Source organism: Arthrobacter sp. UYP6, from assembly GCF_040547315.1.
Classification (GTDB): domain Bacteria; phylum Actinomycetota; class Actinomycetes; order Actinomycetales; family Micrococcaceae; genus Arthrobacter_B.
Window position 1 is genome coordinate 55,994 of the sequence record NZ_JBEPPM010000001.1, and the last position, 113,216, is coordinate 169,209.

The window sequence follows — 113,216 nt, forward strand, 5'->3', positions numbered from 1 at the left end:
TCAGCTTGTCACCGGTGTCATACCGGCGGCCGCGGAAGACGACGCCGTAGACGCCGGCACCTTCGCCTTCTTCCCGTGCAGCCAGGGTCTGCAGTGCGTCGGTCAGCTGGATTTCTCCGCCGCGGCCGGGGCCGGTCTGTTCCAGCACCTCAAACACGGCCGGGTGGAGAACATACCGGCCGATGACGGCAAGGTTGGACGGAGCCTCGTCAACGTCGGGCTTCTCCACCAGCTTGTTCACCCGGACATAGTCTTCGCCCTCAACAACGGAGATGTCGGCGCAGCCGTAGGCGCTGATCTGCTCGGGCTCCACCTCGATCAGGGCAATGACGGACCCTCCGGTCTTGGCCTGGACCTCGACCATCTGGGTCAACAGCTCGTCACGGGCGTCGATCAGGTCATCCCCAAGGAGTACTGCGAACGGCTCGTCACCGACGTGCAGCTTGGCGCGCAGCACTGCATGCCCAAGACCCTTGGGATCGCCCTGGCGCAGATAGTGGATTTCACCCAGTTCCGAAGCGGCCCGGACCATCGCCAGCTTTTCGAGATCGCCCTTATCTTCCAGCGTCTTTTCAATAAAAGGAACACGGTCAAAGTGGTCTTCCAGGGACCGCTTATTGCGGCCCGTAATCATCAGGATGTCCGACATACCCGAGTTCACGGCCTCTTCCACCACGTACTGGATAGCGGGCTTGTCCACGACCGGCAGCATCTCCTTGGGCATGGCCTTGGTGGCCGGCAGAAAACGGGTGCCCAGCCCGGCTGCGGGGATTACGGCTTTGGTTACGGTGGCGCGTGAAGTCATGTCCGTAAGAGTACCTAAGCGCGGACCCTTTGCACCAAATGCACACCGTAAAGCAGTGCCTCCATTTGCAACAATGGATAAATGGTTGACCCTGCCGTGTCCAAGGACCGTGCCCGAAACGAATTCCGCAGGCTGCGCCGGGAACTGCCCGCCGATGCCGCCCGGGCCGCCGGCCGGTCCCTGGCGGCGCAGGCTCTCGCTGTCGTCCCTGGACTGATACCGGCTGGTGCCACAGTGGCTGCCTACTTGTCCGCGGGGCGCGAACCGGACACTGCGCCACTACTGGCGGGGCTCCATGAGCACGGATACGGCGTCGTTGTGCCCGTCTGCGAGCCTGACCGCAGGCTCTCCTGGTGCCGTTGGACACCCGGCGTTGAGCTCGTTCCGGGCTTGTTCCCGTCTGTTCCGGAACCTGCGGGGCCGCGCCTGCCGGTGCAGGACCTGCCGGATCTGAGGCTTCTCCTGGTGCCCGCCCTGGCGGTGGACCGCGCCGGGGCACGGATGGGCAAAGGCGGCGGTTACTATGACCGGTTTTTGGCCGGATTCAGAGCCGCCGGCGGTACCGCACCGGCGGCGGGCGTGGTCTACGACCATGAATTTGTTCCCGCCCCGTCGTGGGCATCCGGTTCCCTGGACCAGCCGATGAATGCGGTGCTGACTCCCTCACAGTGGACTGAGCTTCCTGAGCGCCCGGTGTATAGTTAGCACTCAAGGCCATGGAGTGCCAGCCGCCGTTTGATGACGGAAGCCGAGCGCATGGCCTGACATCTTGGTTCTCAGGAGGAGTAAGTAACAGTGCCCACGTATGCCTATGCCTGCAAGGACTGCGGTTCCGCTTTCGACATCCAGCAGTCCTTTACCGATGACACCCTGACTGTTTGCCCTGCATGCCAAGGGAACCTGCGCAAGAAATTCAACAGTGTGGGCGTGGTCTTCAAGGGATCGGGTTTCTACCGCACTGATTCACGGGATGCCAAAAACACGGTTCCCGCGGCACCCGCAAGGACCGACAGCAGCAGTTCCGCGACGTCCGCACCTGCCGCATCTGCGGCAGAGAAATCATCTTCCGCAGGCTCCGCTACCGCTGGCTCAAAGGCCGGCACGGGTTCCTCCGCCGCTTAGACCGCGGGGAACCGCGCTATCCTCCTCCCCAACGCCTGGACGGGGAGAGCATATCCACACCGGATGGGAACGGCCGGGGTTCCGCCCTGGTTCGGACCTACGCTCGGAACGTGCCTTTATTTACAGCGCCGAAATCCCGTGCCGCCTCCGGCCTCACGATCCGCTTGCGGCGATTTGTCCTGCGCCGGCGCCGCCTCCTCGCGGCACTGCTGTGCTGCGCGGCTGCGGGTGCCGCTGTCCAGGCGCTGCTGCCGCCGGAATCGGGCGATTATGCACTGGTCGTTTCCGCCGCGGACCTGCCTGCGGGTGCGCTGCTAACATCCCGGGACCTCCGCACGGTATCCGTGCCCGCAGCCGCTGTACCGCCCGATTCTTTCACCTCGCCTGCCCAGGCTTCGGGGCGGCGGCTGGCCACTCCCCTGAAGCGCGGGAGCCCGCTGATGCAGACATCCCTGGTTGGCACCGGACTCCTGACTGGTGCACCGCCCGGTTCCGTGGCCGTGGCGGTCCGTCCCTCGGATCCGGTCATGGTCCAGATGCTGTCCCCCGGGCAGTTGGTGGACGTTGTCCTGGGGAGCCCGGACGGACAGCTGGCTGCCGATGCTCCGGCCCTGCTTATAGCGGGCGCGCCGGTGCTGTGGACTGCCGCGGATACCGATTCAGCCTGGCCCGCCTCCGCCGAGACCGGCGCGGTGGTGGTGCTGGCTACCGCACCGGAGCAGGCGGCAGCCCTGGCAGCGGCCGCGGGGTCCGGCCAAGTCCACCTGATATTGGCCGGCGGCTGACCCCGGACGTCAGGATCCTATCCGTCAGTCCCAGTGCGGGGGGCGCTGTTCCGCAAGCCAGGAGTCTCTGTCTTCGGGGGCGTCCCCCCAGGCACGGGGATCGTCGTCAGCAGCTTTCGCCTTAAGTATCTGAGGCTCACCGGAGGATTTAGCCGGTTCGGAGGCTCGCTCCGGTGGACGGGGCGGAACAGTCCCTCCGGTGGCTCGGCGGTGCGGCGTCCGGGGTGTCACGGCCGGCGCGCCTCCCGGGCAGAGGTCTCAGTGCCGGGATCAGGCTCAGGCTTAGCTGTAATGGTGCCACGTTCCCTGACCCGGCTGCTGCCGTGCGGAGTCACAGAAAGATTGCCCCTGCGGGCCAGCGATCCGCTGACCGAGGTGCCCGCGGGTCGGCCGGCCTTCTCTTCACCCTCACGGGGGGCCGGCAGATTCAGGTAGCGTCCCACCAAATCCGCGCAGGCGGACGGGTCGCTGAAAACCTCGATGGTCCATAGCGGCATATAGCGCCAGCCCAGCCTCTCCAGCAGCTGCGGCCGGAGCCGGCTGCGTTCACGCACGCTCATGGTCCGGTACCGTTCGGTACCGTCGGATTCGATCGCCATGGGCACAGCATGCTCACCGTCGGTGCTGCTGCGGTCCACGGTGGCCACAATGTCGATGGTCCCCTGGTAGTGGTCCCAAACCTTCGCTCCGCGTGCCCGCAACCGATTGACCAGGTCCGCGACCAGCGGATCCTCATCCATGATGCCGCCGGCTCCCTCGCTCCCGCGCGATGAGCTGACCGTTGCAGCTTCTTCACTGTGCTGGGCTGCGGCAGCGGCCGGATCCAGCTCACGGCTGATGAGCTCATAGAAATCGAGGGCTCCGTACCCGAGCCGCGACTTATCCAGGTCCTCCGGACGGAAACAGGTCAGGACATGGAGCCTGCTGCGGGCGCGGGTCATGGCGGTGAGGAATTTGCCGCGCCCGTCCGCCGCAGAGAGCGGACCGAAGGTATGCAGGGCCCTGCCGTGCGGGGTGCGTCCAAAGCCGAGCGAGAAAATCACGCAGTCCCGGACCAGGCCGGCGGCGCGGTCCACGGGAACCACGCGGAAGGACTCCTTGCCCGGGGTGAAGAAGTCCGAGGCCCAGGGGAAATTAGCCATCTGGACCCGGATGGCTTCGGCCACGCGCACGGCGTGCCGCGGGCTTGCCGTGACAACGGCAAGGGACTGGTGCGGCCGGCGGCGGATGTGCTCAAAGACCAGGTCAACAACCCGGTTGACCTCTGCAGCTACGCTTTCGACGCCCTCATGGTCCGCACTGGGCATTCCCGTGCCGTCCGCAAGGTATTCGACAACAAGCGAGCGTTCATCAGCGGAAAGGTCCGATCCCCGCGGAACCGTGGTCAGGCGACCGTCATAAAAGCTCCGCCCCAGCTGGTTCATGAGGGCCCGATCAGTGCCGCGGTACATGGTGGACAGGGTCCGGGTCGGAAGGACCTTGGCCAGGGCTTCGAAGGCGCTGACCAGATCATCCTGTTCCCCGGCCGGGCGGGACGGCTCAACGCCGATCGTAAACGGCCGCGGCCCGCCCAGCTGCCCGTCACCGAACGCCACCACCTGAGCGGCGCGTGCCAATGCGGGAACAGCTGACTGAAGGGAGGTGGATTCGGCGTCGAGCACAATGACGGTGTCGAAAGACCGGTTCCCCGGAAGGACCATGGGCAGCACCAGCGGGCTGGCCGCCCAGATGGGAAGCAGTGCGGACACCAGATCCTCGGACTGTGAGCATAGGTCCGCCAGTGTCAGCGGGCCATTCTTGATGGCGTCCCGCAGGGTAGCCGCGTCGGCTCCCGATGCCTTGACGCCGCGGCGCCAGCGCTCCGCCAGAGCAAACCGCACCCTCGAGCTACCTGAGGCCACATGGGCATTGTCCGCCAGCCGGTATTCGGCTTCGAGGCGACGGAGGCTGTCTCCGTCGGACATCGCCAGGTAGTCATCGCCGCTGATCATTGCTTCAAGAGCGGACTGCCACCAGGCAAGTTCCAGCTCGTATCCGACCTGCCGGGGCTGGACTTCGCGTGCTTCGAGGTCGTCAAGCAGTTCGCCCAGGCCCTGATCACGCATTTCGCCCAGCAGCAGGGTGCGCTCGGGAAGCGTTTCCAAAGTTTCACGATCCCCGGCCAGTGCGTCGAGCTGCTTCTCCAGCTCATCCAGGGTCAGCTCGGCAAGGTCCGGCTTGGCCGGGGTTCCCTCAAGGATTCCGGTGAGGGTGTCCAGCTGGTCCTTGACGGTGAGGTAGGAACGATTGATGTCCGCCAGTCCGGTGGGCACAGAAGGATGACGCTGCGTGGTGGCGTAGCGGGCCCACACGGCCCGCTGCTGCTGGACCTCCACGAGGGAGGAGTGCAGGTCTGAAATGTGCACGCCGGGCCGGATGTATTCCTTGGCCACCCGCCGGAGCCGGGAGCGGGTCATGGAGCTCATGTCCACTGAGCGCTCACGCCGCCAGGAGGATGAAGCGGTGGCCGAGATCAGGTCGCTGACCGGACGGTCGAAGATATCCGGGGTGAACTTATCCAGGCTTTCGCGCACAGCGACCAGCAGTTCAAGCTGTTCGCCCCACTGGGCAAAGGTCTCGCCCAGGCGGATCTGCGAATGCTCGGCCACTGCCTGGACCTTGGCACGCAGCTCCGGCAGATCGCGGGCCAGGCTCTGGGTCAGCTCGTAGGCTTCTTCGGTTTCCTTGCGGTTGAGCAGTTTGGCACCGAACCAGGGGCTGGTGGTGGCGGCGCGGCTGAAACTGCCCAGTTCGGCGGCACGGCGCAGCCTTCCGGTCAGTTCGGTGCGGTCCGTAATGCTGTCCAGAACGCTTCGCATGAGCCGGACGGTGGTAGCCGGTGCCGGAGTCATGGAGGTGAGCTCCGCGAGGGACTGCATGGCCTGATAGGGAGAGCAGCCCCAGCGCCGGCGCACATTATGCAGCGATTTGACGTGATCGCGCAGCTGGTGCCGGTTGGCCACAAGGACCTTGTGCAGGCTCTCCAGCTCCGGAGCGGCCGCCTTTTCATTGCGGACAATGGCCCGGATGAGCTGGTCTTTGAGCTGCTGTTCGGACAGGCCGGCATTAAGCTGGAGGACGGCGGAGCCCAGGTGCAGGTTATCCAGTTCAGAGACGAACTGGTTCAGGGTGCCGCGGCGTTCGGCAACCACAAGCACCGATTTGCCGGCATGGACCAGCGCGGCAGCGGCGTTGAGCGCGGTCTGTGTCTGACCGGTTCCGGGAGGCGAGGAGACCACCAGCGACTGGCCGGCCAGGACCAGGTCCAGGACATCCTGCTGCTCGTGATCTGCATCCAGGACCAGCAGCTCATCAGCCGGCAGACGGTCATCCAGCGGCGGGAGTCCGGGATCCTTGGCGGCGGGAACTGAGGAGGTCTTGCCGCGGGCAGCGTCCATCAGGCCCCTCAGGACGGGATGGGCGGGATCCAGGGCGCTGTCTTCAGACAGGTCAGAGAGATCGGCGAAGGTGGAGACCAGGAGCCGGTGTTCGATGTTGATGCCGCGGACACCCTCAGTAACAGCCCGCAGTTTTTCCAGGACGGGATGCGGGTCAAACCGCGCAGTGCCGTAGGCCAGGCGGGCCAGGGCCTCGACATCGAGGTCCAGTCCCTGCTCGTGCTGCAGGTGCCGGACAAAAGCAGGGTTCAGGGCTGCTTTGTCGGTCAGCTGCAGCTCGTAGTCGTCCTGCGACGGGTGCACGGTCAGCGATACCGGTGTCAGCAGGACCGGGGCGGTGAGGGATTCGGGGCGGACGGCGTCGTCGTCCGCGTATCGCCACGAGGCGGTGCCCGCGGCCAGATAGCCGACGTCGATCCCGCGGTCCGTGCCGAGTTCATAGATCTTGGCGCGCAGCAGGCGCCCGGCCTTCATGGCTGCTCCGTACTGCTCGGAGTCGCGCAGCAGCGTGGACAGCCGCGTGCGCCGTCCCGCCAGCAGCTGGGCAAGCCCGGAAGGATGCGCATGGGTCAGGTCGATGCTGTTGGAGGCTGACGGGGTGAAGTGAAGCAGCGTGTCCGCTCCGGCATGCTGTCCCAGTTGCCCCAGCCACGGCAGCAGGAAGTCCGAGGCGTTGTCCCCGGGATTCTGCTCAGACACTGGTGCCCTCATTTCTGCACTTCCGCGCGACGTTCTTGACCAAATTGGCATACCTTCCAAACTATCGCTTCTTGCCGGGTTTGCCCGACATAGCAACGCGGGGGGACGAAAGAGGGGACAGCCCAAATGGGCTGTCCCCCGCTCTCAAGCTACTCCCACTCGATGGTTCCCGGCGGCTTGGACGTAACGTCCAGAACCACGCGGTTGATCCCATCGACTTCGTTGGTGATCCGGTTGGAGATGCGTGCCAGCAGGTCGTACGGCAGGCGCGACCAATCAGCGGTCATCGCGTCCTCGCTGGAAACCGGGCGAAGGACAATCGGATGACCGTAGGTCCGGCCGTCGCCCTGGACGCCTACGCTGCGCACGTCCGCCAGAAGGACAACGGGCATCTGCCACACCTCGTTGTCCAGGCCGGCAGCGGTCAGCTCGGCGCGGGCAATGGCGTCCGCGCGACGCAGCAGGTCCAGACGTTCCTGGTTGACCTCGCCGATGATGCGGATGCCCAGGCCGGGGCCGGGGAACGGCTGGCGGCCCACAATCTCGGCCGGCAGGCCCAGCTCGCGGCCCACGGCGCGGACTTCGTCCTTAAACAGCGCGCGCAGCGGCTCCACGAGTTCAAACTGCATGTCCTCGGGCAGCCCGCCCACATTATGGTGGCTCTTGATGTTGGCTGCGCCCTCGCCGCCGCCGGATTCGACGACGTCCGGGTACAGGGTGCCCTGAACCAGGAAGCGGATCGGCTCTCCCGCGGCGTCGGCCTCGCTCATGATGGCGCGTTCGGCTTCTTCGAACGCGCGGATGAATTCGCGGCCGATGATTTTTCGCTTGGTCTCTGGATCGGTGACGCCGGCGAGGGCTTCGAGGAAGCGCTGCTGCTCGTTGGCCACATAGAGGTTAACTCCGGTGGCCGCTACGAAGTCGCGTTCCACCTGCTCTGCTTCGCCTTCGCGCAGCAGTCCATGGTCCACGAACACACAGGTCAGCTGATCGCCGACGGCGCGCTGCACCAGGGCCGCTGCAACGGCGGAGTCGACACCGCCGGAGAGACCGCAGATGACGCGGGCGCTGCCCACCTGCGCGCGGATACGCTCAACCTGCTCTTCGACAATGTTGCCTGTGGTCCAGCTGCGCTCGAGGCCTGCACCCTTAAAGAGGAAGTTCTCCAGGACGGTCTGGCCGTGGGCTGAGTGCTTGACCTCGGGGTGCCACTGGACGCCGTAGAGGCGCTTCTCTTCGTTGGCGATAGCAGCCACGGGAGCGCCGGCAGTGGTGGCCAGGACGTCGAATCCGGGAGGAGCCGCCTGGACGCTGTCTCCGTGGCTCATCCAGGTGTTCTGGTGTTCCGGGGTGCCTTCGAGGATGGAGCGGGATCCGTTGACAGCCGTGGCATCGGTGGAGCCGTATTCACGCAGTCCGGTCCTGGCGACCGTGCCGCCCAGGGCGTTGGCCATGGCCTGGAAGCCATAGCAGATGCCCAGGACCGGGACGCCGGCCTCGAACAGGCCTTCGCTGACGGCGGGGGCACCTTCGGCGTAAACGCTCGAGGGGCCGCCGGAAAGGATGATGGCTGCCGGGTTCTTAGCCAGAATCTGTTCCGTGGTGAAGGTGTGGGGAACCACCTCGGAATAGACATCTGCATCGCGCACCCGGCGGGCAATGAGCTGGGCGTATTGTGCGCCGAAGTCCACAACGAGGACTGGGCGCTCTTCAGTGGGAGGGGTCGCGGAATTAGTCACGCTTCAAGGATAGTCGCCGGACCATCCGCCCTGCACATCCGCTGCCGGCCGGCCCGGGTTGCGCCGGCTGTGCAGAATGTGCAGACGCCGGCGCTCAGTACCGCTTAGCCGCTTCGGGGTGGGCTGCCAGCTCAGCAAGAACCTGCTTGTGCGTCCGGCCCTCCACGATGAAGGACAGGAACGGGATAACTCCGCCAAGCGCGATCAGGATGAACTTGGAGAAGGGCCAGCGCATCAGCTGCCACAGCCGGAAATCGGCCAGCAGGTACACCACGTACAGCCAGCCGTGGGCAATCAGAACACCGGTGAACAGGTTCAGCGGGCCCACCGTGATCTCATCAATCTTCATGCCGTACTTGAGGATCATTTCGATGCACAGCAGCAGCAGGAACACGCCGGTGACGTAGGAGGAAACCTTGTAGAACGTCAGGGCGGAACGGATCTGGGCGTGGGTGCCGCCGAAGCGGCGCTTCTTCCGGCGCGGTTTCTTGGTTGCTGCGGTGGCCTCTGTGGGCGCCTGTGCTGGATCGGTCACTTCTGTACCTCACTGGTCGGGGCCGCACGTCCGGGAACGGAGCCCTCATCATCGTCTTCGTCATCGTCGTAGTACTCGTCGTCGTCGTCCTCCAGGGAACGACGGTGCGCGTCCGCCACCAGGCGCCACCACAGGAACACGGAGAACCCGGCGAAGACCACCCACTCGATGGCATAAAAAATATTCATCCAGTTCACTGACGTTTCCTGGGGCTGGGCGTCCACCTCGACCACCCGCATGTCACCGCTCTGGGGCGCTTCCCCGTTCACGGTGATCTCATCGGCGGTGACGAACGCAGAATAGCCGGGCGTGTCCCAGACATTGATCAGTTCGGCGCTGGCAAGGCTCGGCAGGATGCCCTCTTCGGGAGCCTGCGGGACGGGTCCCTCGGGCGGCAGCAGACGGCCGACGACGACGGCGTCCCCGGCAGGGGCGGCTACGGCATCTTCGGACTCGGCAACCCAGCCGCGGACCACCGGCATGACTGCACCGTTGGGGGCTCCATCAACAGCAAAGGCCGTGACCACCCAGTATCCGTGCTCACCGTCGTAGAGGCGGTTATCGATCAGGACGGTGTCTTCGGGCCGGAAGGTCCCGGTCATCGACACCATCTGGTCGGCAGTGGTCCCCTGCATTTCCACGCCCGGCGTGAAGACCTCGGTCAGGGAACGCACTTCCTCGGTTTGCGTCGCAGCGGGAGGGGGCTCACTCTCGGCCGTCGAAAACTGCCACTGGCTCAGGAACACGAAGACCGTGGACATCGCCAGGGCAAAAAGAAGCGCGGCGATCCAGCGGGGTTGCAGAGCAGTTTTCAGCACGCCTTAACCGTACTTCGTAAGCGTGTAGAAAACCCAATGCCGGCGTTCCGCCCCCAATGCCCGCGGGCATCAGTGGTCAAAAAACACCAACGAGGAGTTGATGAGTTCGGAAATGACTTCGGCGTCGTTGGCCCGCCGGAGCGACTCCCGGAACGCCGGGCGGAAAAGTGACCGTGCCAAAGTGGCCAGAACTTCCAAATGCTCGGAGAAGGCCCCTGCAGGTGTTGCTATGAGAAGTATCACGGTTGCAGGGCCGTCGGAGGCACCAAAATCGATACTGTGGCCGTAACGGGTGATTCCCACCGCAATGGAGGTTTGCACCACGTGTTCACTGCGTGCGTGGGGCATGCCAATACCGCCGGGCAGGCCGGTAGCCATCTGGTGTTCCCGAGCGTTGACCTGCTCGAGGAACGCCTCCAGATTGTCGATCCGGCCCTGCTCATACATCCGCCGGGCCAGCTGCGCTGCGGCATCGGAACGGTCTGCGGCTTCCATCTCCAGAATGACCATCTCAGGAACCGTCAGCACGGCACCCTTCTCATTCAGGGAAAGTTCAGGCTCCACCTCAGGTCAGCGGCGCAATATCGTGCGCCTTCAGCCGGGCGGCATCTGCCGAGATGTCGTCGGGCTGTTCCTGGCTGAGCCGTTCGGCCTCCACCCGGGCCTGATAATGGGCCACTTCCTGCTGCACCCGCTCGGCATTCCAGTTGAGGATCGGTGCCATGAGCTCGGCCACCACGGGGGCAGCGGAAACGCCCCGGTCCCAGGACTCAATCGAGATTCGGGTCCGCCGGGCCAGGACGTCCTCCACATGGCGGGCACCCTCCGCGGTGGTGGCATACACAACTTCGGCACGCAGATAATCATCCGCTCCGGGCAGGACCTCCCCCAGCTCCGGTTTTTCACGGATGAGTTCCAGCACCTCGGTGGCCAGCGAACCATAGCGGTTGAGCAGGTGCTCCACCCGGGCCACGTGGACCCCGTAATGCTCCGCGGTGCGGTGGCGGCGGTTCCAGGATGCCTTGTATCCCACCGCGCCCAGGAGCGGGATGGTGGAGGTGCAGCTCTCCGGAACCTTGTCATCCAGGGCACGGACCGCCTCGTCAACGGCATCCTTGGCCATCACCCGGTAGGTTGTCCATTTGCCGCCCGCCACGACCACCAGGCCGGGCACCGGATGCGCCACCACATGTTCACGTGAGAGCTTGGCCGTGGAATCGTTTTCGCCCGCCAGGAGCGGCCGCAGGCCGGCATAGACGCCTTCGACGTCTTCGCGCGTCAGCGGGGTTTTCAGTACATGGTTCACGTGTTCAAGGATGTAGTCGATGTCCGCCGAGGTGGCTGCCGGATGCGCCTTATCCAGGTTCCAGTCGGTGTCCGTGGTGCCGACGATCCAGTGCCTGCCCCACGGGATGACAAAGAGGACGGATTTTTCCGTGCGCAGGATCATGCCTACGGTGGACTGGATCCGGTCCCGGGGCACCACCAGGTGCACGCCCTTGGATGCCCGGACCTTCAGCTGTCCGCGGTCGGTGACCATGGCCTGCGTTTCATCGGTCCATACTCCGGTGGCATTCACCACCTGGCGGGCAAAAACATCGAACTCCCGGCCGGACTCGGAGTCCTTCACCCGGGCGCCCACCACGCGTTCGCCCTCGCGGAGGAAGTCCACCACTGAAACGCGGTTGGCCACTGTGGCCCCGTAGTGGGCGGCGGTGCGCACCATATTGGCTACGTACCGGGCATCATCCACCTGCGCGTCGTAATAGCGGATGGAGCCGATCATGGCGTCATCCTTCAGGCTGGGGGCCGCACGGAGCGTGGCCTTCTTGCTGAGGTGCTTGTGCATGGGCACACCGCGGGAATTACCCGAGGTCAGACCCATGGTGTCGTAAAGCATGATGCCCGCGCCCACATACGGCCGCTCGTAGAAGCGGTGCGTTAGCGGGTAGAGGAAGGGCACGGGCTTGACCAGGTGCGGGGCGATCCGCTGGATCAGCAGGCCGCGCTCCTTGAGCGCTTCCGCCACAAGTGCGAAGTCCAGCATTTCCAGGTAGCGCAGGCCGCCGTGGATGAGTTTGGAGGAGCGCGAGGAGGTGCCCGAGGCCCAGTCCCGGGCCTCCACCATTCCCACCTTCAGTCCGCGGGTGACCGCGTCCAGGGTGGCTCCGGCACCGACTACGCCGCCGCCAACAATGAGAATATCCAGTTCCTGGCCGGGTTCCGCAGTGGAACGCAGCGCGGCTAGGGCGTCTTCCCGGTATCCCGGGCTGAGTGCATCTTTGCTCATGGTCAAGATTTCCTCTCTGGGTCCTGCCGGCGCTGCGTCCTTTGCAGCAACTCTAGGTAACTACATGTTGTATAGGTAGGGCGAGACCAGCACCTCGATGCGCTGGAAGGCTTTCACATCCGAGTATCCGGTGGTGGCCATGGCCCGGCGCAGGGCGCCCATCAGGTTGGACGTTCCATTGGTGTGGTGCGAGGGCCCCCAGAGGACTTCCTGCAGCGGACCCACGGTGTCCAGCCGAACCCTGTCGCCGCGGGGAAGCTCGCTGTGGTGGGCTTCCTGGCCCCAGTGCCATCCCTGCCCCGGGGCTTCCTCGGCACGGGCCAGGGCTGAACCGAGCATCACGGCGTCGGCGCCCATGGCGATGGCCTTGATGATGTCTCCGCTGGTGCCCATGCCGCCGTCGGCGATCACGTGGACGTACCGTCCGCCGGACTCGTCCATGTAGTCCCGGCGGGCTTCAGCGATGTCCGCGATGGCGGTGGCCATGGGTGCGTGGATGCCCAGCGCCCGGCGGGTGGTGGTGGTTGCTCCCCCGCCAAAGCCCACCAGGACGCCGGCAGCACCGGTGCGCATCAGGTGCAGGGCCGGGGTGTAGCCGGCGGCGCCGCCGACAATCACGGGAACATCCAGTTCGTAGATGAACTGCTTGAGGTTCAGCGGTTCCACCGTCTTGGAGACATGCTCGGCGGAGACGGTGGTGCCGCGGATGACAAAGATGTCGACGCCGGCGGCGAGGACGGTCTTGTAGAACTCCTGCGTGCGCTGAGGGGTGAGGGACCCGGCGACAGTCACACCGGCGTCGCGCACCTCGGCAAGGCGGGAGGTGATCAGTTCCGCCTGGATGGGCGCATCATAGATTTCCTGCAGCCGGCGGGTGGCCGCCGGGTTGAAGTTCTCTTCGCTGAGGACGGCGATTTCATCCAGCAGCGGCTGGGGGTCTTCGTAGCGGGTCCACAGCCCCTCCAGATTCAGCACGCCCAGTCCACCCAGCCTGCCCATGGCGATGGCGGTTGCCGGCGACATGACGGAGTCCATGGGCGCGCCCATGACCGGCATCTGGAACTGGTAGGCATCTATCTGCCAGTTGATCGAAACATCCTGCGGGTCCCGCGTTCGCCGGGACGGCACAATTGCCACATCATCGAGGGAGTAGGCTCGGCGCCCACGCTTGCCACGGCCAATTTCAATCTCATTACTCACACCCCTAGGTTATCCCAGCCACGCGTCGGGAGCTTAAAGCAGCAGCAGCCGCGTTCTTCCCCGCAAGCGGAGGGAGGACGCGGCTGCTGTGTTTTGTGCCTGTTAGCGGCGGGTGCCGTAGTTCGGCGCCTCCGCAGTCATCATGATGTCGTGCGGGTGGGATTCCTTCAGCCCGGCCGGGGTGATCCGGACAAACTTGCCCTTCTGCTTCAGCTCTTCGATGGTGCGTGCGCCGGTGTAGAACATGGTCTGGCGCAGGCCGCCCACCAGCTGGTGAGCGACGGCGGAGAGCGGACCGCGGTACGGAACCTGGCCTTCAATGCCTTCGGGGATCAGCTTCTCGTCCGAGGGGACATCAGCCTGGAAGTAGCGGTCCTTGGAGTAGGACGTGTTCTTGCCCCGGCTCTGCATGGCGCCCAGCGAGCCCATGCCGCGATAGGACTTGAACTGCTTGCCGTTGACGAACACCAGATCGCCGGGGCTTTCGGCGGAGCCGGCCAGCAGACTGCCGAGCATGACGGTATCCGCGCCGGCAACAATCGCCTTGCCAATGTCGCCGGAATACTGCAGGCCGCCGTCGGCGATCAACGGAACGCCGGCAGGAATGGCCGCCTTGGACGCCTCGTAGATGGCGGTGATCTGGGGAACGCCCACACCGGCCACCACACGGGTGGTGCAGATGGAGCCGGGGCCGACGCCCACCTTGATGGCGTCAGCACCGGCGTCGATCAGGGCCTGCGCACCTTCGCGGGTGGCTGCCTGGCCGCCGATGATGTCCACGTGGGCGGCTGCCGGGTCCTTCTTCAGGCGGGCGATCATGTCCAGCACACCGGCACTGTGGCCGTTGGCGGTGTCGACGACCAGGATGTCCACGCCGGCCTCGACGAGGGTCATGGCGCGCTCATAGCCGTCACCGAAGAATCCGATCGCCGCACCGACGCGCAGCCGGCCTTCGTCGTCCTTGGTGGCCAGCGGATACTGCTCGGCCTTGTCAAAGTCCTTGACCGTGATCAGGCCCTGCAGGCGTCCGTCAGCGTCCACCAGCGGAAGCTTCTCGATGCGGTGCTTGCCCAGCAGCTCCACGGTTTCTTCGGCGCTGATGCCTACGCGTCCGGTGATCAGCGGCATCCGGGTCATGACTTCGTTGACCTTGCGGCGCGGGTAGTCGGCGCGCGGAATGAAGCGGGTGTCGCGGTTGGTCACGATGCCCAGGAGCTTGTTGTCCGGGTCCACCACCGGCAGGCCGGAGACGCGGAAATGCGCGCACAGGTCATCCAGTTCCTGCAGAGTGGCTTCCGGGGAAATGGTGACCGGGTTGGTGATCATGCCGGATTCGCTGCGCTTGACGCGGTCCACGTGTTCGGCCTGGTCCGCGATGGACAGGTTGCGGTGAATAACGCCGAGGCCGCCCTGCCGGGCCATCGCAATGGCCATCCGGGATTCGGTGACCGTGTCCATGGCGGCGGAGAGCAGCGGTGTGTGCACGGTGATCCGCTTGGACAGGCGGGAGGAGGTATCCGCCTCGGAGGGAATGACGTCCGTGGGGCCGGGCAGCAGCAGGACGTCGTCGTATGTCAGGCCGATGAAGCCGAACGGGTCATGCTCTGGGGACTGCTGGCTCAAAACTGCGCCTCTTTCGCGAAGGACCGGAGGGATGGAGAAAACACCGGAAAACGGCCGGTTGACTTTCTTTACATCCTAAAACGAAAGACCGCCGGTCCCTATTCCAAACGCTAACGGGTGGCATCGATCACAACAGTTCCCGCCCGGCCCACGGCGGCAGAATGCTCCGGATACGCAAAAGCCCCGGTGCCGCACGGAATGTCCGCGGGCACCGGGGCTTTTGTGTCAGCTAGTGCTGGTGGCCGTGATCTTCGTCGTCGTCGGCCGGCTTCTCCACCACAAGTGCTTCGGTGGTGAGGACCAGCGCGGCGATGGACGCGGCGTTGCGCAGCGCGGAGCGCGTGACCTTGACCGGGTCAATGATGCCGGCCTCGATCAGGTTCTCGTACACGCCGGTGGCGGCGTTGAAGCCGTTGTTGACCTCCAGGTCGGTGACCTTGGCGACAACAACCATGCCTTCGGCACCCGCGTTCTCGGCGATCCAGCGCAGCGGCTGTGCCAGCGCGCGGCGGACCAGGCCCACAGCGGTGGCGGCGTCGCCCTCGAGCTTGAGGACCTCAGGATCGGTGTCCAGGGCCTTGGCAGCGTGAACCAGCGCGGAACCGCCGCCGGCCACAATGCCCTCTTCCAGGGCCGCACGCGTCGAGGACACGGCATCTTCGATGCGGTGCTTCTTTTCCTTCAGCTCAACCTCGGTGGCTGCGCCAACCTTGATGACGCCGATGCCGCCGGAGAGCTTGGCAAGGCGTTCCTGCAGCTTCTCGCGGTCCCAGTCGGAGTCCGTGCGTTCGATCTCTGCACGGATCTGGGCCACGCGGTCCGCCACATCGGATTCCGAGCCGGTTCCGTCAACAATGGTGGTGCTGTCCTTGGTGACCGTGATGCGGCGGGCGGAGCCCAGCACCTCAAGGCCAACCTGGTCCAGCTTCAGGCCCAGGTCAGGGGAAACAACCTGCGCACCCGTGAGGGTGGCGATGTCCTGCATCATGGCCTTGCGGCGGTCACCGAACCCGGGAGCCTTGACGGCAACCACATTCAGGGTGCCGCGGATCTTGTTGACCACCAGCGTCGACAGGGCTTCACCCTCAATGTCTTCGGCGATGATGAACAGCGGCTTGGACGCCTGCAGCGCCTTTTCCAGCAGCGGCAGGAATTCGGCCACGGAGGAGATCTTGCCGGAGTTGATCAGGATCAGCGCGTCTTCGAGGACGGCTTCCTGGCGTTCCGGGTCGGTCACGAAGTACGGGGACAGGTAGCCCTTGTCGAACTGCATGCCTTCGGTGATGACCAGTTCGGTCTGCGTCGAGGAAGATTCCTCGATGGTGATGACGCCGTCCTTGCCAACGGTGTCAAAGGCCTTGGCCAGCAGTTCGCCGATCTCCATGCTCTGTGCGGAGATGGCGGCAACGTGAGCAACCTGGTTGCCTTCAACTTCCTTGGCATTTTCCAGCAGGCGCGCGGCCACTGCCTCCACGGCGATCTCCATGCCGCGCTTGAGCTGGCCCGGAGCTGCGCCGGCAGCAACGTTGCGCAGGCCTTCCTTGACCAGCGCCTGCGCCAGAACGGTTGCCGTAGTGGTGCCGTCACCGGCAACATCATTGGTCTTGGTTGCTACTTCCTTGGCCAGCTGGGCGCCGAGGTTTTCATACGGATCATCCAGCTCGACTTCACGGGCAATGGTCACGCCGTCGTTAGTGATGGTGGGAGCGCCCCAGGTCTTGGCGAGCACTACGTTGCGGCCGCGCGGGCCGAGGGTCACCTTGACGGTGTTAGCCAGCTTGTCAACGCCGGCCTCCAGCGAGCGGCGGGCGGAGTCGTTGAACTCCAATTGCTTTGCCATGTGTGTGTCCTTTCCGACAGCTACATCTGCACCTGCATCAGAAAACCCCGGCCAGATTGGCCGGGGTTTCCCTTTTTCAACTACTTAACGACGATGGCCAGCACGTCGCGGGCGGACAGCACCAGGTACTCCTGGCCGCCGTGCTTGACTTCGGTTCCGCCGTACTTGGAGTAGATGACAACGTCACCTTCGGAAACATCCACGGGAACGCGGTTGCCGTTGTCGTCAACGCGGCCGGGGCCTACTGCAACAACTTCGCCCTCCTGGGGCTTTTCCTTGGCAGTGTCCGGGATGACGAGGCCGGAAGCAGTGGTCTGCTCGGCTTCGAGGGGGCGGACAACAATACGATCCTCAAGGGGCTTAATCGAGACCGACACTCGGGCTCTCCTTTGCGTAGTTACTAACGGATGTGGACCGTCGGTGGGCGCTGGCCGTCGTCGCGGTGCCGGTTGGCGCTTCCCTCGGGAATTAGCACCCTCACAGGGAGAGTGCTAGCTCCGACTTTATGCAAGGGCTGGCACTCGGTCAAGGTGAGTGCCAATATTGGCCGGCATTTTGTGTCGCTGCACAGTTTTTGACGCGCTCCAAGGACGCAAAAGTTGCCTTAGGCTCACCTAACAAGGTAGCTTTCAAGGGCGCGCAAGAATTAGCAAACATTTATGTGTCCTAATAAGAGAAACATCTGTGTCCTATTGGTGGGTTTCCCGCCGGGCCGGACGATAGACCCAAGCAGCTGGAGCCCCTCCCGTGAAAAACACCACTAAGTCCCGCCTTGTCGCCGGGACCGTATTCGCTTCCCTCCTTGCCCTGAGTGCCTGCGGATCAGAAACCGCCGTCACCGCTGATGCCGCCGCAGAGCCGGCCAACATCACGGTTGACCACGCCCAGGGAAGCACCGAGGTTCCGGTGAATCCGGAGACCGTGTACACCTTTGACCTGGGCGCGCTGGACACCTTGGATGCACTCGACGTTGACGTCGACGGTGTCCCTGCCGCCAACTTCCCCGAGAGCCTCTCCAAGTACGCCGGCGATGAGTACGCAAAAATCGGCTCCATGAAGGAGCCGGACTTCGAGGCGATCAGCGAAGGCGCCCCGGACCTGATCATCATTTCCGGGCGCGTTGCGGGCTCGTATGAGGAGCTCAGCAAGATCGCCCCCACCATCGACCTCAGCGTCGACGCCGCTGATTCCATGAACTCCTTCAAGGAAGCGGCCGGTACGCTGGGCCGGATCTTCGAGAAGGAAGACATCGTTGACGAGAAACTCGCAACCATCGATGAGCGCATCGGGGAAACCAAGACAGCTGCCGCAGACGCCGGCACCGGCCTGATCGTCATGACCAGCGGCGGCGAGATGACGGCCTACGGCGCCGGCTCCCGCTTCGGCATCATCCATGACGTCCTTGGCGTCACGCCGGTGGCCGAGATCAAGTCCGAGGGTTCACACGGCGAGTCCATTACCGCCGAGTACATTGCCACCCAGAATCCCGACCACCTGTTCGTGATCGACCGCGACATTGCCGTGGGCGAGAGCGGCGAAGCCGCCTCGGCTGTCATGGACAACGAACTGGTTGACGGCACCACGGCCGCCAAGAACGGCAACATCACGATGCTGGATGCCCCGAGCTGGTACCTCGTGGGATACGGACTGAACAACGTGGACAGCATGATTTCCGCTGTTCAGGACGCCGTTTCCTAACCGACCTTTTCACCGTTGGGGTTCCGGCGTCCGCGCCCGAACCCCAACGAGACCGGACAGAACCATGAGCGCCGCCGCCGTGCCCGCACCCAGCCAGGCTCCTCCCCCAGCCCAGCTTCCACCCGCCGCTGCCGTTCCCGCCCGACGACGGCGGCTTCCGCGTACCGCAATAAGCCTCGCCCTGGGTGCCGCCGCGGTCCTGGTCCTTGCGGTGGCCAGCATGTTCACTGGAGTCAGCGACGTTTCGCTGGCATCGCTGCTGGCAGGAGACCCAGTCTCCTGGCAGGTCCTGTGGGTCAGCCGGGTCCCCCGCACCCTCAGCGTCATCCTCGCGGGCATGGCACTCAGCGTGGCCGGGTTGATCATGCAGCTGATGGCCCGCAACAAATTCGTGGAACCGGGCACCGTCGGCACCGTGGAATCGGCATCGCTGGGCATCCTGGTGGTTACCGTCCTGCTTCCGGGCGCTTCGCTGATGATGAAAATGTCCACGGCCACACTGTTTGCCATGGCCGGAACCGCCCTCTTCCTGCTCATCCTGCGCCGCCTGCCGCTGCGCAACACGCTCCTGGTCCCACTGGTGGGCATCATGCTTGGCGGGGTCATTTCCGCCGTCACCACCTTCTTCGCCTACCGTACCGATTTGCTGCAGACCCTGAACAGCTGGATGGTGGGCGACTTTTCCGGTGTCCTGCGCGGCCGCTATGAGCTGTTGTGGATCGTCGGGATCCTCACCGTGATCGGTTACCTGGCGGCGGATCGCTTTACGGTGGCCGGCATGGGCGCGGACTTCACCACCAACCTGGGTTTGAACTACAACCGCGTGATGGCCCTGGGCCTGGTGATCGTTTCGCTGATCAGCGCCGTCGTCGTGGTCAGCGTGGGGTCCATTCCGTTCCTGGGCCTGATAGTTCCCAATCTGGTGTCATTGCTGATCGGCGATAATGTCCGGCGGGCCGTGCCTTGGGTGGCAATCTTTGGCGCCGGGTTTGTGCTGGCCTGCGACATCATCGGGCGCACCATCCGCTACCCGTATGAAATTCCGGTGGGCGTGATCGTCTCCGCCATCGGCAGCGTCCTCTTCCTGTACCTGCTCCTGCGAAAGCGTGCTTCCCGTGGCTAAATCCGGTACCGACGCCCCCGCAAGCCCGCTTCCCACGGCGCTGCACTCCTCCCGCAGGCACCCCGTGCGCTCCCTGCCGCCGAAATTCTGGATCATCTCACTCGGGATTGCGGCTGCCGCCCTGGTGGCCCTCTTTATGACCATTGAGCTGCGCGGAAACCTCGGCTATATTCTGCCCCGGCGCGCTATCAAGGTGGCGTCGATGATCCTGGTGGCCTATGCCGTGGGCGTGTCCACTGTCCTTTTCCAGACAGTGACCGGCAACCGGATCCTGACGCCGTCGATCATGGGCTTCGACGCCCTTTACATCCTCCTGCAGGCGGTGCTGGTCTTTGCCCTGGGCGGGCAGGCCGTCCTCACCATGTCCGAACCGGTGCGCTTTGTCACCGAAATCGTGCTGATGGTGGGCTTCTCGTTCCTGCTCTACCGCTGGCTGTTCACCGGAGGCGGCAAGTCCCTGCACCTGATGCTGCTGGTGGGCATCATTTTCGGCACCATGTTCCGGGGCTTTTCCTCACTGCTCCAGCGGCTGATCGACCCCAGTGAGTTCATCATCCTGCAGGACCTGTTCTTCGCGTCCTTCAACAACGTGGACGGCGCGCTGCTGGGATACTCAGCGGTCGCCGTCGCACTGGTCAGCATCATGGCCTGGCGGATGCGCAGCTCCTTCGATGTGCTGGCACTGGGCCGGGACACCGCCGTCAACCTTGGCGTGGACCACACGAAGGCCGTCACCGTCACTCTGGTTATCTGTTCTGTCCTGGTTGCCGTCTCCACCGCCCTGGTGGGTCCGGTCACGTTCTTCGGCCTGCTGGTGGCCTCGCTGGCCTACCAGCTGTGCTCCCACTTCCGACACACAGCGGTGCTGCCCATCGCCGTCCTGCTGGGAATCATCGCCCTGGTGGGCGGCCAGCTGGTCCTGGAACGCATCTTCGCGTTCGACACCGCGCTGAGCATCGTGATCGAGTTTGTGGGCGGCATCGTCTTCCTTATCCTGCTGCTGAGAGGCAACGTCAAATGATCTCCGTAACCGGCGTCTCCAAGTCCTACAACAGCCAGGTGGTGGTCGACGGCGTCAGCGCCGACATCAAAGAAGGCGGCATCACTTCCATCATCGGACCCAACGGCGCCGGGAAATCAACACTGCTCTCGATGATCTCCCGCCTGCTGCGCATGGACAGCGGCTCCGTCCTCGTGGACGGCTTGGATGTCACAGCCACCCCCGGTAAGGAGCTGGCGCGGAAACTGGCCATCCTCCGCCAGGATAACCAGCTGACCGTCCGCCTCACCGTCCGTGATCTGGTGGGGTTTGGCCGGTACCCGCACAACGGCGGCCGGCCCACCAGCGCGGACAAAGCGTTTATCGACGAAGCCATGGCGTACCTGGACCTGACCGCTCTGGCGGACAGATTTGTCGATGAGCTCTCCGGCGGCCAGCGCCAGCGGGCCTTCATTGCCATGGTGCTGGCGCAGGGAACCGACTACCTGCTGCTTGACGAGCCGTTGAACAACCTGGATATGAAGCACTCGGTGGAGATGATGCGCCTGCTGCGCCGGCTGACTGACGACTTCGGCAAAACCGTGGTGCTGGTCATCCACGACATCAACTTTGCCTCCTGCTACTCCGATGACATCATCGCCATGCGGGACGGCCAGCTGATCCATCAGGGCCCCCCGGCGAAAATCATGCAGCCCGACGTACTCCGCGACATCTACGACATCGACATCCGCATCGAAGAGATCGACGGCAACCGGATCGGCGTCTACTTCGCCTAGCGGCCCGGGTTCACCTAGCCGTTAAAGCCCGGCACCTCGGGCAGCAGGAGCGGAATCCCCTCCACCGACGCATGGATGAACCGGACCAGTACGTCCCAAACAACCGCCGAAGACATCGGCTCCAGGCGGACGCTGCCTCCTGGACCCGGGGAGAGCCGATAGTGTCCGGCACGTGCAGCATTCACCCAGCCGAACCAGCCGCCGGTTTCCTGGTTCACTATCTGCCATTCGGTCCAGGGCTGCTCCCACATCCGGAGAACCTCGCTCCCGGGGTCCTTAGGCGGGCATGTACCGGCGGCGCCGATCCTGGCCTCGTAATGGTCCATCGTGAGCACCAGGGGCTCATGCGGGATGCTCCAGGCAGGAGCGAGCCCCGCCCATCCCGCAATCAGTCCGGGAACCATGCCGGCCGGCACCAGCTGCACTGCGAGGTCATCCGGGTCCGGCCCGGTTTCAGTGACCTTTCCCCACCCGCCGCCAATCCAGGCCTGCAGCACAGACCCGCCTTCCGCTCTCCGGGCTTCCAGCAGGAACGACGCATCACTCTGCCGCACCGGCAGCAGGAACTCTTCGCCGGCTGCGGTCAGGGTGCCTTCCCCGGTCAGCAGTCCTGCAGCCTGCAGCTGCACTGCAGCCGGGTTCTTCCGCTGGAACCGGCCCAGCCGGTCCCGGTGCATCAGGGTGTCGAACAGTTCCAGCGACGGAATGGAGATAATGCGCCCGGTGTTCCGGCACGGCTGTTCCCCTGCCACGGCGCCAAGGTCTTCCACTGCGGTACCGGCCCATGCCGAGGCCGCATCATCAAGGCGGGGCTCCCGCGGAGCAATACTGTCCAGATCGCCGCTGGCCAGTCCCCGCGAAACGCCTCCGGCAGCTTCAGCTGCAGCTTCCGTCTCCCCGTTTTCAGGCCGCCCAAGGAGAGCGGCATCAATCCGTTGGTCTTGAATCATTTGTTCAAACAAGAGCTTCATTCCCGGATGCTGCCCCACGGTGTAGCTGCAGCTTCCTTCCACCATCCAGCCGTCCGTCTCCCAGATCCAGCGGTCCACGCACACCGGGTGAGGACCCACCCGGTGAACAAACCTCTGCCGGCGGCCAGGACCTTCTGCAACGGCTCTGCCCCCGTTTGGGCGCCAGAGCTCATGGGAGATAATCCGCGGGTCGCGCAGCTGCTGCAGAGCGGAGGCAAGGGCGGCTGTGGCGTATCTGGCAATAGAGGCCCCATTCGCCCGTTCCCACCGCAGCACCATATTGGGCCGGAAGACGCCGTCCGGAACCCGGGGATGCTCCACGGCCAGCATCCTCTGACCCGCTTCTCTGATCTCCCAGCCGTCAGGACACGGCAGCAGGAAGGCGCCCAGACGTTCGGGGATCAAGCCTGCAGCAACGGCGGTCATGACGGGGCTCCTCCGCGGGAAATGAGCCGGTCCCGCTCCCTCATCCATTTGGGCCGCAGGAACCTGGGGATCCACAGCCAGGTGAGCATCCCGATACCCTGCGCCAGGAACATCACAAGGGTGTACGGAACCAGGATGAAATCACTTGCATCCTCCACAAACTTGACCCCGGCAATCAGCATGATCCACAGGCCCAGGAAGATGCAGGAAACCGAGCGCCGACCCACAGAAGACTTGTCCGTGGCCAGGAGCCCCCGGACCATATTCGTATGGGCCAGAATTCCCCCTGCAAACAGAATCAGCCCCCATGGGAAGGTGATCGCGAATAAAAACCAATAATTTGTTCCGTCGTCCACGGCTATCGCCTTTCCAGGGTGGTGTTCCGGTTCTAACGGGCTAGCTGTCTTTCTGGGCTAGCTGCTAGCTGCCAAAGAGCCTCTTCCAGCAGTGGGCAGCAGCCTCCACAGCGGCATCCGTTCCCTGCCGCACTGCCCTGCCCGCATCGGAATCCATCAGATCGGATTCCATCAAGCCGTCAACGGCTCCCATCACGGAGTCTGCGAGCGCGTCTTTGATGGTGCGCCCGCCCAGGCCTTCGAACCGGATGGACGTAACCGCTGAAAGTCCCAGGCCGATTCCGGCACCTACCAGCGCTCCGGCCGGACCGCCGATCGAGCTCCCAATCAGGGCGCCGGCCCCGGCGGCGGCAAGGTCAAGGCCCGCCTTCGTTCCGCCCTTCACCGCGCCCATGGCATTGGCCCGTTCCTCCAGCTCTTCCGGATCCATGCCGGGATGCCTCTGAAGCAGCTCGTTGTACGCGTCCTGGCGCTCGTCGGCAACGGTAAATGCGGCAGTCACCGGCGCCAGCATCCCGCCGCCCAGTTTGAAACCCATGGCTGTCCTGGTCAGATTCCTCCATCCGCCACTGGGAGGCGCCCACTTGGAGCTGTTCGCGTCCACCCGGTTCCGGTACGCCGTGCTGTTTTGATACAGCAGCGGGTTGGCCCTGGGCCGGAGCGCGAGCACGTTCACGGAGATGAGCTTCCACTGTCCGTCGCGCAGCCACCGGCCCCGCGTCATGTGCCGGATCCGTTCGCCGGGCGTCTCGTAGCGGATGTACAGGGGAACGGGCGTTGGAACTTTCACGACTGTCTGCCGTGAGGAAGGGATCTTGGCCAGATGACCCGCAGCCGTTGCGGCCACCGCGCCCGGCAGGTCGGTGACGAGGTTCACGTAGGTGTCCTCCCCCTGGACCACGGCCTTCAGTCTGGCCGCTGTTTCGTCCTCAAGAAGGGTGTAGCTGCGGTCCAGAACCATCGCCTTATCGGCTACGTTCCGCAACAGAAGATCCGAGGAAGGAAGCAGTCCGCCGGGCCCGGCTGAAGATCCTTCTGCCCCTTCCTGCGCCTCCCGGCGTGCGGAATGGATTTCCGCCATCAAGGCGTCCCGCTGCACCATGAGGGCCCGAATTCCCTCAGCGAATTCTGCCAGTACGCCGCTTGCCTGGTCAGCGGTCTGAGCCAGCAGCCGCGCGTGGGGCGTGACCGTACCGAATGCTTCCTGGAGTTCCCCGGCGCCGGCACCGGAATAATCCGCATTCAGCTGCGCCCACACGGCAGCGGCTCCCTCCACTCTGCGGCAATAGGCCTGTCCGCTTGACCCCAGGCCCGGAGCAGCGGCGGCTACTGCATCCGGCGAAGGCCAGGAGAAAAGCCCGGAGGTGTCAACGGACATCAACAAATCCCATACTGCCGTCCGCCGCAGCGGCCATTTCCTGATCCGCTGCCGCAATGATGTGCACTGCCTGACGGGCACCGGCCACGGCGTTGCCGATCCGGGTTTCGGCGGCCTGGGCCTGCAGCAGCAGAGTGTTTTGCCACAGGTCTTCCAAAGCCCGCACCACGGCCCCCGATCCGCCGGAGCATGCCCCCTGAGCGTCAGCCATCCTGCTCTGCAGCGTCGACAGTGCCGCCCTTCGGTCAGTGTCTTCCTCCACCCTGGCGAGAGTGCGTGCGCACCCCGCGGCATTGACGCTGTAACTACCCAGCGGCATGGTCCCCACTCCCCTCGGTACGTCCCTGTCCTGCCTCTGAACCTAAAGGGCGGCCAAGGGTCCGTCCATAAGCAGGACTACCCGGTGCATAACTTCTTCCCGCTCTTTTCGACGGGTGAAGGCACTAAAGGGGACCCGCCGGCAGGAGTATGGCGCATCCCCATTGCGGCTCGCCGCGTGCGCCTCTTAGCGTGGGTCTTCGGTCAACTGGCCAGGCACACTGAGGAAGGTCTTCCATGGAGCCCAAACTGCGCGTCGTCATTCAGCTCGACATTGACCTCCGGCAGGTACTGCTGGTGGTGCGGGGCAGAGTCACCGAGCAGAACTGCAGGGTGCTGTATGTGCTTGCCCGCCGGGCAAATGCCACCCTTCCCGGCCTGAACGTGGTGTTGGACCTCCGTCATGCCACCAGTACGCCCGAGGCGCTCTCGGGGCTTCGCCGCAGTTCCGAGACCGGTGCGTTTCCCCTGCTGACGGGGTACGCCGAGGAGGCGCTGGCTCCTCGGCAGCTGAGCATTCTGGCCCCGGCCGCCTGAGACGCCATCGGCACCTGCCGATCTACCTACTCCGCCTCCGTCTGCTGGCCGTCGGCAGCCCCCACCAGATTCTCCATCCGCCGGTTGGGAATCAGCCAGAGCGCCGCCACCGCGGCGTAGCCCGCCAGCCGGCTGTCCGTCCCTTCCCGCCGGAGCAGTGCGTACTGCAGGATGCTGAACGCCACGGCTGCCAGCATAAGGTTCAGCCCGTACACCAGCACCGGAACCCGGGCAAAGCCTGATTTATCCATCCACCGTGTGAAGAACGGGATCAGCGCAAGCCAGAACAGCAGGTGCAGGTTGGCCCACAGAATCCCCCCGGTCACCGACGCAGAAAGCTGCATCAGGTGGTGATGGTTGTTCCAATAAATCCCCACATAAATGAAGCTGAGCAGGTAACTCATGGAATTCCAGCACCATGATGGTGATGATGATGGCGAGGACCCCGTCGCTGAAGGCTTCCAGCCGTCCGGTCTTCACACCGGGGCACCGCCGGACGGCGTGGCCCTCACCCGGGCCAGCCGTGTCACGGCCTCGGTCAGCACCTGAGGGGAGCAGGCAAAGTTCAGGCGGGCAAAGCCGGTGCCCAGCCGGCCGAATCTTAGTCCGGGTTCCAGCGCCACCCGGGCCTGCTCCAGGGCCACCGCCGCGGGATCCTCGCCCCAGCCCAGACCACGGAAGTCCAGCCAGGCAAGGTAACCGGCCGCCGGCGGATGGTAGGCGACTTCCGGCAGCTCGGCTGCCAGCAGTTCGGCCAGCAGCATTCGGTTTTCCGCTAGCGAGGCGAGGACACCGGCCAGCCAGGGTCCGCCGTCGTCATAGGCCGCCACCGTGGCGTGCAGGCCCAGGATGGAGGTCCGGGCGGCAACTTCATCGGGCATGGAATCCAGCTGCAGGCGGGTCCGGTCGCTGGAGGCCACCATGAGCGCGCACTTGGTCCCGGCGATGTTCCACGCCTTACTGGCTGCCGTGACACAGAGGCCGAACTCCCGCGCCGCATCGGAGACGGAGAGGTAGGGCGTGAAGTCTCCCGGTTCATAGGCCAGCGGTGCATGGATTTCATCGCTGATCACCGCCACGCCGTATTTCGCGGACAGATCGGCCACGGCACGAAGGGTTTCCACCGAGTGCATCAGTCCCAGCGGATTGTGCGGATTGCACAGCAGCAGGGCGTCGGCGCCCCGGGCAAAAGCTTGTTCCAGCGCCGGCAGATCCAGCTGCCAGCCCGTTCCGGTCAGCAGTAGCGGAACCTCCACCGCTGAGGCTTCGGCTTCGGGCGGAAGTTCGTAGAAGGGCGGATAGACCGGCGGAGTAACCACCACCGAACCGTCCATGGGAACGGTCTGGCGCAGGCATTCAACAATGGCCACACTGACATCAGTGGTGACCCTCACATCGTCCGGATTGACCGCCCAGCCCCATGTTCGCCCGGCGTACCGGGAAAACGCCGCGGCAACCGGCTCCGGCCCGGCAATGTAGCCGGTGTCCGAGGCCAGGACCCTGCTGATAATGGCCTGCTGCACGGGTTCGGCCAGCGGATAGTCCATTTCCGCCACGAACAGCGGCAGAACATCAGCCGGGTAGGTCTGCCATTTGTAGCTGGTGCGCGCACGCAGTGCGGACAGCGGCTCGGCCGCGATCTTCGTCATGCCGCCCAACCTACAGCTAACGCGCCCGGCGGCAGAAGAACTAGGCTGGTAGGCATGCCGGATACCTCCCTTGCCCATGTCCTGACGTCCGAAGGTTGGGAACTGCTGAACTCCCTGGGCCCGTATCTGGAGTCCGAGTCCTTCAAGCTGAACACCGACCTGCGCAAGGCCGGGCACTCCCCCGATGTTGTTGCCGCCGTCCTCACCCAGGCGAAACTGCGGATGAAGGCGCGGACCAAGTTCGGCCCGTTTGCCGAGCACATGCTGTTTACGGCGCCGGGGCTGGAGCAGGCCACCCGCCTGAACGTGGCGGCCCTGCACGCCCAGCGCTACGTGCAGGCGGGCCTGGAAAAGGTAGCGGACCTGGGGTGCGGCATTGGCGCCGATTCCCTGGCGCTGGCCACCCTGGACCGGCAGGTCACCGCCGTCGAGCTTGATGAAATCACGGCAGCCGCTGCCACCATCAACCTCATGCCCTGGCCCAATGCGAAGGTGGTCCAGGGTGCTGCCGAGGACTTTGACCTGGACGGGTTCGACGGCGTGTGGCTGGATCCGGCGCGGCGCACCACGTCCAGCTCGGGGACTACGCGGATTTTCGATCCGGAGGCCTTCTCCCCGCCGCTGTCCTTCGTGGAATCCCTCGCCGACCGCGGCCTGCCGGTGGGCGTGAAGATGGGCCCGGGCATCCCGCACGAGGCCCTGCCGGCGAATTGCGAAGCGCAGTGGGTCTCAGTGGACGGCGACGTCACCGAGGCTACCCTGTGGTTTAACGCCCTGCGCCGCGAGGGCGTCCGCCGGGCGGCGCTGGTGATCGGCTCCAACGGCGCGGCGGAGCTGACCTCCCCCCAGGACTACGTTCCCGGCGGCGAAGACGTGGCCGTGGGGCCCGTGGACGCCTACCTGTACGAGCCCGACGGCGCCGTGATCCGCGCGGGGCTCGTCGCCGACGTCGCGCGCTCCCTCGGCGGTCACCTGCTGGACGAACACATCGCCTATATTGGTGCGCCCGAGCTGTTGGAAACCCCGTTTGCCCGGGCCTACAAAGTGCTGGAAGTTCGCCCGTACAACGTCAAGGCACTCAAGGCCTGGGTCAAGGCCAACGGGATTGGCGTCCTGGACATCAAGAAACGCGGCATGTCGGTGACGCCCGAAGAGCTTCGCAAGCAGCTGCTCACCGGCTCCGGCAAGGGCCCCCATAAGGCCACCCTCGTGCTGACTCGCCTGGGCGAGGACCGCGTGGCCATTGTGGTGGAACCCGTGGCTCCGCTGATCGCCGAGTAGGCCCGCCCGCGCGCGGCCCGCCTCCGGTCTAGGGCTCGGCGCGCGAGAACGCGCTGGCCGCCCGGACCTGCTCCGGTGTTGGCCGGACCCCGGTGTAGAGCACAAACTGTTCCTCCGCCTGGATCGCGATCACTTCGGCACCGGTGATGACCGTTTTACCGGCGGCGCTGGCCGCGCTGATCAGCGGCGTCTCGGAGGGCAGCGCGACGACGTCGAACACGGTCCGGGCTGCGGCCAGTGCTGCGTCAGAGAAGGCCTGGACGGCTTCGTGTTCTCCGGCCATCCCCAGCGGAGTGACATTGATGATCAGGTCCGCCGTGCTGTCGCCGGTCTCAGGCCGCCAGTTGAAGTCATACAGGTCGGCGAGCGCCCGGCCGGCCGCCTCGTTGCGGGCCACAATGGTGACGTCAGAGAATCCGGCGTCCCGCAGTGCCGCCGCAACGGCCTTGGCCATACCGCCCGATCCCCGGAGCAGCACCGACCAGGAGGCCGGCACGTGGTGGTCATCCAGCAGCCGGGCGATAGCCAGATAGTCGGTGTTGTACGCGGTGAGGACGCCGTCGTCGTTCACTATGGTGTTCACCGATTTGATGGCCTGCGCCGACGGATCCATCCGGTCCACCAGCGCAATGACCTCTTCTTTGAACGGCATGGAGACCGCACAGCCGCGGATCGGCAGGCCGCGCACACCGGCAATGGCCTGCGCCAGGTCCGCCGGGGCAAATGCTTTGTAGGCGTAGTTCAAGTTCAAGGCGTCATAGAGGTAATTGTGGAAGCGCGTGCCGATGTTGGACGGGCGTGCGGCCAGTGAAATGCACAGCGTCATGTCTTTATTCAGGATGGGCATCCTCCCATTATGGCCGCCCCCTGATTTCCTGTCCCGGCTCATGCACGGCATCCCCGTCTCCCGCCGCTAGGACGGAAGTCAGAGCAGCAGTCCCCCAGTGTGAGTGCGGCTGCGCGCCAGACCGTGGCAGAGCACATTGTGCTCGCATGCCACCTGAGTGACAAACCGGGTGCTGGCATGGGCGGCGAGCTGCTCGCACACCTGCCGTGCGGCCTCCGGCTGGAGATTGCTGTGGAACATTTTTGGAACCGTCCGCCCATGGCTCCCCCGGAATCCAATCCACTTCTGGAAGCAGCGCGCTGCGCTGCGGCGGACGTCGGCCTTCAGCTGCGGGATGTGTCGGTCGGCGGGGCCAGCGACGCAAACTTCGTAGCAGCCCTGGGCATACCCGTCCTGTGCGGGCTGGGCGCGGTGGGGGGCGGCGCACACGCACGCACTGAACACATCAGGCTGGATGCAGTCCCGGTGCGGACTGCGCTAGCGGCAGGGACCCTGTCCCGGTTAGTGGACGGCATCCCCGCCTCCCGCGGCTAGGATTGAACCGGGTTCTCAAGCGCTTTCGATGCGGGACCGAGTTCCTTCAACGGTTACGTATACAGCAGGAGACAGTTTGCACATCGGTTTCGCCCAGTCGGCACAGTCAACCCTTGGCGTTGAATGGGAGCTGGCCCTTGTTGACCGGGACACCGGAGATCTGGTGTCGGTGGCGGATGAGGTCCTGCGCGGCGTCAGCGCCGCCCACCCGGGGATTAGCGAAGATGATGAGCATCCGCACATCAAACAGGAGCTGCTCGAAAACACCGTTGAGCTGGTGACCGGCATCTGCCACACAGTCGCAGATGCCAAGGCGGACCTGACCCGGTCCCTTGAGGCACTGCGCCGCGTTACGGACCCCATGGGCGTTGAGCTGTTCTGCTCCGGTTCCCATCCCTTCAGCGCCCCGCGCTCACAGCCGGTGACTGACAAGGAACGCTACGCAAAGCTGATTGACCGCACACAGTGGTGGGGCCAGCAGATGCTGATCTACGGGGTGCATGTCCATGTGGGCCTGGACAGCCGGGAAAAGGTGCTGCCGGTTCTGGACGGGCTGGTCAACTACTTCCCGCACTTCCAGGCCCTGTCCGCTTCCTCCCCGTTCTGGTCCGGCGAGGACACCGGCTACGCCTCCCAGCGCGCCCTGATGTTCCAGCAGCTGCCAACGGCCGGCCTGCCGTTCCAATTTGGTTCCTGGGCTGAGTACGAGTCCTATGTGCAGGACATGTTCACCACCGGAGTCATCGACTCGATTAGTGAAATCCGCTGGGACATCCGCCCGGTACCGGGACTGGGCACCATTGAAATGCGCATTTGCGACGGCATGGCCACCATTGAGGACGTGGGCGCCCTGGCCGCACTTACCCAGTGTCTGGTGGACGAGTTTTCCACCATCCTGGAAAACGGCGGGACCATTCCCACCATGCCGCCCTGGCATGTACAGGAAAACAAGTGGCGCGCCGCCCGCTACGGACTGGATGCCATCATCATCCTGGATGCAGCCGGCAACGAGAAGCTGGTCACGGATCATCTGCTGGAGGATGTACTGCCCCGCCTTGCTCCTGTAGCGGAGAAGCTCGGCTGTTCCGCCGAGCTGGCAGACGTGGCGTCGATCATTGAGCGCGGCGCCGGGTATCAGCGCCAGCGCCGGGTTGCCGCCGAAAACGGCGGGGATCTGCGCGCGGTGGTCCAGGACGGCATCCGGCAGCTGCGCGGCGAGGCCTGAGGGGTCTTCTCGCTCGTCGAGTGTCGGCCTAATGCCGTTCCGCCCCGTCGAGTGTCGAGACGATGCCACTCTCAGCCACGCAATTCGGCATCGCCGCGACACTCGACGGCGGAATTCGGCATCGCCGCGACACTCGACGCCGTGGCTTCGGCCCGGACGGCGGCTCCGACCTCAGCTTCGGACGGCGCCTCCGACCTCAACTTCGGCTCCGACTTCGGCACCGGGGGAAGCTAGCCGCGCCGGCCCAGCTGGGCGAGGATGCGGGTTTGCCGGTCCGCATTCGCGGGAGCAGCAAGCGGTCCCTGGCAGATTCCGTCCGTATACAGCTGATCGCCGAAACCGGCGATGGCTGCATCCAGCTCGTCCATCTCGGAATCCGAGAAGACCCGGTCCGCACCGGTTCCGGCGAGGATGTCCCATCCGTGCACCAGCATGTCGAACCCGTAAAAATCGTTCAGCGTACTGCCAACCGATGTAGGCCCGAACCAGCCCTCAAACCGCAGCCCTGCCACATCGGGATCTGAGAGCAGATCAGCCACATTCCCCCGGTGGTCCCGCCACGCCGCCGCGGGGTTACCCGCATCGGGCGGTGGGCCAAGGCGCATTCCGTGCCGGGCGAAAAACTCCCGCTGGGTATCGATCAGGTGCAGCACCACGTCCGCCCTGCTCCAGCCGGGGCAGGCGGACTGACCCGCCCACTGCTCAGCTGTGAGCTCCCCGATCGATTCCGTCAGGGGTGCGCTGGTGTCGAGATACTTGGTTTTGGCGCCGGGCGCCATCGGATCAGGCATGACGTTCCTTCGATAGGCAGTTGCCGCAGGTTCCGTCAATATAGCTCCACCGCCGCCGCAGCCGAAGATGCTGCGGCACTTCGACGCCGCTGAGTTAGAGATGGATGCTGGTCACCGGCATTGACGGATCCGGCGCAAATCCGATTCCGGACGGTTCGGCACCGGCCATCACCACTTGGGCTCCCAGCGCTGCCACCATGGCACCGTTGTCGGTGCACAGCGAGATGGGCGGCACCCGCAGGGAGATGCCCTTGGCCGCGCAGCGCTGCTTCGTGAGCTCGCGAAGTCGGGAATTGGCGGCCACTCCCCCACCCAGAAGGAGGTTCGTGATGCCGTGTTCCGTGCAGGCAAGGACCGCCTTGGCCGTGATGACGTCCACTACGGCCTCCTGGAAGGAGGCGGCAATGTCCGCCACGGGTAGTTCCTCGCCGGCAGCTTCATAGGCTTCGACGCAGCGGGCCACTGCGGTCTTCAACCCCGAGAAAGACCAGTCGTAGCGGTGCGGCCCGGGCTCCTCGGCGGAGCCCATGTACTTGGGCTGGGTCAGTCCGCGGGGAAAACGGATGGCCTTGGGGTTTCCCTGCCGTGCCAGCTTGTCGATGGCAGGTCCGCCGGGATAACCCAGCCCGAGAATGCGGGCCACCTTGTCATAGGCCTCGCCGGCGGCGTCGTCGATGGTGGAACCGAGCAGCCGCACGTCACCGGTCAGCGACTTCACGCTCAGGATCTCGGTATGGCCGCCGGAGACCAGCAGGGCGCCGAGATTGTCCGGCAACTCACCGCCGTCGAGCACTCCCACCCCCACATGGGCCACCAGATGATTGATCGCGTACAGCGGCTTGCCGGTGGCAACGGCAAGCGCCTTTGCGGCGCAGACCCCCACCATCAGCGCACCGGCCAGTCCGGGGCCGGAGGTCACGGCGATGGCATCGATCTCCGCCAGGGTCACCCCGGCGTCATCCAAGGCCTGCTGCAGCGTGGGCACAAAGGCATCCAGATGGGCGCGGGAGGCAATTTCCGGAATGACGCCGCCAAAGCGGACGTGTTCGTCCATGGAGGAGGACACCGTGTTAGTCAGCAGTGTGTCCCCACGGACAATACCGACGCCGGTTTCGTCACAGGATGATTCGATGCCAAGCACCAGGGGGTCGGTGCGGTTCATTTCCCGTCCTTCGTTGTTGCGCGCGGAGACCCGTTCCAGATGGAAAGGTCCAGCCGCATGATCAGTGCGTCGGCGCCGTCGCGGTAGTAGCGCGGCCGAGTATGGATCTGCTCAAATCCGAACCAGCGGTAGAGCCGCTGGGCACGGGGGTTGTCCGCGCGCACCTCCAGCAGCACGTCGTCCGCGCCGCGGGTTTTGGCCTCCTCGATGAGCGTGGCCAGCAAGGCAGACCCTATCCCGGTGCCTTCGGCCTCAGGCGCCACGGCGATCGTCTGCACATCAGCGATCGGCAGGACGCACATCAGCCCGGCATAGCCGATCACCGCGCCGCCGGCGTCCTCGGCGACATAGTAGGAGCGTGTGTCGGTCTGGTTCAGCTCGTCATAGAACATCTGCAGCGGCCAGGCGTCCACCGGAAAGAGCGCCCGTTCCAGGGCGTCCACTGCCGCTATGTCATCAAAGGTCATGGGCCGGATCGCCGGGGCACCCGACGGTTCGTTGCGGCTCATAGAGCGCGCTTCCGCGGTCCGGGCACCTTGGCGTCGGATTCCCGGAGGTACAGCGGCGTGGTGTCCAGCAGCGGAAGTCCGCGGACCAGGCGCACGACGGCGGTGCGGCCCAGGGCTTCGGCCGTGGGCTGGGTACCGGCGAAGTCGGCGACGCAGCGCAGCACTTCGGGGTACAGGCCCGCACCGGCACCGTAGGCGGGCAGATCCGGCACGTCCGCCGGATCGCTCACGAACGGGCCGGCCAGGAGCTCGGCGGTTCCGCCGGTGCTGCGGTAGTGCGCCCAGTACACTTCTTTGCGCCGGGCGTCGGTGGCCACGACAAATTCGTCGATCCTCAGGCGCCAGGCATCCAGGGCCGCATCAACAGCAAGGGCATCCAGGCTCATGACTCCGTGGACGGGCTTGTTCCAGGCGAAGCCAAGGGTCCGGGCTGTGGCGATGCCCGAACGCAGTCCCGTGAACGGCCCGGGACCCACCCCCACCACTACGGCGTCAAGGTCAGCGGAGGTGACGCCCGCGGTGGTCATCACCTCGGAGATGCCCGGTGCCAGCACTTCGGCGTGGGAACGGGTGTCCTCCGTGGCGAACGCTGCCAGGATCTCCCCTTCCCCGGTCAACAGTGCCGCACTGGCGATGGCTGAGGTATCAATGGAGAGAATAAGCACGGTGTCTATTTTACGTCTCCTTGGGGTGCCCGTTTTCCGCAGCTGCATGGCCGGGCAGGGCAGCAACTCAGGCGAGGCGCTTGTGCTTCCACCGCGGACCATAGGCGGCCATGCGGATCACCCGCTCTTCGTCGGGATCGTCGTCGTAGTCAAAGCGGGGCCAGGCAGTCCCCTGTCCCCCGCCGGCGTCCTGCATCTGCGCAGAGCCGCCGCCTGTGGGACGCAGCAGCGTGATCTCCAGCCGGCTTTCAGCCAGATGCTCCACCAGTCCCCGCCCCCACTCCACAACGGTGACCGAGGTATCCATCGTGTTTTCCAGGTCAATGTCGTCAATCTCACCGCTGGAGCCGAGCCGGTAGGCGTCAACATGCACCAAATCCGGCCCTTTTGTGAGGCTGGGATGGATCCGGACCAGGACAAAGGTCGGGGAGATGATCCCTGGACGGACGCCCAGTCCGCGGCCCAGTCCCTGGGTGAAAGTGGTTTTCCCGGCCCCGAGTTCACCGGTCAGCAGCAGCAGGTCACCGGCGGCCAGCAGGCGGCCAAGCTTTTCCGCCACGGCCTGCGTCTGCAGGGCATCAGTGGTTCGGATTTCCTCTTCCCACACGGGTACGGCCGCCCCGCGCGCGGTTTCCCCACTCATGCTTCTGCCGTTTCGGAGTCCGTATACGTCCGCTGAACCCGCGAGCTGATACGCGTGATGATCTCGTAGTTGATGCTGCCGCAGGCGTCGGCCCATTCGTCCACTGAAGGCATTCCGACTCCGCCGAACAGCACGGCCTCCCTGCCCACCAGGTCTTTGCCGGTGCCGGCAATTCCGGTGGTCTTGAGATCAATGACCATTTGGTCCATGGCGATCCGCCCCACCACGGGGTAGACAGTTCCGTCCACCCAGACCGGGCCGCCGGTGCCTACCCGCGGAACGCCGTCGGCATAGCCCAGCGGAACCAGCGCCAGTGTGGTGGGCTCGGGCGTCGAGTAGTGCAGCCCATAGGAGACGCCCTGACCAGCCGGGACTTCCTTGCAGTTGGCAATAGTGGTCTTCAGAGTCATGGCCGGACGCAGGCCCAGCTCCGCCGGTGCCTGTCCGGGGAAGGGCGAGAGGCCGTAGAGGCCCAGTCCCACCCGCACCATGTCAAAGTGGGAATCGGGACGGGACAGCGCAGCCGGCGTATTGGCGATGTGCCGCACTTCGTGATCAACTCCGGCGTCTTCAGCCACGGCGACGGCGGTGCGGAACTTCTCCAGCTGCTGGTCGGTCTCGGGACGGTCCGGTTCATCGGCTACGGAGAAGTGGGAGAAGATGCCTACAACACGCAGCAGTCCCTCTTCCTGATAAGCCAGGGCACGGCCTACAAAGGCTTCCCATTTGTCCGGCGGGCAGCCGTTGCGGCCAAGCCCGGTGTCAATCTTCAGGTGCACCCGTGCCGGAATCTGCAGTTTCCGTGCGGCCGCCACCACGGATTCCAGTTCCCAGCCGGAAAGACCCAAATCGATGTCGGCGGCAACCGCGTCGGCGAACGGGCTGTCCACTGTGTGTAGCCAGGCCAGGACCGGGGCTGAAATTCCTGCGCTGCGCAGCGCCACGGCCTCGGTAATGTGGGCGACGCCGAGCCAGGAGGCCCCGGCGTCCAGAGCTGTCCGCGCCACCTGCTCGGCACCGTGGCCGTACGCATCTGCCTTGACAACTGCCATCACGCGCGCCGGACTCACCAGCTGGACGAGGTGACGGACATTGTGCCGAACTGCGGCCAGATCGATGAGGGCCCGGCGTTCGGCGGGGGGAGGAGCTTGTTGGTCATTCACCAGACCATTCTTTCACTCGCCGCAGGCGAACACGTTCCGGACCGTTCCAGCCGCCGCGCTCCCGCCTCGCTCCCGCCTCGCTCCCCCGCGGTCCCGGCTAACCAAGGCGGCTGCAACCGCCGGTGACGGTTGCAGCCGTGCCGCGGTCAGGCTTCCAGTGCGGAGGCCCATAGGTTGATGTCGGATTCCACCGCGTATTTGTCGATGGTCTTCAATTCCTCCGCCGTGAAGCCGAGGTTATTCACTGCCGCAAGGCTGTCCTCAAGCTGCCGGACGCTGGAGGCGCCCACCAGTGCGGACGTGATCGAGCCGCCGCCGGTCTGCGGGCGAAGGACCCAGGCAATGGCCATCTGGGCCAGGGTCTGGCCGCGGGACTCCGCCAGGTCATTCAAGGCCCGGACGCGCCGAAGGTTGTCCTCGGAGAGCTGGGACTGATCCAGTGACTTGCCGGCCGCCGCACGCGAGTCTTCGGGCACGCCGTTCAGGTACTTGCCCGTGAGCAGGCCCTGGGCCAGCGGTGAGAACGCAATCGAACCCGCCCCCGCCGTTTGAAGTGCGGCGAACAGATTCGGATCCCCCTGCTCCACCCAGCGGTTCAGCATGGAATAGGAGGGCTGATGGATCAGCAGCGGTGTTCCCATGTCGCGCAGGATTCGCGCCGCTTCAAGCGTCTTCTCCGGGGAGTAGGACGAGATACCGGCGTAGAGGGCACGCCCGGAGCGCACAGCGGTGTCCAGTGCGCCCATGGTTTCCTCCAGCGGCGTTTCCGGATCGGGACGGTGGCTGTAGAAAATGTCCACATAGTCCAGGCCCATGCGGTCCAGTGACTGGTCCAGGCTGGCGAGCAGGTATTTGCGGGATCCCCAGTTACCGTACGGTCCCGGCCACATATCGTAGCCGGCCTTGGAGGAGATGATGAGTTCATCCCGGTAGGGGCGGAAGTCGTCTTTGAAGTGGCGGCCAAAGTTGGTTTCAGCCGCGCCGTACGGCGGACCGTAGTTGTTGGCCAGGTCAAAGTGGGTCACGCCCAGGTCAAATGCCCGGCGCAGGATGGCCCGCTGGGTCTGGAACGTCTTGTCGTCGCCGAAATTATGCCAAAGTCCAAGGGACACGGCGGGAAGATGCAGCCCGCTGCGCCCGACGCGGCGGTAGGGCATGGATTCGTAGCGGTCATCCGCGGCAATGTATGTCATGGGTTACATCCTGCCATTTCCCGCGGCCAGGACTGCCGCACCGTAACCGGGCAGCTGCACCGCATTACCATATAGCTCCACGGGTGCTGTCTGAAGCAGCGGCGTTGACGCCGCAAACGGAACCGGAATCTCCCGGTGGTCCTCAGAGAAATTGAGCACGACGGCGGTATCCCCACGCTGCAGGACCAGCCACCGACCCACTTCGTCATATTCCACCCTGATCTTGCGGAGATCGGGGTCCCTCAAATCGGAGCGTTCCTGGCGGAGGGCAAGCAGCTGCCGGTATAAGCCGCGCAGTTTCGCCTTCTCACCCTGTTGGGCTTCGGACCAGTCCAGCTTGGAGTTGGTGAACGTTGCCGGATCCTGCGGGTTGGGCACAGTGGCCGGGTCCCAGCCCATCCGCTCAAACTCCCGCAGCCGCCCTTCCGCCGTTGCCCGGCCCAGCTCCGGTTCAGGATGGGAGGTAAAGAACTGCCAGGGCGTGGAAGCGCCGAACTCCTCACCCATGAAGATCATGGGCGTAAACGGCGAGGTCAGGTTCAGCACCGAGGCCAGGGCAAGCTGTGGATAGGTGAGGGTGCCGCTCAGCCTGTCCCCGGCTGCCCGGTTGCCGATCTGGTCGTGGTTCTGCACGGCCACGACCAGCTGCCGGGCGCTAATCACGCCCTTGTCGATGGGCCGTCCGTGGCTGCGGCCGCGGAACGAGGAATAGCTTCCGTCATGGAAAAACCCGTCCCGCAGCACCTTGGCCAGTGCACTCAGCGAATCGAAGTCCTCGTAATAGCCGCCGTTTTCACCGGTGAGGTTGGTGTGGGCAGCATGGTGGAAGTCATCGGACCACTGGCCTTGAAGCCCGTCGCCGTTCAGGCGGCGCGGAGTGATCAGCCGGGGGTTGTTCAAGTCCGACTCGGCGATCAGGAACAGTGGCTTGTCCAGTTCCTCGGCACACTTTTCGGTTGCAGCGGCAATTTCTTCCAGGATGTGGATGGCCCGCTCATCGTGCAGGGCGTGCACGGCATCAAGACGAAGCCCGTCCACGTGGTAGTCACGGAACCACATCAGCACGTTGTCCACGATGTACTTCCGAACGGTGTCGGACAGGGGGCCGTCCAGGTTCACCGAGTCTCCCCAGGTGTTGGACTTGCCCTCGGTGAGGTAGGGCCCGAACAGAGGTAAATAGTTTCCGCTGGGCCCCAGGTGGTTGTACACCACGTCCTGGATCACCCCGATGCCGGCCTGGTGCGCGGCATCGACGAACCGCTGGTAGGCCTCGGGCCCGCCGTACGATTCCTGGACGGCGTACCAGAGCACACCGTCGTATCCCCAGTTGTGGGTTCCGTTGAAGGCGTTCACCGGCAGCAGCTCCACAAAGCGCACGCCCAGGTCCACCAGGTAATCCAGCTTCCCGATGGCCGCGTCCAGGGTCCCCTCCGGCGTGAACGTGCCAATGTGCAGCTCATAGATGGCGCCGCCATCCAAACCGGGCGATTTCCAATCCGCGTCATGCCACTGGTATTGGTCCGGGTCGAAAGTGCGCGACAGCGCATGGACGCCCTCTGGCTGCCGCCGGGACCGGGGATCCGGAATCGGCCTCTCGGCGTCGTCGATCAGGTACCCGTAGTCGATGTCACCGGTGAGTTCGGCGTGCTGGGCATGCCACCAGCCGTTTTCGCCGCAGGTCATGGACAGCTTGCGGCCGTCTGCCAGCAGGGTCACAGTGCTGGCTTTGGGCGCCCACACCTCAAAATTGGTCCTCATTCGCTGTCCTCCCGAACGAGCAGTGCCACCGGATATGTGTCAAAAAGATCAACAGCAGCCAGCCGGCCGCTGCACTTGCGGATCCGGCCTGTGAGCACGTCGCGGTAGATTCCAGCATCGAGTGCGACGGCGGTGTCCCGCCATCCGCCCATGCTCTCCAGCTTCAGCGGCAGGCGGGTCGTCAGGGTGATGGCTCCGCCGCGGTCGAATCCGAAGAGGTGCTGCGCCGCCGGTCCTTCAATGACTACCGGAAGGTAACGGCTGAACAGCTCCGGGCGTCCGCGCTTGAGCTGCAGCGCCCGGGCAACCAGCGCCAGCTTGGCTGCCGCGTCTTCGTCAACGGCCGGGGACATGGCGTTCTCGTCGGCAGCGGAGAGTGACGCCGCCACCTGCCGTCGTCGCACAAAGTCCACCTCGCGCCGGTTGTCCGGGTCCACCAGGGAGCGGTCCCAGAACTCGGTGCCCTGATAGACGTCGGGCACCCCGGGCATGGTCAGCTGCAGGAGCTTGGCCGCGAGGGAATTCGAGTACCCGGCGCTGCGGATCCGCTCCACCAGGGAAGTAATGAGGGCGTTGATCTCGGGATGGTCGAAGGCAGCGTCGACGGCGGCGTGCATCCGGTCCTCGAACTCGGCGTTGGGTGCGGTCCACCGGGTGCTCGCGCCTGCTTCACGCGAGGCTTTTTCAGCGTAAGCATGGGCCCGTTCCCGGCTGAGCGGCCAGGCGCCGATGATGCCCTGCCAGAGCAGGTTCGCCATCGATCCGTCACCCATGGGCGCCAGGGCCTCCAAGGTGGAGAACGCTTTGCTCCACTCGCCGGGGATCTCCGAGAGGACCGAGATCCGCGCGCGGGTGTCTTCGCTGCGCTTGGTGTCGTGGGTGGTCAGCGCGGTCATGGCGGCCGGCTGTTCCAGCTGCCGGCGCAGCAGCCGCGTGTGCAGCTCTGCGGGTGCCACCGCAAAATGCGCCGGATCGGCGCCCACCTCGTTCAGGGAGGTGAGTCGGGAGTACCGGTAAAAGGCGGTGTCTTCCACCCCTTTGGCCATCACCATGCCGGAGGTCTGCTGGAAGCGCACCGCCAGCTCCCCCAGACTTTGCCGGGGTACCGCATCCGTTCCGCCGGATGTGAGCGGGTTCAACAGCCCATGCAGGGTGCCCAGGGCAGCACCCAGATCCGGCCGGCGGACCGTGGCCGCGATGACGGCCTCGGTCAGATAGTCCGCTCCTTCAGGGAGGTAGCTACGGTAGACCGGAAAACAGGCCAGCAGTTCCGCCAGCGCATCCGCTGCGGTCTCCGGATCAAGTCCGGAATCCGCAGGCAGCAGCCGCACCAGGCGCTGCACTTCGGAATGCAGCAGCTTATCGGCGATACCGCGTTTGGTGCCGTGGATCATGTCCGCGTACGGTTCCGTAGGCACCAGGGCCGTGAGGGTTTCCTCGCCGGCCGGGTCCACGAAGAGCCGGTCAACGTCCGCCAGCGCGTCGTAGCCGGTGGTTCCTTCCGTTTCCCAGTCCGCCGGCAGTTTTTCGCCGGGTTCCAGGATTTTTTCCACCAGAATGTACGCACCGTTGGTCAGCTTCCGCAGCCGGGCCAGGTAGCCCTTGGGATCGGCCAGCCCGTCCGGATGGTCAATGCGCAGCCCGTCCACGAGTCCCTCCTCGAACCAGCGCCGTACCTCAGCGTGCGCTTCTTCGAAGACCCAGGGCTCCTCGACCCGGATCCCGGCAAGGGTGTTAACGCCGAAGAACCGGCGGTAGTTCAGCTCGTTGTCAGCCCGGCGCCAGTTCACCAGTTCATAGTGCTGGCGGGCGTGGACTTCCTGTGCTGAATCTCCGTGGGCGTACGTTCCCTCGGCCACCGGGAGCCGGTGGCCGTAATAATGCAGTTCGCCGCCGGCCAGCTTCAGCTGCGCCAGCTCGTTGTCGCCGTCGCCGAGGATGGGCAGCCGAACCTTACCGTCCGCTGCGTCCCAGTCGATGTCGAAGGCCTGCGCATACCGGGAGGCACGTCCCTTTTCCAGGACGGACCACCACCACTGGTTGGAGGCCGGCGTTGCGATGCCCATATGGTTGGGCACAATGTCCACCAGCACCCCCATGCCGGCCGCATGCGCCGCTTCCGACAGCGCCTGCAGCCCTTCAGCTCCGCCGCGGGCGGGGTCTACCGCGGAGGTGTCAACGACGTCGTACCCGTGGTCCGATCCTTCCTCGGCCGTCAGGATGGGCGAGAGATAGATCCAGTCCACCCCGAGGTCCGCCAGGTACGGGACCAGGTCTGCGGCGTCGAACAGGGTAAACGAGGGGCGGATCTGCAGCCGGTAGGTGGAGTACGGAGTCCTCACCCGTCAACCTCTGGGCTCTGGGCCTTCGATCCGGCCAGTGCCGCCAGGGACGCAGCTACGGAGTGATCGTGCTCCACTTCCTCCTCATGGGCGCGCAGCACCACCATGGACTTGGCCGCCACTGTGATCTGGCTATCGGCCGGAATCGGGGCGGAGTCAGCGTATTCCCCTGCCGTGTCGATGACTTCGTCCCACATGGGCGCGTATTCCTTGGCGGGAACGCTCACCACAACGTCCTCATCGTGGGCGTTGAAGTAGAGCAGGAAGTTCCGGTCCACGATTCGCTGCCCGCGGGCATCCTTGCCTGAAATACCCTGGCCATTGAGGAAGACGCCCAGGGAGCGGCTCACCGGGGTGTCCCAGTCATCCGGGGACATGGGGGTGCCGTCTTCGGTCAGCCATTCGATATCCGGGAGGGCCTCGCCTTCCCCCCGGCGCACCGGCCGACCGTCGAAGAACCGCCGGCGGCGGAACGTCGGGTGTTCGGCGCGAAGGGTGTTCACGGCCGCGGTGAATTCCATCAGCGGCGTGTCCATCGCCTCCCAGTTGATCCAGCTCAGTTCGGAGTCCTGGGCGTAGGTGTTGTTGTTGCCCTGCTGCGTGCGGCCCAGCTCGTCACCGTGGGCGATCATCGGTACGCCCTGCGAAAGCAGCAGGGTGGCGAGGAAGTTCCGTTGCTGGCGGGCACGCAGGGACAGGACAGCGGGATCGTCAGTGGGGCCCTCCACACCGCAGTTCCAGGAACGGTTGTGGGATTCGCCGTCGTTGTTGTCTTCGCCGTTGGCCTCGTTGTGCTTTTCGTTGTAAGACACCAGATCATGCAGCGTGAAACCGTCATGGGCGGTGACAAAGTTGATTGAGGCCACCGGGCGGCGCGCGGAGGACTCATAGAGGTCCGCGGAGCCGGTGATGCGGGAGGCGAATTCACCCAGCGTGGAGGGTTCTCCGCGCCAGAAATCGCGCACGGTATCGCGGTATTTGCCGTTCCACTCCGTCCACTGCGGAGGGAAGTTACCCACCTGGTAGCCGCCGGGGCCAATATCCCAGGGCTCTGCGATGAGCTTTACCTGAGAGACCACGGGATCCTGCTGCACCAGTTCGAAGAAGGTGGAGAGCCGGTCCACGTCGTAGAACTCCCGGGCCAGGGTGGAGGCCAGATCAAAGCGGAACCCGTCCACGTGCATCTCCGTCACCCAGTAGCGCAGGGAGTCCATGAGCAGCTGCAGCGAATGCGGGTTGCCCACGTTCAGCGAATTACCGGTGCCCGTGTAGTCCATGTAGTACCGCTTGTCGTCATCCATCAGCCGGTAGTAGGCCTGGTTGTCGATACCGCGGAAGGACAGGGTGGGGCCCAGATGGTTGCCCTCGGCCGTGTGGTTATAGACCACATCCAGAATCACTTCGATGCCGGCCAGGTGCAGGGCACGGACCATGGCTTTGAATTCCTGGACCTGCTGGCCCTTGTCGCCCGTGGCGCTGTAAGTATTCTGCGGAGCGAAAAAGCCGATGGTGTTGTAGCCCCAGTAGTTGGAGAGCCCCTTCTCCTGGAGCGTGGAGTCATTGACAAACTGATGCACGGGCATCAGCTCAATGGCCGTGATGCCCAGCTTCTGCAGGTGCGCAATGACCGCGGGGTGGGAAACGCCGGCATAGGTTCCCCGCTGTTCCTCGGGGACATCGGGATGCCGCTCGGTCAGGCCCTTGACGTGGGCCTCGTAGATCACCGAACGGTGGTAGGGAATCTTGGGCTTGCGGTCGCCATCCCAGTCGAAGAAGGGATTGATGACCACGCCCATCATCATGTGCGGGGCGGAATCCTCGTCATTGCGCGAGTTCTCGTCCCCGAAGTTGTAGCCGAACAATGCCTGGTCCCAGTCAATCTCACCGGACACGGCCTTGGCATAGGGGTCCAGCAGGAGTTTGTTGGGATTGCAGCGGTTGCCGTTCTCCGGATCATACGGCCCGTCCACCCGGTATCCGTATTTCTGGCCGGGCTGGACGTGGGGCAGATAACAGTGCCAGACGTAACCGTCCACCTCGGTGAGGCTCACACACTGTTCAGCACCGTCGTCGTCGTACAGGCAAAGCGTGACGGAATCCGCAACTTCGCTGTACAGCGCAAAGTTGGTGCCGTTTCCGTCAAAGGTAGCGCCCAGCGGATAGGCATCTCCCGGCCAAACTTCCATGTAGAGCTCCTGACTAGTTCCAGATGACAACAAAAAGAATAGTATGTCTACTTACTTTTCTACCTCAGGCCGGGCCAAGCATTAAACGGACCGGATTACTACTCCCGTCCGGAATTCACGTCTTTACCTTTATTCCGCCCTGTTCCGCGCCGCCAGCAGCTGCCCAACCACGGTCCGAATGGCGGCCGGGAGCACCGATGGTTCCACCGGACCCGACTGTGCAGCCAGGCTTCCGGCCCGCCCATGGATGGCGGCGGCCGTGGCGGCGAGGGCCGCGTAGTGCCCGGGCGGGAGCGGCTCCTGTTCCGGGTCCCGGCTGAGCCGGTCCGTCGCCAGCAGGGCGCCCAGAATGCCGGAGAGGGTATCCCCGGAACCGGCAGCGGCGAGCCACGGGGTGGCGTCGGCCTGGCTGTAGGTTTCGCCGGTGGGGGCTGCCGTGATCGTGGCCCAGCCCTTGAGCAGCACGGTGGCTCCGGTGAGTTCGGCGGCGCGGCGGGCGTAGCGCAGCGTGTCGCCCTCAATCCGGCCCCGGGTGACGGTCTCTCCCAGCCGGGTGAGGAGGGCTGTGAGCTCTCCGGCGTGCGGGGTCAGGACGATCTGTGGCCCGAGGCCGGGTTCCACACAGCCGATGGCATCGGCATCAATAACCGCGGGGAGCCCGGAGGCCATGGCATCCAGTGCACGGCGGCGCTGAACCTCATCCGTTCCGGCCCCGGGCCCTGCCAGCCAGGCCTGCACATGGGCCAGAGGTACGGTTCCGGTGGCACAGACTGCCTCCGGGTGCGCGGTATTGATCAGGCGGCAAACCGTTTCAGGACCCAGATAACGGATCATGCCGACGCCGGTTGCCAGGGCGGCTCCGGTGGCCAGGACTGCTGCCCCGGGATAGGTCGCCGATCCGGCCGCAATGCCCAGCACGCCGCGGGTATATTTGTGGTCCGTTTTCCGCGGAACGGACAGCAGCCGGGCTAGGTCAGCGGGCTCAAGCCGGAACACAGCAGGGCCCGGCGGTGTTCCCAGGCCAATGTCAACAGCTTCAATCCGGCCGGCGGCCAGCGCCCCGGGGCCCACCATGAGACCGGTCTTGACCGCCCCGAAAGTCACGCTGATGTCCGCCGAGAAGTGCTCGCCGTCGGCCTGGCCCGTGTCTGCGTCCACGCCGCTGGGAAGATCACAGGCAACCATCACAGGACGGTGCCATGGAGGGCGGCCGGCGCGGCGGGCCGGGGCCTCAGCCGTCTCCCGTGCCGGTCCCCGCACCAGCCCGCGCACCAGGAGGGCGGCGCTACCCCGCAGCCCACCCTTGCCTCCGGTTCCCAGGATGCCGTCAATGACCAGATCCGACTCTGCGCAGAGACGGACACACCCGTCCACTCCCGACGCCAGAGCCACGGTCCGCCCGCCCCGGGACCGGAACGCGGCCAAGGCCTGCGGATGGGCTTTCTCAGCGGTCAGGACCGCGGTGACTCCGGCGCCGCGTCGGGCCAGCTGCGCACCGGCATAAAGGGCGTCACCGCCGTTGTTACCGGCGCCGGCCAGTACCGTCACGCGCGCCCCGTACAGGGAACCGCGCCGGACCAGCAGCTCCCGCACGCAGGCGGCGTATAACCCGTACGCCGCCCGCTGCATGAGTTCGGGGCCGTCACCGGCGTCGAGCAACGGTTTTTCGGCGGCCCGCACAGCGGTGCCGGAATAGGCACTGATCATGCCTACAGACTAGCTCTCAGCAACCACCATGGCAGTGGCCACGTCGCCGTCGTGACTTAGCGACAGGTGCCACACGCGCACTCCTTTTGCTTCGGCGGCGGCAGCCACCGTCCCGCGAACGCTGACGCTGGGGGCGCCGGCGGCATCCAGATCCACCTGGCAGTCCTGCCAGTTCATGCCGGCCGGTGCTCCGAGGGCCTTTGCGACCGCTTCCTTTGCTGCGAAGCGCGCGGCAAGGGAGCGCAGGTTCAGCTCCCGTTCAGCAGGGACGAACAGCCGGGCACGCAGGCCCGGCGTCCGTTCCAGCTGGCGGCCAAAACGCGGCACGTCAACGACGTCCACTCCGATGCCGATAATCACCGGCTATTCAACCGTGACGGACTTGGCCAGGTTGCGCGGCTGATCAACATCAAAGCCCTTGGCAGTGGCCAGGGCGCAGGCGAAGATCTGCAGCGGAACAGTGGTGAGCAGCGGTGCCAGCAGCGTGGGCGTTTCCGGCACGTAGAAAACATGCTCAGCGTAGGCCTTCACGGCGTCGTCGCCCTCTTCGGCGATCACAATGGTCTTGGCGCCGCGGGCCCGGATTTCCTGGATGTTGGACACCACCTTGGCGTGCAGCGAATCGCGGCCGCGCGGCGACGGAACCACCACAAAGACCGGCTGGCCTTCTTCGATCAGGGCAATCGGGCCGTGCTTGAGCTCACCCGCGGCGAAGCCCTCGGCATGGATGTACGCCAGTTCCTTCAGCTTCAGGGCACCTTCCATGGCCACCGGGAAGCCCACATGGCGCCCCAGGAACAGCACCGACTTGGTGTCGGCCATGAGTTCGGCCAGTTCTTTGATCTGCCCCGAGTTATCCAGTACCTGCTGGATCTTGGCGGGAACCTTAGCGAGGTCCGTGAGAAGGTCCTTGATCTCACCCTGGAACTTGTCTCCGCGCAGCTGGGCAAGGTACAGGCCCAGCAGATAGGCGGCAGTGATCTGCGCCAGGAAAGCCTTGGTGGAGGCCACCGCAATTTCCGGGCCGGCATGCGTGTACAGCACAGCGTCGGACTCCCGCGGAATGGTGGAGCCGTTGGTGTTGCAGATGGCCAGCACCTTGGCTCCCTGCTCCTTGGCGTAACGCACGGCCATCAACGTATCCATGGTCTCGCCGGACTGGGAGATCGCAACTATCAGGGTGTTGCCGTCCACGATCGGATCGCGATAGCGGAATTCGTGGCTCAGTTCCACCTCAACGGGGATCCGGCACCAGTGCTCAATGGCGTATTTGGCCACCTGGCCGGCATACGCCGAGGTGCCGCAGGCCAGCACCATGATCTTGTTGACGGCCTTGAGCTCGTCGGGATCAATGCGCAGTTCATCCAGCGTCAGCCGGCCGTTCGCGTCGGAACGGCCCAGGAGGGTGTCGCCCACGGCCTGCGGCTGGTCGTTGATTTCCTTCTCCATGAAGGACGGGTAGCCGCCCTTTTCCGCTGCGGCCGCATCCCAGTCAACCTTGAACTCGGTGCCGGAGGCGGGATTGCCGTAAAAGTCGGTGATTTCCACTGACTCCGGGGTGATCGTGACTACCTGATCCTGGCCCAGCTCAACCGCACGGCGGGTGAAGTCAATGAAACCGGAAACATCGGAACCCAGGAAGTTCTCGCCGTCGCCGAGGCCGACGACGAGCGGAGAGTTCCGGCGTGCGGCCACCACCACGTCGGGCGAGTCCGCGTGGATGGCCAGAAGGGTGAAGGCCCCCTCCAGCCGGCGGCAGGCCAGCTGCATGGAGTGGGCAAGATCCCCCGCGCCTTCACCGCGGTAGACGGCGGCCAGCAGGGCAGCGGCCACCTCGGTGTCGGTTTCGGAGATAAATTCAACTCCGGCGTCGACCAGTTCGGCCTTGAGCTCAGCGAAGTTTTCGATGATGCCGTTGTGGATAAGGGCCAGCCGACCGTCGTCGGCCAAATGCGGATGTGCATTCTCATCCGTGGGCCCGCCATGCGTGGCCCAGCGGGTGTGGCCAATACCGGTGGTCGCCTCCGGCAGCGGTGACGCCGCCAGCTCGGCGGTCAGGTTGGCCAGCTTGCCCGACTTCTTGCGGGAATCAATCCCAGCCTCGGTCAGCACTGCCACTCCGGCAGAGTCATAACCACGGTATTCCAGCCGGCGCAGGCCTTCCATCACAACATCGAGCGCACCATGTTCATGACTGCTCACCTGCGCTTCGGCGGCGGCACTGGGGCGGCGGCCTGCATATCCAACAATTCCACACATACGCCTAAGAGTACCGGGAACAGCGACTGCAGCGCCAAAACTGTGAGCGGCCCAATGACGCCGCTGTCAGGCGGCACCCGGCACGCCGTTTTGGATTGTCTACGGGGCAGGGCAGAATCGTAAAGTGACAGACCGTACATCAAACCAAGGATCGCACCCACCCGCCAAGGGATCCGGGAACGGGGCCGACAGCGGATTCTCGCCGTTCGTTGAGCTGGACCGGCAGACGTGGTCCCGGCTTTCCAACGAAATCAGGTCTCCCCTGAACCAGGACGACATCCTGAGGTTGCGCGGTCTGGGCGAGAAACTGAACCTGGATGAGGTACGCGAGGTCTACCTGCCGCTGTCCCGTCTGCTGAACCTCTACGTTGCGGCCGCCGGACGACTGCACAGCGCCACCACTACGTTCCTGGGTGAGAAGACCACTCGGACGCCCTTTGTTATTGGAGTCGCCGGCTCGGTGGCAGTGGGCAAATCCACCACCGCACGCGTGCTGCGGGAGATGCTGCGCCGCTGGCCCGACACACCGAATGTGGAACTCATTACCACCGACGGCTTCCTCTACCCCAACGCGGAGCTCAAGAGGCGCGGGCTGATGGAGCGCAAAGGCTTCCCCGAGTCCTACGACCGCCGGGCCCTGCTCCGCTTTGTCAGTGCCGTCAAGAGCGGTGCCGAGGAAGTGCGGGCGCCACGGTATTCACATCTGACCTATGACATTGTTCCCCATGAGGAAATAGTTGTCCGCCGGCCGGATGTGTTGATCGTCGAAGGCCTGAATGTCCTGGCCCCGGCCCGTACGCGTGCCGACGGCCGGGCCGGGCTTGCGCTGAGCGATTTTTTTGATTTCTCCATCTACGTCGACGCGCGCACCTCCTACATCGAGGAATGGTACGTTCAACGTTTCCTGTCGCTGCGCGGCGGTGCTTTTGCCAATCCGGAATCGTATTTCCACCGGTACGCCGCGCTCACCGATGAGCAGGCGCGCGCCACCGCCGTGGGCATCTGGAAGCGCATCAATGAACCGAACCTCGTCACTAATGTGCTGCCCACCCGCGGGCGCGCCCAGCTGGTGCTGACCAAGGATGCGGACCACTCGGTGACCCGCATGCTGCTGCGCAAGACATAAGAGCGGCAGCTGGCCCAGCGCCTGCCGGGCTCCTCCCGCTAGGCTCGGGCGAAAGGCTCCAGCGCCAGGTTGCTTTCCACGGTTTCCGCGAGCTTTGAGGCCACGGAAGCAGCGGTTTCCATGTCCGCAGCTTCCACCATGACCCGGACCAGAGGTTCGGTGCCGGAGGGCCGGAGCAGCACCCTGCCTGTCTCGCCTAGGACGGCCTGTGCGTCAACTACGGCCTGCCGAACAGCGTCGTTGCTGGTCACTGCTGCTTTGTCGACTCCCTTGACGTTGATCAGGACCTGAGGCAGCTTGGTCATGATCCCGGCAAGTTCTTTCAGCGTGCGGCCGGTGCGCTTGACCTGGGCGGCAAGCTGGAGTCCGGTCAGGACTCCGTCGCCGGTGGTGGCGAATTCGGAGAAGATGACGTGGCCGGACTGCTCCCCGCCAAGGCTGTAGCCGCCCTCACGCATTCCTTCCAAAACGTACCGGTCCCCTACTCCGGTCTCCCGGACACTGATCCCTGCCTCCCGCAGCGCAAGTTTCAGGCCCAGGTTGCTCATCACCGTGGCCACCAGGGCATCGTCCTTCAGCTTGCCGGCTGCCTTCAGCGCCACCGCCATGATGGCCATGATCTGGTCGCCGTCCACAACGCTGCCTTCATGGTCCACGGCCAGGCAACGGTCGGCATCGCCGTCGTGCGCAATGCCCATGTCCGCGTTGTGCTCCAGGACAGCTGCCTGCAGTTTTTCCAGATGGGTGGAGCCGCAGCCGTCATTGATGTTGATGCCGTCGGGATCTGCTCCGATGACAACCACCTCGGCGCCGGCGTCAGCGAAGACCTGCGGGGAGCAGCCGCTGGCGGCTCCGTTGGCGCAGTCCAGCACCACCTTCAAACCGTCCAGCCGATTCGGCAGCGTCTGGAGCAGATGAATGACGTAGCGGTCCTCGGCGTCGGCGAAACGGTGGATGCGGCCAACCTCGGCGCCCGTGGGGCGCAGGTTGGGCTTGCCCATCTCGATTTCGATGGCGTCTTCGGCGGCGTCGTCGAGTTTCTTTCCGCCGCGGGCCAGGAATTTAATGCCGTTATCCGGGGCTGCGTTGTGCGAAGCGGAAATCATCACGCCGAAGTCTGCCTTCAGGTCCGCAATGAGGAAGGCGGCAGCGGGAGTCGGAAGAACTCCAGCATCAAATACGTCCACGCCCGAGCTCGCAAGCCCGGCCTCTACCGCCGCCGAGATAAAGTCTCCGCTGATCCGGGGATCCCGAGCCACAACCGCGACCGGCCGCCGGCCGCCTTCGACACTCCGGTGACCCAGAACGACGGCGGCCGCCTGTGCCAGGCCCAGGGCCACTTCGGCGGTGATCAGGCCATTGGCCAGTCCACGGACACCGTCGGTTCCAAACAATCTAGTCATCGCACATAATCCTCAAGCAGGGGGCAGGGCCAGAGGCCGCCAGACGGACAGCCCACTGGGCTATTGTGCCACTCCGAGGCCGTCCCTCACTAAGCGACTGCGGATAAGTAGGCGGAATGCGCCTGGTTTGCGCGGCGAAGATCACCTCTCAACGGCTGCGTTTCACCGGGGCTGAAGCCCTGGAAACGCCAAAAGGCCGCCCGCTGAAGCGGACGGCCTTTTGGACAAGCGACTTAGCGCTTGGAGTACTGCGGAGCCTTGCGGGCCTTCTTGAGACCAGCTTTCTTGCGCTCGATGACGCGGGCGTCACGGGTCAGGAAGCCGGCCTTCTTCAGGGTCGGGCGGTTGTTCTCGCGGTCGATCTCGTTCAGCGAGCGAGCCACGCCGAGACGCAGTGCGCCAGCCTGGCCGGAGGCGCCGCCGCCGTGGATACGGGCGATGACGTCGTAGGCACCGTCAAGGTCAAGGACCTTGAACGGTTCGTTGACATCCTGCTGGTGCAGCTTGTTCGGGAAGTAAGCGGCCAGTTCGCGGCCGTTCACCAGCCACTTGCCGCTGCCGGGAACAACGCGCACGCGGGCGATTGCCTGCTTGCGACGGCCAACAGCCGAACCGGCGACGGTCAGTGCCGGACGTTCCTTGACAGCAGCCTCAGCTGCATCAGGGGTTTCCGAGGTGTAGCTGGAAAGCTCCTCGGTTGTTTCATTGAGCTCTTCAGTGTTCTGAGCCACGATTCTCCTTGAATTAATTCTTTAGTTGGCGGGCCAGAACTACTGGGCGACCTGGGTGATTTCGAAGGTCTTGGGCTGCTGGGCTCCATGCGGGTGCTCTGCACCGCGGTAGACCTTGAGCTTGCTGATCTGCTGGGCAGCCAGGGAGTTCTTGGGCAGCATGCCGCGGATGGCCTTCTCAACTGCGCGTACCGGGTTCGACTCCAGCAGTTCTGCGTAGTTGACGGAGGACAGGCCGCCCGGGTAACCCGAGTGGCGGTAGGCACGCTTCTGTTCGAGCTTGGCGCCGGTGAGGGCAACCTTCTCAGCGTTGATGATGATGACGAAATCGCCCATGTCCATGTGGGGAGCGAAGGTCGGCTTGTGCTTTCCGCGCAGCAGTGTTGCGGTCTGGCTGGCAAGACGGCCTAGGACAACGTCGGTGGCGTCAATGACGTGCCACTGGCGGTTGATGTCGCCGGGCTTCGGGGTGTACGTACGCACGGTTTTTGCCTTCGTTTCTTCTTCTTAGGTGGCGCGGCCCATATGGATGCCACATGTGCCGCAGCTTCTCTATGCGTTTACCGGATGGTCAGGTGAGGACTGATGTAACCAGTGGTCCTGATGTACTCGGCTATTTCCCCGGGGCCAGGTGGCTCTGCAACTGAGCCGCTCCCGTGGGCATAGACCTATCGAGGTAGGACACGCACAACGACTATAAACAATAGCCTGCTTCCGGAGCAAGGTCAAAAGCTAAGGCAGGGAACGCATCGCCCGCGTGTTTTCGGCCCTGCGCTGCATTTCCTCGTCCGGCGGATAGCGCACCTCTTCAAGGATCAAAGGGTGGGGCGGGGCAAGCATGGAATCAGAATCCCGGATCCGCGCCTGTAGCCTCAGGCCAAGCCATTCCGGGCTCCGCTCCCCCGCGCCCACCAGGATGGACCCGCCCACCAGCGACCGCACCATGTTGTGGCAGAACGCGTCCGCTTTCAGATGCACCTCAATGACGCCGTCGGGCCGCCGCAGGAAGGAGAACTCCTGAAGCTCACGAATGGTGGTGGAACCGGTGCGCGGCTTGCAGAAGGAAAGGAAATCCTGGACCCCCAGAACCGCCTCTGCGGCTTTGTTCATCCGGTGCTCATCCAACGCAAAGTCGTGCCAGAGCGTCACCCCCCGGGTCAGCGGATCACGGCTGGCTTCACGGTCAGCGATCCGATAACTGTAGCGGCGCCACAGGGCCGAGAAACGGGCATCAAAACCCCCGGGCGCCAGGGAAGCGGAATGTACGGTAATGGCTCCCTCCATGGCGTGAATAACGCGCTTGGCAGCCTTGGCCTTCCGCAGCGGCATGGTGAGGTCCTTGTTCAGGATGCCCCGCATACGGCGCAGAAGGGCCTCTTCCGGCGTCAGCGTTGCGCCCCGGGGCAACCCTGCCCACTCCTGACCGGTGAGGTCGAAATGCACCACCTGTCCGCGTGCGTGGACGCCGGAATCGGTCCGGCCGGCCACGGTCACCCGCACCCGCCTGCGGATCAGGACTTCAAGGGCAGCTTCCAATGACCCCTGGACCGTGGGCAGGTCATCCTGGGTAGCCCACCCGCAGAAAGAGGCTCCGTCGTAGGAGAGGTCCATCCGGACACGAAAAAGCCCGCCGTCCCGTGCGGGTACGGCGGGCTTCTCGATACTCATGCCCTCAATATTAAGGGACGGAGTGCAGAAGGAAAAATTACTTCTTCTCTTCGGTCTCCACTGCTTCGTCAGCGGAATCTGCCGAGTCGGCAGACTCAGCGGACTCTGCGGAATCAGCAGATTCGGCGGAGTCAGCAGACTCTGCCGATTCTTCGACCTCAGCCGGCGCGGAGACAGCAGCTGCGGTCTCAGCTTCGGCCACTACGGCCTGCTTCGCCGAAAGCGGTTCCAGAACCAGTTCGATGACAGCCATGGGAGCGTTGTCGCCCTTGCGGTTGCCGATCTTGGTGATGCGGGTGTAGCCGCCGTCGCGCTTCTCGACTGCCGGGGCAATGTCGGTGAAGAGCTCGTGGACAATACCCTTGTCCGAGATCAGGCCCAGGACGCGACGGCGGGAAGACAGGTCTCCGCGCTTCGCGAACGTGATCAGACGCTCGGCGTAGGGACGCAGGCGCTTGGCCTTCGTCACCGTGGTGGTGATCTGCTTGTGCTCGAACAGCTGGGCAGCCAGGTTCGCCAGCATCAGGCGCTGGTGGGCCGGGCTGCCTCCGAGGCGCTTACCCTTGGTGGGTGTAGGCATTACTTTTTCTCCTCAAACGGTGTTGTACGCGGCTCAGGGCCCGCACAACAATATTTTGCGTGTGTTAGAGCTCGTCGTCCGAGTATTCGGACTCGTCCTCTTCAATAGCTGCGGCACGGGCGGCCAGGTCAAACCCGGGAGGGGAATCCTTCAGGGACAAACCAAGCTCGACCAGCTTTGCCTTTACCTCATCAATGGACTTTGCACCGAAGTTGCGAATGTCCATCAGGTCAGCCTCGGAGCGGGCAACGAGTTCACCCACAGTGTGGATGCCTTCACGCTTGAGGCAGTTGTAGGAACGCACGGTCAGCTCAAGGTCTTCGATCGGCAGGGCCATGTCGGCTGCCAGTGCGGCATCCGTGGGGCTCGGACCAATTTCAATACCTTCAGCAGCGCTGTTCAGTTCACGGGCCAGGCCGAACAGTTCAACCAGGGTGGTGCCGGCAGAGGCGACCGCGTCGCGCGGTGCAATGGCATCCTTGGTTTCAACGTCAACGATCAGGCGATCGAAGTCGGTGCGCTGTTCAACACGGGTGGCCTCCACGCGGAAGGTCACCTTCAGGACCGGCGAGTAGATGGAGTCAACCGGGATACGGCCGATCTCCTGGTCACCGGACTTGTTCTGGCTGGCGGAAACGTAGCCGCGCCCGCGTTCGATGGTCAGCTCGAGTTCGAACTTTCCCTTCGAATTCAGGGTGGCAATGTGCAGATCCGGGTTGTGGAACTCCACGCCGGCCGGCGGAGCAATGTCCGCAGCCGTCACGACGCCGGGACCCTGCTTGCGCAGGTAGGCGACAACGGGCTCGTCGTGCTCGGAGGAGACCGACAGGTTCTTGACGTTCAGGATGATCTCAGTGACATCTTCCTTCACGCCCGGAACCGTGGTGAACTCGTGCAGCACGCCGTCGATCCGAATGCTGGTTACTGCAGCACCGGGGATCGAGGACAGGAGCGTACGGCGGAGGGAGTTGCCGAGGGTGTAGCCGAAACCGGGTTCCAGCGGTTCGATGATGAACCGTGAGCGGTTGTCAGCTACGACTTCTTCAGTGAGGGTGGGGCGCTGTGCAATGAGCACTTGCATTTCCTTTCAGCGAGCGTCCGCTATATGACGCAACACAAATGGTGGAAACGACGACGACGGGTCTTCCGCGGGCGTCTTGGACGGCTAACAGCCACGTGCCCGGAGCCGGAGGCGTCCGATGGGCGGCCCGCCCCGAAGGGTGGACCGCCCGCCGGATATTACCGGTACCGCAAGTGCTGCTTAAACGCGGCGGCGCTTCGGGGGACGGCAGCCGTTGTGCGCGCTCGGGGTGACATCCGAAATGGAGCCAACCTCCAGGCCGGTGGCCTGGAGCGAACGGATAGCGGTTTCGCGGCCGGATCCCGGACCCTTGACGAAGACGTCGACCTTGCGGACGCCGTGCTCCTGGGCACGCTTCGCAGCGGCTTCAGCAGCCATCTGCGCAGCGAACGGAGTGGACTTACGCGAGCCCTTGAAGCCAACCTCACCGGCGGAAGCCCATGAGATAACAGCACCGGACGGATCCGTGATGGACACGATGGTGTTGTTAAAGGTGCTCTTGATATGCGCCTGGCCCAGCGCGATATTCTTCTTATCCTTGCGACGCGGTTTGCGGACCGCTCCACGAGTCTTGGGGGGCATTACTTCTCCTACAAAGAGTTTGGTTTAGGTGGCCCGCTAAAGGGGCCGTGGCCTCACACCGCTAGGTTTAGCGGGCGGCCTTCTTCTTACCGGCAACCGTACGCTTCGGTCCCTTACGGGTACGAGCGTTGGTCTTTGTGCGCTGGCCGTGAACGGGCATGCCACGACGGTGGCGGATACCCTGGTAGCTGCCGATTTCAACCTTGCGGCGAATGTCAGCGGCTACCTCGCGGCGGAGGTCACCCTCAACCTTGAAGTTGCCCTCGATGTAGTCACGCAGCTGAACGAGTTCAGCATCCGTGAGGTCCTTGACGCGAGTTTCCGGGCTGATGCCGGTCTCTGCCAGGGTCTGGTCTGCACGGGTTTTGCCCACGCCGTAGATATAGGTAAGCGCAATCACTACCCGCTTTTCGCGGGGAATGTCAACGCCAGCGAGACGTGCCATATTGGCGGTTCTCCTTTTGTGTCACCGGAGGTCTGAAGCAGTGCGTCCCTGTTACCAGGTCCCCGGCCTCCGTGCCGGGGGTATGCGCTACGCGTATCAGCGCTGCACTGCCATATTCAATTACTACTACGCGTGGGCCGTCCCTGAGAGCAGGAAATTAGCCCTGGCGCTGCTTGTGGCGCGGGTTCTCGCAGATCACCATGACTCGACCGTTACGGCGAATCACCTTGCACTTATCGCAGATCTGCTTGACGCTCGGCTGGACCTTCATGGTTATCCTTTGCGTGGTTGCAGGGTTGTGCCGCAGGCACCCGGCATCCCAACTGTCCGGGACGCTGATTGTTTGCGGTTTTTTACTTGTAGCGGTAGACGATACGGCCCCGGGTGAGGTCGTACGGGCTAAGTTCCACCACAACGCGGTCTCCGGGGAGGATGCGAATGTAGTGTTGACGCATCTTTCCCGAGATGTGCGCTAGCACAATGTGGCCGTTGGCCAGCTCAACGCGGAACATCGCGTTGGGCAGGGCTTCGTTGACCGAGCCCTCAATCTCAATGACGCCGTCTTTCTTGGCCATATCCTCCGCTAACGTCTGTGTCCGTGCGCATGCGCGCAGGACGGTTTATGTCTTTGGTTCTCCCGTTGCTTCCTACCCTGGTACTTCCGAGGCACTTCATGCGCGGCAACCGCGCGGCAGGCCGTTTTGACACGGCCGGCGTCCTTAGAAAAGGGCACGAATGTAGAGACAACCAACAGATAACACTACTCGATAGGGGGCCATAAGTTAAATCCCCTCGGCTGCGCGGCAGGCCACCGACGACCAGCCGCCTAAGGCAGGTGGTCCGCCGGCGGATAGCCGGACGGGCTTCCCACCGGGCGGCCCGGATCTTCCGGAATCAGTCTTCCGGAATCGGCACCGGCGTTACGCCGAGCGGAGCCAGCCGCGAAGCGCCGCCGTCGGGTGAGGTCAGAACCCAGATCCCCTTGTCATGAAGTGCAACCGAGTGCTCCCACTGGGAGGCACGCGACTTGTCGGTGGTGACCACCGTCCAGTCATCCTCGAGGGTGACGGTCTCGATCCCGCCTCGAACCAGCATCGGCTCGATCGCCAGGCAGAGACCAGGGCGCAGCTTCGGTCCGTTGTGCGAGGTCCGGTAGTTGAGCACGTCCGGAGCCTGGTGCATCTCTGTTCCAATGCCGTGCCCCACGTAGTCCTCCAGGATTCCGAGCGGCTTGCCCGGAACGCTGGAGACATAGTCATCGATGGCCGCGCCGATGTCACCGACGAAGCGGCCCTTTGCGGCTGCAGCAATACCGTGCCACATGGCCTCCTCGGTGACGTCCGACAGGCGCTGGTCCTCCGGATCCGCAGCACCGATGATGACGGTGCGCGCGGAGTCCGAATGCCAGCCGCGCACTACGGCACCGCCGTCGATGGAGAGAATGTCCCCTTCTGCAAGGACCCGCTCCCCCGGGATGCCGTGGACGACTTCCTCATTCACCGACACGCACACCGTAGCCGGGTAATCGTGGTAGCCGAGGAAGTTCGAAGTTGCCCCCGCCTCCTTGAGCACAGCGGCGAACGCCCTATCGATGTCTGCGGTGGTTGCCCCCGCCACCGCGGCCTCGACAGCCGCATCAAGCGCCCGGATCAGCACGAGGCCGGCCGCACGCATGGTGCGCATCTGCGCATTTGTTTTGTATTGGATTCGAGGCTGGCCGAACATATCTCTTCTAACTCTTTAGTGAATATCCTTGAGGGCTTCCATGACGCGCTCGGTGACATCGTCGATGCCGCCCAGCCCGTCCACCCGTGCCACAATGCCACGGTCGTCATAGCTGGCCACAACGTCCGCCGTCTGGGCCTTGTAAAGGTCCAGACGGTGCCGGATGACGTCTTCGTTGTCATCCGCGCGGCCTTCGACCTGCGCGCGCTTGAGCAGGCGTTCCACCAGCTCTTCATCGTCGGCTGTCAGCTGCAGGACGACGTCGAGCTTCTGGCCCTTGCTGGCCAGGATGTCATCCAGCTCCAGAACCTGCGCTGCGGTGCGCGGGTATCCGTCCAGCAGGAAGCCGTCGGCTACGTCATCTTCCAGCAGCCGGGCGCGGACCATCTCATTTGTCACGGAATCCGGGACAAAGTTTCCGGCGTCAATGTACTTCTTGGCCTCGACACCCAGCGGGGTTTCGTTTTTCACATTGGCGCGGAAGATGTCGCCGGTGGAGATTGCAGTGACCCCAAGCCGGTCCGAGATCCGGGCCGCCTGTGTACCTTTACCGGCGCCGGGAGGCCCGATAATGAGCATTCTTGTCATCGCAATAACCCTTCGTAGTGACGTTGCTGCAGTTGTGCATCAATCTGTTTGACTGTTTCGAGGCCCACACCAACCATGATGAGGATCGAGGTTCCACCGAACGGGAAGTTCTGGTTCGCCCCGACCAGCACCAGAGCGATCAACGGAATCAGGGCGACAAACCCCAGGTAGAGCGCGCCGGGCAGGGTGATGCGGGAGAGCACATACTGCAGGTATTCGGCGGTGGGGCGGCCGGCCCGGATGCCCGGGATGAAGCCGCCGTACTTCTTCATGTTTTCCGAGACTTCCTCCGGGTTGAAGGTGATCGACACGTAGAAGTACGTGAAGAACACAATCAGCAGGAAGTAGACCGCCATGTAGAAGGGATGGTCTCCGCTGGTCAGGTAGTTGTTGATCCAGACAACCCATTCAGGCGGTGCACCCGTGGCGGGCGTGTTGAACTGGGCGAGCAGGGACGGCAGGTAGAGCATGGACGACGCGAAGATCACGGGGATCACGCCGGCCATGTTGACCTTGATCGGAATGTAGGTGTTGGTCCCGCCGACCGTCCGGCGTCCGACCATGCGCTTGGCGTACTGGACCGGGATGCGCCGCTGCGACTGCTCGACGAAGATCACGAGCGCCACCACCAGGACACCGACCGCCAGAACGCCGAGGAAGACGGTCCAGCCCTGAGCACTGAGGATGGCACCAAGCGAGCTCGGGAATCCTGCGGCAATCGAGGTGAAGATCAACAGGGACATGCCGTTGCCGACGCCCTTTTCAGTGACCAGTTCACCCATCCACATGATGAGGCCGGTGCCGGCTGTCAGCGTGATGATCAGGAGCAGGATGGTGATGATGTTGTCATCCGGGATGATCGGCACGGAGCACGCGTTGTTGAACAGCGCACCCGTGCGGGCCAGGGACACCACCGTGGTGGCATTCAGGAGACCCAGGGCGATGGTCAGGTAACGCGTGTACTGCGTCAGCTTGGACTGGCCCTGTGCACCCTCCTCATAGAGTGCCTGGAAGTGGGGAATCACGACGCGCAGCAGCTGAACAATGATGCTGGCGGTGATGTACGGCATGATGCCCAGGGCAAAGATGGAGACCTGCAGCAGGGCGCCGCCGCTAAAGAGGTTAACGAATTCGTAGAGGCCACCTGAGGTGGCACCCAGAGCCAAGCACTGCTGCACATTGCCGTAGTCAACACCCGGGGCCGGGATAAAAGCACCCATGCGGAAGATAGTGATGATTCCCAGCGTAAACAACAGCTTGCGTCGCAGGTCTGGCGTCCGGAAAGCCCGGCCAATAGCGCTAAGCAAGCGTCCTCCTGAATGAGATCTGAAGTAGGTGTAGTCCAAGTGGACTGGTAACAAAAACAGAGTCTATCCGCTCATGCCCCGTAGAACGTTAACGAGGCCCGCGGCATAGTAGTGCCTTAAACAAAAACTAAACCCCGGGCGGGCCGCTGGGCGGCCCGCCAAGAGTTTAGTCGTAGTACTGCGGCCCGCGCAGACGACTACAGGGAGCCGGTTTCCCGGCCGCCCGAAGTCGTTGCACGAAACGGACACGGTGCTTAGAGCGCCGTGGTCGTTCCGCCTGCTGCGGCAATCTTCTCTGCCGCACTGGCGGAGAAGGCATCAGCCGTGACATTCACCTTGACGGTGATGTCGCCGGTGCCCAGAACCTTGACGGGCTGGTTCTTGCGAACGGCGCCCTTGGCAACCAGATCAGCAACCGTGATCTCGCCGCCTTCGGGGAACAGCTCCGAGATCTTGTCCAGGTTTACCACCTGGAACTCGACACGGAACGGGTTCTTGAAGCCGCGCAGCTTCGGCAGACGCATGTGCAGCGGCAGCTGCCCGCCAGCGAAACCGGCCTTGATCTGGTAACGGGCCTTGGTGCCCTTGGTACCACGGCCTGCAGTCTTACCCTTGGAACCTTCACCGCGGCCAACACGGGTTTTGGCCGTCTTGGCACCGGGTGCCGGACGCAGGTGGTGAACCTTCAGCGCGTGTTCGTTGTTATTTTCTTCGGCCATGTTAATTCGCCTCCTCAACCTTCACGAGGTGCGGAACCGTGTTGATCATGCCAACGGTCACGGCGTCTGCGGTACGAACGGTGCTAGCACCGATGTGCCGCAGGCCCAATGAGCGCAGCGTGTCCTTCTGATTCTGCTTACCACCGATGGTGGACTTAATCTGAGTGATCTTCAGTTTTGCCGTGCTGACAGCAACGTTCTTAGGAGTAGTCATCAGGCACCTGCCTTCTGCATGTTGCGGAGCATCGCAGCCGGCACAACCTCGTCCAGCGGCAGGCCGCGGCGGGCAGCCACTGCCTGAGGCTCTTCGAGGCGCTTCAGCGCATCAACCGTGGCGTGCACGATGTTGATGGCGTTGGAGGACCCGAGCGACTTGGACAGTACGTCATGGATACCGGCGCATTCGAGAATGGCGCGGACCGGACCACCGGCGATAACACCGGTACCCGGGGAAGCCGGACGCAGCAGGACGACGCCTGCAGCAGCTTCACCCTGGACCAGGTGCGGGATGGTTCCACCGATGCGCGGGACGCGGAAGAAAGTCTTCTTGGCTTCTTCAACGGCCTTCGCAATAGCGGAGGGAACTTCCTTGGCCTTGCCGTAACCAACACCGACCATGCCGTTGCCGTCACCGACAACTACCAGAGCGGTGAAGCTGAAGCGACGACCACCCTTGACAACCTTGGCAACGCGGTTGATGGTCACGACGCGTTCAATGAACTTGTCCTTCTCATCGTTGCGTCCGCCGTCGCGGCCACCGCGGCCACCGCGTTCTCCGCGGCCTCCACGGTCGGAGCGCTGCTCGCCCTTGCGGCCGCCGCGGCGGTCGTCAGTGGCGGGAGCTGCGGCGTCCTTGGTCTCAGTTGCCTCAGCAGCTGTAGCTTCAGTCACCTGATTTTCCTTTTCCTTGTTAACCTCGGTCACAGTGACAGCCCACCTTCACGTGCGCCGTCTGCAACGGCCGCGATGCGGCCGTGGTAGCGGTTGCCACCGCGGTCAAAGACAACGGCTTCGACGCCGGCAGCCTTGGCACGTTCGGCAACGAGCTCGCCGACGCGCTTTGACTTGGCGGTCTTGTCGCCTTCCAGCGCGCGCAGGTCAGCTTCCATGGTGGAAGCCGAAGCTACGGTTACGCCGCGGGTGTCATCGACAACCTGGACGAATACGTGGCGGGCCGAGCGGTTGACAACCAGGCGCGGACGAGCCGCGGTTCCGGAGATCCGCTTGCGGATGCGCAGCTGGCGGCGGTTACGCGCAGCCGACTTGCTCTTGGAATTGCGCTTCTTATTAATGCTGATGGCCATGGTTACTTACCAGCCTTTCCGACCTTGCGGCGGACAATCTCGCCGGCATAACGAATACCCTTGCCCTTGTAGGGATCGGGCTTGCGCAGCTTGCGGATGTTGGCCGAAACCTCGCCCACCTGCTGCTTGTCGATGCCGGACACTGTGACCTTCGTGGGACCCACGACGGTAAGCGTGATGCCCTCGGGTGCCGTGACCGGAACCGGGTGGCTGTAACCCAGGGCGAACTCGAGGTCCGAGCCCTTGGCTACTACGCGGTAACCGGTACCAACGATTTCCAGGTCCTTCTTGTAGCCTTCGGTCACACCGGTGATCATGTTGCTGATCAGGGTGCGGGTCAGGCCGTGAAGGGCTCGGGATTCGCGCTCGTCGTTCGGGCGGGCAACGGTGATGGTGCTGTCGTCGAGCGTGACAGTGATCGGGCTGGGCACAGTGTGGCTCAGCTCGCCCTTGGCACCCTTGACGGAAACAAGGTTGCCGTCAACGGCAACTTCAACTCCGGCAGGAACCGGGATGGGCAGACGTCCAATACGTGACATTTTTCTTTCCCTTCCCTGCTACCAGACGTAGGCGAGGACTTCCCCACCTACACCCTTCTTGGCGGCCTGGCGGTCGGTCAGGAGACCTGACGACGTCGACAGGATTGCGATTCCCAGACCACCGAGAACACGCGGCAGGTTGGTGGACTTTGCGTAAACGCGCAGACCGGGCTTGGAGATACGACGCACGCCGGCGATGGAACGCTCGCGGTTCGGACCGAATTTGAGATCAAGGGTCAGCTTCTTGCCAACTACGGCCTCTTCTTCCTTCCAGCCGGCAATGTAGCCCTCGGCCTTCAGGATGTCAGCGACGCGCGCCTTGAGCTTGCTGTAAGGCATGGACACGGAATCGTGATATGCCGAGTTTGCATTGCGCAGACGCGTAAGCATGTCTGCGACAGGATCTGTCATTGTCATTGGGCTCTTGCCCTCCCTCGTAACGGTTTCCTGCGGATGTCCGGCTCAGGCGTACCTGGCCGGGAGTCCGTCGGACCTGTTACGTAGTAATTAATCTTCGGATGTAAACGGGAAGCCGAGCGCCTTGAGCAGCGCGCGTCCCTCGTCATCGGTCTTTGCAGTGGTAACCACGGTGATGTCCATGCCGCGTACGCGGTCGATCTTGTCCTGATCGATTTCGTGGAACATCGACTGTTCGGTCAGACCGAACGTGTAGTTGCCGTTGCCGTCGAACTGCTTGCCGTTCAGGCCGCGGAAGTCGCGGATACGCGGCAGAGCCAGGGTGACCAACCGGTCAACGAATTCCCACATGCGGTCTCCACGCAGAGTTGCGTGGCAGCCGATGGGCATGCCTTCGCGCAGCTTGAACTGTGCGATCGACTTGCGGGCCTTCGTGACCTGGGGCTTCTGGCCCGTGATCTGGGTCAGGTCCTTGACTGCACCGTCAATGAGCTTGGAGTCCTTAGCGGCATCTCCAACACCCATGTTCACAACCACCTTGACAAGGCGGGGAACCTGGTTGACGTTTGCGTAGTTGAATTCGTCCTGCAGGGTCTTCTTGATCTCCGCTGCGTAGCGGGTCTTCAGACGGGGGACGGTCTTGGTGACGGTCTCAGTCATTAGAGGTCCTTCCCAGAGCCCTTGGCGACGCGGATACGCACAGTGCGCTCACGGCCGTCTTTTTCGACGATTTCCTGGCGGTAGCCAACGCGGGTCGGCTTCTTCGTTTCCGGGTCAACAACTGCAACGTTGGAAACGTGGAGGGGAGCTTCGACAATCTCGATGCCACCGGTCTTGGAGCCCTTGGAGGACTGGCCAACCTTGGTGTGCTTCTTGACCGTGTTAACGCCTTCAACCAGCACGCGGTTTGTGTCGGTGTAAACCTTCAGAACCTTGCCCTGCTTGCCGCGGTCTCCGCCGCGCTCAGCCTTTGCGCCGGTGATGACCTGAACCAGGTCACCCTTTTTGATTTTTGCCATGGACTACAGCACCTCCGGAGCCAGCGAAATGATCTTCATGAACTTCTTGTCGCGAAGTTCGCGGCCGACCGGGCCGAAGATGCGGGTACCGCGGGGGTCTCCGTCATTCTTCAAGATCACTGCAGCGTTCTCATCGAACTTGATGTAGGAACCGTCCTGGCGGCGGCGTTCCTTCTTGGTACGAACGATGACGGCCTTGACCACATCGCCCTTCTTGACGTTGCCGCCGGGAATTGCATCCTTGACGGTGGCAACGATGGTGTCGCCAATGCCTGCGTAGCGACGGCCGGATCCACCGAGAACGCGGATGGTCAAGATTTCCTTGGCACCCGTGTTGTCGGCGACCTTCAGTCGCGACTCCTGCTGAATCACTTATAACTCCTGTCGTCGCGCCGGTTCTCAAAACTGAGCCTTGCGGAACGGATATGGGTGGACCCCGTAATACTGGTACTCAGCACTCCCCCGCTAGGGGTGCGCCGCGGCGGACCGCGGCAAAGTGCCGAACAAGATTATCGGGCTTTTGTCTCATACGGCGGTGAGGAGGATCAGTCCAAAACTGGACACACTTCCGCACCGCACAGACAAGATTTCAAGTTTATCGCGAAAAGGCCCCGGATGCGAAATCGGATGATCACGCGGCCGGGGCCCTGTCGCCGGTGGGCGGTTGCCGGCGGGCTCATCCCCTAGAGGATCAGCCCGCCGACGGCCGGCCGGATGTACTTTATGTTACTTGGCCTTTTCGAGGATCTCGACCAGGCGCCACCGCTTTGTAGCGGACAGCGGCCGGGTTTCGGCGATCAGCACGAGGTCTCCAACGCCGGCAGCATTCTGCTCGTCGTGGGCCTTGAGCTTCGAAGTGCGGCGAAGCACCTTGCCGTACAGGGCGTGCTTGACGCGGTCTTCAACCTGAACAACGACGGTCTTATCCATCTTGTCAGAGACCACGTAGCCGCGTGCGGTCTTCCGGTACCCGCGGGCATCGGCTCCGTTTGCGTCAGTTGTCACTGCTGCCTCATTCTTGTTTTCACTCATTTGGCATCATCCTCAGCGACCTTGGCTTCAGCCTCAGACTCGGTGGCCTTCTTCTTGGACTTCTTCGCTGCCTTTTCAGGAGCTGCTTCCTCGACGGGAGCAACAACCTCGGGACGGATCCCCAGTTCGCGCTCGCGCAGCACCGTGTAGATGCGTGCGATGTCGCGCTTCACTACGCGCAGACGGCCGTGGCTTTCCAGCTGACCGGTTGCGGACTGGAAGCGGAGGTTGAACAGCTCTTCCTTGGCCTTGCGAAGTTCCTCGACGAGACGGTCCTTATCGAAGCCATCCAGCTGCTTCGGTGCCAGTTCCTTTGAACCAATTGCCATTTCTATTCACCACCCTCGCGACGCACAATGCGTGCCTTCAATGGCAGCTTATGGATCGCCAGGCGCAGGGCCTCACGAGCTACCTCTTCACTTACACCGGAGATCTCGAAGAGAACCCGACCCGGCTTGACGTTTGCAACCCACCACTCCGGAGAACCCTTACCGGAACCCATGCGGGTTTCGGCCGGCTTCTTCGTCAGCGGACGGTCCGGGTAGATGTTGATCCAGACCTTTCCGCCGCGCTTGATGTGGCGCGTCATGGCAATACGTGCAGCTTCGATCTGACGGTTGGTGACGTACGCAGGCGTCAAAGCCTGAATACCCCACTCGCCAAAGCTAACTGCGGTGCCGCCGGTTGCAGCGCCGGAACGACCCGGGTGGTGCTGCTTGCGGAACTTGACTCGACGTGGGATAAGCATTTAAGCCTGTCCTCCTTCTGCTGCGGGAGCGGCTGCCTCAGCGGCCGGAGCCTCTGCAGCAGCAGGCGCGGCGGCCTTGTCGGCACGCTCGGGACGACGACGGCGGTCGCCGCCACGGTCTCCGCGGTCAGCCGGGCCACGGCCCGGACGGTCGCTGGAGCGTCCGCGGGACGGTGCAGCAGCCTGCTGTGCAGCCAGTTCCTTAGCGGTAACGTCGCCCTTGTAGATCCAGACCTTTACGCCAATGCGGCCGAAGGTGGTCTTGGCTTCAAAGAAACCGTAGTCGATCTGCGCGCGGAGGGTGTGCAGGGGCACACGGCCTTCGCGGTAGAACTCCGAACGGCTCATTTCAGCGCCGCCCAGACGGCCGGAGCACTGGATACGGATACCCTTGGCGCCGGCACGCTGTGCGGACTGGATGGCCTTCTTCATCGCACGGCGGAAAGCCACGCGGGAAGAGAGCTGCTCAGCAACGCCCTGGGCAACAAGCTGTGCTTCCATCTCGGGGTTCTTGACCTCGAGGATGTTCAGCTGAACCTGCTTGCCCGTGAGCTTCTCCAGCTCGCCGCGGATGCGGTCTGCTTCAGCGCCGCGGCGGCCGATAACGATACCCGGGCGGGCCGTGTGGATATCCACGCGGACACGGTCACGGGTGCGCTCGATCTCAACCTTGGCGATGCCGGCGCGGTCCATGCCGGTGGACATCAGCTGACGGATCTTGATGTCCTCGCGGACGAAGTCCTTGTAACGCTGGCCCGGCTTGTTGCTGTCAGCAAACCAGTGCGATACATGGTCAGTGGTGATGCCGAGTCGGAACCCGTGCGGGTTAACCTTCTGTCCCACTTAGCGTTCCTCCTCGATTTTGGGGGTTGCGACAACCACAGTGACGTGGCTGGTCCGCTTGTTGATGCGGTACGCGCGGCCCTGTGCACGGGGCTGGAACCGCTTCATGGTGGGCCCTTCGTCAACGAATGCATCGCTGATGAAGAGGTCACCCTCGTCGAAGGCCACGCCGTCACGGTCCGCGAGGACACGTGCGTTGGCCATGGCCGACTGAACTACCTTAAGTACCGGCTCCGATGCTGCCTGGGGGGCAAACTTCAGAATTGCCAGAGCCTCATTCGCTTGCTTGCCACGAACAAGGTTGACGACGCGCCGGGCCTTCATAGGCGTTACGCGGATATGACGCGCAATTGCCTTGGCTTCCATTGCTTTCCTTCTCTCGTCTTCTGCCGAAAGAGCAGCGCCTAGCGGCGCTTGCCCTTGCGGTCGTCCTTCACATGGCCGCGGAATGTCCGCGTCAGGGCGAATTCGCCGAGCTTGTGCCCGACCATCGACTCCGTGACAAACACCGGAATGTGCTTACGTCCATCGTGTACGGCGATCGTGTGCCCGAGCATGTCGGGGATGATCATCGAACGACGGGACCACGTCTTGATGACGTTCTTGGTGCCCTTTTCGTTTTCGGCCGCTACCTTAAGGAACAGGTGCTGGTCGACGAAGGGGCCTTTCTTCAGGCTGCGTGGCATGTTTCCAGGCTCCTATCGCTTGTTCTTGCCGGAACGACGGCGACGCACAATGAGGTTGTCGCTCTCTTTATTGGGGCGGCGTGTGCGGCCTTCGCGCTTACCGTTCGGGTTGACCGGGTGGCGTCCACCGGAGGTCTTACCTTCACCACCACCGTGCGGGTGGTCGACCGGGTTCATGGCGACACCACGGACGGTCGGGCGTACGCCCTTCCAGCGCATACGGCCGGCCTTACCCCAGTTGATGTTGGACTGCTCGGCGTTGCCGACCTCACCGATGGTGGCGCGGCAGCGCGCATCGACGTTGCGGATTTCGCCGGAAGGCAGACGCAGCTGGGCGAAGCGGCCTTCCTTGGCAACAAGCTGAACAGATGCACCGGCGGAGCGGGCCATCTTGGCACCGCCGCCCGGACGCAGTTCAACTGCGTGGATGGTGGTACCCACGGGGATGTTGCGCAGGGGCAGGTTGTTGCCGGGCTTAATATCAGCACCGGCTCCGGCCTCTACGTGGTCGCCCTGCTTGAGCTTGTTCGGCGCGATGATGTAACGCTTGGTGCCATCAACGTAGTGCAGCAGCGCAATGCGAGCGGTACGGTTCGGATCGTATTCGATCTCGGCAACGCGAGCGTCGACGCCGTCCTTGTCGTGGCGGCGGAAGTCGATCAGACGGTACTGACGCTTGTGTCCACCACCCTTGTGCCTGGTCGTGATCTTACCGGTGTTGTTACGGCCACCCTTTTTGGGCAGCGGACGTACCAACGACTTTTCCGGCGTCGACCGCGTGATTTCGGTGAAGTCGGCTACGCTCGAGCCGCGACGGCCCGGTGTAGTCGGCTTGTATTTACGGATTCCCATTATTTATTTCCTCGTTAAAGTGGTCTCCGCCCTAGCTGAGCGGACCGCCGAAGATGTCGATTGTGCCGTCCTTCAGGGTGACAATGGCGCGCTTGGTGTTCTTGCGCTGTCCCCATCCGAACTTGGTCCGCTTACGCTTACCGGCACGGTTGATGGTGTTGATCGAGTCGACCTTGACGGAGAAGATTTTCTCCACGGCCAGCTTGATCTCGGTCTTGTTGGAGCGGGGGTCGACCAGGAAGGTGTACTTACCTTCGTCGATCAGGCCGTAGCTCTTTTCCGAAACGACGGGTGCAAGCACTACGTCGCGAGGGTCCTTAGCGGTGGTCGCGCTCACTTGGCGTCCTCCTTGACAGTGTTCTTGCCGACGAACTCGTCGTAGGCAGCCTTGGTGAAGACCACGTCGTCAGCAACCAGCACGTCGTACGTGTTCAGCTGATCTACGTAGATCACGTGAACAGCGGTGAGGTTGCGCACGGACAGTGCAGCAACATCGTTGGCGCGCTCGATGACAACGAGCATGTTCTTGCGCTCGGTAAGTGAACGCAGGGTATCGCGTGCTGCCTTGGTGGACGGCGTTTCGCCGGCTACCAGGGTTTCCAGCACGTGGATGCGGCCGTTGCGGGCCCGGTCGGAGAGTGCTCCGCGAAGTGCGGCGGCAATCATCTTCTTGGGGGTGCGCTGGCTGTAGTCGCGGGGCGTCGGTCCGTGAACCACGCCACCACCGGTCATGTGAGGAGCACGGATGGAACCCTGACGGGCGCGGCCGGTACCCTTCTGCTTGAACGGCTTGCGGCCTGCACCGGAGACCTCTGCGCGGGTCTTCGTCTTGTGCGTACCCTGGCGGGCAGCTGCAAGCTGAGCAACTACCACCTGGTGCAGAAGCGGAACGTTCGTCTGAACGTCGAAGAGCGCTGCGGGGAATTCAACAGTGGTTTCGTTAGCCATGAGACTAAGCTCCCTTCACGGCGGTGCGTACGAGGACGACCTGGCCGCGGGCGCCGGGGACGGCACCCTTGATCAGCAGCAGCGACTTCTCGGCGTCCACACCGTGAACCGTGAGGTTCATCGTGGTGTGGCGGACGGCGCCCATGCGGCCAGCCATCCGAACGCCCTTGAAGACGCGGCCCGGGGTGGATGCGCCACCGATGGAACCGGGCTTACGGTGGTTCTTGTGTGCACCGTGGGAGGCACCGACGCCGTGGAAGCCGTGACGCTTCATGACACCGGCAAAGCCCTTGCCCTTGGAGGTTCCGGTGACGTCGACCTTCTGGCCGGCTTCGAAAATCTCAACAGAGAGTTCCTGGCCCAGCTCGTAGGTATCGGCGTCAGCGGTGCGCAGTTCAACTACGTGGCGGCGAGGCGTGACGCCTGCCTTTTCAAAGTGGCCGGCCAGCGGCTTGGTCACCTTGCGCGGGTCGATCTGGCCGTAGCCGATCTGAACGGCCGTGTAGCCGTCCTTTTCCGCGTTGCGCAGCTGCGTAATGACGTTGGAGTCAGCCTTGACGACGGTAACCGGGATGAGCTTGTTGTTCTCGTCCCAGACCTGGGTCATGCCCAGCTTGGTGCCCAGAAGGCCCTTGACCTGGCGTGTAAGTGAAGTAGGCATAAGTATCTGCTCCCCCCTACAGCTTGATTTCGATGTTCACGTCTGCAGGCAGGTCAAGACGCATCAGCGAGTCAACGGCCTTAGGCGTGGGGTCAATGATGTCGATCAGACGCTTGTGCGTGCGCATTTCAAAGTGCTCGCGGCTGTCCTTGTACTTGTGCGGCGAACGGATAACGCAGTAAACGTTCTTTTCCGTGGGCAGCGGCACGGGGCCTACTACCGTTGCGCCTGCACGCGTGACCGTCTCAACGATCTTCCGTGCTGATACGTCGATGACCTCGTGGTCATACGACTTCAGCCGGATGCGGATTTTTTGTCCCGCCATGGCGTCGTGCCTCTTTCTTCGAGTATTGCTCTCTGTACAGTTTTTGTACCTAGCTGCCTTTACGGCCTGGCACTCCTCCAACAGGCTGAATCCGGATAAATCCGGGTTCCTCACCCTGTCGAGGCTCCGACCCCCGCGCTCGGGCGTGTCGCGGATGTTGCATCTGCGACGCCCAGAACAAGATTGGGGGCGGGTTATATATGGGCTTCTCCCTGAAGGATTCGACCCTGCATCAGGCATTATCCTGACCGGGACGCAATCTCATCACGCACCGCCTGCCGATCGGTTGGAACCGGCGGAGCACATGTGGGCATGAAAGCGCTTGAACAACTTCTCTAGTCTGCCAGAATCGCAGCAAATCCGCCAATCGACGGCTTCGCGGCTCCCCGTTCAACCGCTATCACCGCGGCGGCTTCAGGTATTCCATTGCCAGGCAACGTTCCTCAGTTTAGCGCAGGGCACGTACAGGGGAAAACCACGGCCGGAGACGCTCAGGACCCGTGGTTGGAACGACGTATGCGCTTGGCACGGTCGATCTCCCGGCGGAAGCTCTTCCGCCCCCACACGAATGCGCCGGCGACGGCCACAACAACGGCAAGGATTATCAGCAGTTCCATCTATCGATCCTAGCCCAGCCAGACTCCTGGTTAAAGCAGGATGTCCCCGCTGCTTGCGCAGCGGGGACATCCTGTCAGCGTGTTTCCGAACCCGAGGGCCGGATCCTCACCGACGATTCAGCAAGTAAAGAAATTACTTGATGATCTTGGTGACACGGCCTGAACCAACGGTGCGGCCGCCTTCGCGGATAGCGAAGCCGAGGCCCTCTTCCATGGCGATGGGCTGGATGAGCTCAACGGTCATCTCAGTGTTGTCGCCGGGCATAACCATTTCCGTGCCCTCAGGCAGGGTGATAACGCCGGTTACGTCCGTGGTACGGAAGTAGAACTGCGGGCGGTAGTTCGAGTAGAACGGGTTGTGGCGTCCGCCTTCATCCTTGGACAGGATGTAGACGTTGGCCTCGAAGTCGGTGTGCGGGGTGATGGAACCCGGCTTCACGATGACCTGGCCGCGCTCTACGTCTTCGCGCTTGATACCGCGGAGCAGGAGACCACAGTTCTCGCCTGCCCATGCTTCATCAAGCTGCTTGTGGAACATCTCGATACCGGTAACCGTGGTCTTCTGGACCGGACGGATGCCGACAATCTCGACCTCGGAGTTGATGGCGAGGGTACCGCGCTCGGCGCGGCCCGTGACAACGGTTCCACGACCGGTGATCGTGAAGACGTCCTCGATCGGCATCAGGAACGGCTTGTCCTTGTCGCGGATCGGGTCCGGCACGTTGTTGTCAACGGCGTCCATCAGCTCTTCGACGGATGCAACCCACTTGGGGTCGCCTTCCAGAGCCTTGAGACCGGAGACGCGCACGACGGGAGCGTTGTCGCCGTCGAATTCCTGGGAGCTCAGCAGTTCGCGAACTTCCATTTCAACGAGGTCCAGCAGTTCCTCATCGTCGACCATGTCGGACTTGTTCAGTGCGACCAGCAGGTAGGGAACGCCAACCTGGCGGGCCAGCAGAACGTGCTCGCGGGTCTGGGCCATCGGACCGTCGGTAGCGGCAACCACGAGGATTGCGCCGTCCATCTGAGCTGCACCAGTGATCATGTTCTTGATGTAGTCAGCGTGACCGGGGGCGTCTACGTGTGCGTAGTGGCGCTTCTCGGTCTGGTACTCGATGTGCGAGATGTTGATGGTGATACCGCGCTGGCGCTCTTCAGGTGCAGAGTCGATAGCAGCGAAATCGCGCTTTTCATTCAGATCAGGGTACTTGTCAGCAAGCACCTTCGAAATGGCAGCGGTCAACGTCGTCTTTCCATGGTCAACGTGACCAATGGTGCCGATGTTGACGTGCGGCTTAGTCCGCTCGAACTTTGCCTTCGCCACGGGTTCCTCCTAGAAAGGTTGAAGACTCAATCTCCAACAGCGCTTCTCGCTGCTGAAACTGATGTAAGTCTACTGGGGGCTGTTTATTTGATGAAATTGCCGTTTATCCGCAGCAGCCTGGCGAGGCCGCTCAGTTTGGCTATGCAGCGGGCTTCCGGCCTGGGCCATGGCCCGCTGCACACGGTTGGTGTTCCGCGGATATCCCCGGAACACCAACCAGGGTTTTTATTCGCCGCGCACCTTCTGGATGATCTCGTCGGCTACTGCCTTCGGGACCTCTGCGTAGCTGTTGAACGACATGGAGTACACGGCGCGGCCCTGCGTCTTGGAACGCAGGTCGCCGATGTACCCGAACATGCCGGACAGCGGCACGTGGGCGCGGATGACCTTGACGCCTGCGGCGTCTTCCATGGACTGCATCTGCCCGCGGCGGGAGTTGATGTCACCGATAACTTCACCCATGTATTCCTCAGGGGTGCGGACTTCAACATCCATCAGCGGTTCGAGCAGTACAGGGTTCGCCAGGCGCGCGGCTTCCTTGAAAGCCTGTCGTCCGGCGATCTTGAACGCCATTTCCGAGGAGTCAACATCATGGTAGGCGCCGTCAAGCAGGCTTGCCTTGACACCAACCACGGGGTAACCGGCGAGCACACCTTCGGTGAGGGCGCTCTGGATACCCTGGTCAACGCTGGGGATGTATTCACGCGGAATACGGCCACCGGTGACCTTATTAGCGAACTCGTAGAACACGCCTTCCGACGTATCCATCGGCTCGATTGCGATCTGGACCTTTGCGAACTGGCCCGAACCACCGGTCTGCTTCTTGTGCGTGTAGTCATGCTTGGCCACAGCGCGCTTGATGGTTTCGCGGTAGGCAACCTGGGGCTTGCCCACGTTTGCCTCGACGCGGAATTCGCGGCGCATGCGGTCAACCAGGATGTCCAGGTGCAGCTCGCCCATACCGGCGATGATCGTCTGGTTGGTGTCTTCGTCGAGGGAGACCTGGAAGGTCGGATCCTCTTCGGAGAGCTTCTGGATGGCCGTGGAGAGCTTCTCCTGGTCACCCTTGGTCTTCGGTTCGATGGCCACGGAAATCACGGGCTCCGGGAAGCTCATGGATTCCAGCACGATCGGGTTCTGAAGGTCGCACAGGGTATCCCCCGTGGTGGTGTCCTTCAGGCCGATGGCAGCGTAGATGTGACCGGTGGTGATCTCTTCGACCGGGTTTTCCTTGTTGGCGTGCATCTGGAAGAGCTTTCCGATGCGCTCCTTCTTCTGCTTGGTCGCATTCATGACCTGGGTGCCGGAAGCAGCGTGACCGGAGTACACGCGGATGTAGGTCAGACGGCCGAAGAACGGGTGCGTCACAACCTTGAACGCCAGCGCCGAGAACGGAGCGTTGGCATCAGCGGCGCGTTCGAGGATGACCTCTTCGTCGCGGATGTCGTGGCCCTTGATGTTCGGCACGTCAAGCGGGTTCGGCAGGTAGGCGACGACGGCGTCAAGCATCGGCTGTACGCCGCGGTTCTTGAACGCGGAACCGCACAGCACCGGGTAAACCAGCGAGTTGATGGTCAAGTGGCGGATGCCGGCCTTGATTTCCTCGAGGGTGAATTCAACGCCTTCGAGGTACTTGTCCATCAGCTCGTCGCTGGCCTCGGCAACAGCCTCGATCAGCGCGGCACGGTACTCTTCTGCCTTTTCCTGAAGATCAGCCGGGATGGGCTCGATCTCGTACTTGGCGCCCATGGTGACATCACCCTTGGAGTCGCCGCGCCAGGTCAGGGCACGCATTTCGACGAGGTCTACGACGCCTTCGAAGTCGCTTTCAGCACCGATGGGCAGCTGGATAACCAGCGGCTTGGCACCAAGGCGGTTGATGATGGTGTCCACGGTGAAGTAGAAGTCAGCGCCGAGCTTGTCCATCTTGTTGACGAAGCAGATGCGCGGAACGTTGTACTTGTCGGCCTGGCGCCAAACAGTCTCGGACTGCGGCTCCACGCCTTCCTTGCCGTCGAAGACGGCTACGGCGCCGTCGAGCACGCGCAGGGACCGCTCAACCTCGACAGTGAAGTCAACGTGACCCGGCGTGTCGATGATGTTGATCTGGTTGTTGTCCCAGTAGCACGTGGTTGCTGCGGAGGTAATGGTGATACCCCGCTCCTGCTCCTGTGCCATCCAGTCCATGGTGGACGCACCGTCGTGGGTCTCACCAATCTTGTGGTTGACACCGGTGTAGAACAGGATGCGCTCGGTGGTGGTGGTCTTGCCGGCATCAATGTGGGCCATGATGCCGATGTTGCGGACCTTATTCAGGTCGGTAAGCACGTCAAGTGCCACGGTTTCTCCCTTATTTGGTTTTTTGCCGGTTCGACTGCGTTTATCTGCTTCGGGCCCCGCACCCCGCCGAAGCGGGATGCAGGGCCTTCAGAAGCGGCCGCCGTCGGCCAGGCTTATTACCAGCGGTAGTGGGCGAAGGCCTTGTTGGATTCGGCCATCTTATGGGTGTCTTCGCGGCGCTTCACTGCAGCACCGAGACCGTTGGACGCATCCAGGATCTCGTTGCGCAGACGCTCGGTCATGGTCTTCTCGCGGCGGGCCTTGGAGTAGCCAACCAGCCAGCGCAGCGCCAGTGCAGTTGCACGGCCCGGCTTGACCTCAACGGGAACCTGGTAGGTTGCACCGCCAACGCGGCGGGACTTGACCTCAAGGCTCGGCTTGATGTTGTCCATGGCCTTCTTCAGGGCTGCAACGGGGTCTCCCCCGGTCTTCTCCTGAGCGCCTGCGAGTGCACCGTAAACAATGCGCTCAGCGGTGGACTTCTTGCCGTCAACGAGAACCTTGTTGATCAGCTGAGTGACCAGCGGGGAGCCGTAGACGGGATCCAGTACGAGCGGCCGCTTGGGGGCCGGACCCTTGCGGGGCATATTACTTCTTCTCCATCTTCGCGCCGTAACGGCTGCGAGCCTGCTTGCGGTTCTTAACACCCTGGGTGTCAAGTGCGCCGCGAACGATCTTGTAACGAACACCGGGCAGGTCCTTCACACGACCACCGCGAACGAGGACGATGGAGTGTTCCTGCAGGTTGTGGCCGACACCGGGGATGTAGGCAGTAACTTCGATGCCGCCGTTGAGGCGCACGCGGGCAACCTTACGGAGCGCAGAGTTCGGCTTCTTCGGGGTGGTGGTGTAAACGCGGGTGCAAACACCACGGCGCATCGGGCTGCCCTGGAGGGCAGGAGCCTTGGTCTTGGAGACCTTGGGTGACCGGCCCTTGCGGACCAGCTGCTGAATCGTAGGCACTTTCGTGTTCTCCGTTTTTGTCTCGAGATAAATTCTCTTGGTTGCTCCGCCCCGCTGTCGGCTTGAAACAGCCGAGGCGATGCGCGTTAAGTCGTCGTTGCCGCAATGCCGCGAGAAGCTCCGAGGCTCTCACCGTAAGCGACCGTAGGCGTGCAAAAGTGTGGCATTCGTTGCACAGGAACCCTGCAACCCGGAAACAGGCCCGCTACGGTGAGCGTCCTTCATCCACTGCCACACAAACAATTGATTACCAGTCTAACAGACTTAAGCTGCGCCTCCCGTCGGTGAGTGCACAATCACATTCAGGGACCGCTACACAGGGCCAGAAGCAGAAGGCGGGATGTGGGTAACCCCGCCGCCTAACTCCGCGCCTCGAGTGCGGCGGTTATGGTCGCCGACGCCTGTTGCAGATGCGGCAGCACTCCTGCAACTGCTTCTTCCAGCGTACTCCCCCCGGCCCCCAGCGACGCCTGCATGGAGGTGTTGATCGCGGCAATCACCTCTCCGCCGGGTCCGCGGACCGGAACCGCCACGGAACGCAGCCCGGCCTCCAGTTCCTGGTCCACAACGGCCCATCCCGCTTCCCTGATGCGCCGGATCTCCTCGCGGAGAACTGCGGTGTCAGTGACCGTCCGCTCCGTCAGGGGCTCCAGGTGCACTTCGGCCAGATACTGCTCCAGCGCGGGCTCCGGCAGGCCGGCCAGCAGGACCCGGCCCATGGACGTGGCGTACGCGGGGAATCGGGTGCCGACGGCTATCCCCACCCGCATCAGGCGCCGGGTGTGGATGCGGGCAACGTAGACGATCTCCTGGCCGTCGAGGATGGACGCCGAAGTGGACTCCGAGATTTTTCGGGAGAGGTCTTCCAACAGGGGCTGAGCCAGCTGCGGCAGCGTCTGGCCCGACAGATAGGAGTAGCCCAGGGCCAGTACCAGGGCCGTCAGCTCGAAATTACGGCCGTCGGTGCGCATATAGCCCAGTTCCACCAACGTCAGCAGAAAGCGCCGCGCGGTGGCCCGCGTCAGTCCGGTCCTGCGGGAGACCTCGCTGAGCGTCATGCTGACGTGATCTGCGTCGAAGGCTCGGATCACGCTGAGACCACGTGCCAGTGATTGGACGTATTGGCCGTGGGCGGCAGGGGTCTCGCTCATGTCTCCCTCGTGAGGAACGGTAGCGGCTTAGGCTAGTTGCCGGCCGGGTCACGGATCAGCGGAACATCCATCACGGCGGCAAGCTCCTCGAAGCTGATGCCGTGGGTTTCGCGCACGTGCACGCCGTCTTCCTTTAATAGGAAGACCGCCTCACCAGTGTAGACGCGGGTCACGCAGCCCACTCCCGTCAGGGGGTAGGTACATTCCCGGACCAGTTTGCTGACTCCTTCCCGAGTGAGCAGCGACATCATGACGTACACATCTTTGGCACCGGTGGCCAGGTCCATGGCTCCCCCTACGGCAGGGATGGCATCCGCGGCACCCGTGTGCCAGTTGGCCAGGTCACCGGAGGCGGAGACCTGGAAAGCGCCTAGGACGCACACGTCCAAGTGGCCACCGCGCATGATGGCAAAGGAGTCTGCGTGATGGAAGTAGGCGGCGCCGGGCAGCTCCGTGACCGGTATTTTGCCGGCATTGATCAGATCCGGATCCACGTCCTCGCCGTGGGCTTCCGGGCCCATTCCCAGCATCCCGTTTTCGGTGTGCAGGGTGATGTTCTGCTCGGGAAGAAGGTAGTTGGACACCAGGGTGGGCTGTCCGATGCCGAGGTTGACGTAGGAGCCGGGCGCGATGTCCCGCGCCACCAGCTCCGCGAGGGCGAACTTATCCAGGCGGGTGCCGGTGTTGGCCACTGTTGCTGTGTCAGGGATTGGGATGTTCATGCCGCCGCCGGTTCCATTTCCTGTGCCACGCGCACCAGTGTGTTGACGTAGATTCCCGGCGTCACCACGTGCTCCGGGTCAAGCTCTCCGCGGTCCACGACGTCGCGGACCTGGACGATGGCAGTTTTTGCCGCGGCGGCCATGATCGGACCAAAGTTCCGGGCCGTCTTGCGGTACACCAGATTGCCGGCGGTGTCTGCGCGCAGTGCCTTGATCAGCGCGAAGTCGGCGGAGAGCGGGGATTCGAAGACATGTCCGCGGCCGTTGATGACCCGGGTCTCCTTTCCTTCGGCAAGCACCGTGCCGTATCCGGTGGGTGTGAAGAACCCGCCGATGCCCGCGCCGGCAGCACGGATGCGTTCGGCGAGGTTGCCCTGCGGGACCAGTTCCAGTTCGATGTCCCCGGCGCGGAACCTCGTATCGAAGATGTGGGAATCGGACTGGCGCGGAAAGGAGCAGATGATCTTCTTCACCCGGCCGGCCCCGATGAGGGCGGCCAGACCCTGCTCCCCGTTGCCGGCATTGTTATTCACCACGGTCAGGCCCGTTACCCCTTGGCGGAGCAGCGCCTCGATCAGCTCCACCGGCTGCCCGGCCCGGCCAAAGCCGCCGATCATCACGGTTGCACCGTCCGGGATGGGTGCCACTGCCTCATCGGCGTCCTGCACAATACTGAGCATAGTTCTCCCCTAGTTCGTCGAAGTTGTTGTGTTTTCCAGCACCACGGCCAGCCCCTGGCCAACGCCGATGCAGATGGCAGCCACACCCCAGCGATCTCCGGAGGCCTGCAGCCGGCGGGCCAGTGTTCCCAGGATCCGCGTTCCGGAGGCCCCGAGGGGATGCCCGATGGACACCGCTCCGCCCCAGGCATTGACGATCTCGGGGTCAATGTCCCAGGCGTCCAGGCACGCCAATGACTGGGCGGCGAAGGCTTCGTTGAGTTCTACGGCGCCAACGTCGCCCCAGCTGATGCCGGCACGTTTGAGCGCCAGGTTGGCGGCCTCCACCGGCGCATAGCCGAAGAACTGCGGTTGGTTGGCGGCTGCTCCGCGTCCGGCAATCCGGGCCAGCGGTGGGAGCCCGAGCAGGTTTTCAGCAGCCTCGCTGCCCAGCCAGGCGGCGGAAGCGCCGTCGTTCAGCGGGGAGGCATTGCCTGCGGTCACCGTCCCGCCGGCCGGGGACCCGTCACCAACAGGACGGAACACCGTGGACAGGCCTGCCAGCTTGGCCGGGGTGGAGCCAGGGCGGATGGATTCGTCCCGGTCCAGTGCCACCCCTTCAACGGCGACGGTCAGGTTCGCGTATCTGCCCTCCTCCCAGGCTTTCGCGGCCAGGGAGTGGGACCTGGCGGCAAACTCGTCCTGGCGTTCGCGGGTGATGCCGTATTTTTCGCGCAGCTGTTCGGTGGCTTCGCCCAGGGAGACCGTCCATTCCGCCGGCATCGCAGGGTTCACGAGCCGCCAGCCCAGGGTGGTGGACGCCAGAGTCTGGTTGCCCGCCGGATAGGCCTTCTCGTTTTTCGGCAGCACCCAGGGAGCACGGCTCATGGATTCGGCGCCGCCCACCAGCATCAGGTCCGCTTCGCCGGTGTTGATCTGCCGGGAGGCAATCATCGCCGCGTCCAGAGAGGATCCGCATAACCGGTTCACCGTGGTGCCGGGCACCGAGGTGGGCAATCCGGCCAGCAGGGAGGACATCCTGGCGACGTTACGGTTTTCCTCACCGGCTCCGTTGGCATTGCCGAAGATCACTTCGTCCACAGCTGAGGGGTCAAGCGCCGGAGCCCGTTTGACGGCGGCGCGGATGACCTGCGCCCCCAAATCATCCGGACGGACACCGGCCAGCGCGCCGCCAAACTTGCCGAACGGAGTGCGGACGGCATCGTACACGTAGGCCTGGTTCACTATTGCTCCTTCACGTCAAGGTCCGCGAAGACCTGCTGCGCCGTCTTGAACGCCGAGTTGGCAGCCGGAACACCGCAGTAGATGGCCGACTGCAGAATGATTTCCTTGATCTCGCTCCGGGTCAGCCCGTTGGTGAGCGCGGACCGGACATGCATCGCAAATTCTTCGGTGTGTCCATGAGCAATCAGCGCGGTGAGCGTGATGGCGCTGCGCATGGTCCGGGGCAGACCCGGACGGGTCCAGATACTCCCCCATGCATACTTGGTGATCAGCTCCTGGAAGTCCCCGGTGAACTCGTCCATGGCGGCGTTCGCCCGGTCCACGTGGGCCGCTCCGAGCACTTCACGGCGCACGGCCATGCCGTCGTCGTACACTTCCTGCTGGGTCTTGCCTGCATCTTCAATCACGGAGTCCTACAGTCCTTCCTGATAGGCGGCGCCAAAGAAGCGGCGCAGCAGTTCGGCGGTTTCCGCCGGCTTTTCGGCCGGGAGCAGGTGGGCGGCGTCGTCGACGGCGGCGCCGGTGCCGTTGGGGGTGTGCTCGGCGATGAACTGCGCGAACGACGGCGGGGTGACCTCGTCCTGTTGCCCTGCCAGTGCGAGCAGCGGCAGGGGGATGTCACCCAGCCGGTGCCGGACATCGAATGCGGCCAGCGCCTCGCAGCAGAACGCATAGGAGAACCGGTCTGCGTCCTGGAGCGAATGCAGCAGGGCGGCCGCCACGGCCGGTTCCCGGTCGATGAAGCCGGGGGCGAACCAGCGCTCGGCGGAGCCGCTCAGCACCGCCGGGGTGCCCTGGTTCCGGACCGTTTCGGCGCGCTCCGCCCAGCCTTCGGGCTCGCCGATCCTGGCGCCGGAGCACAGGATGGCCAGCCCCTCAAAGTCCGAGGCGTGATCCAGCCCCAGCTGCAGTCCAACGGCCCCGCCCAGGGAAACGCCGGCGTAGTACACGTTCTGGTCCGTGGTGATGTCCCCGCCGACGCGTGCGGCCGCGACCAGGGAGGCAACGCCGTCGGCCAGGTCCGCCACGGTGAACGGTGCGGCAGCGGCGGGGCTGACTCCGTGTCCGGGGAGGTCCCAGGCGATCACGGTGAAGGTTCCCAGCGCGGCTGCCGCAGCGGACCACAGTGCGGCAGCTGAGGTTCCCAACGAGGGCCCGGCGAGCAGAACGGGAGCATGGGGACCGGCAGCACTGAGCAGGCTGGCTTTCAGGACTGGAACGCTCACCGGGAGCTCCTTACGGGGTAGGCATGCATGATGCGGTCGACCAGGGCGGAGGCTTCACCGACGTAGTTGGCCGGATTGAGCTGGGCGTTCAGCTCAGCGTCCGAGAGCGCCTGTGCAGGTACTGCCTTCCTGAGCAGTTCCGCCAGCGACTCGCCCGTGGCCAGCGAGGCTGCCACCAGCTCCTGCAGGCGGGCCTTACCGCTGCCGGGTCCGCCGTCGTCGTCCAGCAGCGGCGCCACCGTGGCCATCAGGCGTTCGCTGACCACCAGCGGACCCGCCGTCTCAAGGTTCTTCCGCAGAGCCGCAGTATCCACCGTCAGGCCCTCGGAAAGTTCAGCCAGTTTGACGCCGGCGCCGGAAGCCAGGCGCAGCAGGGAGCGCAGTGCCTGCCATTCCGCGTGCCAGGAACCGCCCGGCCGCTCGTCGTCGGCCGTTCCGGCGGCAGTCTGCAACTGCACGCCGTAGCCGGGGCCGGCCAGGGCAGCGCTGCGGATCAGCACGGACAGCGCCGGGTTGCGCTTTTGCGGCATGGCCGAGGAACCGCCGCGGCCCGCCGCGCGGGGTTCAGATACTTCGGCAACCTCGGGCCGGCTCATGAGCAGCACGTCGTTGGCGATTTTTCCGGCCGCGGACAACAGGTCCTGCAATGCTGCACCGAGAGCGGTCACGGGCAGCCGGTTCCCCTGCCAGGGTGCCGCCGGAGCTGCCAGCCCCAGGTGTGCGGCCAGCTGGTCGGCGAGTTCCAGCGGCGTGGCCGGCGACCCGCTGGAATCCACCACGGTGCGCACGGCAGCAAGTGTGCCCGAGGCTCCGCCCCACTGCAGCGGAAGCCGCGCAGCGGCAGCCTCCAATGCCTGGGCCGACTGACCGATTCCGTGCAGCCACTGGGCAGCGCGGAGGCCGAAAGTCGATGGCAACGAATGCTGGGTAAGGGTCCGGGCGACGCACAGGGTGCTGCGGTGTTCTTCGGCGAGGCCGGCCAGGGCGGACATGGTTCGCTGCGCGTCGGCCAGGATTCCCTTCACGGCTTCTGCGGCGACGAGCATCAGCGCCGTGTCCAGAATGTCCTGGCTGGTGGCGGCCGTATGCACAGCGTCCGCCGCTGCGGGCGAGGTTGTACGCATCGCCGCACGCAGATCAGCCAGGAGTGGAATCACCGGATTTCCTCCGCCGGCGGACCGCGCGGCGATGGATGCCGGATCGTAGAGTTCGGCGCGGCAGGCAGGGGCGGCGTCGTCGGGCACCCGGGAGGCGATCACACCCGCCCGCGCCAAGACGTGCAGCCACGCCAGTTCAACGTCCAGCATGGCCTGGATCAACTGGCGGTCACCGGTGTGCGCAGCACCGCTGGTGCCCGCCCACACCGGTGACAGCAATCCGTAGTCTGCGGAGTCCATATCCTCCGTTTGCCCGCCCACCGGCTAGGCCCCCGGGTAGGACAGGAAGACGGTTTCGTGCTCACCCTGCAGGACTATGTCAAAGCGCAGTCCGCCGTCGGGCTCCCGCTCGGCGATCAGCGTGGAACGCCGCTCGGGCGGCACTGAAGACAGCAGCCGGTCACGGGCCAGCGCTTCCTCGTCTTCCGGGAGGTAAATGCGGGTGTGCAGCTTGTTCGTCAGCCCACGCCCAAAGATCAGCAGGGAGATGAAGGGGGCGGATCCTTCCTCTGTGGCGCCGGGGTTTACGGTGGTGAAGGTGTAGTTTCCGGCTCCGTCCACAGCGGTGCGTCCCCACCCGGTGAAGGTGTAGCCGTCCCGCATCAGGGAGCCGGCCTGCTGCGGGATGTTGCCCGCAGAGTCCGCCTGCCAGATCTCCAGGAGAGCGTCCGGGATCCGTTCCCCGGCGCCGTCGCGCACGGTGCCCTGCAGGCAGATGGAACCGGGCAGGCCGGGAGCCAGCAGCTGGTTGTCTTTCTCGAAGGGCATGGCGTACCCGTAGAAGGGGCCAACGGTCTGCGCCGGGGTTGGCTGGAGTTTCTGCTCGCTCATTACTCTGCGTCCTCGTCTTCCATCCAGGTTCGATTGCTGCCGCTGAGCACAATGTCCCAGGTGTAGCCGGTGGCCCACTCGTGGGCAGTCACGTTGTGGTCGTAGGTGGCAATGAGTGCATCACGGGCTTTGGCGTCGGTGATCGTCTGGTAAATCGGATCCAGAGCAAAAAGGGGATCGCCGGGGAAATACATCTGAGTCACCAGGCGCTGGGTGAAGTCAGTGCCGAACAGCGAAAAGTGGATGTGGGCCGGACGCCAGGCGTTGTAGTGGTTTTTCCACGGATAGGGCCCGGGCTTGATGGTGGTGAACGCATAGTTGCCGTCCTCATCTGTGAGGCAACGCCCCACACCGGTGAAGTTCGGGTCGATCGGCGCGGGGTGCTGGTCACGCTTGTGGATGTAGCGCCCGGCGGAGTTCGCCTGCCAGATCTCCACCAGCTGGTTGCGCACGGGGCGTCCGGCTCCGTCCAGAACGCGGCCCTTCACAATGATTCGCTCCCCCAAAGGCTCGCCGTTGTGCTGGATGGTGAGGTCACTCTCCAGTGCGTGGACGTCCTGATGACCGAAAGCCGGAGACCACAGTTCAATGGTCTCGGGGTCGGTGTGATGCAGATCCTTGGTGGGATGACGCAGGATTGAGCTGCGGTAGGGGGCGAAGTCCCGCCGCGGCTGGGTCTCCGGGGGCAGGCCCTCCGCCAGGCCCTTGCGGTAGGCGGCATGGATGTCGCGGATCTCCGACGTCATCTCATCCTGCGAGGCCTGCGCTGCATCCGGACCCTGGACCATGTGGCTGTCCTGGAACAGATCTTCTTCGATCTCCATGGTTCTTTCCTTTCGATGTTTTCCTGCCTGCCCACAGCGCTGCCGAGCATCCCGAGGATGGCTCCACCCTACGCGAATGTTCATTCTGTGTACAGATGTTCACCATGCGAACACGGTTTTGAATCCGGTGTTACGCCCCGGCCGGCCACCCGGTGTAGGCCTCGGCCAGGTAGGCGCTGCCGTGACGGGAGGCGACGACTCCTTCCAGCTCCCCCAGGGTTCGCCTACGTTCAAACTCGCTGGCATCGGGCCGGGTGTGCAGCATGGAGGTCATCCAGTAGGAGAAATTCTGGGCCCGCCAGACGCGGGCAAGGGCACGGTCACTGTAGCCGTCCAGCAGGTCCGCGGATTTGGTGGAGTAGTAGGAGTCGATGGCCTCGAACAGTACCCGGACATCCGCCAGTGCCAGATTCAACCCCTTCGCTCCGGTGGGTGGCACGGTGTGCCCGGCATCGCCGGCCAGGAACAGATTGCCGTACCGCATCGGCTCACAGACGTAGCTGCGGAACTTCAGGAGCGTCTTTTCAAAGATGGGACCCTGCTTGAGTTCAAAGCCGTCGGGGCCGTCAACCCGAAGCTGCAGCTCCTCCCAGATCCGCTCCTCGCTCCAGTCATCGGGATTCTCGCTGGGATCAGCCTGGAAGTACATGCGCTGGATGCTGTCATTGCGCTGGCTGATCAAGGCAAATCCCCGATCGGAGTTGGCGTAGATCAGTTCCGGAGCGCTGGCGGGAGCCTGGGTCAGAATGCCAAACCAGGCGAAGGGATACTCAATGAACTTTTCGCTGCGGATCCCCGCCGGAATGGAACGGCGGCAGATCCCCTGCGACCCGTCCGCACCCACCAGGAGCTCGCAGTGGATTTCACAGTCATTGCCGGCGGCGTCGGTGAAGCGGATTTTGGGGGTGTTGCTCTCCAGGTCCACAATCTCGGTACCGGAGACCGCGTACCGCACGTCGCCGCCGTCGCGCTCCCTCGCGGCGGACAGATCCGCGAACACTTCGTTCTGCGGGTAGAGCCACACGGACTCGCCCACCAGGTCCTGGAAGTCGATCCGGTGGCTTTCACCGCCGAAGCGCAGATCTATCCCGTCATGCCGGTGACCCTCTGACAGGACCCGGTTGCTGACCCCGCCCTCCGTCAACATGCGGACGGAGCCGTGTTCCAGGATTCCCGCGCGCTGGGTGGTCCTGATGGTCTCGTGATCACGTTTTTCCACCACGATGTTCTCGATTCCTGCACCCGCGAGCAGATGCGAGAGCATCAGCCCCGCCGGGCCACCGCCCACTATGCCAACCTTTGTTCTCAGAACCGTGCGGACAGCACCCATGCAGTACTCCTTCTTCCTCGAAGACCCGTAATAAACCTGCCTCCCAGTGTGAGCGGGGGCACATGTCACTGAATAAGCCATTCCCATTGAATGGGAAAAGGAACCCCTTAGCCGTGGTGGTGTGGGCCTGCCTGATCCGCGGCTACCCCCAGTCCCCGGGAGATGCCGCGTGCGGCCGCCATGAGCGCGGGCACTGTGGCTGCCTGGTTCTCGGCGCCGGTCGGCACCACCACGCCCAGGGCGGCGTCGGCCTGGCCCGTTGCGCTAAAAATGGGGACGGCAATGCCCGTGGTGTCGGCCACAACGGTTCCGGGAAGGCTGGCGTAGCCGGCTCGGCGCATCTGCGCCCACTGCCGCCTCAGATCCGCTGCCAGTGGCAGGACGGAAGCTCCGTCCCCGGCTGCACGTTCCAGATAGGTTTCCTGCACATGGCGGGGCGAATGGGCCATCATGATCATTCCGGACGAGGAAATATGCAGCGGCAGCCGCCCGGCCACCCTGGCGTGGTTCAGGACGGAGCCGCGGCTGGAGAGCCGCTCAATGAACAGCACCTCGTCACCTTGGAGCACTGACAGCTGGGTGTGCTGGCGGACCACAGCGTGGAGGTCTTCCATAAACGGCATGGCCACTGCTTTGAGGTCCAGCGCGGCCGAACTGCGGCTGGCCAGCTCCCAGAGCCGCAGGCCCAGGCGGATTTCGCCGCCGGGTTCACGCTGCAGCAGTCCGTGGCCGGTGAGTTCCGCAACCAACCGGTGCGCCGTGGACAGGGGAAGGTTGGCCCGCCGCGCCAATGCACTGACGGGCATGGCGGGGTGCGTTCCGTCAAAGGCACTAATGATCCGCACGATTCGACTGGCCATCGTGTCTCCGGAACGGGAATTCGCCATCCACAGAGTCTTGCACAGCGGCACCCCTCCCCCGGTTTTCGGGCATCCGCAGGAGGGAACACCTGCATGAGGGAACAGCGGCGTTAAAGGCGAAAGGTCCCGCACCAAACGGTGCGGGACCTTTCCTTACTGCGGCAGGCCGGTTGGCCGGCCGCAGCGTTGCAGGTTAGCGGAAGTCGCTGCCCATGTCGTAGTCATCCAGCGGGATGGCATGGAACTCGGGGCTCAGGCCGCCGTCCACTCCGGCGTAGTCGAAGTCGCTGAAGGCGCTGGGGCCGGTGAACAGATTGGCCTTTGCTTCTTCGGTCGGCTCGACAGTGACCTCGGTGTAACGGGGCAGGCCCGTTCCGGCCGGGATCAGCTTACCGATGATGACGTTTTCCTTGAGGCCGAGCAGCGGATCGCTCTTGCCTTCCATAGCCGCCTGCGTCAGGACGCGGGTGGTTTCCTGGAAGGAAGCAGCGGACAGCCAGGACTCGGTTGCCAGCGACGCCTTGGTGATACCCATGAGCTCGGGACGGCCTGAGGCCGGCTTCTTGCCCTCGGATACCACGCGGCGGTTCTCGTTCTCGAAGCGGCGGCGCTCGGCCAGCTCACCCGGGAGCAGGTCCGAATCGCCGGACTCGATCACGGTTACGCGGCGCAGCATCTGCCGGACGATGACTTCCACGTGCTTATCGTGGATGCCTACACCCTGGCTGCGGTACACGCGCTGGACTTCGTCCACCAGGAATTCCTGTGCCTTGCGCGGGCCGAGGATACGGAGGATCTGCTTGGGATCCACCGCACCGAAGACCAACTGCTGGCCAACCTCAACGTGGTCGCCGTCGGCAACCAGCAGGCGGGCACGGCGCAGGACCGGGTACGCGATTTCTTCGGAGCCGTCATCGGGAGTGACAACCAGACGCATCTGGCGGTCGGACTCTTCGATGGTGACCCGACCCGCGGTCTCGGAGATCGGGGCAACACCCTTAGGCGTACGTGCTTCGAAGAGCTCCTGGATACGGGGCAGACCCTGGGTGATATCTTCCGCGGAAGCAACACCACCGGTGTGGAAGGTACGCATGGTCAGCTGGGTACCCGGCTCACCAATGGACTGTGCGGCAATGATGCCCACGGCCTCGCCGATGTCCACGGTCTTACCCGTGGCCAGGGAGCGGCCGTAGCACAGTGCACAGGTACCGACGGCGGACTCACAGGTGAGTACGGAGCGGATCTTGATGTCGGTAACGCCGGCTTCGAACAGCTTCGCGATGAGGACGTCGCCCACATCGTCGCCGCCCTTGGCCAGGACATTGCCCTGGGGGTCGACGACGTCGGTGGCCAGCGTACGGGCGTACGCCGAGTTCTCGACCTCTTCGTGCAGCTGCAGTTCACCGTTGGAGTCCGGAACCGCGATGGTGACGTTCAGGCCGCGCTCGGTGCCGCAGTCTTCCTCGCGGACAATGACGTCCTGGGAAACGTCCACCAGACGACGGGTCAGGTAACCCGAGTTGGCGGTACGCAGAGCGGTATCGGCAAGACCCTTACGGGCACCGTGGGTGGCGATGAAGTACTCCAGCACCGACAGGCCCTCGCGGTACGAGGACTTGATCGGGCGGGGGATGATCTCACCCTTAGGGTTGGCCACCAGGCCACGGATACCGGCAATCTGGCGAACCTGCAGCCAGTTACCACGAGCACCGGAAGACACCATGCGGTTGATGTTGTTTTCCTTGGGCATGTTCGCACGCATGGCCGCAGCAACTTCGTTCGTTGCCTTGTTCCAAATGTCGATGAGCTCCTGGCGGCGCTCGTCTTCGGCGATCAGGCCCTTGCCGTACTGGCTTTCAACCTTGGCAGCCTGTGCTTCGTAAACCTCCATAATGGCCGGCTTGTCGATCGGCGCGGAGATGTCCGAGATGGCAACGGTGACGCCTGAGCGGGTGGCCCAGTAGAAACCGGCGTCCTTCAGGTTATCCAGCGTTGCCGCCGTCATGACCTTCGGGTAGCGCTCAGCCAGGTCGTTCACGATCGTGGACAGCTGGCCCTTGTCTGCAACCTTCTCCACCCACGGATAATCCGCCGGCAGGGTCTGGTTGAAGATGACCTGGCCCAGAGAGGTCTGGATGAGGGCAGGAGTGCCTTCTTCCCAGCCTTCCGGAGCCGGACGGTCGCCGGAGGGCACAAAGCCATCCAGGCGCATGCTGACCTGAGCGTTCAGGTCCAGCTCACCAAGGTCGTACGCCATCAGAGCTTCGGACGGTGTCGTGAAGAACCGGCCCTCGCCTGCTGCGCCTTCCTTCTTGGTGGTGAGGTGGTGCAGGCCGATGATCATATCCTGCGAAGGCAGGGTCACCGGACGGCCGTCCGAGGGCTTCAGGATGTTGTTCGAGGACAGCATCAGGATGCGTGCCTCGGCCTGGGCCTCCGGGCTCAGCGGCAGGTGAACTGCCATCTGGTCACCGTCGAAGTCAGCGTTGAACGCGCCACAGACGAGCGGGTGCAGCTGAAGGGCCTTACCTTCAACCAGCTGGGGCTCGAAGGCCTGGATACCCAGGCGGTGCAGGGTGGGTGCACGGTTGAGCAGCACCGGGTGTTCGGTGATGATCTCTTCCAGCACGTCCCAGACCTGCGGGCGGAAACGCTCGACCATGCGCTTGGCGCTCTTGATGTTCTGTGCGTGGTTGAGGTCAACCAGGCGCTTCATCACGAACGGCTTGAAGAGCTCCAGCGCCATCTGCTTGGGCAGACCACACTGGTGCAGCTTCAGCTGCGGGCCAACAACAATGACGGAACGGCCGGAGTAGTCAACGCGCTTACCCAGAAGGTTCTGGCGGAAACGACCCTGCTTGCCCTTGAGCATGTCAGAGAGCGACTTCAGCGGGCGGTTGCCCGGTCCGGTGACCGGACGGCCGCGGCGGCCGTTGTCGAACAGGGAGTCAACAGCTTCCTGAAGCATGCGCTTTTCGTTGTTCACGATGATCTCGGGGGCACCGAGATCCAGCAGGCGCTTCAGACGGTTGTTGCGGTTGATGACACGGCGGTACAGGTCGTTGAGGTCGGACGTCGCGAAACGGCCGCCGTCGAGCTGGACCATCGGGCGCAGTTCCGGCGGGATGACCGGGACGGCGTCCAGGACCATGCCCAGCGGGCTGTTGGTGGTGGTCAGGAAAGCGTTGACAACCTTCAGGCGCTTCAGGGCACGCGTCTTACGCTGGCCCTTGCCGTTCTGGATGATGTCGCGCAGCAGCTCGGACTCAGCCTGCATGTCGAAGTCTTCAAGGCGCTGCTTGATGGCTTCGGCGCCCATGGAGCCTTCGAAGTACAGGCCGTAGCGGTCGCGCAGTTCGCGGTACAGTCCTTCGTCGCCCTCGAGGTCGCCGACCTTGAGGTTCTTGAAGCGTTCCCAGACCTGCTCGAGGCGCTCGATGTTGTTGTCGGCGTCGCGGCGAACCTTGGCCATCTGGCGGTCGGCGGAGTCGCGAGCCTTCTTCTTGTCCGCTGCCTTGGCGCCTTCACCCTCAAGGCGTGCAATCTCGCCCTCGAGGTCCTTGGCGATGGCAGCGATGTCGGAGTCGCGCTGGTCGACGAGGTGCTTGCGCTCCAGGTCGTGCTCAGCCTGCAGGTTCGGAAGTTCCGCATGGCGGTTTTCTTCGTCCACCGAGGTGATCATGTAGGCAGCGAAGTAGATGACCTTTTCCAGGTCCTTCGGAGCCAGGTCCAGCAGGTAGCCCAGACGGGACGGGACACCCTTGAAGTACCAGATGTGGGTCACGGGAGCGGCGAGCTCAATGTGGCCCATGCGCTCGCGGCGCACCTTGGCACGGGTGACCTCGACGCCGCAGCGCTCACAGATGATGCCCTTGAAGCGCACGCGCTTGTACTTACCGCAGTAGCATTCCCAGTCGCGGGAAGGACCGAAGATCTTTTCGCAGAAAAGACCGTCCTTTTCCGGCTTCAGGGTTCGGTAGTTGATGGTTTCCGGCTTCTTGACTTCGCCGTAAGACCAGCCGCGGATTTCATCCGCAGTGGCAAGGCCGATTCGCATGAGGCCGAACGTGGAATCGTTGGACATGGGTCCCTGTTCTCTCTTGTTCTCTAAATCTGAATGTCTCGGGTACGGGAAGGGGCTGCCGGAGGCCGGTCCGCTGACGCAGACCGGCCGGCTCGACTAAACCTCTTCTACGGAGCTGGGCTCTGCGCGGGACAGATCGATACCCAGTTCTTCCGCGGCCCGGAAGACTTCTTCATCCGAGTCACGCATTTCAATCGTGTTGCCCTCGGTGGAGAGTACTTCCACATTCAGGCAGAGCGACTGCATTTCCTTGATGAGCACCTTGAAGGACTCCGGAACGCCCGGCTCCGGGATGTTCTCGCCCTTGACGATGGCTTCGTAAACCTTCACGCGGCCATGGATGTCATCGGACTTGATCGTGAGCAGTTCCTGCAGCGTGTAGGCGGCGCCGTACGCTTCCAGGGCCCAGACTTCCATTTCACCGAAGCGCTGGCCACCGAACTGTGCCTTACCACCCAGCGGCTGCTGCGTGATCATGGAGTACGGGCCGGTGGAGCGTGCGTGGATCTTGTCGTCAACAAGGTGGTGCAGCTTCAGGATGTACATGTAACCCACGGAGATGGGTTCCGGGAACGGCTGGCCGGAGCGGCCGTCGTACATCTTCGCCTTGCCCGAGGCACCGATCAGGCGGTTGCCGTCACGGGTCACGGCGGTGGAATCCAGCAGGCCAACGATTTCATCCTCACTGGCACCGTCGAACACCGGAGTGGCAACCGTGGTGGGGCCGGACTCGCGCGGCAGTGCCGGCAGGTTCTTGACCCAGTCCGGATTGCCGTCGATCTTCCAGCCCTGCTTGGCAGCCCAGCCCAGGTGGATTTCCAGGACCTGGCCAACGTTCATTCGACCCGGAACACCCAGCGGGTTCAGGACGATATCAACGGGGGTGCCGTCTTCCATGAACGGCATGTCTTCGATCGGGAGGATCTTGGAGATGACGCCCTTGTTACCGTGGCGGCCGGCCAGCTTGTCGCCGTCCGTGATCTTGCGCTTGTGCGCCACGTAGACGCGCACCAGCTGGTTTACGCCCGGGGGCAGCTCGTCGTCGTTGTCGCGGTCGAAGATGCGGACACCAATGACGGTTCCGGACTCGCCGTGGGGAACCTTCAGGGAAGTGTCGCGGACTTCGCGGCTCTTCTCGCCGAAGATGGCGCGCAGCAGACGCTCTTCCGGGGTCAGTTCCGTTTCACCCTTGGGGGTAACGCGGCCAACCAGGATGTCGCCGGCTTCAACCTCAGCACCGATGTGGATGATGCCGCGCTCGTCCAGCTGGGAGAGCACTTCCTCAGACACGTTGGGGATGTCACGGGTGATTTCCTCGGCACCAAGCTTGGTGTCGCGGGCATCGACTTCGTGCTCCTCGATGTGGATGGAAGTCAGGACATCGTCGGAGACCATGCGCTGCGAGAGGATGATGGCATCTTCGTAGTTGTGGCCTTCCCATGACATGAATGCCACGAGCAGGTTCTTACCCAGAGCCAGTTCACCCTGGTCCGTGGAGGGACCGTCGGCGATGATGCTGTTGACCTCAACGCGTGCGCCTTCGGAAACCAGTACCCGCTGGTTGTACGCGTTGCCCTGGTTGGAGCGTGCGAACTTCATGATCGGGTAGTTGGACTCGGTGCCGTCGTCGTTCATGACGGTGACGAGCTCAGCGGAGACCTCAGTGACAACACCGGGCTTGACGGCGGTAACGGAGTCACCGGCATCAACGGCTGCGTACTTCTCCATACCGGTACCCACAACAGGGCGCTCGGAACGGAGCAGCGGCACGGCCTGGCGCTGCATGTTCGCACCCATCAGGGCGCGGTTGGCGTCGTCATGCTCCAGGAACGGAATCAGGGCCGTAGCCACCGACACCATCTGGCGCGGGGAGACGTCCATGTATTCCACGCCTTCGGGCTCAACGAGCACAGGCTCGCCGGAACCGCCGCGGGCACGGACAAGGACCAGGTCTTCGGCGAAGTGCTGGTCTTCACGCAGCGGAGCGTTTGCCTGCGCAATGGTGCGCTCAACTTCGTCATCAGCGGTCAGGTAATCAACCTGGTCGGTGACAACGCCGTCGATGACCTTGCGGTACGGGGTCTCGATGAAACCGAACGCGTTGATCCGGGCGTAGGACGCCAGCGAACCGATCAGGCCAATGTTCGGGCCTTCAGGAGTTTCGATGGGGCACATGCGGCCATAGTGCGAGGGGTGAACGTCTCGGACTTCCATGCCTGCACGGTCACGGGACAGACCACCCGGGCCCAGCGCGGACAGACGGCGCTTGTGCGTCAGCCCGGCGAGCGGGTTGTTCTGGTCCATGAACTGCGAGAGCTGGGAGGTTCCGAAGAACTCCTTGATCGCTGCCACGACGGGGCGGATGTTGATCAGCGTCTGCGGCGTGATGGCCTCGACGTCCTGAGTGGTCATACGCTCACGGACAACGCGCTCCATACGGGACAGGCCCGTGCGGATCTGGTTCTCGATGAGTTCGCCGACGGCGCGGATGCGGCGGTTGCCGAAGTGGTCGATGTCGTCGACCTCAACGCGGATGTCTACATCCTCGCCGTTGCGCTTGCCCGGAACGGTCTTCTCGCCGGCGTGCAGGGCAACCAGGAACTTGATCATGGCCACGATGTCGTCGTTGTTCAGGACCGAAGCATCGGAATCCGTCAGCGGCTTGTCGATGCCCAGCTTGCGGTTGATCTTGTAACGGCCAACCTTTGCCAGGTCGTAGCGCTTCGGGTTGAAGTACAGGTTGTCCAGCAGAGTCTGGGCTGCCTCGACCGTGGGGGGCTCGCCCGGACGGAGCTTGCGGTAGATGTCCAACAGGGCATCTTCGCGGGTTTCCGTGGGGTCCTTCTCCAGGGTGGCGCGGATGGAGTCGTATTCGCCGAAGGTTTCCAGGATCTGGCCTTCGGTCCAGCCCAGGGCCTTCAGCAGCACCGTGACGGACTGCTTGCGCTTGCGGTCCAGGCGGACGCCCACCTGGTCGCGCTTGTCGATCTCCAGTTCGAACCATGCACCGCGGGAAGGAATGATCTTCGCGGTGTAGATGTCCTTGTCACTGGTCTTGTCCGCAGTGCGCTCAAAGTAGGCACCCGGTGAACGGACCAGCTGGGAAACAACAACACGCTCGGTGCCGTTGATGACGAACGTTCCCTTGTCTGTCATGAGGGGGAAGTCGCCCATGAACACGGTCTGCTGCTTGATTTCGCCCGTGTTGTTGTTCATGAATTCGGCTTTAACGTACAGAGGGGCCGAGTACGTGGCGTCCCGGTCCTTGCACTCAGCCATGGTGTACTTCGGGTCGGCAAACTCCGGCTCGGAGAAGCTCAGGGACATGGTGCCCTGGAAGTCTTCGATCGGAGAGATTTCCTCGAAGATGTCGGCCAGGCCGGAAGTGGTGGCAATGCCCTGCTCCCCGGTCTGCTTGGCCTTTTCTACGCGCGCTTTCCAGCGCTCGTTGCCGACAAGCCAGTCAAAGCTGTCGGTCTGCAGGGCAAGAAGATTGGGAACATCAAGCGGTTCGTGAATCTTTGCGAATGAAATCCGGGGAGCGATGTTCTCCGGGATGTTAGCGGTTGCATTATTAGAGGTGCTCGAGGCGACCAAGAGGGATCCTTCCACAGACCTTCAGGCGTGTTTCGCGCCTCCTTCTCTGCACAAAACGGACCTGGTCCGCGTGCGTCCTTGCATCCTGCCGGGCGCGCGAAACGCTGCCTGGCACAGGACAAAGCCCACCGCTATATGAAGGCTGAAGGTTAAGAGAGGGAAGCAAATATCCACTATAGGGCATTGTGGGCAGACAAGTCTACCCGGTCCCTGCACCCTGCGTGACTCAACCCGCCGGAAATCTCTGGATTGAATCTCCAGTTCGCGACAATTACGGGGAGCTACAGGCAACACCGGCGCACCGCTGACGCATCGGATACAGATACCTTACAGCACGAAGCCCGGATTGTGCGTGCCGGGCATGGGCGGAAGCTCGGGGTGATGTGATCCCTACCTCCATCCCTCCCGCCGTTGGCGTACCCTAGGTCAAGCATGGTGAGCCTGCCCACTGCGGGCCGGTATCTTGGCCCCGCCGGCACCGACCCGCTGGTTTTCCGCATCAACGGCTCGATTGAGACTTCAACGACGAAAGAGAATTCCCGCCATGAGCAACCGCCCAGCCCAAGACGCAGCAGCCACCACCGAAGTGGTCATTGTTGGCGGCGCACGTACCCCTCAGGGCCGCCTGAATGGCCAGCTCGCTCCCTTTACAGCTGTTGACCTCGGCGGCTTCGCCATAGCGGGCGCCCTGGAAAAGGCCCGGGTTCCCGCGGCCGACGTCCACGCCGTCATCATGGGCCACGTGGTCCAGGCGGGCTGCGGCCAGAATCCGGCCCGTCAGTCCTCAATCAAAGCCGGCATCGGATGGAACGTCCCCACGGTCACGATCAATAAGGTCTGCCTCTCCGGCCTTGCCGCAGTGATCGACGCCGCCCGGCTGATCCGCAGCGGCGAGGCCACAGTGGTGGTGGCCGGCGGCCAGGAATCGATGACGCGCGGCCCCCATCTGCTGCCGGGATCCCGCCAGGGCTGGAACTACGGAAACATCTCGGCGCTCGACTCAGTGGCGCACGACGGCCTCACCGACGCCTTTGACAACGACTCCATGGGAATTTCCACCGAGCGCGGCAACACCAAACTGGCCATCAAGCGGCTGGAACAGGACGAAGTTGCCGCTGCCTCGCACCGACGGGCGGCGGCGGCCGTAACTGCCGGAATCTTCGCGGCAGAGATAGTGCCAGTCACCGTTCCCCAGCGCCGAGGAGAACCGCTTGTTCTCACCGCCGACGAGGGGATCCGACCCGGTACGACGCCGGACACGCTGGCTGCCCTGCGTCCGGCCTTCGACCCGGAAGGAACCATCACAGCGGGAAACTCCTCGCCGCTCTCCGACGGCGCTGCGGCACTGGTCCTCACCACCCGCGCCTACGCGGAGGAGAACAACCTTGACGTCCTGGCCGTGGTCGGAGCACCGGGACAGGTGGCGGGGCCGGACAACACCTTGCATTCCCAGCCGTCCAACGCCGTCTTTGCAGCATTGGATCGCGCCGGCTGGAGCACTTCGGACCTGGACTTTATTGAGATCAACGAAGCCTTCGGCGCGGTTGCCGTGCAGTCCCTCAATGAACTGGGGATGGATCTGGAGCAGTGCAACCTTTACGGAGGTGCCATTGCCCTGGGCCATCCGATCGGCGCTTCAGGTGCCAGACTGGCACTCACCGCCGCCCTTGAGCTGCAGCGGCGGGGCGCCGGGAGGGCTGCCGTCGCCCTCTGCGGAGGCGGCGGACAGGGCGAAGCGTTGCTGCTGTTCCGCGAAGAGGCCTGATCCTGGCTGTCCCGGGCGCCTCCGGTGCCCGGGACAGATGTGCTCAGCGAAAGATGGCCAGGGCTGCGGCCGCAGGCACCAGGCCAGCCGCGGTCCGTGGTTCAGGGAACACTACGCCCCAGCGGGTGCAGTTTTTCCACCAAAGACAGAAAAACCCCGTCCAAGAGACGGGGTTTTTCTGTCTGCGCAGCGTCGAGCCGCGAAGGGAAAATCTACTACTTGACGGTAACCGTGGCGCCGGCAGCCTCGAGGGCTTCCTTTGCCTTCTCTGCGGCTTCCTTCGTAGCGCCTTCCAGGACAGCCTTCGGGGCGCTGTCGACAACGTCCTTGGCTTCCTTCAGGCCCAGGGAAGTCAGAGCACGAACTTCCTTGATGACGGCAATCTTCTTGTCGCCTGCTGCTTCGAGGATGACGTCGAATTCAGTCTGCTCGTCTTCGGCTTCTGCAGCGCCACCGGCGGGACCGGCAACTGCAACAGCAGCAGCGGTAACGTCGAAGGTCTCTTCGAAGAGCTTGACGAAATCAGACAGCTCGATGATGGACAGTTCCTTGAAGGCTGCAATGAGCTCTTCGTTGGTCAGCTTCGCCATGGTGTGGCGTCCTTCCTATAAGTGGTGCGCGGAGCACCAAAATGGTGCGTGCGGCACCGGAGTGTGGGTTGGAAGAGCGATTACTCTTCGGTGGCTGCTTCTGCGGCCGGAGCTTCTTCTGCGGCGGCCGGAGCCTCTTCCGCGGCGGGAGCAGCTTCGCTGCCCTCTTCGAGCTTCAGGCGCAGTGCATCGACCGAGCGAACCAGCATGGACATCGGTGCCTTGAGGGCACCGGCGACGCGTGCGAGCTGGAACTCACGGGATTCAAGAGCAGCCAGAGCGGCAACACCGGCGGCGTCGAGGTTATTGCCCTCGAAAACACCGGTCTTGATGATCAGCTGCGGGTTGGTCTTCGCAAAATCCGTCAGGCTCTTTGCAGCTGCAACTGCGTCACCCTTGATGAAGGCGATTGCAGTGGGTCCGGCAAGCTGGCCGTCGAACGCGTCGATGCCGGCTTCCTTGGCTGCAATGCCAGTCAGGGTGTTCTTGACGACCGAGTACTTGGTGTCCTGGCCGAGCGAACGACGCAGCTCCTTGAGCTGTGCAACGGTGAGCCCGCGGTATTCGGTTAGGACGGCAGCAGTTGAATCCTTGAAATCTGTGACGATTTCTTCAACAGCCGATACCTTTGTTGGGGTTGCCATCTAACCCTCCTTCCGGGGAATAGTGCCGGTGGATCGGGTCCCGAACATAAAAAACGCCCCGGGCAGATGCACGGGGCTTAGCAGCAGGCGCGCGTTGACGCGCACCATGTGGCTGAGTTCGTTCACCTGCGCAGGCCGCCCTGTGAAGGGACTTTCGGATGTCCGATCAACCGGAGTCCACCCGCAGTCCCGGAGATCCAGGATGAGAGTGGGATTGAAAGCACATCGACCGACGGTCTTTGGTATCTCCAAGCCTACGGGAGATTTCCCGGCGGGCCAAATCCGCCCCGACAGGCACCGGCAGAGAAGGTCTCCGGCTGGGAGCCGGGGTCTGCAGCGACAGCGGGCTGGCCGGAACCAAGCAACCTCCAGCGCGCACCCTGCGGTGCTCTCCGCGGAAGCAGTCCATACCTGCAGCAGCCCCAGCATACGACGTCCCTCAGGTGTGCCCGCATCTCAGCTGACCAGCGGGCTGAGGACAACCGAGAGCAGGCTCGTCAGCAGGAACCCGGAAACACCCAGGAGCGTGGTGAGCAGGTGCCCCGGCCACGCTGGACATTGACCACGTTTTTGGCCCGAAGCGCCCTCGGTGATCTGGTTCAGAAGCTGGTCCGCCACCGTGTCAACCAGTGTCTTGCGTTCCATGCTCGCCCTGATGTGCAGGCTTCCGTTCAGATGTCAGATCAGCAAGTTTACCCGCTGACTGCTGCTTCCGTGGTGGCCCCGGGCTGCAGGACCTTCTGCCACTCCCCGGAGTATCCAACAGCTGAGAAGCCCAGCTTTTCGTTGATGGAGAGCATGTAGCCGTTCTCGGCCGCGTTCCAGGTCCAAATACGCGATGCCTCCGGAAGATTCTCCCGCATCCGCACCAAATTCGCCGCCTTGAGCAGCATGCCCAGCCTGTGCCCGCGGTGTTCGCGCAACACAAGGGTGTCATCCTGGAAGGCAACCGACGGGTTGCTATTAAACACCATCAGGACCGAGTGTCCGGCCAGCTGCCCCGTGGGAATATGTCGAACGGCGCTCACCAGCTCCTCGGCATCCATTTCGCGTACTTTCCGTTCCCCCTCACGGATCCGTTCGGCGTCCCACTGCTCCTCCTCCAGGTCCAGGCCCGCCATCGGTGCATCCGTGCTCATTTTCTGCCGGAGCAGTGCATAGGCATCCACGAGGTGCTCCGGGCAGGCCCCCTGCCAGAATTCAAGGGCATAGTCCGTCCCGCTGGCTGCCGTGGCCGTGGCCAGCAGGCCCTGCCAGTCAGCGGCGCCCGTCAGTTCCAGAAGACTGACCCGCTCCACTTGTTCCAGGTCAAAGTTCCGGTCCGCAGTGAAGCGTGCGGCGCTGTCCGCGGGAATGGCGCCAATCCCGCTTTTCGGCGTAATAACCTCTCCGGTCTCGGCCTCTGGCCGTACCGGATGATCCGTTTCACCCAAAAGGGTCAACCGCCCGTCGGCCGCTGCCGCCTGCTCCACCGCCGCGTACAGGCGGTTTCCCAGCCCGCTCCGCTGGAAGGACGGCGTCACTGCCACATGCACCCAGGCCGAGTGCGTATTATCCAGCAGCGGCAGTTTCAGCGTGGCCACTCCCACAAGCTCGTCGCCGATCCGTGCACCGAGCAGTATCCGCCGTCGCATCATTGAAGGGCGGAAGCCTGCCAGCTGCGTCGCAGGCGCATCCCGGAAGTCGTCATTGCCCCAAATCGCTCGGAGACTTTGATTGATGAGCTCGACTGCAGAAATAAAACCCGCCGCGTCAGGATCAGAAGAATCCAGACTCCGGGGAATGGGCAGCGGAGCTATCACGGCAGTATCGGGTGTCATGGCTCACATCCTGCCCGAAGAAGCGGCAGGGCACAAAAAAGCGGCCGCAGCGAGATGCTGCGGCCGCCTTTACAACGGATCCTGGACGCGGGCGCCCCGGTGCCGAATTATGCGTCAGCAAGAACCTTGGTGACGTTCGGGTCCACGGAGATGCCCGGGCCGAACGTGGTGGAGACGGTTGCCTTCTGGATGTAGCGTCCCTTGGCCGCGGACGGCTTCAGGCGCAGGACTTCCTCAAGGGCCGCAGCGTAGTTCTCGGCCAGCTTCTGCTGGTCGAAGGACACCTTGCCGATGATGAAGTGCAGGTTGGAGTGCTTGTCGACGCGGAAGTCGATCTTGCCGCCCTTGATGTCGGTGACAGCCTTGGCGACGTTCGGGGTAACCGTACCGGTCTTCGGGTTCGGCATCAGGTTACGCGGGCCGAGCACGCGGCCCAGGCGGCCAACCTTGCCCATCATGTCCGGGGTGGCAACGGCGGCGTCGAAGTCGACCCAGCCTGCTGCAACCTTTTCGATCATGTCATCGGAACCAACAAAGTCAGCACCGGCTGCAATAGCCTGCTCTGCCTTCTCGCCCGTTGCGAAAACCAGGACGCGTGCGGTCTTACCCGTACCGTGGGGCAGGTTAACCGTGCCGCGGACCATCTGGTCAGCCTTACGGGGGTCAACGCCCAGTCGGAATGCAACCTCAACGGTGGCATCAAACTTGGAGGGGTTGGTTTCCTTCGCCAGCTCTACAGCTTCAACCGGTGCGTACAGCTTGTCCGCATCGATCTTGGCTACAGCTGCTTCATATGCTTTGCTGCGCTTTGCCATCTGCTTTTTCTCCTTGTGCAGTTGTGGTCTGTCGGACCGCGCTCGGCCCTGCCACACGCCGTCGTGCCCGATGGCACGAACAGCTTTTTGAGTGTAAATGTTTGTTCGGCGGGAGAACCCGCGTCACGGAAAAGGCGTTATTAGCCTTCTACGGTGATACCCATGGAACGGGCGGTGCCGGCGATGATCTTGGCGGCAGCCTTCACATCGTTGGCGTTGAGGTCTTCCATCTTCATGGTGGCGATCTCTTCGACCTGAGCCTGAGTCAGGTTGGCAACCTTGGCGGTGTGCGGGGTTGCGGAACCCTTGGCAACGCCGGCAGCCTTCTTGATCAGCTGTGCAGCCGGAGGAGTCTTCGTGATGAAGGTGAATGAACGGTCTTCGTAAACGGTGATTTCAACCGGGATAACGTTGCCGCGCTGGGACTCCGTTGCAGCGTTGTACGCCTTGCAGAATTCCATGATGTTGACACCGTGCTGGCCAAGTGCCGGACCGATCGGAGGAGCCGGGTTGGCGGCACCTGCGTTGATCTGCAGCTTGATGAGGCCGGTGACCTTTTTCTTGGGGGCCATGAAAGGGTCCTTCTCTAAATTATGTTCCCGGGGAACAGGAGCGTCCGTCCGGGTTGGTGGCCGCCATGGCGTGGCGGCCGGACGCTGCCGGCAGGGTAAAGCGGACCTGCAGACAACGAAGTCTTGGTGCTACGCCAGCTTGGTGACCTGGCCAAAGCCGAGGGTCACGGGAGTCTCGCGCTCGAAGATGGTCACGAGGACCACCAGCTGCTGGGACTCGGGCTTGATCTCGGAGATCGTGGCCTGGAGCGTCTCGAACGGTCCTTCGTTGACCGTAACGGGCTCGCCGACCTCGAAGTCCACTGCGTAGTTTGAAGATTCCTGCGCCGGCTTGCCGGCTTCGATCTTCGGGGAAACCACAGTGTGTTCCAGCATGGAGTAAACCTCTTTGAGGCTCAGCGGCACCGGATTGTGGGCGTTGCCCACAAAACCCGTGACACCGGGTGTGTGACGCACGACGCCCCAGGAGGCGTCGGTCAGTTCCATGCGGACCAGCACGTAACCGGGAATACGGACCCGGTTGACGATCTTGCGGGTGGTGTTCTTGATCTCGACGACTTCCTCCATCGGCACCTGGATTTCGAAGATGTTATCTTCCATGTCCAGGGTCTGGATGCGGGTCTCGAGGTTGGCCTTCACGCGGTTTTCGTAGCCTGCGTAGGAGTGAATGACGTACCAGTCACCCTCCTGGCGCCGCAGCTTGGCCTTGAAGGCTTCTGCGGGGTCTTCCTCGGGCTCTTCTTCGGAGTCTTCGGATTCTGCGGAATCAGAGTTCACGGCCTCGTCGGCGGCGTCGGCATCCTCTGCCGGCACGTCGGCCTCGGCGGGCGCCTCAACGGCGTCTGCTGCGGTCGTTTCATCCTCGGCATCCAGATCAGCGGCTTTGTCATTGATCTGTGATTCGAGTTCTTGCTCGGACACGTAGATTCCTGCTTTCTTCTTCAGAGCTCTATGGGGTTTGTCACTAGCTCTAGCTCAAAGGCCTGCGGTTCCTGCCCTTGAGGCGGAACACAGGCAGGGCACTAGCTCTCGCCGCTGCCCGAACCGAAGATCCACAGTGCTCCTGCACCAAAGACAAAATCCAGAACTGTCACGATAATTATCATCACGACCACGAAGGCCAGGACCACAAGTGTGTATCTCAGCAGTTCCTTGCGGGTGGGGGTGACCACCTTTTTCAGTTCGGCAATAACCTGACGCAGGAAGAGCGCAATAGCCGCAAAGAAGCCGCGCTTCTTGGGCCCGCTGGAGGGGTGTCCCTTGGAGCTGCTGGCAGCTGTCTCGGTCACCATCGCCTCACTCATCTGTTCGGTTCACAGCCGCAGCAAGTGCTGGGACTGCTGCTTCATGAAGGACCTGCTGAGCTGCCGTGATGACAGCCGTGCGCAGGGCAGACAGGACTCGAACCTGCAACCTGCGGTTTTGGAGACCGCTGCGCTACCAATTGCGCCACTACCCTATGGAGGAAACCACTCTACCGGTAATACCCCTCGTCAGCGAACCGGCGACAGGCACAGACCAGTGTTGGGACTTCAACACGAAGATCAAGTCTACTCAAAGTTTCCGATTCCGTCGAACCGGGGCTACCGGGGCACTCTCCGGGCGGTGCCGGGCCAGATGCAGAGGGCCCGCTTGCCGGCTCCGCAGGTCCCCTATCGGCGTAAGAAAAGGTTCCAGGCCGCGCCTGCACCTAAACTGTAAACGGCTGCCGGGAAGCCGGCGGCCGCGCAAGCCACACGTCCCTTTCGGGAATTGAACCGCAACCACAGACGGGAACGCCATGCCTTCCACCGGCCGAATCTCAGAGCGCATCGCAGCCATCGCAGAGTCAGCGACCCTTGCCGTAGATGCCAAGGCGAAGGCCCTCAAGGCCGCAGGCCGCCCGGTCATCGGTTTCGGCGCCGGGGAACCGGACTTCCCGACTCCGGCGTACATTGTTGACGCCGCCGTGGAGGCTGCCCGCAACCCGCGCTTCCACCGCTACTCCCCCGCCGCCGGCCTCCCGGAGTTGAAGAAGGCTATTGCCGAAAAAACCCTGCGCGACTCCGGCTATGCCGTGGACCCGGCACAGGTGCTGGTGACCAACGGCGGAAAGCAGGCCGTCTACGAGGCCTTTGCCACGCTCTTGAACCCAGGTGACGAGGTGCTGCTGCCGGCCCCGTACTGGACCACGTATCCGGAGGCCATCCGCTTGGCCGGCGGTATTCCCGTGGAGGTTTTTGCCGGACCCGAGCAGGGATACATGGTGACAGTGGAGCAGCTCGAAGCTGCCCGTACCGAGAAAACCAAGCTCCTGCTGTTCTGCTCCCCCTCCAACCCCACCGGGGCTGTCTATCCCGCCGAGCAGGTGGCCGCCATTGGCCGGTGGGCCGCTGAGAACGGGCTGTGGGTGGTCACCGACGAGATCTACGAGCACCTGACGTACGACAGCGTGGAGTTCACCTCCATTGCCACGGCGGCGCCGGAGCTGGGCGACAAGGTAGTTGTGCTCAACGGAGTGGCCAAGACCTACGCGATGACCGGCTGGCGGGTGGGCTGGATGATTGCCGCCCCCGACGTCATCAAGGCCGCCACCAACCTGCAGTCGCACCTGTCCTCCAACGTTGCCAATGTGTCCCAGATGGCTGCTCTGGCCGCTGTTTCCGGCCCGCTGACTGCTGTTGAAGAGATGAAGACGGCCTTCGACCGCCGCCGCAGGGCCATGGTGGCTGCGCTGAATTCCATTGACGGCGTCGAATGCCCCATGCCCCAGGGCGCTTTCTACGCCTACGCGGATGTACGGGGCCTGCTCGGCAGGGAATTCCCGGGTGTGAACGGCCCGGCCCGGCCGCAGACGTCAGCAGAGCTGGCTGCCCTGATTCTGGAGACGGTGGAGGTTGCGGTGGTTCCCGGCGAGGCCTTTGGGCCCTCCGGTTATCTTCGCCTTTCCTACGCCCTGGGTGATGAGGACCTTGCCGAGGGCATGTCCCGCCTGACCGAGTTCCTAGGCCGCGCCAGCTAGCTCAACGAGATGGGCCGGTCCGGCCGGGGCAGGGACCCCGGCCGGACCCGAAGGTTTAGAGCAGCCGACGGTCCGCGGCCCACCGCGTGAGCTCGTGCCGGTTGGAGAGCTGCAGCTTCCGCAGGACGGCCGACACATGGGTTTCAACCGTCTTGACGGAGATGAACAGTTCCCGCGCCACTTCCTTGTAGCTATAGCCGCGGGCGATCAACCGCATCACTTCAAGCTCGCGCGCAGAGAGACGGTCCAGTTCGTCGTCGACCGCCGCCACGGCAGCGGTCCCGAAGGCATCCAGCACAAATCCCGCCAGCCGCGGGGAGAACACGGCGTCTCCGCCCGCCACGCGAACCACCGCATCGGAAATCTCGGCGCCGGAGATGGTCTTGGTGACGTAGCCGCGGGCCCCGGCGCGGATCACAGTCACCACGTCCTCAGCCGCATCTGAAACGCTCAGCGCCAGGAACCGGGTGTCGCCGAGCAGGTCCCGGCAGCCGGCGATGACCTCGGCTCCGCCGCCGCCCACACCGCCGGGCAGGTGCACGTCAAGGAGAACGACGGCGGGGCGGCGGGCCCGGATCGCGGCGATGGCCGACTCCACGGTGTCCGCTTCCGCCACGACGCGAAGCCGGGCATCCAGGTCCGCTTTCAGGCCCGAACGGAAGATTGCATGGTCATCAACAACTACGACGTCGATGGTGCCGGGGTTCATGTGCGCTCCGATGCGGGATGGGTATCTGATGCGGGCTGATTGCCTGATTGCGGGTGGGTCTCTGACGCGTGGGGAATGTTATCTGTGCTTTCCGCCGGGGGGCGGGCCAGAGGCAGCGCCAGCTGCACTTCTGTGCCGTCTGCTCCGCTGCGAATGACGGCTGTCCCCCCGTGGCGCCGCATTCGGCCGACGATCGATTCGCGGACACCCAGGCGGTCCTGCGGAACGTCGTCCGGGTTAAAGCCGCTGCCCCGGTCGCGGATGAAGACTTCCGCCCGGTCCGCCGTACATTCAACGTAAACCGAAATTGGCCCGCCGGCGTGCTGGGCCGCGTTGATGAGAGCGGCCCGAGCGGCCTGGGCCAGGGCATCGGTGGCATGGTCCAGCCGCGCGTCGCCCACGGTCACCACCTCCACGGGGTGACCGTATTCGTCCTCCACCTGCGCCGCCACAGCGGTCAGATGTTCGGAAAGCTGTCCGGCTGTCCGGGGATTGTCGGCATAGAGCCACCGGCGCAGCTCGCGCTCCTGCGCCCGGGCAAGCCGGATGACGTCCTGCTCTGAACCGGCACGGTTCTGGATCAGGGCCAGGGTCTGCAGAACCGAGTCGTGCAGGTGCGCTGCAATTTCCGCCCGCTCGCGCTCCCGGATGCGGCCGGACCGTTCCGTTTCCAGATCCCGCCAATACTTCACGGCCCACGGGGCGAAGACCAGCCCTACGCCGGCGAGCACTGCGGCCGAGGCCAGCAGCCCGGCCATCAGGACGTCCCAGGTGAATGCACCGGAAACCATCAGCAACACACCAACAACCACCAGCAGGAGTCCGGCGGCCAGCCGAAGCGCGCCGGAACGCCGGTCTGCTCCCGCGCGGCTGAGCAGACCGGCCCGCCGTGTTTCATCCAGCTGGGACCAGGCCAGGACTGCACCGGCAACGATGGTGCCCGCAGGCACCAGGACCGGCCAGTTCACGTCCGCACCGAACCGCTGGGCAATGACCACTGCTGCCACAGCAAGCAGGGCCAGCCCGGCCAGTACGTCCCTGTTGGCTGCCGCCGAGAGCCAGCGCCGAGCGGCCGGAGGACGGTCGCTAGGGGCACCGGCAGCAGGCTGCTGGTCGCTGAGATAGTCGGCGAAGTTTTTCGCGACGCTCCGCGGGTTGCGCTCCGCCTTTGCATTGCCGGCCGCTTCATCTGCCGTGGGAACCAGGATCCAAAGCCAGGCGTACAAGACCAGGCCGGCGCCGCCGGCCAAAGCCAGCAGCACCATCAACACGCGGACCAGGGGCACGGACCATCCCACATGCGCGGCTACCCCGGAGCAGACGCCTGCCACTACGCGGTCATCTGTTCGGAGCAGGGGAGCCTTCATAAACTTATCCAAGCACGTTCGCGCCCACCCGGGGCCACGGATTCCCTTCGCCAGCTCCTTTTCAGGGCACGTTCAGGGTTTACTCAGGGTGGTCCCCGATGCCTTGCGGCACGCCGGTGGACAAAAATAGGGTTATGACCCCGCATCCCACAGATCCAGGCCCGGCCGACGACCGGCAGCCGCCGGCAGGTTCCCCCGCTGAGCCCCTGCCTCCTTACAACGCCGGTGAAAACCCTACCCGTCCGCTCCCGCCCTACACGGCAGCAGGCTCGCACCGTGTACCGGAAGCCGATCCTGCCTCCGGTGCCGGTCCCCGCCCCAACGGTTTTTTCACCTGGCTCCGGTCCCTGGGCATCATCCGAGGACAGGACCGCTGGCTGGGTGGCGTCTGCTCGGGAATCGCAGCCAGGACCGGGATGGATCCGGTCCTGGTCCGGGGCCTGATTGTTGTCCTTGGCCTCTTCGGCGGCGGCCTGCTGCTCTACGGTCTGGCCTGGGCCCTGCTGCCGGAACCGGATGGCCGGATCCATGCTGAGGAGGCCCTGCGCGGTTCCTGGAGCTCCGGCACCACCGGAGCCCTTGTGGCCTGCATCCTGGGTGCGGGCAGCCCGAGTATCTTCTGGTCCGGCGACGGCCTGCTGGGCGGCTTTTTCTGGACCCTCTTCTGGGTGGTAGGCCTGGGCCTGCTGGTGTACTGGCTCTTCACCCGTTCCGGTCGCGGCGGAACCCCGCGAACTGCGGAGCCCGATGCCTACCCGTCCGCACACCAGGAGTCGTCCTATCCTGCACCCCAGCGCGGTTACGCCGCGGCGCAGACCGGCTACGCGCCGCCACCTAACCCGTATCCGACGTCGGACTCTTCGGCTTCATCGTCGTCGTCGCCGGGATCTTTCGGATCCGCTGCGCCCGGAACGGCCGGACCGCGCGGCACCGCACCGGCGAACACCGGACCCCGGCAGCCGCGCACCTCTCCGGCTGCTGCCGAGGTTGCGGTAGTCCTCGGCGCCGCGCTGCTGGTGCTCGGCACCATCCTGACCCTGGATTACGCCGGCATCATCGCCCTGGAAACACCGGCGGCAGTAGCCCTGGCGGCAGCCGCAGTGGCCAACGGGCTGGGAATCGTAGTACTCGGCGCGCTGGGCAGGTCCTCGGGCGTGCTGGGGCTGACCGCCGTCGCGGCCCTGGTGGCGGCGGGCGTAGCCGGCACCAACCTTGGCACCTATGCCACGGTTGTCGTGGCCAACCAGGCCGACTGGCGGCCCACCGCTTCCCAGCCCGCCACCGACGGCTACACGTTGGCGGCCGTCGACGGTCAGCTGGATCTGCGTTATCTTTCCGATGAGGCGGACTTCGCCGTGGAGGTGCCCGTCAGCGTCGCGGCCAGCGACCTCACGATCCTGGTGCCGGATGATATCCCCGTTGTGGTCCGGGCTGACATGTTTGCCGGCAACGTGCAGATCGACGACGGCGCGACCCTCACCGAAGACGGCGGATTCTGGAGATCATCCGATGAGCGGCTGAACGATCCGAACGGTGAGCCCCTTGTTCTGCGCATCAAGGGATTTGCCAGCAACGTCCTGGTGACCGTAAATGAAAGTGACCTGAACCGATGAATGCCTCTTCCCCCGATGCCTTCCCCACCGCTGCGGGCGCCCGGCGCCCGGCCCGGACCGCCACAATTGTCTGGGGGCTCCTCATTACGGCAACCGGAATCCTGCTCCTGGCCTGGCTGCTCACCGACATTACGCTCGACCCGCTTGTGGTCCTGCTCGGACTCACCCTAGGTGCCGGCGCCGCCCTGCTGATCGGCGGAGCAGTCAGCGCCCTGGGTGGCAGGAAGAATCAGGGTATAGGAAGTAAGTCCAGGCCATGACCTCGGCGAAGACGCCGATTCCCTTTCACCCGGGGCACAAACGCCCACCAGCCACCGATAGAACAGGCAAGCTGAAAATCATGAACCGTTTCTTTGACACTCTGCGCACCTCCCCCATCCGCAGGACCCGAGGCTGGGCCGGAGGCGTCTGCGCCGGCATTGCCGCACGTTACGGCTGGGATGTTTCAGTGGTGCGGATTGCCGTCCTGCTCAGTTTCCTGCTGCCGTTTGTGGGCGTCTGGACCTACCTCGCCGCCTGGCTCCTGCTGCCCAAGACTGACGGTAGCATTGCCCTGGAACGCCTCATCGGCAGCCGCCGGCAGTAGCACCATGGAACCGCGGACGCCGCCCGCTTGCGACGGCTTAACCGCACCTATTTGCACTCCAGCCCCGCAGCTGGACCCTTCCGGGGTCTCTGCCGCCCCGGCGGTGGCTAGAATCGAGGCTGAAGACCCACCAGCCGCGCACTACCGAACCAGAGGTTTCAATCATGAAGATCGGCATCCTGACCAGTGGGGGCGACTGCCCCGGACTCAACGCAGTGATCCGCGGGGCGGTCCTGAAGGGAATCAAGATTCATGATGCGGAGTTCGTGGGGTTTCTCGACGGATGGCGCGGAGTGGTGGACGGCGACATCATCGATCTCCCCCGTACTCGGGTCCGCGGGATCTCCAAGCAGGGCGGAACGATCCTGGGAACGTCCCGGACTAATCCGTTTGACGGCCCCAACGGCGGACCGGAGAACATCAAGGCCACCATGGACCGGCTGGGAGTTGACGCCATCATCGCGATCGGCGGCGAGGGCACCCTCGCTGCAGCGCAGCGGCTGACCGACGCCGGGCTGAAAATTGTGGGCGTACCGAAGACCGTGGACAACGACCTCGACGCCACCGACTACACCTTCGGCTTTGACACAGCAGTCCAAATTGCCACCGAGGCCATCGACCGGCTGCGGACCACCGGGGAATCCCATCACCGCTGCATGGTGGCCGAGGTCATGGGACGCCATGTGGGCTGGATCGCGCTCCACTCGGGCATGGCCGCGGGCGCACATGCCATCCTGATCCCGGAGAATCCGCAGAGCCTGGACCAGATTGCCGAGTGGGTCACGCAGGCCCGGGACCGCGGCCGTGCGCCCCTGGTGGTCGTCGCGGAGGGCTTTGTCACCACCGACATGGAATCGCCCCATTCCGAACGCGGCCTGGACGCCTTTGGGCGGCCGCGCCTGGGTGGTATCGGGGAACTACTGGCCCCGGAAATCGAAGCCCGGACCGGCATTGAAACCCGTGCCACCGTGCTGGGACATATCCAGCGCGGCGGCGTTCCCACCGCTTATGACCGGGTGCTGGCGACGCGGCTGGGTATGGCCGCCATCGATTCGGTCATCGACGGGCTCTGGGGCACCATGGTGGCCCTGCACGGGACCGATATTGTCCATGTGGGCTTCGAGAAGGCGCTGGATAACCTGAAGACCGTACCCCAGCGCCGATACGACGAAGCATCGATCCTGTTCGGTTAATACCCTGAAACGGAGATTGGTCCGGGTGTAGTTTGAAACGTATGAATTTGGATCCGGGGACAATTGCGATCATCCAGCTCGCCTGGTCCCGTCGTCTGGGCCTGGCGGATGACGCACTGGCAGGAGCCGAAGACGGCACGCGCATCTACAGCGTGCAGGACCAGTCCCGCAGTGTGTCCTTCCTGCGCCTCTTTGGCCGGGAGGTCTTCTGCGGTCCTGAGTGGGCGGCCAGGCGCGCCCGTGGCAAGAGCGCCGCGCAGCTTAGCGGCCACACCGCACTGGCCAGCCTCTCCGTGGAATACGGCGGACGCACTGTCGGTTCCGAACACCTGTGCTTCGCCGACTCCTTCCCCGGGCCGGTGGAGCCGGAGGAGGAAATCGCCGTAGCTGAGGACCACGACTTGGCCGTGCAGCTGGAACGCCTGTGCCCGCCCGACGACGTCGCTGAAGCAGGCCTGGCGCACAAGGATCAGCTATTCATAGCGGTTGATGACCGCCCGGAGGCCCCTGTTCCGCTGGCAGGAGCGGGATACAGCATCCGAGACGGCATCCTGGCGGATATCGCTTCGCTGACTGCGCCAACAGCCCGCAGGCAGGGGCTGGGACGCTACATCACGTCAGTGGCTGTAGAGGAGGCCATGGCAGCGGGTCTGATCCCGCAGTACCGTGCCCCGCTGGATAATGTGGGGGCGGCCCGGACCGCTGCCGGCGCGGGATTCATTGCCGTGGGCATCCGCTCGGAAGTGCTGCTGCCCGCCTAATATTCCAAAAAACCCCGACCTCAGCGGAGTTATGGCAGCAGGTCCAGCATTTCCTGCCGCTGAAAGAATCCTGCCGTCTCCCGGGCACTGGGTGAGCCTGCTTCGGGGTCCGCCCCGCCATCAACGAGGATGCGGAATATGCCGGTGTAGCCCTTGAACACGGCACCCGCCAGCGGGGTCTGGCCCCGGTCATTCTGTGTGTTCACATCCGCACCGCGCTCCACCAGCAGGGCGGTCAGGTCCTCGTGTCCGTGGTAGGACGCCAGCATTACCAGCGTGTCACCGGAGCCGTTGGTCAGGTTCACCGGCACTCCGGCGTCCAGGTAAGCCCGGATTCCCTCAGTATCGCCGGCTCGGGCAGCTTCAAATACCAAACCGGCCAGTTCTATGATGTCGTCGTCAATCTCTGGACGGGGCTCCGGGGTAACCATGGATCTCCTCTGAAGGGGTGTCTTTGTCTAACATCTTCCCGTGGACTGCGGCTATGCCCGCGGCGGGCGCAGGAATCCGGTGGAGCGGCCCACCACCTTGCCGGCGTCGGGAGCCACGATGGTTTCCTGTGCAGCTGCGTAGGGCTCGCCGTCGTCGTCCACCACCAGCTGCGCATCGGGGTCCGCGGAGCGCTTGATGACGGCCAGTGCAACGGCGCCCATCTCGTAGTGCTGCGCCACGGACGTCACGGTACCGACATTCCGCTCCCCCAGCAGTACTGCGCTGCCCGGGGCAGGGAGGGTGTGCTGGGAACCGTCCAACTGCAGGAAGACGAGCCGGCGGGGCGGATGGCCCAGGTTATGCACCCGGGCCACGGTTTCCTGGCCCTTGTAGCAGCCCTTGGACAGGTGCACCGCTGTTCGGATCAGGTCCAGCTCGTGCGGGATGGTCTTTTCATCTGTCTCGGCGCCCAGCCGGGGACGCCAGGCGGCAATCCGCAGCGCCTCGCTGGCCATGGTGCCGGCAAGCGTCAGGCCGGAGAGCTCCACCGCCTGCTCCAGTTCGCGGGCCGGAATCAAATACTCGTGCCAGGGCCGGTCGCGGCCGGGGTGGGAATCCTCGGGCGCTGCCGTGTATGCGAAGCCGCCGGGCCCGATGTTCGGCCAGGGATCGGTCCAGGCCAGATAATCCGTCCAGGCCGCGACCGGTGCGGTTGTACCCGCCACCGCCCATTGCGCGCTGACGTCGGCCACCTCGACCCTGAGCATGAATTTCATCCGCTCCAGGAACCCGGCAAGGGCAGGGGCTTCATCTGCTTCCACGATCAGCCACGCAGTGGTGCCGTCGTCGAGAATCCGTGCGTCGTGCTCAATCCGCCCCTGAATGGTGAGCAGCAGCAGTTCCGAGCTGTCGCCGGGCCGCAGGTTACTGACGCTCTGGGAAGACAGAGTGGTCAGCCAGCTCAACCGGTCGGGGCCGCTGACGGTGACCACGCCGCGGTGGGAGAGATCAGTGACGGCCTTGCCGCGCGCCAGCTCCCGCTGTTCGCGCAGAGGATCGCCGTAGTGGGCGGCGACGCCGGCGTCCAGGCCACCGGCTTCCACCGCGCCGTGTCGGGACAGGAGAGGGCTCACATAAGTCATATTTGGTCCAACGTCCTTGCGGGAGCGGCTATTCCGCGGTCAGCCGGCAGCGGAGGAGAGAGTCAGGAGCTTTTCTTGAGGATGGCCGAGGCATGGGCCTTCATGTCGTTGCCGCCTGCGGCAACATCCCAGCGCCAGTAGAGATCACCGTTCACCAGGCCGTAGATGCGTGTGGCGGCGGTGTATTCCTTGGAATTCACACCGCGCATGACCAGATCTGTACTCAGCTGGACCTGCGGGCCTTTGATCTGACCGTAGTACAGCTCAGCGATCCCGCCGGGATGGACAATGGTGGCCGTAATGTCAAAGCCGCCGTTGTCGTTGCGGAGCTTTTCCACCTCATCCGCGCTGCGCAGGGCAGGAACTATATCCGCCGGCGTCAGCCCGGGTCCGCCGTCGGCGTCGTTCAGCGGCCGGTCCAGTGCCCAGAAGCCCGTCTCCACGGCAAGCGGGCGCAACACTGTTCCCTCTTCATCCGTGAGCCAGCTTTCGGCCTCATACTTCAGGTACGGCAGGCCGTTCTGGCTGAAGGTCACACGCTGGGTGAAGTGCTCGGAATCTGCCTCGCCCTCCCCCAGGCGGCCGGAGCCTTCCCAGACGCCGAGGAGCCAGGACAATGGCACCAGTTCAGGGGTCAGATCGGTGGGGATCTCCATGGGCATGGCGCTGACCTGTTCCTTTGGTTTGCGGCGGGTGGGTTACTTCTGCCCTTTGTACAGGCGGCTAATGACCAGCCCGGCGAAAGCGGCCATGCCGACGCCGGTGATGCCGAGCAGAACGATAAAGAAGATTTCAAGGGCTACAAGCGAATCCATAGCTACATCCTAACCCGCACCCGCTGACGTTTCCTCCCATGACCTGCGGGCGGCCCGTTACACGGTTCAAAGTGGTCAGGGGATGAGCAGGCTAGCCAGGAAGTAGACCACGGACCCCAGGGCCACCACCGGCGCCAGGGCAAGGGCCAGCCGTCCCCGGCGGGTAGGAATGTCGTCGCGGGAGAGGATCAGCCGGCGAACCGCCATGATGACCGCGGCCCCCACGGCCCCCATCAGGGCTGCGGCCGCCGTGTGGATTCCGGCCTCGGACTGGAGTACACCCGCCAGGGCGCCAGCCAGGGCACCGGCGATAACGCCCAGCGGAGCGGCAATCCGATCCGGCAGGGGAATGAGTGAGACGGCCAGCCCGGCAAGGATTCCGGCGGCCCCAACCGTCAGGCCCGCAGGGCTGCCGTCAGCGCCAGCGAGACGGTCGGCGGCCACCCAACCGGATCCCAGTACGGTCAGCAGGACACCGGCAATGTTGCCGATGGTCGATTCCAGCCGGTGCGCCTGGCCGGTGCCGCGCAGCAGCTGGATGAGGAAGATCGCCCCCACGCCAACCGCCGCTGCAGCAGGCAGCCAGGTCAGCAGGGCGGTGGACGGTGCGACGTAGGCCGCGGCGCAGGCACCGGCACCGGCGAGCGCCAGGACCGCGCCCTGGGATTTCCTGGCCGGAACGTCCAGCAGGTGCGGCCAGCCGATTCCCACCACTACACAGAGAAGGCCGGTCACCACCGCAACCGCCGCTACTGACCAGTACGAAGCACCCACGATGCTTATGAGGGCTGCTGCCGCCAACACCGCTACGCTCCAAAGTTTCACCTAAGCCATCCTGCCTTATTACGTAGTGCAGATGAAACTTACAGGCCGGGCGAGGCTCCGTGGGTATACTTTCAACACCTTCGCCCCCCTGCGGATGTGGCCAAGCTTGTGCCCGATGATGTGCGCCCAACTTTCGGAGGAACCATGTCGCACATATTGCTGCTGACCAACAGCCCGGGCTCCTCAGCGGACGTCCTGCCGGCCCTTGGCCTGCTCAACCACAAGGTCCAGGTTGTTCCCGCCGAACCCACCGCACTCCTCGACACCGAACCCAGCGATGTAGTGCTCATCGACGCGCGCAAAGACCTGGTGGGTGCCCGCTCCCTGACCCAGCTGCTGAAAGCCACCGGCCTGGATACACCGCTGATCCTCATTCTTACCGAGGGCGGAATGGCAGCCGTAGCGGCAAACTGGCTGGCGGATGACGTCATTCTCGATTCAGCGGGACCCGCCGAGCTGGAAGCCCGGCTGCGGCTGATGTCAGCCCGGACCAACTCCGCATCCGAGAGCGCAGGTACGGAGATCCGGGCCTCCGGCGTCGTCATTGACGAGGCCAGCTATACCGCTCGCGTGAACGGCACCGCGCTGAACCTTACCTACAAGGAATTTGAGCTCCTGAAGTACCTTGCCCAGCACCCCGGACGGGTCTTCACCCGCGACCAGCTGCTGCATGAGGTGTGGGGTTATGACTACTACGGGGGCACCCGAACGGTGGATGTCCATGTCCGGCGACTGCGGGCCAAGCTGGGGCCGGACCATGAGAACCTGATCGGCACCGTCCGCAATGTCGGGTACCGGTTCACCCGTTCGCGTCTGGCCGGGGAATCCGCGCAGGCCGCGAGCCAGGACGCCTGAGTTCCCTGCCGGTCCGGCGCCGGCTTTCGCAGGTACCGGCTTGCCCGCCGCCGTCCGGGCGCTAGGCTTCTTCAATGACAGACGAACGCGTAATGCCCTGGCCCGTCACCGTCACCAAGGGCACCCCCGACCCGGACCTGCTGGCGCAGCTGCGCGAGCTGGCAGATGCCGCAGCGAACGCCGACGGCAACCCCCCGCTCTCCGAACAGACCCTCGTTGATCTGCGGTCCGCCGAGACTGACCCCGATGCCCTGCTGGTTTTCGCTACCTACGCCAATGATGACTCCTCGGACCCCTCCGCTGCCCAGGCGCTTGCCGGCATCGCCGTGCTGATCCGGGACCCCTCCGAGGACACGGGCGTCCTGGAGCTGGTGGTTCATCCGGCGTACCGGGAGAAGGGTGTGGGCACCGCCCTGGCCTCCGCCGTTCAGGAGAACGTTCGTGCCGGTACCGTCCCTGCACCCCAGGCGTGGTCGCACGGCAACCATGAGGCCGCCGTCGAACTGGCCCGCCGCTTTGGCTACCGTCCGGTGCGCGAGCTTCTGCGCCTGCGCCTGACCCGGGGCGCCGATGCCGCCGGCATGCCGGCGGCCGAGCTGCCCAACGGCGTCTCCCTGCGGTCCTTCCGCCCGGGCGAGGACGAGGACGCCTGGCTGGCCGCGAACGCCGCCGCTTTTGCCCACCACCCCGAACAGGGCGGCATGACGCGCGCGGATCTGGACGCGCGGATGGCAGAGGACTGGTTTGATCCCGAAGGCTTCCTGCTGGCGGTCCGTGACGACGACGGCGCCATCCTCGGCTTCCATTGGACCAAGGTCCACCCCGGCACCGGTGGGCATCCGCCCCTGGGCGAGGTGTACGTAGTGGGCGTGGTTCCCGAAGCGCAGGGCATGGGGCTGGGCCGGACCCTGACCATTGCCGGCATCCGGCATCTGCAGGACACCGGACTGCAGGCGATCATGCTGTACGTGGATGCGGACAACGCCCCGGCCATGGCCCTGTACCGGCGGCTGGGTTTTGTCCGCTGGGACGCCGATGTGATGTACGCGGCCGGTTGAGCCCGAACAGCTTGTAATGTTGATTTGACGGCTGCGTCCGCCGGGAGATCCGGAAGGCGCAGTCCGAACCGCCGCCAGTACATCAGGGAGAGACCATGGGATCCGATACCGCCGCAGAGCCGCATTACACTTTCGGGTCCGCGGAGTCCATGTCGGCGCCCCGGGCCACGGAGGACCGGATTGACATTCCGGACTTCGGTCCGGCACTGGTTCCCGAAGGGGAGATCAGCCCGGAGCGTTTCCTGGACCGTGAAATCAGCTGGCTCCACTTCAACGCGCGGGTCCTTGAACTCGCTGAGGACCCGGACCTGTACCTGCTGGAACGCGTCAACTTCCTGTCCATCTTCGCGTCCAACCTGGACGAGTTCTTCATGGTCCGGGTGGCAGGGCTTAAACGCCGCATCGCCACCGGGCTGGCGGTCCCCTCCGCTGCCGGGCTGAGTCCGATCGAGCAGCTGGAACACATTGTGGAGGCCGGCTACCGGCTCCAGCAGCGCCACGCGGAGGTTTTTGCCCGGCAGATCCGGCCGGCCCTGTCCGAGGAACAGATTTTCCTGGTGGGCTGGGACGAACTGGATGACACGTCCAAGGCCTATCTGCACCGCCAGTTCGCGTCCAAGGTGTTCCCGATCCTGACGCCGCTGGCCGTGGATCCGGCGCACCCGTTCCCCTATATCTCCGGGCTCTCGCTGAACCTGGCCGTGGTGGTCCGCAACCCCGTCAGCGGCAAGGAGTTCTTTGCCCGGGTGAAGGTTCCGGACCAGCTGCCCCGCCTCATCTCCGTGGACGGGCCGCGGGCCGGGAATGTAGCCGGCCGGGTGGCCCGCTTCATTCCGCTCGAGGACGTCATCGCCGAGCACCTGGACCAGTTGTTCCCCGGCATGGACGTCATGGAGCACCACGCGTTCCGGGTGACCCGCAACGAGGACCTGGAGGTGGAAGAGGACGACGCCGAGAACCTGCTGCAGGCGCTGGAAAAGGAACTGCTGCGCCGCCGCTTCGGC

The 113,216-nt window shown here is 63.9% G+C and carries 117 protein-coding genes, 1 tRNA gene and 1 pseudogene (2 of these 119 running past the window's edge); 22 read left to right on the forward strand and 97 right to left on the reverse strand.

Annotated features, from left to right (window positions below):
• Positions 1-805 carry the 5' portion of a UTP--glucose-1-phosphate uridylyltransferase GalU gene (gene galU / locus ABIB35_RS00280; RefSeq protein WP_354177943.1) on the reverse strand. The gene continues 101 nt to the left of window position 1, outside the view, so only the first 805 of its 906 coding nucleotides appear in the window; it begins with the start codon at positions 803-805; its stop codon lies beyond the left edge, outside the window.
• Between the two features lie 81 nt (positions 806-886).
• On the opposite strand from galU, the gene ABIB35_RS00285 reads away from it, so the two are divergent.
• From ABIB35_RS00285 to cpaB, 3 genes are all read left to right on the forward strand, one after another.
• A complete protein-coding gene (locus ABIB35_RS00285) occupies positions 887-1,510 on the forward strand; it encodes a 5-formyltetrahydrofolate cyclo-ligase (RefSeq protein ID WP_354177944.1) in 624 nt (207 codons plus the stop codon).
• Between the two features lie 90 nt (positions 1,511-1,600).
• Positions 1,601-1,927, forward strand: a complete 327-nt coding sequence (locus tag ABIB35_RS00290; protein WP_354177946.1) for an FmdB family zinc ribbon protein — start codon at positions 1,601-1,603, stop codon at positions 1,925-1,927.
• 110 nt (positions 1,928-2,037) lie between these two features.
• Positions 2,038-2,712 (forward strand): Flp pilus assembly protein CpaB, encoded by a 675-nt coding sequence (gene cpaB, locus ABIB35_RS00295; protein WP_354177948.1) that lies wholly within the window; start codon positions 2,038-2,040, stop codon positions 2,710-2,712.
• A gap of 227 nt (positions 2,713-2,939) precedes the next feature.
• Here the strand turns inward: cpaB and ABIB35_RS00300 are convergent, their stop codons facing one another.
• The 10 genes from ABIB35_RS00300 to groES form a co-directional block, all read right to left on the reverse strand.
• Positions 2,940-6,848 (reverse strand): DUF4011 domain-containing protein, encoded by a 3,909-nt coding sequence (locus tag ABIB35_RS00300; protein WP_502915688.1) that lies wholly within the window; start codon positions 6,846-6,848, stop codon positions 2,940-2,942.
• A gap of 149 nt (positions 6,849-6,997) precedes the next feature.
• On the reverse strand, positions 6,998-8,587 hold the full coding sequence (guaA, locus tag ABIB35_RS00305; RefSeq protein ID WP_354177952.1) for a glutamine-hydrolyzing GMP synthase: 1,590 nt from the start codon (positions 8,585-8,587) through the stop codon (positions 6,998-7,000).
• 94 nt (positions 8,588-8,681) lie between these two features.
• Positions 8,682-9,122, reverse strand: coding sequence for a DUF3817 domain-containing protein (locus ABIB35_RS00310; protein WP_354177953.1), 441 nt, complete (start codon positions 9,120-9,122; stop codon positions 8,682-8,684).
• Positions 9,119-9,940: an SURF1 family protein gene (locus ABIB35_RS00315; protein WP_354177955.1), complete on the reverse strand. Its 822-nt coding sequence runs from the start codon at positions 9,938-9,940 to the stop codon at positions 9,119-9,121. Before ABIB35_RS00315 ends, ABIB35_RS00310 begins: the two co-directional genes overlap by 4 nt.
• Positions 9,941-10,009: 69 nt before the next feature.
• The gene (locus ABIB35_RS00320) at positions 10,010-10,450 is read right to left on the reverse strand and encodes a PTS sugar transporter subunit IIA (RefSeq protein WP_354178366.1); all 441 of its coding nucleotides are present in this window, start codon (positions 10,448-10,450) and stop codon (positions 10,010-10,012) included.
• A 55-nt stretch (positions 10,451-10,505) separates the two neighbouring features.
• Complete coding sequence (locus ABIB35_RS00325) at positions 10,506-12,230, reverse strand: glycerol-3-phosphate dehydrogenase/oxidase (protein ID WP_354177957.1); 1,725 nt, start codon at positions 12,228-12,230, stop codon at positions 10,506-10,508.
• Between the two features lie 60 nt (positions 12,231-12,290).
• Positions 12,291-13,430, reverse strand: coding sequence for a GuaB3 family IMP dehydrogenase-related protein (locus tag ABIB35_RS00330; protein WP_354177959.1), 1,140 nt, complete (start codon positions 13,428-13,430; stop codon positions 12,291-12,293).
• Between the two features lie 102 nt (positions 13,431-13,532).
• A complete protein-coding gene (guaB, locus tag ABIB35_RS00335) occupies positions 13,533-15,053 on the reverse strand; it encodes an IMP dehydrogenase (protein WP_354177960.1) in 1,521 nt (506 codons plus the stop codon).
• Between the two features lie 229 nt (positions 15,054-15,282).
• Complete coding sequence (gene groL / locus ABIB35_RS00340) at positions 15,283-16,893, reverse strand: chaperonin GroEL (RefSeq protein ID WP_354177962.1); 1,611 nt, start codon at positions 16,891-16,893, stop codon at positions 15,283-15,285.
• Between the two features lie 80 nt (positions 16,894-16,973).
• Positions 16,974-17,270: a co-chaperone GroES gene (groES, locus tag ABIB35_RS00345; protein WP_152219702.1), complete on the reverse strand. Its 297-nt coding sequence runs from the start codon at positions 17,268-17,270 to the stop codon at positions 16,974-16,976.
• Positions 17,271-17,640: 370 nt separating this feature from the next.
• Between groES and ABIB35_RS00350 the strand changes: the two genes are divergently transcribed.
• From ABIB35_RS00350 to ABIB35_RS00365, 4 genes are all read left to right on the forward strand, one after another.
• Complete coding sequence (locus ABIB35_RS00350; RefSeq protein ID WP_354177964.1) at positions 17,641-18,591, forward strand: siderophore ABC transporter substrate-binding protein; 951 nt, start codon at positions 17,641-17,643, stop codon at positions 18,589-18,591.
• A gap of 64 nt (positions 18,592-18,655) precedes the next feature.
• Positions 18,656-19,714, forward strand: coding sequence for an ABC transporter permease (locus ABIB35_RS00355; protein WP_354177966.1), 1,059 nt, complete (start codon positions 18,656-18,658; stop codon positions 19,712-19,714).
• Positions 19,707-20,735: an iron chelate uptake ABC transporter family permease subunit gene (locus ABIB35_RS00360; RefSeq protein WP_354177967.1), complete on the forward strand. Its 1,029-nt coding sequence runs from the start codon at positions 19,707-19,709 to the stop codon at positions 20,733-20,735. The genes ABIB35_RS00355 and ABIB35_RS00360 overlap by 8 nt, the downstream gene beginning before the upstream one ends.
• The gene (locus ABIB35_RS00365) at positions 20,732-21,490 is read left to right on the forward strand and encodes an iron ABC transporter ATP-binding protein (protein ID WP_354177969.1); all 759 of its coding nucleotides are present in this window, start codon (positions 20,732-20,734) and stop codon (positions 21,488-21,490) included. The genes ABIB35_RS00360 and ABIB35_RS00365 overlap by 4 nt, the downstream gene beginning before the upstream one ends.
• A 14-nt stretch (positions 21,491-21,504) precedes the next feature.
• Here the strand turns inward: ABIB35_RS00365 and ABIB35_RS00370 are convergent, their stop codons facing one another.
• From ABIB35_RS00370 to ABIB35_RS00385, 4 genes are all read right to left on the reverse strand, one after another.
• Complete coding sequence (locus tag ABIB35_RS00370; RefSeq protein ID WP_354177970.1) at positions 21,505-22,887, reverse strand: hypothetical protein; 1,383 nt, start codon at positions 22,885-22,887, stop codon at positions 21,505-21,507.
• Complete coding sequence (locus tag ABIB35_RS00375; RefSeq protein ID WP_354177971.1) at positions 22,884-23,243, reverse strand: hypothetical protein; 360 nt, start codon at positions 23,241-23,243, stop codon at positions 22,884-22,886. Before ABIB35_RS00375 ends, ABIB35_RS00370 begins: the two co-directional genes overlap by 4 nt.
• Before the next feature lie 64 nt (positions 23,244-23,307).
• Complete coding sequence (locus ABIB35_RS00380) at positions 23,308-24,621, reverse strand: hypothetical protein (RefSeq protein ID WP_354177973.1); 1,314 nt, start codon at positions 24,619-24,621, stop codon at positions 23,308-23,310.
• Entirely contained in the window at positions 24,611-24,940 is a 330-nt protein-coding gene (locus tag ABIB35_RS00385; RefSeq protein WP_354177975.1) for a hypothetical protein, read from the reverse strand. Before ABIB35_RS00385 ends, ABIB35_RS00380 begins: the two co-directional genes overlap by 11 nt.
• 236 nt (positions 24,941-25,176) lie before the next feature.
• Between ABIB35_RS00385 and ABIB35_RS00390 the strand changes: the two genes are divergently transcribed.
• Positions 25,177-25,476, forward strand: coding sequence for a hypothetical protein (locus tag ABIB35_RS00390; protein WP_354177977.1), 300 nt, complete (start codon positions 25,177-25,179; stop codon positions 25,474-25,476).
• Positions 25,477-25,502: 26 nt separating this feature from the next.
• On the opposite strand, the pseudogene ABIB35_RS00395 reads toward ABIB35_RS00390, so the two are convergent.
• Positions 25,503-25,896, reverse strand: a pseudogene (locus tag ABIB35_RS00395) (TMEM175 family protein).
• Positions 25,897-25,952: 56 nt separating this feature from the next.
• A complete protein-coding gene (locus tag ABIB35_RS00400; protein WP_354177979.1) occupies positions 25,953-27,125 on the reverse strand; it encodes a MalY/PatB family protein in 1,173 nt (390 codons plus the stop codon).
• A gap of 54 nt (positions 27,126-27,179) precedes the next feature.
• Between ABIB35_RS00400 and ABIB35_RS00405 the strand changes: the two genes are divergently transcribed.
• Entirely contained in the window at positions 27,180-28,406 is a 1,227-nt protein-coding gene (locus ABIB35_RS00405) for a THUMP-like domain-containing protein (RefSeq protein ID WP_354177981.1), read from the forward strand.
• Positions 28,407-28,434: 28 nt separating this feature from the next.
• Here the strand turns inward: ABIB35_RS00405 and ABIB35_RS00410 are convergent, their stop codons facing one another.
• On the reverse strand, positions 28,435-29,253 hold the full coding sequence (locus tag ABIB35_RS00410) for a shikimate 5-dehydrogenase (RefSeq protein ID WP_354177983.1): 819 nt from the start codon (positions 29,251-29,253) through the stop codon (positions 28,435-28,437).
• A 99-nt stretch (positions 29,254-29,352) separates the two neighbouring features.
• Here ABIB35_RS00410 and ABIB35_RS00415 point away from each other — a divergent pair, with 99 nt between their 5' ends.
• Both ABIB35_RS00415 and ABIB35_RS00420 read left to right on the forward strand, forming a co-directional pair.
• Complete coding sequence (locus tag ABIB35_RS00415) at positions 29,353-29,787, forward strand: M20/M25/M40 family metallo-hydrolase (protein WP_354177984.1); 435 nt, start codon at positions 29,353-29,355, stop codon at positions 29,785-29,787.
• Between the two features lie 76 nt (positions 29,788-29,863).
• Complete coding sequence (locus tag ABIB35_RS00420; protein WP_354177986.1) at positions 29,864-31,012, forward strand: glutamate--cysteine ligase; 1,149 nt, start codon at positions 29,864-29,866, stop codon at positions 31,010-31,012.
• A 230-nt stretch (positions 31,013-31,242) separates the two neighbouring features.
• Here the strand turns inward: ABIB35_RS00420 and ABIB35_RS00425 are convergent, their stop codons facing one another.
• The 13 genes from ABIB35_RS00425 to glmS form a co-directional block, all read right to left on the reverse strand.
• The gene (locus tag ABIB35_RS00425; RefSeq protein WP_354177988.1) at positions 31,243-31,803 is read right to left on the reverse strand and encodes a maleylpyruvate isomerase family mycothiol-dependent enzyme; all 561 of its coding nucleotides are present in this window, start codon (positions 31,801-31,803) and stop codon (positions 31,243-31,245) included.
• 94 nt (positions 31,804-31,897) lie between these two features.
• On the reverse strand, positions 31,898-32,965 hold the full coding sequence (tsaD, locus tag ABIB35_RS00430; protein WP_354177990.1) for a tRNA (adenosine(37)-N6)-threonylcarbamoyltransferase complex transferase subunit TsaD: 1,068 nt from the start codon (positions 32,963-32,965) through the stop codon (positions 31,898-31,900).
• Positions 32,962-33,474 carry a ribosomal protein S18-alanine N-acetyltransferase gene (gene rimI, locus ABIB35_RS00435; protein WP_354177991.1) on the reverse strand — a complete coding sequence of 171 codons (513 nt, stop codon included), beginning with the start codon at positions 33,472-33,474 and terminating at the stop codon, positions 32,962-32,964. The genes tsaD and rimI overlap by 4 nt, the downstream gene beginning before the upstream one ends.
• A complete protein-coding gene (tsaB, locus tag ABIB35_RS00440; protein WP_354177993.1) occupies positions 33,471-34,139 on the reverse strand; it encodes a tRNA (adenosine(37)-N6)-threonylcarbamoyltransferase complex dimerization subunit type 1 TsaB in 669 nt (222 codons plus the stop codon). Before tsaB ends, rimI begins: the two co-directional genes overlap by 4 nt.
• 67 nt (positions 34,140-34,206) lie before the next feature.
• Positions 34,207-34,782, reverse strand: a complete 576-nt coding sequence (gene tsaE / locus ABIB35_RS00445) for a tRNA (adenosine(37)-N6)-threonylcarbamoyltransferase complex ATPase subunit type 1 TsaE (protein WP_354177995.1) — start codon at positions 34,780-34,782, stop codon at positions 34,207-34,209.
• Positions 34,779-35,945, reverse strand: coding sequence for an alanine racemase (gene alr / locus ABIB35_RS00450; RefSeq protein WP_354177997.1), 1,167 nt, complete (start codon positions 35,943-35,945; stop codon positions 34,779-34,781). Before alr ends, tsaE begins: the two co-directional genes overlap by 4 nt.
• Before the next feature lie 146 nt (positions 35,946-36,091).
• Positions 36,092-37,138 carry an L-glyceraldehyde 3-phosphate reductase gene (mgrA, locus tag ABIB35_RS00455; protein WP_354177999.1) on the reverse strand — a complete coding sequence of 349 codons (1,047 nt, stop codon included), beginning with the start codon at positions 37,136-37,138 and terminating at the stop codon, positions 36,092-36,094.
• Positions 37,139-37,141: 3 nt separating this feature from the next.
• Positions 37,142-38,896 (reverse strand): malto-oligosyltrehalose trehalohydrolase, encoded by a 1,755-nt coding sequence (gene treZ / locus ABIB35_RS00460; RefSeq protein ID WP_354178001.1) that lies wholly within the window; start codon positions 38,894-38,896, stop codon positions 37,142-37,144.
• A complete protein-coding gene (gene treY / locus ABIB35_RS00465; RefSeq protein WP_354178002.1) occupies positions 38,893-41,238 on the reverse strand; it encodes a malto-oligosyltrehalose synthase in 2,346 nt (781 codons plus the stop codon). The genes treZ and treY overlap by 4 nt, the downstream gene beginning before the upstream one ends.
• On the reverse strand, positions 41,235-43,424 hold the full coding sequence (glgX, locus tag ABIB35_RS00470; RefSeq protein ID WP_354178004.1) for a glycogen debranching protein GlgX: 2,190 nt from the start codon (positions 43,422-43,424) through the stop codon (positions 41,235-41,237). The genes treY and glgX overlap by 4 nt, the downstream gene beginning before the upstream one ends.
• A gap of 129 nt (positions 43,425-43,553) precedes the next feature.
• Positions 43,554-45,131 (reverse strand): bifunctional ADP-dependent NAD(P)H-hydrate dehydratase/NAD(P)H-hydrate epimerase, encoded by a 1,578-nt coding sequence (locus ABIB35_RS00475; protein WP_354178006.1) that lies wholly within the window; start codon positions 45,129-45,131, stop codon positions 43,554-43,556.
• Positions 45,132-45,140: 9 nt separating this feature from the next.
• Positions 45,141-45,491 carry a holo-ACP synthase gene (locus ABIB35_RS00480; protein ID WP_354178008.1) on the reverse strand — a complete coding sequence of 117 codons (351 nt, stop codon included), beginning with the start codon at positions 45,489-45,491 and terminating at the stop codon, positions 45,141-45,143.
• Between the two features lie 3 nt (positions 45,492-45,494).
• Positions 45,495-47,390, reverse strand: a complete 1,896-nt coding sequence (gene glmS / locus ABIB35_RS00485; RefSeq protein WP_354178010.1) for a glutamine--fructose-6-phosphate transaminase (isomerizing) — start codon at positions 47,388-47,390, stop codon at positions 45,495-45,497.
• Between the two features lie 124 nt (positions 47,391-47,514).
• Here glmS and coaA point away from each other — a divergent pair, with 124 nt between their 5' ends.
• A complete protein-coding gene (gene coaA, locus ABIB35_RS00490) occupies positions 47,515-48,516 on the forward strand; it encodes a type I pantothenate kinase (protein WP_354178012.1) in 1,002 nt (333 codons plus the stop codon).
• Positions 48,517-48,554: 38 nt separating this feature from the next.
• Here coaA and glmM read toward each other — a convergent pair whose 3' ends face one another.
• From glmM to rpoB, 51 genes are all read right to left on the reverse strand, one after another.
• Complete coding sequence (gene glmM, locus ABIB35_RS00495; protein WP_354178014.1) at positions 48,555-49,919, reverse strand: phosphoglucosamine mutase; 1,365 nt, start codon at positions 49,917-49,919, stop codon at positions 48,555-48,557.
• Positions 49,920-50,152: 233 nt separating this feature from the next.
• Entirely contained in the window at positions 50,153-50,650 is a 498-nt protein-coding gene (gene rpsI, locus ABIB35_RS00500; protein WP_354178016.1) for a 30S ribosomal protein S9, read from the reverse strand.
• 39 nt (positions 50,651-50,689) lie between these two features.
• Positions 50,690-51,133 carry a 50S ribosomal protein L13 gene (gene rplM / locus ABIB35_RS00505; protein ID WP_104052711.1) on the reverse strand — a complete coding sequence of 148 codons (444 nt, stop codon included), beginning with the start codon at positions 51,131-51,133 and terminating at the stop codon, positions 50,690-50,692.
• Between the two features lie 249 nt (positions 51,134-51,382).
• The gene (locus ABIB35_RS00510; RefSeq protein WP_354178019.1) at positions 51,383-52,318 is read right to left on the reverse strand and encodes a tRNA pseudouridine synthase A; all 936 of its coding nucleotides are present in this window, start codon (positions 52,316-52,318) and stop codon (positions 51,383-51,385) included.
• Between the two features lie 37 nt (positions 52,319-52,355).
• Positions 52,356-52,898, reverse strand: coding sequence for a 50S ribosomal protein L17 (gene rplQ / locus ABIB35_RS00515; protein WP_354178020.1), 543 nt, complete (start codon positions 52,896-52,898; stop codon positions 52,356-52,358).
• A 64-nt stretch (positions 52,899-52,962) separates the two neighbouring features.
• A complete protein-coding gene (locus tag ABIB35_RS00520; protein WP_104052714.1) occupies positions 52,963-53,973 on the reverse strand; it encodes a DNA-directed RNA polymerase subunit alpha in 1,011 nt (336 codons plus the stop codon).
• A 186-nt stretch (positions 53,974-54,159) separates the two neighbouring features.
• Entirely contained in the window at positions 54,160-54,561 is a 402-nt protein-coding gene (gene rpsK, locus ABIB35_RS00525) for a 30S ribosomal protein S11 (RefSeq protein WP_104052715.1), read from the reverse strand.
• A 67-nt stretch (positions 54,562-54,628) separates the two neighbouring features.
• Positions 54,629-55,006, reverse strand: a complete 378-nt coding sequence (gene rpsM, locus ABIB35_RS00530) for a 30S ribosomal protein S13 (RefSeq protein ID WP_210228092.1) — start codon at positions 55,004-55,006, stop codon at positions 54,629-54,631.
• Between the two features lie 157 nt (positions 55,007-55,163).
• Positions 55,164-55,277, reverse strand: coding sequence for a 50S ribosomal protein L36 (gene rpmJ, locus ABIB35_RS00535; RefSeq protein ID WP_012397712.1), 114 nt, complete (start codon positions 55,275-55,277; stop codon positions 55,164-55,166).
• Between the two features lie 82 nt (positions 55,278-55,359).
• Positions 55,360-55,581, reverse strand: coding sequence for a translation initiation factor IF-1 (gene infA, locus ABIB35_RS00540; RefSeq protein WP_055239372.1), 222 nt, complete (start codon positions 55,579-55,581; stop codon positions 55,360-55,362).
• A gap of 319 nt (positions 55,582-55,900) precedes the next feature.
• Positions 55,901-56,731 carry a type I methionyl aminopeptidase gene (gene map / locus ABIB35_RS00545; RefSeq protein WP_354178023.1) on the reverse strand — a complete coding sequence of 277 codons (831 nt, stop codon included), beginning with the start codon at positions 56,729-56,731 and terminating at the stop codon, positions 55,901-55,903.
• Positions 56,732-56,746: 15 nt separating this feature from the next.
• Complete coding sequence (locus ABIB35_RS00550; RefSeq protein WP_354178025.1) at positions 56,747-57,319, reverse strand: adenylate kinase; 573 nt, start codon at positions 57,317-57,319, stop codon at positions 56,747-56,749.
• Positions 57,316-58,626 (reverse strand): preprotein translocase subunit SecY, encoded by a 1,311-nt coding sequence (gene secY / locus ABIB35_RS00555; RefSeq protein ID WP_354178026.1) that lies wholly within the window; start codon positions 58,624-58,626, stop codon positions 57,316-57,318. Before secY ends, ABIB35_RS00550 begins: the two co-directional genes overlap by 4 nt.
• Before the next feature lie 254 nt (positions 58,627-58,880).
• Entirely contained in the window at positions 58,881-59,345 is a 465-nt protein-coding gene (gene rplO, locus ABIB35_RS00560; protein WP_354178028.1) for a 50S ribosomal protein L15, read from the reverse strand.
• Position 59,346: 1 nt separating this feature from the next.
• Positions 59,347-59,559 carry a 50S ribosomal protein L30 gene (rpmD, locus tag ABIB35_RS00565; RefSeq protein WP_354178030.1) on the reverse strand — a complete coding sequence of 71 codons (213 nt, stop codon included), beginning with the start codon at positions 59,557-59,559 and terminating at the stop codon, positions 59,347-59,349.
• Positions 59,559-60,236 (reverse strand): 30S ribosomal protein S5, encoded by a 678-nt coding sequence (gene rpsE / locus ABIB35_RS00570; protein ID WP_181032224.1) that lies wholly within the window; start codon positions 60,234-60,236, stop codon positions 59,559-59,561. The genes rpmD and rpsE overlap by 1 nt, the downstream gene beginning before the upstream one ends.
• Positions 60,237-60,265: 29 nt before the next feature.
• A complete protein-coding gene (gene rplR / locus ABIB35_RS00575) occupies positions 60,266-60,649 on the reverse strand; it encodes a 50S ribosomal protein L18 (RefSeq protein ID WP_227892312.1) in 384 nt (127 codons plus the stop codon).
• A gap of 2 nt (positions 60,650-60,651) precedes the next feature.
• On the reverse strand, positions 60,652-61,188 hold the full coding sequence (rplF, locus tag ABIB35_RS00580) for a 50S ribosomal protein L6 (protein WP_354178033.1): 537 nt from the start codon (positions 61,186-61,188) through the stop codon (positions 60,652-60,654).
• A gap of 18 nt (positions 61,189-61,206) precedes the next feature.
• Entirely contained in the window at positions 61,207-61,605 is a 399-nt protein-coding gene (gene rpsH / locus ABIB35_RS00585; RefSeq protein ID WP_104052725.1) for a 30S ribosomal protein S8, read from the reverse strand.
• Positions 61,606-61,695: 90 nt separating this feature from the next.
• Positions 61,696-62,265 (reverse strand): 50S ribosomal protein L5, encoded by a 570-nt coding sequence (gene rplE / locus ABIB35_RS00590; RefSeq protein WP_152219770.1) that lies wholly within the window; start codon positions 62,263-62,265, stop codon positions 61,696-61,698.
• A complete protein-coding gene (gene rplX / locus ABIB35_RS00595; RefSeq protein ID WP_354178035.1) occupies positions 62,265-62,624 on the reverse strand; it encodes a 50S ribosomal protein L24 in 360 nt (119 codons plus the stop codon). Before rplX ends, rplE begins: the two co-directional genes overlap by 1 nt.
• Before the next feature lie 3 nt (positions 62,625-62,627).
• Positions 62,628-62,996 carry a 50S ribosomal protein L14 gene (gene rplN / locus ABIB35_RS00600; protein ID WP_055239356.1) on the reverse strand — a complete coding sequence of 123 codons (369 nt, stop codon included), beginning with the start codon at positions 62,994-62,996 and terminating at the stop codon, positions 62,628-62,630.
• A 354-nt stretch (positions 62,997-63,350) separates the two neighbouring features.
• Positions 63,351-63,656 (reverse strand): 30S ribosomal protein S17, encoded by a 306-nt coding sequence (gene rpsQ / locus ABIB35_RS00605; protein WP_152219775.1) that lies wholly within the window; start codon positions 63,654-63,656, stop codon positions 63,351-63,353.
• Entirely contained in the window at positions 63,653-63,985 is a 333-nt protein-coding gene (gene rpmC / locus ABIB35_RS00610; protein ID WP_268910959.1) for a 50S ribosomal protein L29, read from the reverse strand. Before rpmC ends, rpsQ begins: the two co-directional genes overlap by 4 nt.
• Positions 63,986-63,987: 2 nt before the next feature.
• Entirely contained in the window at positions 63,988-64,404 is a 417-nt protein-coding gene (gene rplP, locus ABIB35_RS00615; RefSeq protein ID WP_229964889.1) for a 50S ribosomal protein L16, read from the reverse strand.
• On the reverse strand, positions 64,405-65,247 hold the full coding sequence (rpsC, locus tag ABIB35_RS00620) for a 30S ribosomal protein S3 (RefSeq protein ID WP_104052732.1): 843 nt from the start codon (positions 65,245-65,247) through the stop codon (positions 64,405-64,407).
• Complete coding sequence (gene rplV / locus ABIB35_RS00625) at positions 65,248-65,613, reverse strand: 50S ribosomal protein L22 (protein WP_354178039.1); 366 nt, start codon at positions 65,611-65,613, stop codon at positions 65,248-65,250.
• Between the two features lie 38 nt (positions 65,614-65,651).
• On the reverse strand, positions 65,652-65,933 hold the full coding sequence (gene rpsS, locus ABIB35_RS00630) for a 30S ribosomal protein S19 (RefSeq protein WP_104052734.1): 282 nt from the start codon (positions 65,931-65,933) through the stop codon (positions 65,652-65,654).
• Between the two features lie 12 nt (positions 65,934-65,945).
• Positions 65,946-66,785: a 50S ribosomal protein L2 gene (gene rplB, locus ABIB35_RS00635; RefSeq protein ID WP_152219783.1), complete on the reverse strand. Its 840-nt coding sequence runs from the start codon at positions 66,783-66,785 to the stop codon at positions 65,946-65,948.
• Positions 66,786-66,816: 31 nt separating this feature from the next.
• Entirely contained in the window at positions 66,817-67,122 is a 306-nt protein-coding gene (rplW, locus tag ABIB35_RS00640) for a 50S ribosomal protein L23 (protein WP_104052736.1), read from the reverse strand.
• The gene (gene rplD, locus ABIB35_RS00645; RefSeq protein ID WP_354178042.1) at positions 67,119-67,733 is read right to left on the reverse strand and encodes a 50S ribosomal protein L4; all 615 of its coding nucleotides are present in this window, start codon (positions 67,731-67,733) and stop codon (positions 67,119-67,121) included. The genes rplW and rplD overlap by 4 nt, the downstream gene beginning before the upstream one ends.
• Positions 67,734-67,737: 4 nt before the next feature.
• Positions 67,738-68,394 carry a 50S ribosomal protein L3 gene (gene rplC / locus ABIB35_RS00650; protein ID WP_354178044.1) on the reverse strand — a complete coding sequence of 219 codons (657 nt, stop codon included), beginning with the start codon at positions 68,392-68,394 and terminating at the stop codon, positions 67,738-67,740.
• A 16-nt stretch (positions 68,395-68,410) separates the two neighbouring features.
• On the reverse strand, positions 68,411-68,719 hold the full coding sequence (gene rpsJ / locus ABIB35_RS00655) for a 30S ribosomal protein S10 (RefSeq protein WP_003803825.1): 309 nt from the start codon (positions 68,717-68,719) through the stop codon (positions 68,411-68,413).
• Positions 68,720-69,210: 491 nt separating this feature from the next.
• Positions 69,211-69,336, reverse strand: a complete 126-nt coding sequence (locus tag ABIB35_RS00660; protein ID WP_354178046.1) for a hypothetical protein — start codon at positions 69,334-69,336, stop codon at positions 69,211-69,213.
• A 133-nt stretch (positions 69,337-69,469) separates the two neighbouring features.
• On the reverse strand, positions 69,470-70,660 hold the full coding sequence (gene tuf, locus ABIB35_RS00665) for an elongation factor Tu (protein WP_227892319.1): 1,191 nt from the start codon (positions 70,658-70,660) through the stop codon (positions 69,470-69,472).
• A 225-nt stretch (positions 70,661-70,885) separates the two neighbouring features.
• Positions 70,886-73,000, reverse strand: coding sequence for an elongation factor G (gene fusA, locus ABIB35_RS00670; protein WP_354178048.1), 2,115 nt, complete (start codon positions 72,998-73,000; stop codon positions 70,886-70,888).
• Between the two features lie 116 nt (positions 73,001-73,116).
• Positions 73,117-73,587, reverse strand: a complete 471-nt coding sequence (gene rpsG, locus ABIB35_RS00675; RefSeq protein WP_104052741.1) for a 30S ribosomal protein S7 — start codon at positions 73,585-73,587, stop codon at positions 73,117-73,119.
• 1 nt (position 73,588) lies between these two features.
• Entirely contained in the window at positions 73,589-73,963 is a 375-nt protein-coding gene (gene rpsL / locus ABIB35_RS00680) for a 30S ribosomal protein S12 (protein WP_104052742.1), read from the reverse strand.
• A 359-nt stretch (positions 73,964-74,322) separates the two neighbouring features.
• A complete protein-coding gene (locus ABIB35_RS00685) occupies positions 74,323-75,114 on the reverse strand; it encodes an IclR family transcriptional regulator domain-containing protein (protein WP_354178051.1) in 792 nt (263 codons plus the stop codon).
• Positions 75,115-75,146: 32 nt separating this feature from the next.
• Positions 75,147-75,836 carry a 3-oxoacid CoA-transferase subunit B gene (locus tag ABIB35_RS00690; protein WP_502915689.1) on the reverse strand — a complete coding sequence of 230 codons (690 nt, stop codon included), beginning with the start codon at positions 75,834-75,836 and terminating at the stop codon, positions 75,147-75,149.
• Positions 75,833-76,516, reverse strand: a complete 684-nt coding sequence (locus ABIB35_RS00695) for a 3-oxoacid CoA-transferase subunit A (protein ID WP_354178053.1) — start codon at positions 76,514-76,516, stop codon at positions 75,833-75,835. Before ABIB35_RS00695 ends, ABIB35_RS00690 begins: the two co-directional genes overlap by 4 nt.
• A gap of 9 nt (positions 76,517-76,525) precedes the next feature.
• Positions 76,526-77,740, reverse strand: a complete 1,215-nt coding sequence (locus ABIB35_RS00700) for a thiolase family protein (RefSeq protein WP_354178055.1) — start codon at positions 77,738-77,740, stop codon at positions 76,526-76,528.
• Positions 77,740-78,147, reverse strand: a complete 408-nt coding sequence (gene pcaC, locus ABIB35_RS00705) for a 4-carboxymuconolactone decarboxylase (protein WP_354178057.1) — start codon at positions 78,145-78,147, stop codon at positions 77,740-77,742. The genes ABIB35_RS00700 and pcaC overlap by 1 nt, the downstream gene beginning before the upstream one ends.
• Before the next feature lie 6 nt (positions 78,148-78,153).
• Complete coding sequence (locus ABIB35_RS00710; protein WP_354178059.1) at positions 78,154-78,966, reverse strand: alpha/beta fold hydrolase; 813 nt, start codon at positions 78,964-78,966, stop codon at positions 78,154-78,156.
• Positions 78,963-80,363, reverse strand: coding sequence for a lyase family protein (locus ABIB35_RS00715; protein ID WP_354178061.1), 1,401 nt, complete (start codon positions 80,361-80,363; stop codon positions 78,963-78,965). The genes ABIB35_RS00710 and ABIB35_RS00715 overlap by 4 nt, the downstream gene beginning before the upstream one ends.
• Before the next feature lie 24 nt (positions 80,364-80,387).
• A complete protein-coding gene (gene pcaG, locus ABIB35_RS00720) occupies positions 80,388-80,954 on the reverse strand; it encodes a protocatechuate 3,4-dioxygenase subunit alpha (RefSeq protein ID WP_354178063.1) in 567 nt (188 codons plus the stop codon).
• Positions 80,954-81,742, reverse strand: a complete 789-nt coding sequence (pcaH, locus tag ABIB35_RS00725; protein WP_502915699.1) for a protocatechuate 3,4-dioxygenase subunit beta — start codon at positions 81,740-81,742, stop codon at positions 80,954-80,956. The genes pcaG and pcaH overlap by 1 nt, the downstream gene beginning before the upstream one ends.
• A 166-nt stretch (positions 81,743-81,908) precedes the next feature.
• Positions 81,909-83,108 carry a 4-hydroxybenzoate 3-monooxygenase gene (locus ABIB35_RS00730; protein ID WP_354178066.1) on the reverse strand — a complete coding sequence of 400 codons (1,200 nt, stop codon included), beginning with the start codon at positions 83,106-83,108 and terminating at the stop codon, positions 81,909-81,911.
• A 107-nt stretch (positions 83,109-83,215) separates the two neighbouring features.
• Entirely contained in the window at positions 83,216-83,995 is a 780-nt protein-coding gene (locus ABIB35_RS00735) for an IclR family transcriptional regulator (RefSeq protein ID WP_354178068.1), read from the reverse strand.
• Positions 83,996-84,161: 166 nt separating this feature from the next.
• Positions 84,162-88,052: a DNA-directed RNA polymerase subunit beta' gene (locus ABIB35_RS00740; RefSeq protein ID WP_354178070.1), complete on the reverse strand. Its 3,891-nt coding sequence runs from the start codon at positions 88,050-88,052 to the stop codon at positions 84,162-84,164.
• 96 nt (positions 88,053-88,148) lie between these two features.
• The gene (gene rpoB / locus ABIB35_RS00745) at positions 88,149-91,649 is read right to left on the reverse strand and encodes a DNA-directed RNA polymerase subunit beta (RefSeq protein WP_354178071.1); all 3,501 of its coding nucleotides are present in this window, start codon (positions 91,647-91,649) and stop codon (positions 88,149-88,151) included.
• A gap of 544 nt (positions 91,650-92,193) precedes the next feature.
• Here rpoB and ABIB35_RS00750 point away from each other — a divergent pair.
• A complete protein-coding gene (locus tag ABIB35_RS00750) occupies positions 92,194-93,414 on the forward strand; it encodes an acetyl-CoA C-acetyltransferase (RefSeq protein WP_354178073.1) in 1,221 nt (406 codons plus the stop codon).
• Between the two features lie 215 nt (positions 93,415-93,629).
• Here the strand turns inward: ABIB35_RS00750 and rplL are convergent, their stop codons facing one another.
• The 9 genes from rplL to ABIB35_RS00795 form a co-directional block, all read right to left on the reverse strand.
• A complete protein-coding gene (gene rplL / locus ABIB35_RS00755) occupies positions 93,630-94,004 on the reverse strand; it encodes a 50S ribosomal protein L7/L12 (protein WP_210228028.1) in 375 nt (124 codons plus the stop codon).
• Positions 94,005-94,084: 80 nt separating this feature from the next.
• The gene (gene rplJ, locus ABIB35_RS00760) at positions 94,085-94,648 is read right to left on the reverse strand and encodes a 50S ribosomal protein L10 (RefSeq protein WP_354178076.1); all 564 of its coding nucleotides are present in this window, start codon (positions 94,646-94,648) and stop codon (positions 94,085-94,087) included.
• A 456-nt stretch (positions 94,649-95,104) separates the two neighbouring features.
• Positions 95,105-95,293 (reverse strand): hypothetical protein, encoded by a 189-nt coding sequence (locus ABIB35_RS00765; RefSeq protein ID WP_354178078.1) that lies wholly within the window; start codon positions 95,291-95,293, stop codon positions 95,105-95,107.
• 47 nt (positions 95,294-95,340) lie between these two features.
• Positions 95,341-96,468, reverse strand: a complete 1,128-nt coding sequence (locus ABIB35_RS00770) for a GNAT family N-acetyltransferase (RefSeq protein ID WP_354178080.1) — start codon at positions 96,466-96,468, stop codon at positions 95,341-95,343.
• Between the two features lie 107 nt (positions 96,469-96,575).
• Positions 96,576-97,283 carry a 50S ribosomal protein L1 gene (rplA, locus tag ABIB35_RS00775; RefSeq protein ID WP_354178082.1) on the reverse strand — a complete coding sequence of 236 codons (708 nt, stop codon included), beginning with the start codon at positions 97,281-97,283 and terminating at the stop codon, positions 96,576-96,578.
• Between the two features lie 140 nt (positions 97,284-97,423).
• Positions 97,424-97,855, reverse strand: coding sequence for a 50S ribosomal protein L11 (gene rplK / locus ABIB35_RS00780; RefSeq protein ID WP_104052758.1), 432 nt, complete (start codon positions 97,853-97,855; stop codon positions 97,424-97,426).
• Positions 97,856-97,984: 129 nt separating this feature from the next.
• The gene (gene nusG / locus ABIB35_RS00785) at positions 97,985-98,776 is read right to left on the reverse strand and encodes a transcription termination/antitermination protein NusG (RefSeq protein WP_354178084.1); all 792 of its coding nucleotides are present in this window, start codon (positions 98,774-98,776) and stop codon (positions 97,985-97,987) included.
• 101 nt (positions 98,777-98,877) lie between these two features.
• Entirely contained in the window at positions 98,878-99,159 is a 282-nt protein-coding gene (secE, locus tag ABIB35_RS00790; RefSeq protein WP_354178085.1) for a preprotein translocase subunit SecE, read from the reverse strand.
• 82 nt (positions 99,160-99,241) lie between these two features.
• Positions 99,242-99,314 (reverse strand) — tRNA-Trp (locus ABIB35_RS00795).
• A 321-nt stretch (positions 99,315-99,635) separates the two neighbouring features.
• Here ABIB35_RS00795 and ABIB35_RS00800 point away from each other — a divergent pair.
• Positions 99,636-100,856 carry a pyridoxal phosphate-dependent aminotransferase gene (locus ABIB35_RS00800; RefSeq protein ID WP_354178086.1) on the forward strand — a complete coding sequence of 407 codons (1,221 nt, stop codon included), beginning with the start codon at positions 99,636-99,638 and terminating at the stop codon, positions 100,854-100,856.
• 55 nt (positions 100,857-100,911) lie between these two features.
• Here the strand turns inward: ABIB35_RS00800 and ABIB35_RS00805 are convergent, their stop codons facing one another.
• Both ABIB35_RS00805 and ABIB35_RS00810 read right to left on the reverse strand, forming a co-directional pair.
• Positions 100,912-101,565: a LuxR C-terminal-related transcriptional regulator gene (locus ABIB35_RS00805; RefSeq protein ID WP_354178088.1), complete on the reverse strand. Its 654-nt coding sequence runs from the start codon at positions 101,563-101,565 to the stop codon at positions 100,912-100,914.
• Positions 101,562-102,932, reverse strand: a complete 1,371-nt coding sequence (locus ABIB35_RS00810; protein WP_354178090.1) for a PspC domain-containing protein — start codon at positions 102,930-102,932, stop codon at positions 101,562-101,564. The genes ABIB35_RS00805 and ABIB35_RS00810 overlap by 4 nt, the downstream gene beginning before the upstream one ends.
• A gap of 134 nt (positions 102,933-103,066) precedes the next feature.
• Between ABIB35_RS00810 and ABIB35_RS00815 the strand changes: the two genes are divergently transcribed.
• From ABIB35_RS00815 to ABIB35_RS00835, 5 genes are all read left to right on the forward strand, one after another.
• Positions 103,067-104,545 carry a PspC domain-containing protein gene (locus ABIB35_RS00815; protein ID WP_354178092.1) on the forward strand — a complete coding sequence of 493 codons (1,479 nt, stop codon included), beginning with the start codon at positions 103,067-103,069 and terminating at the stop codon, positions 104,543-104,545.
• Positions 104,542-104,805: a hypothetical protein gene (locus ABIB35_RS00820; RefSeq protein ID WP_354178093.1), complete on the forward strand. Its 264-nt coding sequence runs from the start codon at positions 104,542-104,544 to the stop codon at positions 104,803-104,805. The genes ABIB35_RS00815 and ABIB35_RS00820 overlap by 4 nt, the downstream gene beginning before the upstream one ends.
• A gap of 80 nt (positions 104,806-104,885) precedes the next feature.
• Positions 104,886-105,131, forward strand: a complete 246-nt coding sequence (locus tag ABIB35_RS00825) for a PspC domain-containing protein (protein WP_354178094.1) — start codon at positions 104,886-104,888, stop codon at positions 105,129-105,131.
• A 164-nt stretch (positions 105,132-105,295) separates the two neighbouring features.
• On the forward strand, positions 105,296-106,324 hold the full coding sequence (locus tag ABIB35_RS00830) for a 6-phosphofructokinase (protein ID WP_354178095.1): 1,029 nt from the start codon (positions 105,296-105,298) through the stop codon (positions 106,322-106,324).
• Positions 106,325-106,365: 41 nt separating this feature from the next.
• Entirely contained in the window at positions 106,366-107,085 is a 720-nt protein-coding gene (locus ABIB35_RS00835; RefSeq protein WP_354178096.1) for a GNAT family N-acetyltransferase, read from the forward strand.
• Between the two features lie 29 nt (positions 107,086-107,114).
• On the opposite strand, the gene ABIB35_RS00840 is transcribed toward ABIB35_RS00835, so the two are convergent.
• The 4 genes from ABIB35_RS00840 to ABIB35_RS00855 all read right to left on the reverse strand — a co-directional run bounded on the left by ABIB35_RS00840 (position 107,115) and on the right by ABIB35_RS00855 (position 110,299).
• Positions 107,115-107,516 (reverse strand): ankyrin repeat domain-containing protein, encoded by a 402-nt coding sequence (locus ABIB35_RS00840; RefSeq protein ID WP_354178097.1) that lies wholly within the window; start codon positions 107,514-107,516, stop codon positions 107,115-107,117.
• 51 nt (positions 107,517-107,567) lie between these two features.
• The gene (gene ygfZ, locus ABIB35_RS00845; RefSeq protein ID WP_354178098.1) at positions 107,568-108,659 is read right to left on the reverse strand and encodes a CAF17-like 4Fe-4S cluster assembly/insertion protein YgfZ; all 1,092 of its coding nucleotides are present in this window, start codon (positions 108,657-108,659) and stop codon (positions 107,568-107,570) included.
• 62 nt (positions 108,660-108,721) lie between these two features.
• A complete protein-coding gene (locus tag ABIB35_RS00850; protein WP_354178099.1) occupies positions 108,722-109,321 on the reverse strand; it encodes a heme-binding beta-barrel domain-containing protein in 600 nt (199 codons plus the stop codon).
• Between the two features lie 228 nt (positions 109,322-109,549).
• The gene (locus tag ABIB35_RS00855; protein ID WP_354178100.1) at positions 109,550-110,299 is read right to left on the reverse strand and encodes a hypothetical protein; all 750 of its coding nucleotides are present in this window, start codon (positions 110,297-110,299) and stop codon (positions 109,550-109,552) included.
• A gap of 144 nt (positions 110,300-110,443) precedes the next feature.
• Between ABIB35_RS00855 and ABIB35_RS00860 the strand changes: the two genes are divergently transcribed.
• From ABIB35_RS00860 to ABIB35_RS00870, 3 genes are all read left to right on the forward strand, one after another.
• The gene (locus ABIB35_RS00860; protein ID WP_354178101.1) at positions 110,444-111,154 is read left to right on the forward strand and encodes a winged helix-turn-helix transcriptional regulator; all 711 of its coding nucleotides are present in this window, start codon (positions 110,444-110,446) and stop codon (positions 111,152-111,154) included.
• 74 nt (positions 111,155-111,228) lie between these two features.
• Positions 111,229-112,212, forward strand: a complete 984-nt coding sequence (gene mshD, locus ABIB35_RS00865) for a mycothiol synthase (protein ID WP_354178102.1) — start codon at positions 111,229-111,231, stop codon at positions 112,210-112,212.
• A gap of 95 nt (positions 112,213-112,307) precedes the next feature.
• Positions 112,308-113,216 carry the beginning of an RNA degradosome polyphosphate kinase gene (locus tag ABIB35_RS00870; RefSeq protein WP_354178103.1) on the forward strand. The gene runs 1,317 nt beyond the window's last position, so 909 of the gene's 2,226 nt are visible here — the first part of the coding sequence; the start codon lies at positions 112,308-112,310; the stop codon falls past the right edge of the window.

Excerpts from the sequence above, each read along its gene's own strand:
- ABIB35_RS00285 (WP_354177944.1), top strand. The coding sequence starts at position 887 with ATGGTTGACCCTGCCGTGTCCAAGGACCGTGCCCGAAACGAATTCCGC.
- ABIB35_RS00320 (WP_354178366.1), bottom strand. The coding sequence starts at position 10,450 with ATGGTCATTCTGGAGATGGAAGCCGCAGACCGTTCCGATGCCGCAGCG.
- ABIB35_RS00325 (WP_354177957.1), bottom strand. The coding sequence starts at position 12,230 with ATGAGCAAAGATGCACTCAGCCCGGGATACCGGGAAGACGCCCTAGCC.
- groL (WP_354177962.1), bottom strand. The coding sequence starts at position 16,893 with ATGGCAAAGCAATTGGAGTTCAACGACTCCGCCCGCCGCTCGCTGGAG.
- ABIB35_RS00355 (WP_354177966.1), top strand. The coding sequence starts at position 18,656 with ATGAGCGCCGCCGCCGTGCCCGCACCCAGCCAGGCTCCTCCCCCAGCC.
- ABIB35_RS00365 (WP_354177969.1), top strand. The coding sequence starts at position 20,732 with ATGATCTCCGTAACCGGCGTCTCCAAGTCCTACAACAGCCAGGTGGTG.
- ABIB35_RS00370 (WP_354177970.1), bottom strand. The coding sequence starts at position 22,887 with ATGACCGCCGTTGCTGCAGGCTTGATCCCCGAACGTCTGGGCGCCTTC.
- ABIB35_RS00380 (WP_354177973.1), bottom strand. The coding sequence starts at position 24,621 with ATGTCCGTTGACACCTCCGGGCTTTTCTCCTGGCCTTCGCCGGATGCA.
- ABIB35_RS00385 (WP_354177975.1), bottom strand. The coding sequence starts at position 24,940 with ATGCCGCTGGGTAGTTACAGCGTCAATGCCGCGGGGTGCGCACGCACT.
- ABIB35_RS00390 (WP_354177977.1), top strand. The coding sequence starts at position 25,177 with ATGGAGCCCAAACTGCGCGTCGTCATTCAGCTCGACATTGACCTCCGG.
- ABIB35_RS00400 (WP_354177979.1), bottom strand. The coding sequence starts at position 27,125 with ATGACGAAGATCGCGGCCGAGCCGCTGTCCGCACTGCGTGCGCGCACC.
- ABIB35_RS00405 (WP_354177981.1), top strand. The coding sequence starts at position 27,180 with ATGCCGGATACCTCCCTTGCCCATGTCCTGACGTCCGAAGGTTGGGAA.
- ABIB35_RS00410 (WP_354177983.1), bottom strand. The coding sequence starts at position 29,253 with ATGCCCATCCTGAATAAAGACATGACGCTGTGCATTTCACTGGCCGCA.
- ABIB35_RS00425 (WP_354177988.1), bottom strand. The coding sequence starts at position 31,803 with ATGCCTGATCCGATGGCGCCCGGCGCCAAAACCAAGTATCTCGACACC.
- tsaD (WP_354177990.1), bottom strand. The coding sequence starts at position 32,965 with ATGAACCGCACCGACCCCCTGGTGCTTGGCATCGAATCATCCTGTGAC.
- rimI (WP_354177991.1), bottom strand. The coding sequence starts at position 33,474 with ATGAGCCGCAACGAACCGTCGGGTGCCCCGGCGATCCGGCCCATGACC.
- tsaE (WP_354177995.1), bottom strand. The coding sequence starts at position 34,782 with ATGAGTGGGGAAACCGCGCGCGGGGCGGCCGTACCCGTGTGGGAAGAG.
- mgrA (WP_354177999.1), bottom strand. The coding sequence starts at position 37,138 with ATGACATACATTGCCGCGGATGACCGCTACGAATCCATGCCCTACCGC.
- treZ (WP_354178001.1), bottom strand. The coding sequence starts at position 38,896 with ATGAGGACCAATTTTGAGGTGTGGGCGCCCAAAGCCAGCACTGTGACC.
- glgX (WP_354178004.1), bottom strand. The coding sequence starts at position 43,424 with ATGGAAGTTTGGCCGGGAGATGCCTATCCGCTGGGCGCTACCTTTGAC.
- ABIB35_RS00475 (WP_354178006.1), bottom strand. The coding sequence starts at position 45,131 with ATGATCAGTGCCTATTCCGGCACCGCTGTGCGGGCCGCCGAAAAACCG.
- glmS (WP_354178010.1), bottom strand. The coding sequence starts at position 47,390 with ATGTGTGGAATTGTTGGATATGCAGGCCGCCGCCCCAGTGCCGCCGCC.
- glmM (WP_354178014.1), bottom strand. The coding sequence starts at position 49,919 with ATGACTAGATTGTTTGGAACCGACGGTGTCCGTGGACTGGCCAATGGC.
- ABIB35_RS00510 (WP_354178019.1), bottom strand. The coding sequence starts at position 52,318 with ATGAGTATCGAGAAGCCCGCCGTACCCGCACGGGACGGCGGGCTTTTT.
- rplQ (WP_354178020.1), bottom strand. The coding sequence starts at position 52,898 with ATGCCTACACCCACCAAGGGTAAGCGCCTCGGAGGCAGCCCGGCCCAC.
- rpsK (WP_104052715.1), bottom strand. The coding sequence starts at position 54,561 with ATGCCCCCCAAGACTCGTGGAGCGGTCCGCAAACCGCGTCGCAAGGAT.
- rpsM (WP_210228092.1), bottom strand. The coding sequence starts at position 55,006 with ATGGCACGTCTCGCTGGCGTTGACATTCCCCGCGAAAAGCGGGTAGTG.
- rpmJ (WP_012397712.1), bottom strand. The coding sequence starts at position 55,277 with ATGAAGGTCCAGCCGAGCGTCAAGCAGATCTGCGATAAGTGCAAGGTG.
- infA (WP_055239372.1), bottom strand. The coding sequence starts at position 55,581 with ATGGCCAAGAAAGACGGCGTCATTGAGATTGAGGGCTCGGTCAACGAA.
- map (WP_354178023.1), bottom strand. The coding sequence starts at position 56,731 with ATGTTCGGCCAGCCTCGAATCCAATACAAAACAAATGCGCAGATGCGC.
- ABIB35_RS00550 (WP_354178025.1), bottom strand. The coding sequence starts at position 57,319 with ATGACAAGAATGCTCATTATCGGGCCTCCCGGCGCCGGTAAAGGTACA.
- rplO (WP_354178028.1), bottom strand. The coding sequence starts at position 59,345 with ATGGCCGAAGAAAATAACAACGAACACGCGCTGAAGGTTCACCACCTG.
- rpmD (WP_354178030.1), bottom strand. The coding sequence starts at position 59,559 with ATGACTACTCCTAAGAACGTTGCTGTCAGCACGGCAAAACTGAAGATC.
- rplR (WP_227892312.1), bottom strand. The coding sequence starts at position 60,649 with ATGGCCATCAGCATTAATAAGAAGCGCAATTCCAAGAGCAAGTCGGCT.
- rplF (WP_354178033.1), bottom strand. The coding sequence starts at position 61,188 with ATGTCACGTATTGGACGTCTGCCCATCCCGGTTCCTGCCGGAGTTGAA.
- rpsH (WP_104052725.1), bottom strand. The coding sequence starts at position 61,605 with ATGACAATGACAGATCCTGTCGCAGACATGCTTACGCGTCTGCGCAAT.
- rplE (WP_152219770.1), bottom strand. The coding sequence starts at position 62,265 with ATGACTGAGACCGTCACCAAGACCGTCCCCCGTCTGAAGACCCGCTAC.
- rplX (WP_354178035.1), bottom strand. The coding sequence starts at position 62,624 with ATGGCAAAAATCAAAAAGGGTGACCTGGTTCAGGTCATCACCGGCGCA.
- rpsQ (WP_152219775.1), bottom strand. The coding sequence starts at position 63,656 with ATGAGTGAAAACAAGAATGAGGCAGCAGTGACAACTGACGCAAACGGA.
- rpmC (WP_268910959.1), bottom strand. The coding sequence starts at position 63,985 with ATGGCAATTGGTTCAAAGGAACTGGCACCGAAGCAGCTGGATGGCTTC.
- rplP (WP_229964889.1), bottom strand. The coding sequence starts at position 64,404 with ATGCTTATCCCACGTCGAGTCAAGTTCCGCAAGCAGCACCACCCGGGT.
- rplV (WP_354178039.1), bottom strand. The coding sequence starts at position 65,613 with ATGGAAGCCAAGGCAATTGCGCGTCATATCCGCGTAACGCCTATGAAG.
- rpsS (WP_104052734.1), bottom strand. The coding sequence starts at position 65,933 with ATGCCACGCAGCCTGAAGAAAGGCCCCTTCGTCGACCAGCACCTGTTC.
- rplB (WP_152219783.1), bottom strand. The coding sequence starts at position 66,785 with ATGGGAATCCGTAAATACAAGCCGACTACACCGGGCCGTCGCGGCTCG.
- rplD (WP_354178042.1), bottom strand. The coding sequence starts at position 67,733 with ATGGCTAACGAAACCACTGTTGAATTCCCCGCAGCGCTCTTCGACGTT.
- rplC (WP_354178044.1), bottom strand. The coding sequence starts at position 68,394 with ATGCCTACTTCACTTACACGCCAGGTCAAGGGCCTTCTGGGCACCAAG.
- rpsJ (WP_003803825.1), bottom strand. The coding sequence starts at position 68,719 with ATGGCGGGACAAAAAATCCGCATCCGGCTGAAGTCGTATGACCACGAG.
- ABIB35_RS00660 (WP_354178046.1), bottom strand. The coding sequence starts at position 69,336 with ATGGAACTGCTGATAATCCTTGCCGTTGTTGTGGCCGTCGCCGGCGCA.
- rpsG (WP_104052741.1), bottom strand. The coding sequence starts at position 73,587 with ATGCCCCGCAAGGGTCCGGCCCCCAAGCGGCCGCTCGTACTGGATCCC.
- ABIB35_RS00685 (WP_354178051.1), bottom strand. The coding sequence starts at position 75,114 with ATGAGCGAGACCCCTGCCGCCCACGGCCAATACGTCCAATCACTGGCA.
- ABIB35_RS00690 (WP_502915689.1), bottom strand. The coding sequence starts at position 75,836 with ATGAACATCCCAATCCCTGACACAGCAACAGTGGCCAACACCGGCACC.
- ABIB35_RS00695 (WP_354178053.1), bottom strand. The coding sequence starts at position 76,516 with ATGCTCAGTATTGTGCAGGACGCCGATGAGGCAGTGGCACCCATCCCG.
- ABIB35_RS00715 (WP_354178061.1), bottom strand. The coding sequence starts at position 80,363 with ATGGACTCCGCAGACTACGGATTGCTGTCACCGGTGTGGGCGGGCACC.
- pcaG (WP_354178063.1), bottom strand. The coding sequence starts at position 80,954 with ATGAGCGAGCAGAAACTCCAGCCAACCCCGGCGCAGACCGTTGGCCCC.
- pcaH (WP_502915699.1), bottom strand. The coding sequence starts at position 81,742 with ATGGTCCAGGGTCCGGATGCAGCGCAGGCCTCGCAGGATGAGATGACG.
- ABIB35_RS00730 (WP_354178066.1), bottom strand. The coding sequence starts at position 83,108 with ATGGGTGCTGTCCGCACGGTTCTGAGAACAAAGGTTGGCATAGTGGGC.
- ABIB35_RS00735 (WP_354178068.1), bottom strand. The coding sequence starts at position 83,995 with ATGGCGAATTCCCGTTCCGGAGACACGATGGCCAGTCGAATCGTGCGG.
- ABIB35_RS00740 (WP_354178070.1), bottom strand. The coding sequence starts at position 88,052 with ATGTCCAACGATTCCACGTTCGGCCTCATGCGAATCGGCCTTGCCACT.
- ABIB35_RS00750 (WP_354178073.1), top strand. The coding sequence starts at position 92,194 with ATGAGCAACCGCCCAGCCCAAGACGCAGCAGCCACCACCGAAGTGGTC.
- rplL (WP_210228028.1), bottom strand. The coding sequence starts at position 94,004 with ATGGCGAAGCTGACCAACGAAGAGCTCATTGCAGCCTTCAAGGAACTG.
- rplJ (WP_354178076.1), bottom strand. The coding sequence starts at position 94,648 with ATGGCAACCCCAACAAAGGTATCGGCTGTTGAAGAAATCGTCACAGAT.
- ABIB35_RS00765 (WP_354178078.1), bottom strand. The coding sequence starts at position 95,293 with ATGGAACGCAAGACACTGGTTGACACGGTGGCGGACCAGCTTCTGAAC.
- ABIB35_RS00770 (WP_354178080.1), bottom strand. The coding sequence starts at position 96,468 with ATGACACCCGATACTGCCGTGATAGCTCCGCTGCCCATTCCCCGGAGT.
- rplA (WP_354178082.1), bottom strand. The coding sequence starts at position 97,283 with ATGGCAAAGCGCAGCAAAGCATATGAAGCAGCTGTAGCCAAGATCGAT.
- rplK (WP_104052758.1), bottom strand. The coding sequence starts at position 97,855 with ATGGCCCCCAAGAAAAAGGTCACCGGCCTCATCAAGCTGCAGATCAAC.
- secE (WP_354178085.1), bottom strand. The coding sequence starts at position 99,159 with ATGAGTGAGGCGATGGTGACCGAGACAGCTGCCAGCAGCTCCAAGGGA.
- ABIB35_RS00800 (WP_354178086.1), top strand. The coding sequence starts at position 99,636 with ATGCCTTCCACCGGCCGAATCTCAGAGCGCATCGCAGCCATCGCAGAG.
- ABIB35_RS00805 (WP_354178088.1), bottom strand. The coding sequence starts at position 101,565 with ATGAACCCCGGCACCATCGACGTCGTAGTTGTTGATGACCATGCAATC.
- ABIB35_RS00810 (WP_354178090.1), bottom strand. The coding sequence starts at position 102,932 with ATGAAGGCTCCCCTGCTCCGAACAGATGACCGCGTAGTGGCAGGCGTC.
- ABIB35_RS00815 (WP_354178092.1), top strand. The coding sequence starts at position 103,067 with ATGACCCCGCATCCCACAGATCCAGGCCCGGCCGACGACCGGCAGCCG.
- ABIB35_RS00820 (WP_354178093.1), top strand. The coding sequence starts at position 104,542 with ATGAATGCCTCTTCCCCCGATGCCTTCCCCACCGCTGCGGGCGCCCGG.
- ABIB35_RS00825 (WP_354178094.1), top strand. The coding sequence starts at position 104,886 with ATGAACCGTTTCTTTGACACTCTGCGCACCTCCCCCATCCGCAGGACC.
- ABIB35_RS00830 (WP_354178095.1), top strand. The coding sequence starts at position 105,296 with ATGAAGATCGGCATCCTGACCAGTGGGGGCGACTGCCCCGGACTCAAC.
- ABIB35_RS00835 (WP_354178096.1), top strand. The coding sequence starts at position 106,366 with ATGAATTTGGATCCGGGGACAATTGCGATCATCCAGCTCGCCTGGTCC.
- ABIB35_RS00840 (WP_354178097.1), bottom strand. The coding sequence starts at position 107,516 with ATGGTTACCCCGGAGCCCCGTCCAGAGATTGACGACGACATCATAGAA.
- ygfZ (WP_354178098.1), bottom strand. The coding sequence starts at position 108,659 with ATGACTTATGTGAGCCCTCTCCTGTCCCGACACGGCGCGGTGGAAGCC.
- ABIB35_RS00850 (WP_354178099.1), bottom strand. The coding sequence starts at position 109,321 with ATGCCCATGGAGATCCCCACCGATCTGACCCCTGAACTGGTGCCATTG.
- ABIB35_RS00860 (WP_354178101.1), top strand. The coding sequence starts at position 110,444 with ATGTCGCACATATTGCTGCTGACCAACAGCCCGGGCTCCTCAGCGGAC.
- mshD (WP_354178102.1), top strand. The coding sequence starts at position 111,229 with ATGACAGACGAACGCGTAATGCCCTGGCCCGTCACCGTCACCAAGGGC.